This is a genomic window from Morganella morganii (assembly GCF_041099235.1).
In the GTDB taxonomy this organism is placed as follows: domain Bacteria; phylum Pseudomonadota; class Gammaproteobacteria; order Enterobacterales; family Enterobacteriaceae; genus Morganella; species Morganella morganii_E.
The window spans coordinates 344,899-460,241 of the sequence record NZ_JBFZSO010000003.1 but is presented as its reverse complement, the minus strand read 5'-3'; the positions used below and the strand labels follow the sequence as shown (position 1 = coordinate 460,241).

The window sequence follows — 115,343 nt, the reverse complement described above, 5'->3', positions numbered from 1 at the left end:
ACAATGGCATCCAGCGGCCCGGAAATTCCCTGCTGTGACAGCGAGGTTCCCGCCAGCGGCAGACGCAGTTCTTCCACCAGAAAATCCGGACTGAGCTGCCCGCGTGCCCGTACCAGTGCCCCTGAGCGTAACCGGATCACCGGATCGGCAAACGTGCCGGTCAGTACCGCCGGTACCCGCCCGGCTGCCCACATATCATTGTGATTAACCTGTCCGGCCAGCTCAAAAGGAATATCAAATTCAGTCAGCGGCAGGGGTGTTTCCGGTAACTGCAATACCACAGTGCCTTTACCGCGCACACCCTGCGTGGTCACGGAGATCCGTGCGCCCGCAAGCATATCCGCCGGTGAGGAGAGCCAGTTTTTCAGTTCCGCGCGGATAGTTCCCCGCAGGGGCTGTTCCCATTCATCCCAGCGCCATTCCCCGTTTTTAATCAGAATGCTTTCCGCCGTGGCTTCCCAGGGGATATTCAGCAGCACGGTCTGCGGATCGGTTTCACTCAGGGTCAGAACGCCCTGCCGCCCCTGCCAGTCAAAGGCAGCCATCAGCGGCTGAGGCCGGTATGTGGTTGTGATTTCAGCCTGTAATCTGCCTTTGTCCGGCAGCTCTGCTGTATTCAGCGGCAGTGTCAGTGCGCCGCTGAGCGCAAATTTTTCATCACCGATAGTGGCATCCAGTTGCGACAGAGTCAGGTTCAGCGCCGGATCAACCGCCAGTTCCGCCTGAATATTCTCTCCCTGATAACTCAGCCTCTGTCCCCGGCCGGGTGCGGTTGTCAGGCTCAGTTTTCCCTGATACATCTGCCAGGGCGCGGGAATAACATTATCAGCAGTCAGCGTCACCGGCGGCAGCTGCGATAACAACGATCCGATATCAACCGGTGTTGTGTCTGTTTCTTCAGAGCCGGAAGGTAATTTCTGCAGGCAATCCGCATCACCGGTCAGTGAACCGGCATCAATAATCCAGTGGCCACCGCGCTGATAGTGAAGTGACAGCTTTTCCCCGCCCGCCAGCTGACATTCATTACTGCGGAGAGTCACCCCCTCTATATAGAGGCCACCCGCACGGATTTTTGGCTGAGAAAGTGACAGCGTAACGCCATCCGGCAGAGAGGATTTCACCACGGCAGGCAGCCAGCGCGGAATTGTCAGCCAGGCCGCCGGGAGGATAATCATCAGCAGAACAAACAGTACCACCAGCACTTTCAGTAATTTTTTCATAGACCTCAGAGGTGCAGTTCCCCGGTTACAGATACATCAACTAAGCGTTATACTGTAGACAGCAGATTTCAATCATTTCTGAACACAGGACTACCCTATTTTGTCAGGGCTATCCGGTTTAGTGTAGCGATTTATTTTTTAGCGGAGGAACCCCGATGAAAATCGTCAGTTACAGTACCAAACATTACGACAGCAAACATATGGATTTGATTAATCAGGATCCGCGCTTTCAGTATGATATCGAATATTTTGATTTCCCGCTGACACAACAAACCGCAAAAAATGCCGTGGGTGCCGATGCTGTCTGTATCTTTGTGAATGATGATGCGAACCGGGAAGTATTGCAGGAACTGGCGGATCTCAATATCAGAATCCTCGCACTGCGCTGTGCGGGTTTTAATAACGTGGATTTAGCCGCCGCTGAAGAGCTGGGTATTCAGGTTGTCCGTGTTCCGGCCTATTCTCCGGAAGCTGTGGCTGAGCATGCCGTCGGCATGATGCTGAGCCTGAACCGCCGGATTCACCGTGCTTACCAGCGCACCCGCGATGCCAACTTTTCTCTGGAGGGTCTGACCGGGTTTAATATGCATAACCGCACAGCCGGGGTTGTCGGGACAGGCAAAATCGGCCTGGCCGTACTGCGGATATTAAAGGGATTCGGGATGCGCCTGCTGGTGTCTGATCCTTATCCTAACCAGACAGCACTGGATCTGGGTGCGGAATATGTCGATCTGAACACGCTGTTTGCGCAGTCAGATGTGATTTCACTTCACTGTCCGCTGACACCGGAAAACCACCATCTGCTGAATGAAACCGCTTTTGCCAAAATGAAAGACGGCGTGATGATTATCAACACCAGCCGCGGTGCATTAATTGATTCTGCTGCCGCCATTAATGCCCTCAAACAGCAGAAAATTGGTGCTCTGGGTATGGATGTGTATGAAAATGAACGGGATTTATTCTTTGAAGATAAATCGAATGATGTGATTCAGGATGATGTGTTCCGCCGCCTTTCCTCCTGCCATAACGTACTGTTTACCGGCCATCAGGCGTTTCTGACAGAAGAAGCGCTGTTGAGTATCAGCGAAACCACGCTGGAAAACATCACTAAGCTCTATAACGGCGAAACATCCTGCAACATTGTGTTACAAAATTAGTGACTACTACACAGAACATTACAATTTAATCCCGGGGATTTGATCCTGCCCCCCGGGATTCTGGTCATAAAAAAGCCAACAAACATAAACTTAGGTGATGTCATTAAGTTTATTCTTAATTTTGCCCATCCCGATTTTTGATGCTAATATTCGCTCCGTTGTCTGATGAGATTTTCTCAACAATTAAAGCAACTGACATTCCCGCTTATATTGGTCAGATTTAAATGTGAATGTATTCCGGATAAAAAAAAGCCCCGTAACGGGGCGGACAGGATATAGATATTGAGTAAAGTGTTTTTTTAATGCCCGCATTATAAACCACACTTAATAAACAAATCTTAAATAAAAAGAACGAAAATAACAATCCTTGTTTTTGTTGAGACAGGCTATTTGTTATGATTCTGTTTAATAATACTGATGTAATATTCAAACTATAAAGTAAGACGTAGCGATCATATATTATCATTAACCGTTAACTATCATTCGTGATGTTATTAACTGATTCTTTTCTCATAATATTAAAACGGGATACTTTCAGTTAATATCGAATACAGAGAGTAAAAAATATGTCTATGTTAAACCGTTTAGTTTTAGTTGCAGGTATTGCATTATCTTTTGTTGCACAGAGCGCATCATTACAGGGCCAGCAAGGCGGCGTCATCAATTTCTACGGGTCACTGACAGAAGCACCCTGCACCTATAAGGTATCCGGTAATAACGTCAATGCCGAATGTTACCGTTCCGGTGAAACTGCAAAATATAACAGCAGTGTTCAGGCGGACAATAAACTTAACGGCACATTAATACCGGATAATATTGGAGAAGTAAATATCACTCCGGTTTCATCTGATTCAGAAAAACATATTGTCACCGTAAGCTATCGCTGATTCGGCAAAGATATACCACACAGCAAATATAAAACCAAATAGCGTGCTTATCAAAAATAACATTTATTCCGTATTATAAAAAACAATACGCAATATACCTCATTTAAATCAAACACCCCCGGGTGTTTGATTTTTTATTTGTGATAAAGAAGAATTTTATTCCCGCTCTCACCGTTACCACTATCAGATTCAGCCGGTAGCGCTCTTATCTGTCATATGATAATGTCACATGTAAATTAAGTGATATTAATGATACCGGTAAAAAGGACACCGCACGAATGGATCATTCTCTGATAATGTTACTGGCGCGTTTGCAAACCACCACATCTGTATCACAGGTTACTTTTACCCGTGATGAACTGAATATACTTGTCCGGGCACTCTCCGCATACACTGCAACACCGGCAGCCTCACTGATTATCACCACCCGGGACTCCGGAGCGGTCAGCCATGCCATCAACTACGGCTGGAGTGAGGAAGAAAAGCAGCAGACGGAACAGCAAGGCGGGCAATATATCCCGCTGTTCCGTCATGATATCAGCAGCTGAACTATTCTCCGGCCAGGGCGCGCGGGAACAGTAAGTTATTCTCCAGGCTGATGTGTTCCATTAAATCATCAATAAAGGTATTGATACCGTTATACAGCACCCGCCAGGTTGTACAGGCTTCTTCCGGTGGTGTGACATTATTGGTGATAAATTTAATCACCTCCACAATATCCCCCGCATCATCATGCTCTGCTTCCATAACCTGTACCGGCCCCGCTGCCTGTGGCCCCATGCCGTTGCAGATCATCGGAAACAGCATCTGTTCCTCTTTCATCATATGTGAGGTCAGTTCTTCATGCAGTGCAGTCAGCTGCCGGGTCAGCCCTTTCGGTACGCTGGCTTTGGCGGCATGTACCCGCTCCACTTTTTCCGCCTGTAAAATCAGCTCCGGCAACTGTGCGCGGTGGCGATCATGATAACGGGTAATAATAAAAGCGATAATGTCACCCAGCGGGGCTTTCCGCCAGTCCTGCGCCGGAGCCTCATCTTTCAGGGCGAGTAATGCCTGTTCAATTTCATCGATATTCAGGGATTTTTTCTCTGCCGCTTTTGCCAGCGTCCGTTTTCCGCCGCAGCAGAAATCCAGATCATAACGGCGGAAAAGTGCCGATGCGCCATTCACAGACAGCGCCAGTTCACCCAGGGTTTTTTCACGTAATGTCATTTTTGTTACCTCAGAATTCAGTCGTAAACCGTGATAATCAGTGCTGCGGCAGCTGACGCAGCAGCGTAAAAGCATCACTGAGTTTGTCTTCCGTTACCGCAAAAGCATGCAGATTTCCGGCGCTGTCATGGCCTTTGGCCGTCATACCGCTGCGGCTGATATCAATGCTCCACTGTAAATCCGGATGATGAAAATCACCGGCGAGCTGTACCGGCAGATCCGGTGTTTTCACCCGGATAAGCATCGGCGGCAGTGTCAGTTTTCCCTCTCCGCCGGTCAGATTTTTTGCCAGACAAACTGCGCTGAGCATAATCGGCTGCAGATACTGCATCACTTTGCCGTCAATTTCCGCACAATCGCCGAGAGCATAAATATCCGGATCGGATGTCTGTAATGATCTGTCTGTCACAATACCGCGCCGGACAGTCAGACCGGCCAGCTCAGCCAGCGAGGTATCCGGTTTCAGGCCGGTGGCGGCAATCACTGCATCCGCCCGGGTCACACAATCACGATCAAAGCGGGCTTCGATGCCGTCTTCTGTTTTTATCAGTGACTGCAACTGTGTGCCGGTCAGCACCCGCACCCCGGATGACGACAGGTTATGCCGCAGTCGACTGCTGAGTTCAGCAGGCATCAGTGACGATAAAATACTGGCGGCCATATCCGCCAGGGTAACGATTTTACCAGCCCGGCAGAAATCCATTGCCAGTTCTGTGCCGATAAGGCCGCTGCCAAGGATCAGTACCCGCTGTGCATTACGCAGCTGTGTTTCGTGCTGCTGAAAATCCTCGCGGCTGTTGAGTGTCAGCATCAGTTCATTGCCGGGCACCGGCGGACGGCACGGTGTTGCGCCGGTCGCCAGTACCAGCTTGTCATAGTGCCATTGCTGCTGATCACTGCGGATAAGATGCTGTTGTGCATCAATGCTGCTGATCCGGGTATGCGGGAACAACGCCACATTATATTGCTGTGCAAATTCCTGTGCTGACTGCCGGATAAGATCAGCGGCACGCTGATTCAGGCTTATCACATGGCTTAAATCCGGTTTGTTATATTCATCGATACTGTCTGCCGCAATCACCGTCAGCGGCACCTGTGTATCAGTTTTGCGGATATTTTTTACCAGCTGGCGGGCAGCAAAGCCCCCGCCGATAATTACAATGCCTGCGCTCATGCGGCCTCCGTCGCCAGGGCATCAAATACATCTTTACCGAGAGAGCATTCCGGGCACAGGAAATTATCCGGTACGCAGGACCACGGTGTGCCCGGTTCCACCCCCTGCATTGGCTCACCTTTTTCCGGATCATAAACCCACTGACACACACCGCATTGCATACACGGCCCCAAATCCTGAGATGATATATTCGTGACGCTGTCACGTAATTTTGCTTCTTCGGTATCATTGACCGCGGCTGCAGGGGCGGTCACCGGTTGCGGCGTGATCGCTTTTGGCGGTCTGCTGACCGCCGGTAATACCCCGGTCGCCCACTGACGCGCCAGGTCACGTCCGTATTGACGACACTCTTCCAGTGTATTCAGATCAGGCCGCCATTTTGCTTTCAGTGACATGGTGGTTTCAAAACCGGCATCCATCAGCCGGGTCTGCACACGGTCAACCGCGCCGCCATTCCAGCCATAACTGCCGAAAGCAGCTGCTTTTTTATTGCGGAACCGCAGGCCGGTTAATTCCTCCAGCATGCCGGCAATTTTCGGCATCATGACATTATTCATGGTGGATGAGCCCACCAGCGCCCCTTTCGAGCGGAACACACTGGTGATGATGTCATTCTTATCGCTGCGGGCGACGTTAAAGATTTTCACCGCCACATCCGGGTCCGCTTCATTAATCCCCTGTGCGATTGCATCGGCCATCATGCGGGTGTTGTTCGACATGGTGTCGTAGAAAATAGTGATACGATCTTCCTGATAATCCGCCGCCCATTTCAGATACCACTCCACGATTTGAGTCGGATTATCGCGCCAGACCACGCCGTGTGAAGTCGCGATCATATCCACCGGCAGTCCGAACCCGAGGATTTCAGTAATTTTCGGGGTCACCAGACGGCTGAACGGCGTCAGAATGTTGGCATAGTAACGCTGGCACTGCTCAAACAGCTCCGTCTGATCCACTTCATCATTAAACAGCCGCTCGTCACAATAGTGCTGACCAAAGGCATCATTACTGAACAGAATGGCATCTCCGGTCAGATAGGTCATCATACTGTCCGGCCAGTGCAGCATCGGGGTTTCGACAAAAATCAGTTGCTTGCCGTTGCCGATATCCAGGGTGTCCCCGGTTTTCACCACATTAAAATGCCATTCCGGGTGATGGTGATGGCCGTTAATGGAATCAATGGCATTTTCAGTACAATAGATCGGGGTATCCGGGATCGCCGCCATCAGTTCAGTTAACGCCCCGGCGTGATCTTCTTCCGCATGGTTAATTACAATGTAATCAATATCGTTCAGGTCGATTTGTGCCTGTAAATGCTGCACAAACTCACGGCTGAATTTGTGATCAACCGTATCAATCAGGACATTTTTCCCCTCACGGATCAGATAGCTGTTATAGCTGCTGCCGAGCAGGGTTTTGTATTCTGTTCCGTGGAAATCGCGCACTTCCCAGTCACGCTGCCCGACCCAATGCACATTATTTTTTACATGAATAGCCATTTGATAGTTACCTTCTGTTTTTATGCTTCGTTACAGAGAGATAATCAATTTGCGTGCCAACTTTTATTATGTTGTTTTATAAGGGATTTAAATTTTAACGGGAAAAATGACTGTCAAAATGACTATGCAATTAACTGTCAATATGACATTGTGTTGTCATAATGACAGCGGAGGACAGCATGGGATTTTCAGTTGATGTACTTACCGGTATTGCCATTGCCTTACAGCGGGATATAGGCCATCAGGATCGCTTTCAGCGTCTGGTCTCCACGCTGCGCCGGGTGCTGAATTGTGATGCGGCCGCACTGCTGCGTTATGAATCACATCAGTTTATTCCGCTGGCGATTGACGGGCTGTCGCCGGATGTTCTCGGCCGCCGCTTCCGGCTGGATGCGCATCCCAGGCTGGAAGCCATCGCCCGTGCCGGGGATGTCGTCCGTTTTCCCGCAGACAGTCAGTTGCCTGATCCTTATGACGGACTGATCCCGGATCATATCCATCTGAAAGTACACGCCTGCGCCGGTCTGCCGCTGTTTGCCGGGCAAAACCTTATCGGCGCGCTGACACTCGACAGCCTTGCACCGGATCAGTTTGATACATTCAGTGATGAGGAATTACGCCTGATTGCTGCTCTGGCCGCCGGAGCACTCAATAATGCCCTGCTTATCGGTCAGCTCGAGAATCAGCAGCTGGCTTTCAGCGCTTCCGCCGGGCTGGCGGCAGGGCAATCCGGCGGACAAACTGATATTATCGGCCTTTCGCCCTGCATGATACAGCTGAAGAAAGAGATAGCCATTGTGGCCGGTGCGGATATGAATGTGCTGGTCAGCGGCGAAACCGGAACCGGTAAAGAGTTGGTGGTGCAGTCCATTCACGAATTATCCGCCCGCCGGGATCACCCCCTGGTGTATCTTAATTGTGCGGCACTGCCGGAATCCGTGGCAGAAAGTGAATTATTCGGGCATGTCAAAGGCGCGTTTACCGGTGCTATCAGCAACCGCAGCGGGAAATTTGAAATGGCGGATAACGGTACCCTGTTTCTGGATGAGATCGGTGAGCTGTCACCGGCGTTACAGGCCAAACTGCTGCGGGTCTTACAGTATGGTGATATCCAGCGGATCGGGGATGACAGGCCGCTGCGGGTAAATGTCCGCGTGCTGGCTGCCACCAACCGGGATCTGCGGGCGGAAGTTGCCGCAGGCCACTTCCGGGCCGATCTGTTCCACCGGCTCAGTATCTTCCCGTTACAGGTACCGCCGCTGCGGGAACGCCATGAAGATATCCTGCTGCTGACCGGCTATTTCTGCGAACGCTACCGCCAGACGTTTGGTTTACCACAGGTGGTGATAAGTCCTGCGTTACGCCTGGCGCTGCTGCACTATCACTGGCCGGGTAATGTACGGGAGCTGGAACATGCAGTACACCGCGCCATTGTGCTGGCGCGAGCTACCGGCAACAGTGAAGAGTTGCTGTTGCAACCTCATCACTTCTCACCGGAAGAAATTCCTGAACCTGTTGTCAGCCCTGAATCCGCTCCCGCAGAGGCCGATCAGGATCTGCGCACAGCCACCGATGCCTTTCAGACGGAGCTTATCCGCACTGCCCTTACCCGCAGTGACGGCAGCTGGGCTGCGGCGGCCCGTCGTCTCGGCATTGATGCCGGAAATCTGCACCGGCTGGCAAAACGTCTGGGGCTGAAATAATCCCCGGACGGGACTTTTTGACAAATGTCATAGGGTAAGCCGCATTTTCTGCACTATGTTATGACCTCAAATGAAAATGATAACCATTACATTTATGAGGTCAGGGATAATGCAGAACAAAATCACCCGCCGCAGGCTGACACACTGCCTCGCGCTCTCACTTACTGCCGGTGTCTCCGCTGCGGCAGCGGAACCAGCACCGGACACCATTATTGTCACCGCCGCAAAGCAAAGCTGCCTCGCACAGGAAAAAGAAAAACTGGAGAATATCGCGGGCGGCACCAACCTGATTATGGTTGAAAAAGATACCCGGCTGGCGACACTGCATGATGCGCTGGATTATCAGCCCGGTGTGCTGGTGCAGAATTTCTTCGGCGGTATTGATCAGCCACGGCTGAATATCCGCGGCTCCGGCGTACAGAGTGCCCCGCTGGCACGCGGTATTCTGCTGATGCAGGACGGGCTGCCGGTCACCGATGCGGACGGCAGTTTCCATATCAGCACCCTGGAAATGCGGGATGCACGGATGATCAGTGTCCGGCGCGGAGCCAACAGCCTGAATCCGCAGAGTAACAGCCTGGGCGGAGAACTGGATCTGATTTCCTATACCGGCCGTGACGAAGGCGGACGCCTGCGCTATGAATACGGTTCTTACGGCCGTGAAGGTTTGCAGACGGCATTCGGCGGTGTATCAGATGACGGCCGCTTCGACGGACGCATCAATTTCACTTATGACCATTTCGACGGCTACCGCAAACACTCCTCATCACAGCGCAAAACCGTGCGCGGTAATTTTGGCTATACCGCGGATAATTTTGAAAACCGCACTTCCCTCAACTGGACCGATCTGCGCTTTGATGTCGCCGGACCGGTTTCCGAAGCGGTACTCGACAGTGACCCGACAGAGGTTTACCCGATGGTCTGGCTGCGGGATCCGCACCGCAATGTGGAGCAGTTCCGTGCCGCCAACCGTTCGGACTGGCAGATAGATAATCAGCGCATCAGTGCCGGTGTCTGGTATATCCGCACTCATGATAATTTCACTACCCCGGCCTATTACCGTTTCAGTCAGAGCCACAGTGAAGGTATGCAACTGGGCTGGCAGATGGAAACCGAGCCGGTCTCCTGGCGGGCAGTGCTGGCGGCGGATCATATGAGTCTGGAAACCGATCTGATGCAAAACCGGCGCGGCACAAAGATGGACAAAACACCGATCGGTAAGTTTGACGGCAACGCAGACAATATTTATGCCTCTGCCGGTGCCGGTATTCATCTGACACCGGATCTGACCCTGAATCTGGATCTCAAAGCCACACATGCACGACGGGATACAGAAAAGCGCAACAGTTCCGTTTCACTGGATCAGAGCTGGACCTTCTGGACACCCAAAGCCGGGGTGATCTGGCATCCGGCGGATAATCAGCGCTGGTTTGCTAACGTCAGTGCCAGTCAGGAGCCCGCGACCTTCCATGAAATTATTAACTCCTCAGACGGCCGCCTGACAAAACTGGATCCGCAGAAAGGCGTAACTTTCGAAATCGGCGGCGATGGTGATTTTACTGAACAACTAAAATGGAATGTGGCGCTCTACCGCAGTTTCATTAAGGATGAATACATCACAACCTATGATTCAGAAGGTAATATCACCGGGGTCTTTAACTATGCCGCCAAAACCCGCCATCAGGGGCTGGAAGCCGGTATTAACGGCGTGATCCCGGCTGGTCCGGGAGATGTGGAATATAAACTGGCCTGGACGTGGAATGATTTCCGCTTTATGGGCGGTGAGTATAACGGCAATTATATCGCCGGCATTCCGCGTAATATTGTCTCTGCGGAAGTGCTGTACCGAATCGGTGACTGGCGTTTCGGCCCGAATATTCACTGGGCACCGACCGACATGGCCGTCGATCACGAAAACCATCTCGATATTCAGAAGCGCAAACACTATGCAGTTCTCGGGCTGAGAGGCACTTATCAGCCGGCGGATAACTGGTCGCTCTATATGTCGATGGATAACCTGACCAACGAGCACTATGCGACCACCTCTGTGGCGAACCGCTCAGTCACCGCCAAAGACAGCACCCTGTTCCCGGGGATGGGATTCAGTGTCAACGGCGGAATCACCTATAATTTCTGATCTTACTGATATAAGAAATCCCCGCCGGAAAACCGGACGGGGATTTTTTTATTTATTCAGAACGGACGCTGCGCCGGGATAGCCAGTTCCGCCAGATAGGATTCATTGGTGATCCGCACCGCGTCTTTATCAATCCCGATAAACGCTTTCTGCCGCCAGCCGGAAAACAGACGGCTGAGGGTTTCATAACGGACGCCCAGTTTTGCGGCTAACTGCCCGCGCGATAACGGCAGTACCACACAATCCGATTGCTGACACCGTTTCAGATCCAGCAGATAAGCCGCCAGCCGCTGCTCTGCGGAACTGGAGGTCAGCCAGTCGATATGGTTGATATTCTCATACAGCTTCAGACTGAACCGCGCCAGTAATTGCGCCATAATTGCCGGACAGGCATGACACAGCCGTAAAATCGCCTGTTTATCCAGCATCAGCGCACTGCTGTCTGTTTTCGCCCGCAGGCTCATCGGGAAACGGTTATGCGGCATAAAGACAGCGGCGATCGCCACCAGCTCACCGGCAGTAAACATACCAAATACTTTTTCCTCACCCGACCAGGTGTGACGGAAAACATCAATCTGCCCGCTGATCATCAGCGGACAGGCTTTTACTGTTTCCCCTTCACGACTGATCAATTCCCCCGCCGCAAACTGACGATGTGTGCTGTCTGCCAGTACAAGCGCCAGATCATCCTCCTCTGCCGCCTGAAATAACGGACACGACCGGAGGATCGCCATTTGCTGTGCGTGGGCATGGGTCTTTTTGACAAATGTCATAGGGTTTTCCTCTCAGTGCGGCCAGAATAAATGCAATTATAAATGATAACCAATCGCATTATCAATTTAATCATAAAATAAAAGGCGAATAACCTTATGATTAGTAATAGATTTACATTATTGCCGGTACTGTTTTTTACCTGCACAACAGCAGCTTATGCCGCAAAAGGTGCCGTGCATTTTACCGATATGTCACAGCAGAATATTGAACTGGCCGCACCTGCACAGCGGATTGTGGTGATCCCGATTCCTGCCGCCTCCATGCTGGTCAGCGTTGACGAGAGCAGAAAAAGGCTCGCCGGGATGCATCCTTTCGCCGGTGTCGCCGCTCGTGACGGTATGCTCAGTGTGATGTTTCCGGATGTCCTCTCTGTACGCAGTGATGTGGTAGGGAATGATTTTGCCCCCAATATTGAAGCCCTGCTCTCGGTTAACCCGGATCTGGTCTGGCAATGGGGACACCGGGGCGATGACATTATTACGCCGATGCGCAATGCCGGCCTGACGGTCGCCACGCTGGATTACGGCAAAGAGGCCTATACACAGGAGTGGTTAACCCTGATGGGGAAAACCCTCGGCAAAGAAACCAAAACGGACGGGCTGATTGCCTGGCGCAAACAGGTGATCAACCAGCTGGAAAACAGTGTTGCTGCTATTCCGGAAGACAAACAACCGCGTGTGCTCTATCTCTCTCATTTTAAACAGAGTATTCAGACGTTCGGATCCACGTCTCATAACAATGCGGATTTTGCACTTGCCGGAGGTGTCAGCCTCAACCGTGACCTGACCGGGCCGCGTACCCTGAATATCGAGCAGATTCTGGTGTGGGATCCGGACATTATCCTGCTGGGCAATTTTGAGGCCGGACTGGCACCCGCGGATATTTATAACAACCCGATGCTCAGTGACGTGACGGCGGTAAAGAATAAACGGGTCTATAAACTGCCGATCGGCGGTTTTATCTGGGATGCGCCTAATCAGGAAACACCGCTTTACTGGCAGTGGCTGGCTCAGATTTTTCATCCGGAAAGTGCGGCATTTCCGCTGCGCGAAGAGATCCGCAAACGCTATCTGCAACTGTACGGCTATTCTCTCAGCGATGAGGAAACAGACCGCATTCTGCAGCTCGAACTGAACCGGGAAGGCCGTGATTATCTGACACTGATGGGGCGGCCATGATGCGAAAGGTTTATTTACAGTGGTGCCTGTTATCCGCACTGTTATTACTGACCATCGTGCTTGCGCTGTGTGCCGGCCGCTATGCGGTCTCTGTGACAACGGTTCAGCAAATCCTGGCGGATACCCTGACCGGTCGCAGCCCGTCTGCAGAATACAGCCGCACCGCTGAAAATGTGGTGTTGTATGTCCGTCTGCCGCGCATTCTGATCGCCGGACTGGCCGGTGCCGGGCTCGCAGTTGCCGGTGCCGCATTACAGGGCATTTTCCGCAACCCGCTGGTGGGGCCGCAGATTATCGGTGTTTCATCCGGCGCGGCGCTGGGCGGCGCACTGGCATTGCTGCTCTTCTCCTCTTTATTTATCACTATCAGTTTTGCTTTTCTCGGCGGTCTGCTGGCCATTGTACTGGTCTTTCTGCTGGGGCTGAACAGGCACGGCAGCAGTCTTCTGATGCTGATCCTCGCAGGCGTGATTATTAATGCTTTTTTTGCCGCCCTGATTTCGCTGATCACCTATTTTGCGGATCCGAACAATACCCTGCAAACCATCGTGTTCTGGCTGATGGGGAGTTTTGCCACCGCAACCTACCTGAAAGTGAGCGTGTTACTGCCGGTTGTCATCATTGCAGGCGGGATTATTTTTGCCCTCCGCTTCCGCATCAATGTGCTGTCCCTCGGCGAGGAAAACGCACAGGCGCTGGGGCTGCCCGTCACCGTAACCCGCTGGACTATCCTGGTCTGCGTCACGCTGATCACCAGCGCCACCGTGGCCGTTTCCGGCACCATCGGCTGGGTCGGACTGATTATTCCGCATATCGCACGACTGACCAGCGGACATGACCATCGCACCCTGCTCCCCGCCAGTGCCCTGACCGGTGCGATTTATCTGATCGCCGTCGATACCCTGGCGCGCAGTATGACCAGTGCCGAGATCCCGCTGAGTATCATCACCGCGCTGATCGGGGCACCGATTTTCGCCCTGCTCATTCACTCCATGAATAAAAAGGTGGCAGACCTGTGATCCGTGTTAATCAGCTCAGTTACCACACCGGTAAACGTCCGTTATTTGACGGGCTGACATTCCGCCAGCCGCCGGGCACTATCGCCGCCATTCTCGGCCCGAACGGTCGCGGAAAAACCACTCTGCTGCGCCTGCTGCTCAGCCTGCAAAAAGGGGCAACCGGCACTGTGCGGCTCAGTGCACCGGCAGCCTATGTGCCGCAACTCAGCGGCGCACTGTTCAATTACTCTGTCCGCACCATGGTCAGTCTCGGCAGGGTTCGCCATCTTCCCTGGTATGCATCCCCGTCGCGGCGTGATCATGACATCACCGAACAGGCAATGGCTGACCTCGGATTAACCCCGTTTGCGGACACCGCATTTAACCTTCTCAGCGGCGGTGAAAAACAAATGGTGATGATTGCCCGCGCACTGGCCGGTGAACCGGACATTCTGATCCTGGATGAACCCACTTCCGCGCTGGATCTGGCTAACCAGGACATAGTTCTCTCTGTTCTGAAAATGCTGGCCGCCGAACGCGGTAAAACAATCCTTTTTACCAGCCATTATCCACAGCATGCCCTGCATATTGCGGATTATTCACTGTTACTGTTTGACGGCACACAGGCGCAGTTTGGTCAGACACCCGCACTGCTGACGGAAGAGAATCTGGGAAAGCTGTATCAGCTTCCGGTTTCTGTCGTGCCGGTTAACTCCCCGCACCGGCAGACCTGCGGCGTGATCCCGCTGTTCCGCTGAACCCATTTATTACCTGATTAACCATAAGGATATTTATTATGAGCAATAACACGATTACCCCGGCAGAAGCATTAGTGATTGCCGATCTGGTGAACTACACCGAACAAGGTATTTCCAGCCGCGTTCTCGCTAAAAACAGCGGCGGCAATATCACCCTGTTTGCCTTTGATAAAGGCCAGGCGCTCTCTGAGCACAGCGCCCCGTTTGATGCCATTGTGATGATTGCCGAAGGTTCGCTGATCCTGACCATTGCCGGAAAACCGGTGACGGCAAAACCCGGGGATATTGTCCGTATGCCGGCCAATATTCCTCATGCTGTGGACGCACCGGAGCGGGCAAAAATGCTGCTGGTGATGTTACGTGAACCGGAAAACAAACAGGATTGAATAATGGAAAGCACACATACCGGTCATGAAGCCGGACACAAATTTCTGGCGCGTCTGGGTAAAAAACGCCTGCGCCCGGGGGGCCGCACCGCCACTGAATGGCTGTTATCACACAGCGGATTGCAGACCAACAGCCGGGTGCTGGAAATTGCCTGCAATATGGGTACCACCGCCATTGAAATCGCCCAGCGTTTTCAGTGTCATATTACCGGCATTGATATGGATAAACAGGCACTTGCCAATGCGAGGAAAAATATCCTCACTAACGGGTTATCGCACCTTATCACCGTGCAGGAAGCGGATGCCTCAAAACTGCCGTTCCCGGATAATCATTTTGATGTTGTTATCAACGAAGCCATGCTGACCATGTATGCGGACAAAGCCAAAGCCCGTCTGTTACAGGAATATTTCCGGGTACTGAAGCCCGGCGGCCGTCTGCTGACCCACGATATCGCGCTGACAGAGCGGCGTGAAAATGAATGTGTCACGCAGGAAATGCAGGCTGCCATTCATGTCAAAGCACAACCGATGCTGAGTGATGACTGGCTGGCACTGTTTCGTGACGCGGGTTTCCGTGATGTGATCCGCTCGGAGGGGGCGATGACATTAATGACACCAAAAGGCATGCTGCACGACGAAGGACTTTCCGGCACGCTGAAAATCATCCGCAACGCCCTGAAAAAAGAGAATCGCCCGCAGTTTTTACAGATGTTCCGCCATTTCCGGCAGAACCGTGATCGCCTGCGCTATATTGCCATTGTCAGTACAAAATAATAAGCAGTGAGTTATGTCGTGAAGGTGAAAACCACCGGATTTGTTAAGTCCGGTGGTTTTGCAGAAATTATGAGACCTTCAGAGATTCACATTATCTGAGAATCAGTGTTGTCCGGGGTCCTGTGAAAACAGCCCCGGAAATACATTATGTTTCCGGGGGTTATATTTCATCAAAATAAGTAACGATATCCCAGGTTAAAATCATTCTGGTTAAATTTAGAGCCATTGCTTCCTGTATATTCAATAAATAACAAATGCTGTTTATCTAAAGTAATATCCGCACCGGCACCATATTCAACCCATGAACCTGCCAGCATTAAACGCTCCCTGCTATTATTCAGATAATATACCTGTTCACCATTGAATTCATGAGCAATATTTATTTTCCCGTATACTGTTACCGGAGCGGTACTGTGAATATTGTATCCTGTATTTACACCAACACGGCCAATCGTTGATAACTGGTTATCAAATTTGACCTTTAATCCGTTGCTGTTGTTGATATCATTACTGCTAATGTGACTCAGTGTCATCTGAGCATTTGGTTCAACATAAAACGTTTTTTCCTTTTGATTCAGGATATAAATACGTTTACCCAGTTCCGCTGATGCCGTTAAGGAGTAACCATTTCCGGAACCATTAACCTGCATCCCCGCAGTATCTCTCATATCTAATTTATTATCATAATATGAGTATTTACCGTAAAAATCCGCATACCATTCACTTTCACTTAAATATGTTGCATAACCGGCAAAAGAATAACTTTTCTGATCACCATCTCCGTTACTGTAATCCTGAGAGGAATCAGTATAATTCAGAGAACCGCCGAGCATCCAGTAGTCCGCACTTTCAGGTTGAAGAATATGATCAAAACCAACCTGGACGCCTGAGTAATTCATATCAAATTTATCGAGACTTCCACTTTGGAATGAATCAAATTTACCATGGTAAGTTCTGGCCCAAAGACCACTTCCCTCCGGATTATTCCGTAATGAACTCATTCTCCGCTGTAAATTTTCCTGCTCAGCCAGGTTTAAATAATAATTTCCGACAACGGTATTAACACTGGTTTTTGCTACCGGTGTTTTTGTCCCTTCTGACGGTTTATCTTCTTCCGGAGGTATTTTATCTCCCGGCGGAACTTTACCGACTGAAGCAACTTCCCATATTGTACTGTCGGGGTCATTATCTTTACGTTGTACGGTGTATAAATATCCGCCGAATTCATAGTCATGAACAGCAGTAAAAGTAGCAACTCCGTCAGTTGTAAAGATAATATCTTTCGTCTCGGTGCCATTGGTATTCATGCTGCCATCATTTACCAATCCCACCTGATGTGCGCCTTTTGATGTACCGGAAACGCGCAAAGTATCACTGGTATTATTATCAAAGTTAACTTTGAAGTTCCATAATGCGGCACCATCCAGTTTTTTGACAGAAACATTGTTATATTCAGTTGAATGTGTGAAATCGACCACGCTGTTATTACTCAGTGACAGGTTGCCGAGGTTGGAATTTCCGGTCACGTTCCATACCGAGTCTGTACCACTCCAGTTAATCTGACTTCTGCCATTTTCCCTGATACTTCCTGTAATAACGGTCTGACTCTGTTCATTCCTGTTTGTTACCAGATTTATCTTACTGTATTGATAAGCAGCAATGTCACCCTGTATTTCAGTATGTCCATTTATATTAGCAATACTGTGAAGATCTGTCTGAACAGCATACGCTTTTTCACCTTCCGATATGATGGACAGATTTTCTGCTGTAAGAGTACCACCGTGAAGGAGTACACCAAAACTTCCATCGCCTTTATTATTAATATTGGTATTTTTTAATTCTGCTTTATTGCTATATCCGTCATTAACATAGATACCTGCTCTGATGTCAGAGTTTTTACCTGAATCAAAACCAGGCACAGCATTTAAATTTACAATAAGGCCGTTTGCTTCAAGTTTATTATTACTGTCATCTAAAAGTGCAACTCCCATAACGCCGGTGTTAATGACTGAGCCCGCACCTAAATTGGCTTGTGAGCCATCCAGCATTAAAATACCCGATGTTGAACCATTGGCATTTAATTCAATATTATTCGCATTTAAAACAGAACTATTGTCCAGAAAAATTGCGGTAGAATCAGTCCACGACGTGGTGGTTTTTTTGAGATTATTCACAGTGATTTTACTGTTACTTCCCAGATTCAGATTAGCTCGTTTAGCATAAATACCATTCGCGCTTCCTTTTTCAGATAAAGATTCTGCATTAACTTCGAGATTATCTGACTTTAACTCACCGTTCTCAAGATAAAGGCCACTGCCGCCTGATAACGACCTCATTGTGATAACAGATCCATTACCTAAGTCGTGCTTTTGTTTTCCGCTTAATTTTATGCCGTAGGCTGTACCACTGTATTTACTGTTATCTAATTTGACGTTTATATTTCCTCCCTGAAAATTCAATGGGATATTGTATCCTGATACCGCATAACCGTTCTCTTTTACTTCAACAATATCACCAGCTTTCAGTTTTATCGTTGTCAAATCGACCGGGAGTGTGTATTTATCGGCGTAAGCCATCCCCGCCTGCATAGCAAGCAGAAGTACAAATATATTATTTGTATTCATAATTTAACCTTGAAATAGAATGTTTAACTTTTTCACTCCCAAAATAACAACAATGCCATTCCTTTGTAATTCTATCGCATAGTAATAATAAAAAATTGCAATTACATAGCTAATATTGCTATTAGCATAATTGAAAGTAAAATTAGCATATACAGAAAGTTCTGAAATTTATTTATAAAAAATCTGTGACTTGTGAATAAAATGTATTAACCACTACGTTATGTGTGATATGCGTTCCCTTTAGTTTATTATGAGCAGTCTTTTATTGAGTTTTTTGGGCTTATATTTCATTAACTATTCTTGGGTTATTTGAAACAAGGAAAATCGATAATTAACTATATTGTTTCATCATATCTATACCATTAAATATTACAGACAGATAAATTACGGCTGATTTACTAAATAGATACATACCGGCAACCAGATACAGATCTGCCGGATATGCGGTTGAGCAATTTTCAATTGGGTTATACAGAAGTACTCCAAAGAGGAAGGCAACATAACAATATCCCGCCTGCTATACGATAATAACAGGCATATAATACCTGAATATTATTGCGGAACAGATGGAACACGTCAGCGCAAAATGCCTCATCCATGTTCCACATTGTCAACAATCTGTTAAAACCCGCCCTCAGGCTTATTCAGAATATGGTCTTCCCAGTTTTGTACCACACTTTCTGTGACGGCTATGTGGCGGACAGTAATGCCTTTCTGGTGCATCAGGGATTTGGATCCGCTGATTAGCGGGTGCCAGGGTAATAACGGTTTACCTTCCATGACCAAGCGGTAAGCGCAGGTCATCGGCAGCCAGGCGTCAAATGTCGGCAGGTTTTCCCGCGTCAGTTTGATGCAGTCCGGCTCATAGCGGAAACGGTCTTCATAATGACGGCACTGACAGCTTTTAATATCCAGCTGGTTGCAGGCCACATCGGTGAAATAGATTTCATCGGTGTCTGCGTCCATCAGTTTCTGCAAACAGCATTGTCCGCAGCCATCACACAGTGATTCCCACTCTTCGTCACTCATTTCATCGAGGGTTTTCACCGTCCAGAATGGTTGAGACATGTTCTTTTTTCCTTTTACTTCGTGGCTGACCCGTTTCAGATAATCCGCGTGGTCAGCATGTGATCATTTACAGAGATTTTCAGCATATCGCCCGATACCAGCGGCCCGACACCTTCCGGTGTGCCGGTCAGGATAATATCCCCCGGACGCAGCGTGAAATAGCGGGACATATAGCTAATCAGCGGTATCACCGGCGTCAGCATTTCGCGGGTGTTTCCCTGCTGGCGCAATTCATTATTAACGGTCAGGCTCAGGGTGACATTCTGCGGATCCGGGAATTCATTGACCGGAATAAACCCGGACACCGGTGCAGAGCCGTCAAATGCCTTACTTTTTTCCCACGGCTGCCCTGCCGCCTTTAATTTCATCTGCACATCGCGCAGTGTTAAGTCCAGCGCGACACCAAAACCGGCAATCGCCCGGGCGCAGCGGTCTTCATTGGCCTGTTTCAGCGGAGCGCCGATCAGAACCGCCAGTTCGGTTTCGTGATGCACTTCGCCGAACTCTTTCGGAATGGCGACCGGCTGGCGCAGATCGCACAGTGCCGTTTCAGGTTTAATAAAAAGAAGGGGTTCTGCGGATGCCTGTGATTTCATCTCCGCAACATGCTTTGCATAATTCAGCCCCACACATACCACTTTCCCGACCGGAAAATCCAGGAGAGCGCCCTGCCAGTCACGATGCTGATACATAGTCTTACCCCTTTAATTTATTATTCTGATGACATCAGCGGATTTCCGCACCGACATTATCCGCCATCAGTGAAACACTGAGTGCGAAGAAGTACGAGCGGTTCCAGTGCATGATGGTGATAAAGTTCTGTGTGACCAGATACACCCGCTCCTGCTTATCTTCCGGTACGACTAACCACATCGGGGTCGATTCCGGCAGATTTGCCTGTGCAGGGAGTGTCACACCCAGGGCTTTCCACTGCGCCAGTGTTTTGCTCTGGTTTTTCTTTGTTCCCTCAATGCTGCGGTCAAAGCCTGCGGGAACAGTCACTTCATATCCCCACGGCAGCCCTTTTACCCAGCCTTCAGTGGCCAGATAATTTGCGGTGGATGCAAACACATCTGCTTTGTTATTCCAGATATCCACCACGCCGTCGCCGTCACCGTCCACGGCATAAGTCAGATAGCTGGCCGGCATAAACTGGTTTTGTCCCATCGCACCGGCCCAGGAGCCTTTCAGCTGCTGATCTGCCGGGATATGGCCCTGGTCGATAATCTGCAGTGCCGCGATAAACTGTTTGATAAACATTTCTTCGCGGCGGCCTTCATAGGCCAGGGTTGCCAGGGCGGAAATCACATCTTCTTTACCCTGATAACGGCCGAAACCGCTTTCCAGTCCCCACAGGGAGACAATATATTCCTGCGGCACGCCGTAACGCTGACTGATACCGGATAACAGCGCCGCATTGGCATCATGCTGTTTTACTGCGGCGCTGACAGCACCTTTAGTCACACGGCGGGCCAGATAATCATCCAGCGTGACTTTTTTCTCCGGCTGGTTTTTATCAGACGTTATAACACGTTCGATAAAATGAAAATTCTCAAAAGCGCGGGTCAGTGTGGATTCTTTAATACCCTCCTGACGCGCCATCGCTTTCAGCTGTTCAGCATAGGCCGGAAATTGTTCTGCTGTCCGTGAGTCAGCCGGAAATTCCCGCTGTAAATCCGCCACGGACAACCGTGCTGCAGCTGTCTGTTGTGCTGCCGGGACATCAGCCGTTAATTTTGCCGGTAAAACCGGTGTCTGAGATGCACTGCAGGCCGTCAGCGATGCCGTAATAATCACGGCGCTTAATAATGTCAGGCGCATAGCGATATCCTTTCTGGTTATTTCGCGGGGATTATTATTAGGATTTATCCTGAATATTCAGTGTATCCCGGTATTCTGATAACAGATCTTCCACCGGTGGCGGGAACTGCAGATAATAACCGGCATCGATCAGTTCCTGTTTCACTTTCTCAATATCCGCATTGGCCAGTTTATCGCGGTTAGCAAGGTTGATCAGCATGCTGAAGACAGGCTTGCCGAAACTTTTCAGCAACTCTTCCGGGATACGAGAGAAATCATCTTTCTTTTCGATGAACAAATAGGTTTGATCGCGGTTCGGACTTCTGTAAATTGCACACAACATTGGAATTATCCCGTTTAAATCAAATCGTGACTTGCCAGTAAATGGCACTAACTATAACATGCTATTGTTTTTGATAATATCGTTACCCGGCATTGCGTCGCTGCAATGCAATTTATATATGGCTGAATAGCGGGCCGCTAATTATACTGAGTCGGACAGATGTCACCATCGCCAATTGATCTTAAAGGCAGTAACTTCACACTTTCGGTTCTTCATCTGAATAATGAGGATCCTCAGATTATTGAACAGGCTGTGCGCGAAAAAGTCAGCCAGGCGCCTGCCTTTTTCCAGAATGCCCCTGTTGTGCTTAATGTCAGCCAGATTTCATCCGGCGCGAACCTGAAAATTATCTGCCGGGCCGTCACTGAGGCCGGTTTGCGGATTGTCGGGATCAGCGGCTGTCAGGATGAGAAAATGCGCCGGGCTGCAACCCGCAGCGGGCTTCCGCTGCTCAATGAGGGCAAGAGTGCCCGTGTTGCTGAACCGGAAGCGCCGGAGCCTGAAACACCGGCAGTATCATCCGCCGCAGATTCATCCTGCCGGAAGACCCGGCTGATTAATGTGCCTGTCCGTTCCGGCCAGCGCATTTATGCACCGAACAGTGACCTTATCGTGACCGCCAATGTCAGTGCGGGCGCGGAACTCATTGCGGACGGTAATATTCATATTTACGGGCTGATGCGCGGACGTGTGTTAGCCGGCGCGGCAGGTGATACGGAAAGCCAGATTTTCTGCACTCATCTGCATGCGGAACTGATTTCTATCGCCGGACAATATTGGCTGAGTGATCAAATCCCCGGCGAATTTGCCGGGAAAGCGGCCAAACTCAGTCTGGTTAATAATGAACTCACTATCAACAATCTAATATAGACCTTTAACAAGGAATAATTCCATGGCACGCATTTTAGTTGTTACTTCAGGTAAAGGTGGCGTAGGCAAAACCACTTCCAGCGCGGCCATAGCGACCGGCCTTGCCCAGAAAGGAAAGAAAACCGTTGTGATCGATTTTGATATCGGTCTGCGTAACCTTGACTTAATCATGGGGTGTGAGCGTCGCGTCGTGTATGACTTCGTGAACGTTATTCAGGGCGATGCCACACTGAATCAGGCACTTATCAAAGATAAGCGGACTGAAAATTTATTTATCCTGCCTGCATCGCAGACCCGCGATAAAGATGCGCTGACCCGTGAAGGTGTGGAGAAAGTGCTGAACGAATTAGGTGAGATGGACTTTGATTTCATCATCTGTGACTCCCCGGCAGGGATTGAGAGCGGCGCACTGATGGCGCTCTATTTTGCTGATGAAGCCATTATTACCACCAACCCTGAAGTTTCATCTGTCCGCGACTCTGACCGTATTCTCGGGATCCTGTCCTCCAAATCCCGCCGTGCGGAACAGGGACAGGAGCCGATTAAAGAGCATCTGCTGCTTACCCGTTACAACCCGGGCCGTGTCAGCCGCGGTGATATGCTGAGTATGGAAGATGTGCTGGAAATCCTGTGCATCCCGCTTATCGGTGTGATTCCGGAGGATCAGTCTGTTCTGCGTTCATCCAACCAGGGTGAGCCGGTGATTCTGGATCAGGAATCAGATGCAGGTAAAGCTTATGACGATACTGTCGCCCGTATTCTGGGTGAAGATCGTCCTTTCCGTTTCATTGAGGAAGAGAAAAAAGGTTTCTTAAAACGCTTATTCGGGGGGTAAACCATGGCGCTGTTAGACTTCTTCCTGTCGAGAAAAAAACCGACAGCTAATATTGCAAAAGAACGTTTGCAAATCATTGTTGCAGAGCGTCGCCGCGGTGAATCTGAACCGAATTACCTTCCGGATCTGAAACGCGATTTACTGGCAGTTATCTGCAAGTATGTGCAGGTCGATCCGGAGATGCTGTCTGTCCAGTTCGAGCAGAAAGGCGATGATATATCCGTTCTTGAACTGAACGTCACGCTGCCTGAAGGCGATGAAGGCACGAAAAAAGACGAGACTGCAAAAAAAGAGTAGTTTCGGTGACTGATAACACGGCGGTTTACCCCGCCGTGTTTTTTGCTGTTTATTCCCCGGAGACAGCACCGGCTTCAACACCGGCAACCACCTCTGCCAGTGCAGTTTCCAGCAATGGTTTACGCCAGCCGTTCAGCAGTTCCGGCTCTTCGGATGCAGCCCGGAATCCCCACACTTTATTCAGATACTGGTTAATCTGACGGCGTGATGCCAGCAGTTCCGGACTGAATTGTTCCGCTTCGCTCAGCTCAGTAATGCGTGCTTTGATCGCCTTAAACGTTTTGCGGTATAACGGATGGTCGGACACATTTTCAACCGCTGGCGGATAATCGGCCTCATTCAGTACCCGGCTTTCTTCCGTTAATGCCAGCAGGCGCCTGCCGTGACAGCGGATTTCCTGCCCGGTCAGCCCCAGCCCGTCCAGCTCACCCAGCGAGGTCGGCATATAACGCGCCACTTTCCACAGATGTTCTTCACGTACCACAAAGTTGACAGCCATATCACGCTGACGCGCCTGTTCCAGCCGCCATTGCGCCAGTTTCTGTAAACAGGCCAGTTGCTGCGGACGCAGTTGTGCGGCACCGCTGAAATCGCGGTAGGCTTCCGCCGGATCAGTCTGGGTAATACGGCGCTGCGCCATCATGGCGCACTCTTCTTCCGCAGAAGCCAGGTAACCGGCAGCACGGACTTTTTCAGTCAGTTTTTCCGCCAGCGGCAGCAGGTAATACACGTCCGCTGCTGCATATTCACACTGTTTTTCTGTCAGAGGTCGCGCCAGCCAGTCAGTCCTGGATTCACTTTTATCCAGGGCAACGCCGAGGTAGGTTTCCACCAGCGTGGCAAACCCGCAGGAGAGCGGATGTCCGGTAAAGGCGGCCAGCACCTGGGTATCTACCAGCGGCTGCGGCACACATCCCATGCTGTTGAAAAAGACTTCGATATCCTCACTGCCCGCATGGAGATATTTGATCATATCCGGCGCAGTCAGTAAGGTTTTCAGCGGTGTCCAGTCAGTGATCCCCAGCGGATCGACCAGTGCGAGATGCTCCCCGTCATAAAGCTGAACCAGACCGAGATGCGGATAATAGGTCCGGATCCGGACAAACTCAGTGTCCAGAGCAAGATAAGGTTTGCCGGTAACCTGTTCACAATAGGCGGCAAGGTGTGTATCGCTGGTAATCAACTGATAATTCAAAACAACTTCTCTTAGTCTTTGACGACGTGGTTAAGTGGTGTGATACAGAATAATTCAACAGATCAGGGTATTTCAATCAATAGTCATAACAGAACAGATAAACGCCGGTAAAAACCGGCGTTATTATTCTGCGGCCTGATGTGGTGTCATGCAACCGGCTGAATATCCGTTTTGTGCTTTTCCTCGTTGCGCAGTTCGCGGCGCAGAATTTTACCGACATTGGATTTCGGTAATTCATCACGGAATTCAATGATTTTCGGGACTTTATAACCGGTCAGATAACGGCGGCAGTGCAGACGTAAATCATCTTCTGTCAGTGATTTATCTTTGCGGACGACAAAAATCTTCACAGTTTCACCGGAGCTTTCGCTCTCCACGCCGATGGCCGCACACTCCAGCACTGCCGGATGCAGCATGACCGCATCCTCAACTTCATTCGGATAGACGTTGAAGCCGGACACCAGGATCATGTCTTTTTTGCGGTCAACAATGTGCAGAAAACCGCTTTCATCAAACTGCGCGATATCCCCGGTGGCGACCCAGCCATCTTTCAGCACTTCTGCGGTGGCATCCGGGCGGTTCCAGTACCCTTTCATCACCTGCGGACCACGGACCCACATTTCCCCCGGCTGCCCTTCCTGTACATCCGTGCCGTCATCATCCAGCAGGCGGATTTCAGTGGACGGTACCGGGAATCCGATACTGCCGCTGTAACTTTTCAGGTTATGCGGGTTACCGGCGACCAGCGGGGAGCACTCTGTCAGCCCGTAGCCTTCCAGCAGGTGTTTGCCGGTCAGTTTTTCCCAGTTTTCCGCCACCGCTTTCTGCACCGGCATGCCGCCGCCGACAGAGAGATTCAGAGTGGAGAAATCGAGTTTGTGAAATTCCGGGTTGTTGATCCAGGCATTAAACAGTGTGTTTACCCCGGTAATGGCCGTGAACGGGTATTTGCTCAGTTCTTTGATCGTACCGCTGACATCACGCGGGTTGGTGATAAGCAGGTTACGGCCGCCGATCTCAATAAACAGCAGGCAGTTCACGGTCAGTGCAAATACGTGATACAGCGGCAGTGCCGTGACAATCAGTTCTTTGCCGACCTTCAGTTCCGGAATATACGCTGCGCGCGCCTGCTCAAGGTTTGCCAGCATATTGCGGTGAGTCAGCATGGCACCTTTGGCCACCCCGGTGGTTCCGCCGGTATATTGCAGAAATGCGAGGTCTTCACGGTGAATTTCCGGTTTGACATACTGCATGCGGTAACCCTGATGGATAGCGCGGCGGAATGAGATAGCATCCGGCAGATTATATTTCGGCACCAGGCGCTTGATGTATTTAACCACAAAATCCACCAGCGTCGCTTTCGGCCGGGAAAGCTGATCTCCCATACGGGTCAGGATCACATGGCGGATTGGCGTGTTATAAACGATTTTTTCGAGGGTATGTGCAAAATTGGAAACAATCACAATCGCGGCACAGCCGCTGTCATTTAACTGATGTTCTAACTCTCTTGGTGTATAGAGGGGGTTGACGTTCACCACCACCATCCCTGCCCGCAGGATCCCGAACAGGGCTATCGGGTATTGCAGTAAGTTCGGCATCATCAGCGCGATGCGATCCCCTTTTTTCAGCCCCAATCCGTTTTGCAGGTAAGCGGCAAATGCGCGGCTTCGCTCTTCCAGTTTCCGGTAGGTCATCACCTCGCCCATATTGATAAAGGCGGGCTGGTCCGCAAAGCGTGATACCGCATTCTCCAGCATCTCTGCCATTGAGGCATAGGTGTCAGGATTGATATCTGCCGGGACATCTTCCGGATAGTGTTTAAGCCAGACTCTTTCCAAGGTTTTACTCCTGATTATTGCTGCTCATCTCATGACCCGCCGGCGTTAACAAAATATTTACATAAATAAAGTATTTACATAAAACGGCGTTTTCGGATAATTTTTCTGTTTCAGGTTGAGAGTCACATCACTAATTTGTTTTATAAAGCCAGATAACAATCGAGGCGGCAAATGCCGCCTCTTAATCTATTCACTGTAACAAGCTGAGGATAATCATTCCTGCTTATCATCGCGGACGGGATTATACACTCAAATCCGCATTTATGCTGAACTTTAAGGTTACCATACCCGTAAATCCGCGCGATTAAGGCACTAAATAATCCTGCACCACCGCCGGTCCCGGCGGATAGTACCAGCCGCCGCCATAATACCCGCCACCGTAGTACCCGTTATGCCAGCGCCAAGGATCCGGACCGTACACCGGCGGCGGCATAATCACCTGCCGTGACTGGTGCCAGCGCTGGAAGCCGGTGACATCAATGACCGGGAAAATATAAGGAACGTCGCCGATCTTACCGGCTTGTGTACCGTTCATCAGCCCGACTACGGTGACATACTGGTCACGGAAGTTGTCCGGCTCCATAAAGCTGTTGATCCGGGCATACATCCGGCCGGTAATGGTTGAACCGAGGAATGGCGCACCGGTGCTGTTCAGCGGCATCACCGCGATTTCCAGCTGTGTCATATCCGGCAGATTCTGCACGCTGAGTACCCGCCCGCCGAAACGTGCCTCCATCCCTTTATAGGCCTGCGGCGCTTTCTGAACGGCCTGAAAATCCGTCAGCATCGTGGTGCCGCTGCCCTTAATGGATTCCGGTACTGTGGCGCAGCCGGTCAGCGCCAGTGATACAATCACAACACCATACTTCAGACTGCCCCGTAAGCGATTCATCATGATATGAGCTCCTGTGACGGATAGTATTCATTTATTGTGGCTGATGATTGCCGGTTCAACAATTGACACAGGCTATTTTTTACCTTATTCGCGGCCCGGTAATTTCTTCCAGGTCACTTCGTTACGCAGATACACCGGCTCCGCCGATTCAGGGGCAGATGTTTCCCCGCGGCGCAGTGCATTCAGCGCAGGCGGCAGCATATCCTGTGCATGCGGCAGCGTAATCTCTGTCATCTGAGTACTGAGCGTCAGCGTTTCCTGCATCTGCGGATACGCCGCCCAGCCGGTACCTGCCAGTCCCCATTCGCCGGTGAGTGCGGCACAGCGGGTGACAAAATCAGCCGGTTTCAGCACCGCTTCCGCCAGTTCCTGCCGGAAAATGCCCTGCTCATCACGGACATACGCCGCGCAGTACACTTCATCCATCCGGGCATCAATAGCGACCAGGACACGGGCGAGCCCGCTGGTACGGAAAACCCCTTCCGCCATGGTTTCCAGTGATGAGACACCGATCATCGGCAATTCAGCGCCCAGCGCCAGGCCCTGCGCGATCCCGACACCAATCCGCACACCGGTAAAGCTGCCCGGCCCCTGACCAAAGGCCAGTGCATCAAGATCACGGAGAGAGAGATTCTGCTGTGCCAGCACCGCCTGCACCATCGGCAGGATGCGCTGTGTGTGTTCGCGGGGGGTGACGGCAAAATCAGCGGTGATCTCACCATTGTTGTAAAGTGCAACAGAACAGGCTTCTGTTGCTGTATCTAAGGCTAAAATTCGGCTGGACATGCCATAACTCCGGCAAATAAATAAGGTTTATGGTAACAAAAAAATCATAGTAACAGTGACTTTTATTGCGAAACTGATTCAGTGTTATTCCGCTGTGCGGCGCTGTGATTGTCGTGCTGCCAGAAATTCCGCAGCTTTGGTCAGTGAACGGGTCCGTGGCGACGGCGGCAGACTTTTCAGGAAGATTTCCCCGTAAGGCCGCATGACAATCCGGTTATCGCAGATCACAATCACGCCGTAATCCTCCGTATCACGGATAAGCCGCCCGACTCCCTGTTTAAGGCTGATCACTGCATCCGGAATCTGGACATCACGGAACGGATCACCGCCGTGCACCTGACAATCTTCCATCCGGGCTTTCAGCAACGGGTCATCCGGCGCGGTAAACGGCAGTTTATCGATGATGACGCAGGTCAGCGCATCACCGCGCACATCCACCCCTTCCCAGAAACTGGCGGTGGCCACCAGCAAGGCATTACCCGAGGAGATAAAATCGCGGAGCAGCTGTGTTTTACTGGTTTCGCCCTGCACCAGTACCGGCAGTGTCAGTGACTGGCGGAATTCGGCGGCAAGATCGCGCATCATCTGGTGTGAGGTGCACAAAAAGAAACAGCGGCCGCGGTTGTGGTTGATCAGCGGACGCAGTTGTTCCGCCAGCTGTTTTGCCGCACCGTACTGATTCGGCGAGGGCAGAAAACGCGGCACACAGAGCAGCGTCTGCTCCTGATAATTAAACGGACTCGGCAGGATCAGGGTTTCGGCGTTATCCAGCCCGAGGCGGCGGGTAAAATGGTGCAGATCATCATTCACCGACAGTGTCGCGGACGTAAACACCCACGCCATTTTCTGGTTGCTCATCATTTCGCGGAATTTGTCTTCCACGGTCAGTGGTGTCAGTGCCAGCAGGAAATGACGGCCATAGCTTTCAAACCAGTAGCTGTAACCGGGAATGGAGACATCTTTCAGCCGTTTGAGCCGATTGCGGTACAGGGTCGCCCGTTCAAACGCCGCATCCAGCATAGCGGAACGGCCAAGGGAGAGTTTCATCACGTCATAACAGAGTTCCAGAGCATCATCGAGCAGTGTGAGCGCCCGCTGAAACTGCGGCTGTGCCAGCAATTCCCGCAGATTACCGCGAAAACCGGTATCACCGAGTGCCAGCCTGAAATCCTGCACACTCATGGTCAGGCGATCAGCGCATTTCTGTAACTGTGCCTGGTCGCGCAGTTCACTGCGGTAGGCTAATGTGATATCGCGGGTGAGATCAAATAACTGACGGCTGCTGAGCTGCTGGCCGAAATACTGACTGGCAATATCCGGGATCTGATGCGCCTCATCGAAAATAATCACATCCGCTTCCGGGATAAGCTCCCCGAAACCGGTGTCTTTCACCACGCGATCCGCCATAAACAGATGATGGTTGACCACCACCACATCCGCTTCCAGCGCCTTACGCCGGGCTTTCAGTACAAAGCAATCCTTATACTGCGGACAGTCGCTGCCGAGGCAGTTATCGTTGGTGCTGGTGATCAGCGGCCAGACCGGGCTGTCTTCCGGAATATCGTGACAGGTGGTGATATCCCCCAGCTCCGTCGCTGTCGCCCAGCGCCGCGCCGCCACTATCTGCGTGAGGGTTTCCGGCTCCATATTGATATCGCCGAGGGTCTGCTGCTCCAGCCGCTCCAGACAGAGATAGTTCGAGCGCCCTTTGAGCAGCGCCACTTTGCCGTCATAATCCAGCGCCTGAACAATGGTGGGGAGATCGCGGTTATAGAGCTGATCCTGCAACGCCTTAGAGCCGGTGGAAATAATGGTTTTCTTTCCGGCACGCAGCGCGGGTACCAGATAGGCAAAAGTTTTGCCGGTCCCGGTCCCGGCTTCCGCCACCAGTTGTCCCTGCGTTTCAATTATCCGGCTGATCGCCGCCGACATGGTGACCTGGGCTTCCCTCGGCTGAAAACCGGGAATGACACGGGCTAAGCGGCCGTTTTTTGCAAAATCGTCTGACACGCGCGTTCTCTTCTGACAAAATAGGCGCTAATTATGCCAAGGGTTGAGCAATAGCACCACCTTACCGTGTAAGAAACTGGATATATTTACAGGAGAGAGAATGACAATTCAGCGAATTGATCCGGAAGACCGCTGGTCTGAAGCGGTTGTGCACAACAACACCGTTTATTACACCAGTGTTCCGGAAGATCTGAGCGGCGATATTACTGCCCAGACCACCAGTGCCCTGCACGCGATCGATAAAATTCTGGCCCGCGCCGGTTCAGATAAAAGCAAAATCCTCGATGCGACCATTTTCCTCGCAGACAAAGCCGATTTTGCCGGTATGAATACCGCCTGGGATGCATGGGTCGCGAAAGGCAGTGCGCCGGTGCGCTGCACCGTGGAAGCGGCACTGATGCACCCGGATTATAAAGTCGAAATCAAAGTGATCGCGGCTGTATAAGTGCTGAAAAAGCAGAGATCTCTGTTAATTCAGTGTCTCTGCTGATGACGGGCAAAAACGAAAAGTCGCTGTAAACACATCCCTGTGCGCTCAGGCGCGTCATCCATGACGCGCATGCTTTTCGTTTCCTTTGCCCGTCATCGCAGGTTTACCCGGACACACTGTATCTCTGCTTTTTACTGAAACGGGGAATTATTTCAGTCCCGGTGCCTTCCACATCGATGTTGTCAGGCCGGAATCCACCAGCGAGAGCTGATCCGCATACACCTTCTGCCAGTTCAGTTTGGCTTTATCATAAACCTCACGGTGTGCCGGGTTTGGCTGATACTCATGCTGCCACTGCACCAGACGCTCACCCGCCGTCACCATATCATCATATAGCCCGACACCTGCCCCGGCGGCTATCGCACACCCCAGCGCTGTCGCTTCTTTGACAACCGGCACCCGTACCGGCACCCCGGTAACATCTGCCAGGATCTGGCTCCACAGTTTACCTTTCGAACCACCACCGGCGAATACCAGTGAATCCGCTTTCACACCACTGAATTTTGCAATCAGATCGAGGTTCAGGGAGGAAACAATCGCGGCGTTCTCCTCCAGTGCGCGGAACAGCGAGGCTTTGTTACTCTTTTCCGCATCAATAGAAAGGTTAATAAAAGAAGGTGCTGCGTGATACCAGGATTTAAACCGCATCACATCGGAAAAAATCGGCATGATACCGTGGGAGCCGGCAGGCACACGGGCGGCCATATCCTCCAATAACGAATAAGTATCCACGCCGAGACGTTCCGCGATGATTTTTTCTTCCGCGCAAAATGCATCACGGAACCAGCGCATCGTCAGGCCGGTAAAGAAACTGATGGATTCTGCCTGTACCATTCCCGGGATCACATGCGGGTTGATGCGGGTATTCATATCCGGATCGGTGACCGGTGCAGGCAGGTTTACCACCTGCTGCCAGAACGTGCCGCCGAGTACCGCAGTTTGTCCTGCTCTGACCACGCCCAGCCCGAGACAACCCAGCTGAACATCCCCGCCGCCCATCACCACCGGCGTGCCTTCTGCCAGACCGGACTCTTTCGCGGCATTCGCTGTGATATAACCCAGAACCGTACCGGTTTCTTTAACCGGAGAGAGAATATCCGCGCGCAATCCGGCCATTTCCAGCAGGCCCGGCCGCCAGTCACGGGTTTTCAGATCCAGCATCCCGGTGGTGCCGGCATTGGAGGGATCAACCGCCAGCTCACCGGTCAGTTTACAGGCCAGCCAGTCGCTGATCATGGTGAGTGTCCCCGCCTGCCGGTAAATATCAGGCCGGTGATGTGCCAGCCACAGCAGACGCGGCATGGCGCCGAGGGCTAAGGTCTGGCCGGAGCACTGATAAACATCATATTCAAAAGTATTATCGTACAGTTCTTTTAATTCACTGACTTCATGGCTTGAGCGCGCATCCACGTTGGCGCAGGCCCAGATCGGTTCGCCGTTGCGGTCATACAGGACAATGCCTTCGCGCATCGAACAGGCCGCCACCCCGGCAATCGCTGAAGCGGGTAAACCGGCATTTTTCAGTGCCAGCGCAATACAGTGACACGCCAGCTGCCAGTTCACCGGCAGATCAAACTCCATCGAGCCCGGTACATCCGGCAGCTCGTTGTGACGCCACTCCGCCTGTCCGACCGCCACCTGATTGCCGTGAAGATCAAAAATAACGGCCCTGATACTGCCTGTTCCCGCATCCAGCGCCATCAGGTATTTTTCTGATGAGCCGCTGCCCGTAATCTGATTCATGTCGCCATCCTCACAAATTCAATTGGACTGATACCGTTACACCATGAAATACAGCGTGATTTTCGTCTGCGGGACAGTCAGTGCATCAGGTTAATAATGTCAGCATCACCCGCGCCGTCTGCTCGTCTGTTACCAGGGAGTTGATATAGCCCCCCAGCAGTGCCGCCACAATCACCTCGGCTTTTTCCTCTCCGCCCGCCACCCCGACCACCGTCGGAATATTTTTCAGTTCTGCGGGCGTGATGCCGATAAGTTCGCGGTGCATCTCAACCTCTTCTGTCAGTTCCCCTTCGCGACCGATAAAGTAGCCGAGGATATCCCCGACCGCCCCGCGCCGTGCCAGCATCAGTTGTTCACCGCTGCTGATATAGCCGGAACGCATAATGGTCGCATCCTGTTTCTGATTCACCGCCCCCAGGCCGACAACCGCGATATCCGCTGCGCTGGCCGCCATCAGTACATCCTGCACGCTGCGTTCCTGACGGAATGTCGCGGCTACTGAGGCATTCGATGCCCGCAGTGGTGCAGGAATAATGCTGACCGGACAGTTGGCATCAAGCTGGCCGATGCCGGTCATGTACTGCCCGACACCGCCGGAAAGTGTCACCAGACGGATTTGCTGCGAAGAGACAAACCCGCTCAGATGCTGCAATGTCGCCATTGCCGCCTCCCCGAACCCGACGGCCAGTAACTGACCGGGCGAAAGCTGGGACATCAGCAGATGTGCACCTGCCACGCCGAGACGGGTGTGGATCTCCGGGCCGTTCAGTGCCGGGAGAATGCGAATTTGTTTTAACGAAAATCTTTTTTTCAGAATATCTTCAAGTTCAAGACAGCCTTCAAACCGGGAGTTTATCTGCACCCGGATGACGCCGGACTGACGTCCTTTTTCGAGCAAACGCGAAACTTTCAGCCGTGTCAGACCGAGCAGATCCCCGATATCTCCCTGCGTGAGACCATCGTGGTAATAAAACCAGGCAATACGGGCCAATAACTCTTCTTCATTCATACTAAGTCCTGAGGCGTCATAGTCCATCGAAGAAACGGAGCTTACCGGGGCTGCTTTCGTGTTTTTTGAAACTGTTGTCATGTGAACTTTTGTTTTCCGTTTTTACAGATAAGCACCTTTTACAGAAATCTGCCAGAGGTGCGGGCCAAAATTTTGAACAAATTCTAACGCAGATCTGATTTTTTCACAAAATATGGCCGAAATATTGTCTTATTTGATTTTTATGGCTTACATTTATGAACAAATGTGTTTATAAATTATAAATGTTCATTTTATTGATGTTTTCTTAATCACATAACATCCGGCAGCAATACCCATAACACCAGAGGTGCCGTTATGTCAGAGAAGCAACACCCGATTCAGCCGCTGCTCACCGCCCGCGGAATAGCCAAACAGTTCTCCGGTGTGGTTGTCCTCAAACACATCGATTTCACACTGTTACCGGGACAGGTTCATGCGCTGCTGGGCGGCAACGGCGCGGGAAAGTCCACGCTGATGAAAATTATTGCAGGGATTGAACAGCCGGATGCAGGCACCCTGATGCTGGAAGGTCAGGAGATATCGCACCTGACCCCGGCGAAAGCCCATCAGTTGGGGCTGTATCTGGTTCCGCAGGAGCCGCTGCTGTTCCCGAATCTGTCTGTACAGGAAAACATTCTGTTCCGTCTGCCGAAACATCAGGCGGGCAAAGCCAAATTACAGCAGATGCTGACATCACTGCGCTGCAATTTTGATCTCAGTGCCCGGGCGGGCAGCCTGAACGTAGCGGATCAGCAGCTGGTAGAGATCATGCGCGGGCTGATGCGTGATTCCCGCATCCTCATTCTTGATGAACCGACAGCGTCCCTGACCCCTGCCGAAACCGAACGTCTGTTTGAACGGGTGCGGGAATTACAGCAGCAGGGTGTCGGGATTGTCTTTATCTCTCATAAACTGCCGGAAATACATGCTATTGCCGATTACCTGAGCGTGATGCGTGACGGTAATATCGCGCTGGCCGGTCCGGCAAAACAGTTTTCCACTGATGAAATCATTCAGGCCATCACACCTGAAGCGAAGAAAAAGCCGCTGTCAGAGACGCAGAAGCTCTGGCTGGATCTGTCCGCCACCCGTAACAGTCCGCAGGATGATGCGCCGGTGCTGGATGTCCGCAATGCATGCGGCGAAGGATTCCGTAACATCAGTTTTGTTGTCAACCCGGGGGAAGTGGTCGGGCTGGCCGGCGTCGTCGGCGCCGGCCGGACCGAACTCGCAGAAACATTATACGGGCTGCGCCCGCTGATCGCCGGAGAGGTCTTCCTCAATGGTGACAATCTGCGCGGTGTCAGCAGTGAAAAACGCCTCACCCGGGGGCTGGTCTGTTTACCTGAAGACCGTCAGGCCTCCGGACTTTTTCTTGATGCCCCGCTCACCTGGAATATCGGTGCGCTGGTGCATAACCACCAGGGGCTGCTGGTCAACCGCTCACGGGATGATGCCCTGCTCGAGCGCTACCGCCGCGCCCTCAATATTAAATTCAGCGACGGGCAACAGACGGTACGCACGCTGTCCGGCGGTAATCAGCAAAAAATTCTGATCGCCAAGTGCCTGGAAGCCAATCCGTCACTGCTGATTATTGATGAACCAACGCGCGGCGTGGATGTCGGTGCCCGTAATGACATTTATCAGTTGATACAAAGTATCGCGCAACAGAATGTGGCGATTTTACTGATCTCCTCTGACCTTGATGAAGTGGTGGCGCTGGCTGACCGTGTGCTGGTGATGCATCAGGGGGAATTCTCCGGGGAATTGCAGCACAACGAGCTGAATACTGACACCATTATGCATATGGCGTTCGGCGAGCACCGCCCGCAGACAGAAACAGAAAGCAGCCCGTTACAGGAGGCCGCATCATGCTGAAATATATCCAGAACAACCGTGAAGTAACGGCACTGCTTGCTATTCTCTGCCTGTTTGTCCTGCTCGGCGGTATGGAAACCCGTTACTTCAGCCTGCAAACTGTCACCATGATTTTCGGCAGTGCACAGATCCAGATGCTGCTGGCCATCGGTGCCACCCTGGTGATGCTGACCCGCAATATTGATGTGTCTGTCGGATCCACCACCGGGCTTTGTGCGGTGATTGTCGGTATCGCGCTGAATGCGGGGCTGCCGCTGACGGTGGCGATCCTGCTGACCGTCGCCGCCGGTCTGCTGGCCGGATTCTTCAACGGCATCCTGGTCACCTGGCTGCGGATCCCCGCCATTGTGGCCACCCTCGGTACGCTCGGGCTGTACCGCGGCATTATGCTGCTGCTCACCGGCGGGAAATGGATTGAAGGTTTACCGGCGGAACTGAAAGATCTGTCAAAACCGGTCTTCCTCGGGCTGTCACCGATTGGCTGGTTTATTATCCTGCTGATTATTCTGATGACCCTGTTCCTGTCCCGCACCACTGCCGGACGCGGTTTCTACGCCACCGGCGATAACTTACAGGGCGCACGTCAGTTAGGTGTGCCGGTTGATCGCACCCGCATCATTGCTTTCTCGGTAAACGGCATGATGGCGGCACTCGCCGGGATTGTCTTCGCCTCACAAATCGGTTTTATCCCGAATCAGACCGGTAACGGCCTGGAAATGAAAGCCATTGCCGCCTGTGTGCTGGGCGGGATCAGCCTGCTCGGCGGAACCGGAACTATTGTAGGTGCTATCCTCGGTGCCTATTTTATGACCCAGATTGACAGTGTGCTGGTGCTGCTCAGACTGCCGGCCTGGTGGAATGACTTTATCGCCGGGTTTGTTTTACTCGCGGTTCTGGTCTTTGACGGCCGTCTGCGTGTGGCGCTGGAGAAAAACCTCCGCGCCCAGCGCTATGCCCGGTTCCTTAATCCTTCCGCACCGCAGGAGGCGAAAAAATGAGCATCACCAAACGTTACGGCTGGGAAATTGCCCTGGCGCTGCTGATTGTCATCGAAATCCTGTTATTCGGTATGGGTAACCCGCGCCTGCTCGATGTCAATGTGCTGCTGTTCAGTACCAGTGACTTTATCTGTATCGGTCTGGTGGCGCTGCCGCTGACCCTGGTGATTGTCAGCGGCGGGATGGATATCTCCTTCGGCTCCACCATCGGACTGACAGCCATTGTGCTCGGCATACTCAATCAGGCCGGTGTGCCGATGATTGCCGCTATTCCGCTGACTCTGCTGACCGGCGCATTGTGCGGTCTGATTAACGCCCTGCTGATCCTGTTTACCGGCGTTAACCCGCTGGTGATTACACTCGGAACTATGTATCTGTTCGGCGGTTGCGCCCTGCTGCTCTCCGGGTTATCCGGTGCGACCGGTTTTGAGGGGATCGGCGGCTTCCCGATGGCCTTTACTGATTTTGCCAACCTCGACCTGTTCGGTATTCCGCTGCCGCTGATTATTTTTGCCCTGTGTGTGCTGGTGTTCTGGTTTTATCTGCACCGCACCCATCCGGGCCGTAATGTCTTTTTAATCGGACAGAATGCCCGTGTCGCCCGTTACAGTGCTTTCCCGGTGACACGCACTATCTGTCTGCTGTATGCGATGGTCGGCATCAGTGCCGCACTCGCCTCTGTCATTTTAGTGTCCTATTTCGGCTCTGCCCGTGCGGATCTCGGGGCATCGTTCCTGATGCCGGCGATCACCGCTGTTGTGCTGGGTGGTGCCAATATTTACGGCGGTTCCGGCTCTGTATCAGGCACCGCGCTGGCTGTTTTGCTGATCGGCTTTTTACAGCAGGGATTGCAGATGATCGGCGTACCGAATCAGGTCTCCAGTGCACTTTCGGGTGCGCTGCTTATTGTTGCCGTTGTTGGTCGTTCCGTTTCTTTACACCGACATCACATCCTTGGCTGGTGGGCGCGTAAACGCAACAGGCAATTCGTATCAGAGTAAAACACGTTTGTTATCACAGATTTGACGAAATGGAGAAAACCATGAAACCCATCATGAAAAAACTGGCGCTCGCCACTGCATTAAGTCTCGCATGTGTTTCCTGGGCGAATGCAGCAGAAAAAGTCGCCTTTATTCCTAAACTTGTCGGTGTCGGCTTCTTTACCAGCGGCGGCCAGGGTGCTGTGGAAGCCGGGAAAAAACTCGGTATCGATGTCACCTACGACGGCCCGACCGAGCCGAGTGTGTCCGGCCAGGTACAGTTGATCAACAACTTCGTTAACCGCGGTTATGATGCAATTATTGTTTCTGCCGTTTCGCCGGACGGGTTATGTCCGTCTCTGAAACGCGCCATGCAGCGCGGTGTGAAAGTCCTGACCTGGGATTCCGATACCAACCCGGAATGCCGCTCGATTTATATCGACCAGGGCACCCCGAAACAGCTTGGCGGCATCCTGGTGGATATGGCAGCGGATCAGGTGAAGAAAGAAAAAGCCAAAGTCGCTTTCTTCTATTCCAGCCCGACCGTCACTGACCAGAACCAGTGGGTCAAAGAAGCGAAAGCGAAAATCGAAGCTGAACATCCGGGCTGGGAAGTGGTTACCACCCAGTATGGTTATAACGATGCCACCAAATCCTTACAGACTGCCGAAGGTATTCTTAATGCCTGGAGTGACCTGGATGTGATTATCGCGCCGGATGCCAACGCCCTGCCGGCTGCGGCTCAGGCCAAAGAGAACCTGAAACGCAACGATGTGGCGGTTGTCGGGTTCAGTACCCCGAACGTGATGCGTCCGTATGTGGAGCGCGGCACCGTTAATCAGTTCGCGTTATGGGATGTGGTCAAACAGGGCGAGATTTCTGTCGCTGTGGCTGATGCACTGATGAAGAAAGGTGAGCTGAATGTCGGCGATAAGATCACCGTCGCCGGTGTCGGTGAAGTTGAAGTATCCCCGAACAGTGTTCAGGGCTATGACTACGAAGCAAAAGGCAACGGGATTGTGGTGCTGCCTGAGCGCGTAATCTTCACCAAAGAGAACATTAACAACTATGATTTCTGATGTAGTTGCTGATTTAACCAATGGCGCGGACACCCTCCGCGCCTGTTTAACCAGGGGAGAATTCCATGGCTGATTTAGATGATATCCGTGACGGCAAAGACTTCGGGCTTAATACGCCGCAAAAAAACACCCTTTATACCCTCAAAGGCTGCGGTTCGCTGGATTGGGGTATGCAATCGCGTCTGGCCCGTATTTTTAATCCGCAGGATAATAAAACGGTCATGCTGGCCTTTGACCACGGCTATTTCCAGGGGCCGACCACCGGCCTTGAGCGGATTGATATTAATATCGCCCCGCTTTTTGAGCATACCGATGTCCTGATGTGTACACGCGGGATCCTGCGTGCACAGGTGCCGGTCGCGACCAACAAACCGGTAGTGCTGCGGGCATCCGGCGCTAACTCCATCCTGACCGAACTCTCCAACGAAGCGGTTGCGGTGGCGATGGATGATGCAGTTCGCCTGAATGTGGCGGCGGTTGCGGCCCAGGTCTATATCGGCACCGAACATGAACACCAGTCCATCAAAAACATCATCAAAATGGTGGATGCGGGGATGCGTGTCGGTATGCCGGTAATGGCAGTGACCGGGGTGGGTAAAGATATGGCACGTGATCAGCGTTATTTCTCGCTCGCCAGCCGTATTGCTGCGGAAATGGGTGCCAATATCATCAAAACCTACTTTGTTGAAGACGGTTTTGAGCGTATCACCGCCGGTTGTCCGGTGCCGATTGTCATTGCAGGCGGTAAAAAACTGTCGGAAAACGAAGCACTCGATATGTGTTTCCGCGCTATTGACCAGGGCGCATCCGGGGTGGATATGGGCCGGAATATCTTCCAGTCCGAAGACCCTGTCGCCATGATGAAAGCGATCCGTGCCGTTGTGCATGGGGGTGAGAGTGCTGCACAGGCTTATCAGTTGTTCCTGAGTGAAAAGAACAAGGGGTAAATTTTGAACGTAACATTAGTGGAAATTAATGTGAAACCCGGCAAAGTGGACGAGTTTATTGCCGTTTTCCGTGAAAACCATCTGGGATCGGTAAAAGAGCCCGGTAACCTGCGTTTTGATGTATTACAGGACCCGGAAGTGGAAACCCGCTTTTATATCTATGAAGCCTATGCCGATGATGCGGCCGTGGCGGCACATAAGAAAACCCCGCACTATTTACAGTGTGTGGAAAAGCTGGAAGACCTGATGACCGGTCCGCGTAAGAAAACCGTCTTTATCGGGCTGATGCCGGAAGTGAAATAAGCGTACCGTCTTTATTCCGTTAAGTGACCGCATAACGGCGGTCACTTTTTTGTATTGATTATTCATTGTTTCATTATTATGGATGGTTATTTATCTTGTTTGCTTTTATCTTCCCCGGAGGATCGGATTAATAAAACATAATACGCATGCTCAAAATTGCATTCAAAAATAATAAGCATGTGTTTTTTAATCTATCTCATATTTCCCTTCTGACATAAATTCAGGCTCGACCCATTTGGGTCCTTTCATATAAAGGCCGCCTTTCTCTCCTCCGCACATTATTTTTTCTTCATTCAGAAGCCGGTGCGTTTCGCGGAGAATCATAATATTACACGCATCATATTTATCCGGGCCATTATGAAGATAAAAAAAACGATCTATTGCCGGGTAAATAAGACCGCTTTCACGCCTGGCAACCAGAAACAGGATAACATCTTCCATCGATTCATTTTTTACCATTTCATTGTAATTAATCACCTTACACCTCAATCATCATATGTTGAAAATAGCGCCTCTGCTGTATACAGTAATGTATCATCTGAACTCAATTGATAATCTTCCAATGTAGCCGTATGTGTATTATTCCAAACCTCCCCTCCATTCTCAGGTCGTACCCCATCTTTTATGCCCAGATTCCGGTAACGCTCCAGCTCACGGATTTCATGAGTATAAAACCGCTTATCTGTATCAGTCGCCGGAAACGTTCCTGTAAGAATATATTCCAGCCGTTCAAGCATAATGTCATTATCAGCACTACTTCCAAAACGGCTGATATGTAATCTTACCTTGTCTACTCCCTCACGGTCTATTACCGCAATCCGCCAGTCAAGTACTTCAATTGGTCCGCCAGCCCGCTCAGTATGGTAGTTACGTCCGCTGAATTTACCTTTGGCATTGGTTTCACCATAAGGACTGCTGAGCATAATATATACAGGTTTCAGCCCGCTGCCATCAGGGAATACCAGAATAAAATCAGTAAAGGATATATCATCCGGCAACGGGAAACCGGTATTCATCGGTGTTACCGGTATTTCCACCGATGTTCCTGTATGGAAAGGAAATTTCAGCTCAGGAATGGATGTTCCTCCCGGAAATCCGGGCGGTATTGGCGGATTAACAGGGTTGATCAGAATAGTCGCGGAAGATGGCAGAGACGCTTTATATACACCGGTAATACTATCTTTTACTACGTTAATAACCTGGATTTTCCCGCGACGATATCGGCGAACATCAAAAACGACCACAAATTTTTCGGTATTTTTGTCACGAATCCATAGACCACGACAATCCCTTTCGGCAAAACCATTCGATATTTTTATATTACCGGCAGGAACGGCTACCGCCATTTGCCCTGCAATACTGCTCGTCTGCATTATTACGGCGGAATGATACTCCGCAGTACTATCCTCTGAATCATTCCTGTCCGGTTTTTTACCCGTCAGATAATCATGGAATAAAGGCTTTTCTTCATTTTGTTGCGAAATAATTCCGCTGCCTTTCACAGAAATCTGAAGTCCCCCGGTTTTATTTCCGTCAATCAGAAATGTATCCGGATTTTCAATCAGCGATATCAGTCTTTTTTCAAAATGACGGGTACGGTGAAACCACTCAGGCCCGGCAACAATCATTGCCAGATGACGCTCAGCTCTGTTCTTTTGTATCTCTGCCCGTATAAAATTACGTTCTGCGATTTTATGCCGGTTGATAATATCAAAATGTCTGTCGATATCCTGCTGAATTTGCTCTGCATATTTTCTTTCCAAATATCCGGAATGCGAAGCTGCTCTCCGGTAATATGCAAGCTTTTTCATATAAGTTCCCAGGTCAATTTCCCGGTAATTTTTGCGATCCGATATAGCTTTTTTTCGTAATTCCGTGGTGTTATTCAGTTCAGTTTCTGCTGATTGATATGCTATCCGTGCCGCTTCAACCGGAAATTGTTCCTGCCAGAGTCGGATGGTATTTTCAGATTCAATATCTTCAAATAATGGTAATTGTGACAGGAACAGATAAACAGGTTCATGTTCACCAGAAAAATCAATAATGGCGTGGTGTGTCTTAATCTCCGGACTTGCCGGAATAAAATGTTTCACCGACGGGGTAAGATTTACCTGTTCCGGTTTGACAATAATACTTTTTACATTATTCATTACTGTGATTCGAACAGGGGGCGCATCCTGAATTATATTGATATCATACACATCGGGAATATCCGTTTTCTCTGCTTTAATAACCGGAATTATTTTATTTTTTACCGGTGTAATTACCGTAGTATGCTTCCCTGCCTGCTCATTGATGACCAGGGATACAATAACGTCTGCCGGTACCGATTTTTTCCCTGCAAAAATTTCTGATGAAATACCGGTGACAAGAGTTGCCGGTAGTGTGGTCAGAATATAAGGATCATCATCACCCTCTCCATAGCTATTATCATGATAGTATATAACCAAAGGTTCTTTTGCGATTGATGACGGCATTAATATTCCGGCAATTCCCAGCACCCTGCCAGCAATCGGAAGAACAGTTTCTAATGCCAGTAATAAATAGGATTTTATTGGTGCAACAATAGCGGAGATATTACGCATATCAAGAATGAATTTCAGGGTGTTTTGCTGCGGATACATTAATACTGCAAGACCAGCGTGTGCCGTATGTAAATAAGGCTCATCCATATGCAGAGTATCTTCTCCCGTTGATTCTGTATCCGGATAATCTGAATTTACTGTTATTTCTCCTAAATCAATTGAGTTCCCCGGGAATGGGTAAATATCCGGGGAATACGATATCGGAGGTAAATCAGAGAATGGGTCTCCTCCGGTTCTTCTGCCACCGAACCTGCCGGGGTCATAATGATAAATATCTCCGTATGGTGTATGACTTATCCCCCAGTCATGCTCAAATTCGGAAAATTTCAGATAATCCTGTTTTTCGTAATAAGTATTACTTATTTTATCAATACCCCGTTTTTTTCTCATCATTCCTTTTTCCTTTCTTAATTCACTTATGTTCTTTCGGAACATGTTGGTTATGATGAGTTTATGAAGTGATTTCTCTGCTGTAATTTTGTTAAAAAAACAGGGTTCTGTTAATTCTGAAAGCGATTCTTTTTACTTAATTTCATGGGGATAATTTTTATGACGGATAAAACTGATTTTTGATTGTCTGGTTGCCTGAACGGAATAAGTCCCTTACCATCGGAATAAATACATCAGGATTTAGGGCTTTCGGGATAAGTCATGAAAAAACTCACAGTAACCTGCTCAGTTCTGCCTTTGGCGCTGTTTTCCGCTGTTTTCGCCCTGCCGTCTTATGCCGCAGAAACTGACTGCCAGCCGATGTCTGAACAGACCCGGCTCAATCATATGAGGATGATGGGACTTTCTTACCTGAACGGACCGGTAAAATCATCCTCCATGGTCACCGACAGCGATCAGCAGGACAGCGATGTCAGGATATTTTCCGTCAGTAATGTGACACTGTCACCCTGCGGGCAGATCACTCACTATGATTTCATCCGCAGAAGTATGCAATACGGCATGACCTTTGATATACAGGTCACCGGGGCTGAAACCGCTGATGCCATCAGTATGGAATACCGTTTTTCCTCAGACGAAGTCGGCCGGAAAAAAGAGCGCCCGACCATCAGCCGGATTATCCTGCTCAAAGATGCACAACAGGTGATTACCGGCTACCGGACAGAGAATTTTATTGAGGGCAACAGCACTATCCTGACCGAAAACGGCACTGTGGAATACCGCGATGGCAATATACATTCCGTAGTGATAGACGGCGAAGTTCTCGCCAAACCCTACAGTATGAACTTTGAATATGACAGTGCCGGCCGGATAACCCGTATTTACACCACGCCGACCCTTCTCAGTAATTACCATTTTACCTACAATGAGAAAGGCGGCCTGGATAAAGGAACAGAAAGAACGGAATCGATCGGGATCGTCACCGGTAATGATATTCAGTGCACGGAATGGGATACCTATCAAAACTGCACCGCAGGGCTCTGGCTCCGGCATATTAACGGTGAACCAGCCGGTGAAGTACCTTTCCGTACCACTTATGAGTATTACAGTGATAAATAACAGCAGAAGACAATCAGCATAATCGTATTACCCGGTTTTATCGGGTAATACCTGTTCTTTGCTTCGCTGCTGCCGGCGATGACAATATGCCAGAATAACCAATATCAGGTAAATGGCCGGTTCCGGTGTATCTGTCTTCGCAGCCAGAATATAGTGCGTAATCACAATGAACAGCAGCGGATACAGCAGATTATGGATCCGTTTCCACCACCGGCCTGATAAGCTGCGTATCCGGTCAGACGATGTCACCGCCATCAGGCACAGAATTAACCAGCCTGCCGCACCGAGATTAAGATAAAACCGGGACACTATCTCACTGAAAAAGAGCGCCGTATTTTCTGCACCTATTTCAAGAAAAAAATAACTGGCCAGATGCAGCGTTGCCCAGAAAAAACACCATAATCCGAGTAATTTCCTCACCTGATACAAACTGTTCAGCTTAAAATAAAAAGCGATCACCGGTATCACTGCGATAATAATCACTAAACGAAGTGCCGTAATACCGGTGAAATGCTGAATATCTTTTGCCGGGTCCGCCCCCAGCGCGCCGTAATTAACAGCATAAATAAGCCATACCAGCGGTAATCCTGCCGTCAGATGAAAAAAGAGATTAACAAACGGGTAGCGGAATAGTTTCATCATCAGAAATATCTCCGCAGATCCATCCCTTTATATAATTCTGCCACGTCTTCTGCATAACCGTTAAACAGTAATGTCGGCTGCCGTGTTGTCCGGCCTAATCCTCCGGAGCCGATAAACCGTTCTGTGGCCTGTGACCAGCGCGGATGATCAACCTGCGGGTTTACATTGGCATAAAAACCATATTCACGGGGTGCTGAAAGATTCCATGTGGTCGGCGGCTCAGATTCTGTCAGACGAATTTTAACAATAGATTTTATGCCTTTAAAACCATATTTCCACGGAACCACCAGCCGGACAGGCGCACCATTTTGTTTCGGCAGTTCCTTGCCATAAACACCTGTCGCCATCAGTGTCAGCGGGTGAAGCGCTTCATCCAGGCGTAATCCTTCAATATACGGATACTGAAGCCCGCCACCGGTAAAACGGCTCTTTTGACCCGGCATTTGTTCCGGGGCGTACACCGTTTCAAAAGCGACATATTTCGCTTTGCTGTTCGGTTCCGCTGATAATAATAAATCTCTCAGAGGAAAACCGACCCACGGAATAACCATTGACCATGCTTCCACACAGCGCATTCGGTAAATACGCTCTTCGGCCTGAAATTTATGGCGGATCTCATCGGCATTTAATACCAGAGGCCGGTTAACTTCCCCTTCAACCGTCAGTGTCCATTCATCCGTTTTCAGGGTATATGCATTTTCAGCCGGGTCCGATTTATTCAGGCCGAATTCATAAAAATTATTGTAACCGGTCACCTTATCCTCCGGCGTTAATGCCAGAGCGGACTGATACTTTTCAGGTTTTGTATAACTGAGGTCTTTTAAGATTGTCTCCGGAACGCCGGGCTTATCATCCCCGGAAAACCACGAAAACAGACCGGCGCTGGCTGACGTGCTGACCATTAATCCGGCCGTACCGGCACCTAATAATTTAAGCAGATTCCTGCGTTTCATCATAAAAACAGATTCCGGCGTAATCTCAGACGATCGTATTATTTTTTTCATGATGAGTCCCTGTATTCAACAATCACGGTAATAACATTCCGGCACTGTTATACCGCATAATCTGAATTTTAAGCTGACAGGACGATGACAAATTTGTCATGAAGGGGACGGAATATCCGGAAAAATTAAGGTTACCCTGTTATATGAGCCGGTACGTTCAAATCTGACCTCACCTGAATGCAATTCTGTTATTGCCTGAACAATCGATAAGCCCAACCCGCTTCCTTCTGACGTTCTCGCATTATCCCCGCGCCAGAAACGGGTAAAGACCTGTTCACTGTTTGCCACAACATCACCTTTATTCATCACTGAAATGACGGTGCTGCCATGATTATTTTCTGCACAGGCAATAACCTCCGTATTTTCATATGAATATTTAACCGCGTTTGACACAACATTGACCATAATCTGCATCAGCAATACTCTGTCTGCTGACACCGTCACATCCGGTATTTTGTTCACTAACCGGATATTTCTCTCATCGGCATAAAATGCCAGTAATTCATAAATATCCTCAACCAGCTCAGAAACAACGATGGTCTCCCGCTTAAGATTAATATTTTTATTCTCTGCTCTGGCGATAAACAGAATATTTTGTATTATTTTTGCCAGTTTATCCAGTTCCTCTGTATTACTGGCGATAATCGCTTCATATTCATCCGCAGTGCGCGTTTTTTGTAATGTGATTTCATTCTGAATTTTAATGGCATTAATGGGTGTTCTTAGTTCATGCGCTAAATCATCCGCAAGTTGTGTCAGCCGGACAAAATCATTTTTCAGCCGTGAGCGCATGATATTCAGCGAATCACCCAGGCTTTTCAGTTCATCCGGTAACCGGCTGATATCCACCGTCTGTCCCAGAGCGTGCAGATCTGTTTTCGCGGTGATCCGGCTGAGACGGGCAATATCCTGCAATCCCCGGCGGATAAGCCATATACTGAAGACGGCCATCAGGAGAATAGCAATAACGGAAACAATCAGACTTTGCTGTAAATATCCGCGTAAAACACTGCTGCGATCAACCGAACGCTTTGCCAGCGTGACATATAATTTCCCTTCGGGAGCCTGAATCTCAAAATTAACCACGGAAACCGGCATGTTATCATCCGTATTCTGGTATGAGATTGAAGGCGTTTCCTGATTATCCGGATAATTAAGTTTGTCCCGGGTATTCAGGGTTATCTCCGGGTTGGTATCCACAATAACGTGATTATCAGAATCTGCTATCTTAATAACGTCCTGCCGCATATCCATCATCCGCCGGAAATAAACAGGTAACGATTTAATATCAATACCACTGACAATCAGTTTAGCCAGTTGATCAGCACGGTTAATCAGAATGTCATCATCTTTTGAAGCAAGTTCATTTTTCAGCGAATGATAAAGGATCAGTGTGACAAAACCTGCGTTTGCCACCATCAGCAACATAAATAATGATACAATTTTAAATCTCAGTGAGCGTATTTTCATCATTCCGATCCGTTCAGGCGGTATCCCGTTCCCCGGACAGTTTCAATTAATTTATGATCATGCCCGTCATCTATTTTTTTTCTGAGCCGCCGGACAGCCACATCGACAATATTAGTGTCACTCTCAAAATTCATACCCCATACCTCACCGGCAATCAGTGTTCTGGGCAGGATCTCTCCGGAATGCAGCGCAAAAAAAAGTAACAATGAATATTCCTGACGTGTCAGCGATATTTTTACACCTCCCCGCTGTACATCATGACGGGTAAGATCAATGCTGAGATCGGCGATGTCAATCACTTTGGAAGACGGCTGAGAAGTACGCAGCTGATTCCGGACTCTTGCCAGTAATTCGGAGAATGAAAACGGTTTAACCAGATAATCATTCGCGCCCAGCTCCAGCCCTTTTACCCGGTCGGCAACCGCATCCCTGGCTGTCAGACAAATAACCGGCACCATTTTGGCGGTTCTCAATATTCTCAGCACTTCCCAGCCATCCATACCGGGCAACATAATATCAAGAATAACCAGCCGGTAATTGTTCTCCAGAGCAAGATACAACCCGTCTCTGCCATCTGCTGTGATATCAACAATAAATCCGGCTTCTTCTAATCCCTTTTTAACCCAGCTGCCGGTCTTTTCATGATCTTCAATCAGTAATATTTTCATTTTTATAATCCGGAATTTTACCTGGAACATCCTGTATCAGTGTATTTTAATTCCGGACATAAAAAAACAGCAGACCAGTGCCACGTACCGAATGTGGCACCTCTGACCCGTTATCTGAATTTATAATGTCAGAATCCGTTCTGCTATCAGCGACATTAACTCGTCCGCCTGTACATCGGTGACTATCGTAGTATTGATATGTGGTTCATCGATACGGCACCGGTTTTCATCACCCTTCTGCACATCAGGTACAATTGCATGGCTGAAGCCGGAAAGCCTGCGCGATTCATACTCAATTTCAACATGTCCGTCAATGCCTGAGAAAATATCCGGCCGGACTAAATACGCAATCACACAGGGGTCATGCAGGAAAGGATCCGATTCCGCATAGCCGCGTGCCATCTGTGCAGCGGCAACAGCAATGGCATTCCCCTGCTCCAATACCCCGCACAATCCCGCCCGGATATCCGCCTTATGGGTCACATCCAGCCCCAGCATGGTAATATGCGCCGCGCTGTCAAAAACGATGTGTGCCGCATGCGGATCAACATAGAAATTAAATTCCGCGGCAGGCGTGATATTTCCCCGGCGGAATGCCGCACCACCCATCAGGACAATATCTTTCACATTATCTCTGAGCCTTGGTTCTTTCAGCATCGCCATCGCAATATTGGTCAGTGGTGCTGTCGGGCACAGTGTGACTTCGCCGGGATTGGACATCACGGTATCAATAATAAAATCCACCGCGTGTTTTTCTGAATAACGGTAAGGGGATTGCGGTAATTCCACCCCCGCCAGACCGTCACTGCCGTGCACGGCTGTTTTGTTTCCCCGGCGGGACAGCAGAGGACGCCCGCAGCCTCTGGCCAGCGGTATATCCGGCCGTGATGCCAGCGCAAGGATCCTGCGCGCATTTTCATGGACTTTATCCAGCTCCACATTACCGGCAACAGTTGTGACCCCCAGCAGCTCAATTTCAGGTGAAGCCAGTGCCAGCAGAATCGCAACAGCATCATCCACACCCGGGTCACAATCCATAATAATTTTCGTCATACAATTTCTCCTCTGATCACGCATATGATGTACGGAACCATAATACAGGCTTAACTCTGCCCGGAAAAAATACCGGCCATTGTTGCAGACAGACAACTGACCAGCGTTGAGCCGGCAACCAGCCGGAACGTATTTGCGGCTATCATTTTTCCGTGTTTTTTACTGATCGCGGACACACAGCCGATAATCATTCCCACAGAGCCGAAATTCGCAAATGAAATCAGAAATACTGATATAATTGTTTCTGTTCTCGGGCTGATATCCTGTATTTTTATATAATCAATCATTGCCACAAATTCATTAGCCAGTACCTTTGTGGCAATAATTTGTCCGAACCGGACACTGTCTTCCCACGGCACACCCAATATAAAAGCAAGCGGTGAAAAAATATAACCGAGGATGCCCTGAAACGTTATCCCTGCAATCTGTAAAAACACATCATTCAGTAAGCTGATTAATGCAATAAAGCCGAGAATAATAGGAACTATAGCCAGGATAAGTTTAAAGCCATCCTGCATATGTTCGGTGATAACCTCAAAGAAACTGTGCCGTTCATTGTTCACACCGGAAAAATCCTCCGGAATTTCAACCGGATCGCCGGGGTTAATAATAGAAACGATAACAAACGTACTGAAAAAATTCAGACACACGCCGATAATAACAAACTGCGGCGATATCATTTGTGTATAAGCACCCAGTATTGCAATGTCAACAGTTGATAAAGAACATGCCGCAATAGTATACATCTGTGGTTTTGTCAGATTGGGTATATATTCTTTTATCGATACATAAACTGCCATCATACCCACAGCAACAGAGCTGACAGCGGAAAAGGATTCAAGTTTACCGACTTTCGCTATTTTATTAATCAGATAGCCGATAGTGATGATAATCAGCCTGAGAATACCGAAATATTTTAAGATCCCGATAACAGCACAAATAAATACCAGCGGCATCAGTGCGGCAATAACAAATATTACGGGTTTTTTAGTAGTGATATCCCCGAATACAAAATCGATACCCTTGTTAGCATGATGGATAAGATATTCAATTCCGCCGGAGGCAGTATGAAGTATTGCCAGCCCGGCAGACGTATGCAGAAGTGCATAAGCCACTGCTCCTTCCAGCAATAATAATACGATTATCGGAACACACTTTCGTTTGATATCACCGGCCTTAAAACTGATTGAGGCTGCTGCAATAAAAATCACGAAAAGGCTGATGATGAAAATAAAATACTTCATAAAAACCTCTGCCCTGTATTATATTAATCGTTTGGGTTATTCAGGTTATATTCCCTTACATACAGTCCTTTTTCAGTCTGATACCGACGCTGTTTGCGGATGGCATAGATGACGCACCTTTTCGCTCAACCGCCAGTGATGCATAGGCAACCGCAAATTTAATGGCTTCATCCATACTTCTGCCTTCCACCAGTCCGGCCGCCAGTGAGCCCGTAAAAGCATCACCGGCCCCGCTGGTATCAACCACTGACGCATTGATGGAGCGGTAATGTTTCATCGTTGTGCCGTTAAAATACAGTGCTCCGTTGTCACCGAGTGTCATGACGATTTCTTTCACGCCCAGGCTGTGTATAACTCTGATAGCCTGTTCCGCAGAACGGAGATCACTGATTTTAATTCCTGAAATAAGCTCTGCTTCTGTTCCGTTGGGTGTTAATAAATCCACTGAAGATAAGTGAGACATAATATTTTCTGAATACGGTGCCGGATTCAGAATCACATAGCAGCCACACATTTTTGCTATATCAATAGCAAAACGGGTAATATCAATATTATTTTCCAGCTGGGTAAGAAATACCTTCGCAGACTTAAGATTATTAATATCTGACAGTATTTCTGCTTTCGTTATCGTGGCATTAGCTCCCTGATCGATAATAATACGATTATTTCCTGTAAGACTTTCAACCATCACCAGTGCACTGCCGGTTTTTACACTAATATCCTTAATCAGGGTATATGTTCCTGTTTTGGTAGTACTGAAATATTTTTCCGCATCAGCTCCGAATGAATCATCACCGACCTTAACAAAAAGATGTACACGGCTGTTTATTTCTGATGCTGCAGCAGCCTGATTTGCACCCTTTCCTCCCGGATAAAAACCGGTTGATATTGCCCGGATTGTTTCACCAACAGACGGAAACCGTTCAACTTCAGTCACCACATCCAGATTAAATGACCCGAGGATGTATAATAAGCATTTATCTTCGTGTCTTTTTCCTCTGTTTTTCTTTTCACCTTCAATATTAAAAACCCTGGTTTCGTTAATCGTCCGTTTTATTACATCTCCTGCCTCAATTTTCTGTAATCTCACACCGCCGTGAAACTTAACTGCCACACCTGATAATTGTAATTCATCGATATAGCGTCTTATTGTTCTTTCAGATACATGCAGCAGTGCACTGAGTTCTTTTACATAAATAACGTTATTTTTAATTAATCGCTCTCTGATAAATGCAAGACTGTTTTTTTTCTTCATACAGTTCCTCATTTTTTTAAGATTAGTGTTTTTTCCCGTTTATTCTGCCTGAGCCATCACGTTTCCTGTCCGGATTCGGACAATTTTCTGTCCGGTTTTGTCAGCAGTAAATTCTTTAACCGGAAAATAAATAATAAAACGGAAATTAATCTGTATGATTGGTCAGATGATATATGATACGTGTTTATACGTATGTATCAGTATGGCCGAAGATGACCGGAAAGGAAGGTTATTTTTGACTGGCATAAAAAAATCCGGAAATAACACGGTATTTCCGGATTCTGATATGACACAGGGTCAGCACGCTGATCCCTCACTGCCGGTGACAATCAGGCAAACTTAATCATCACCATACCCAGCAGAAGCAGAATAATCCCGCTCCAGCCTTTGTAATTGAGGCGCTGGTTAAACAGGATCCAGCCTGCAGCCACTGTCGCCACAATACCGAATGCTCCCCACAATGCATACGCAACGGAAAGCTCGATACCGCGGACCGCCAGCGCCAGACAACTGAACGCCCCCAATACCGCCAGCAGCGATAAAATACCCAGCCACAGACGTTTAAAGCCGTTTGACATTTTCAGCAGGATATTCGCCAGAATCTCCAGTACCACGGCCAGCAGTAAAAAGGCACCGTGCCACCATTCAAATGTCGATAACATATTACGCCCCTTTCAGCATCTCATTCAGTGGCGCACGAACCGGTTTGGCAGCAGGCTGCTTTTTCTGCACTTTTTTGGTGCCGTATTTAATCAGGGTGATACCCGCGATTAACAGTGCCAGACCGCCCAGTTTCAGCGGTGACAGAGATTCATGGAACCACATCACGCTGAACGTGGTGATGATCAGGATCCCGATCCCTTCCCACAGCGCATAAGCCACCCCGAGGGCCACTTTCTTCACTGCCATGGATAATAAAATATAAGAAGAGGCAATCATGATATACATCACAATCATCCCCGCACTGCCGCCGGAGACACTCGCGTATTTCATCGACAATGTACCGATCACCTCGGTAATAATGGCTAAGCCTAAAAACATCCAGTAAATCATAGTTATTTCTCCTGATGGACAACGCATACAGGTTTACACCGCAGAACAGACTGTTTGCGTGACCGGGTGCGTTTATCGCGAAACGAAAACGTTAAATGTAACGATGTAACCAAAAACGCAGGCGCGCTTGGTTCGTCAGACGAAAAGAGAAATAGCTATAACTCGCCGTACCAGTAGTGTTCGCTTGATACGATAGCGGAAAGGAAAAGTACATGGGTAGAACGTCGGATTTTAATCCTGCTACTACTGTCGCTTTGCATGATGTCTTATTCTTTTGTCTGTCCCCGGACAGGGTGACAACAATGAAAGAATCCTCCGGTTATTAATATTCATATTATTTTTAGCACAAGTAACACAGTTCAGCAATGGTGCGATGAATTATTTTTAAGTAAATAATTTTATTTTTTAGGCAGTTATAAAAAATGACCACCTTCTTATTCAGAAGATGGTCATAATTACGCAAATATTGAACCGGTTAACTACCTTTACTGATACCGCAGATGGATAATTATTCCACTTCGTTCCAGGCATGGCCGTCACGGGCCATCATGGCGATAGAGGCTATCGGCCCCCAGCTGCCTGCCTGATACGGTTTCGGCGGTTCATTATCCATTGCCCAGGCGTGCATAATAGAATCCACCCATTTCCAGGCTTCCTCCACCTCATCACGGCGGACAAACAGTGCCTGAATACCGCGCATGGCTTCCAGCAGCAGACGTTCATAGGCATCCGCAATATGTGTCTGGTTGAACGTTTCCGAGAAACTCAGATCCAGCTTGGTGGTTTGCAGACGGTGCTTATGATCCAGCCCCGGCGCTTTGTTCAGCACTTCGATATCAATACCTTCGTCCGGCTGCAGACGGATAGTCAGTTTATTCGGCGGCAGATGCTGATAGGTTTCATTGAAGATATTCAGGGACGGCTGTTTGAAATACACCACCACTTCCGAACATTTCGACGGCATCCGTTTCCCGGTACGCAGATAGAACGGCACACCGGACCAGCGCCAGTCGTCGATATCCGCGCGGATAGCGACAAACGTTTCGGTCTGGCTGACGGTATTCGCGCCCTCTTCATCCAGATAACCCGGCACTTTTTCGCCGTGAACAAAGCCTGCGGTATATTGCCCGCGCACGGTTTTTTCACGGACATTCGTGATATCAATGGTCCGCAGTGAACGCAATACCTTCACTTTCTCATCACGGATTCGGTCACTGGTCAGGTCATCCGGCGGTGACATCGCAATCATCGTCAGGATTTGCAGCAGATGGCTCTGCACCATATCCCGCATCTGCCCGGCTTTATCGAAATAGCCCCAGCGTCCTTCAATTCCCACTTCTTCCGCCACCGTGATCTGGACATGGTCGATGGTGCGGTTATCCCAGTTATTCACAAACAGGGAGTTGGCAAAACGCAGCGCCAGCAGGTTCAGTACCGTTTCTTTGCCGAGATAATGGTCGATACGGTAAATCTGGCTCTCTTTAAAGTATTTCGCCACTTCGGTATTGATCGCCTGTGATGAGGCCAGATCATTACCCAGTGGTTTTTCCATCACCACACGGCTCGGCTCTTTATTCAGATGCGCTTCGCCCAGCCCTTTGCACATGGCGCTGAAGGTTCCCGGCGGCATAGCGAAATAGTAAACGGCGGTATTTTTGTTTTCCGCAATAATATTGGCGAGGTTTTTGAAATGAGAGGTCTCATTCACATCGAGATTACAAAACAGCAGACGGGCACTGAATCGCTCCCAAAGCACCGGATCCAATTGCTCGTTAAGGAACGTATTGAACGCATCCTCAACAAATTTCTGATACTCCTCACGGGACCAGTCCGCACGGCCTGCCCCGATAATCCGCGTATCCGGATGAATATTACCGGCTTTTTCCAGCTGATATAAAGACGGGAGTAACTTGCGGCGTGCGAGGTCGCCTTTGGTACCGAAAATGACTAAATCACAGGCGGGAACCGTTGCTGTCAGCGCCATAGAAAACCTCTCCTCGTGGCTGTGGAATTGTAATTTTGTTACAGAGATAACGAATAATGTACTCGTTTGCGCCCGGCCAGTAAACATAAATGCGGGTTACCGCACATTCTGACAGGTCTCTGTCGCCGCGTTTTCTGTGTGCTGTTTTGTAATTTAATTACTTTTTTGATGCAAACTTACTAAAATGAAAATCAGACACAGCTCAAACTTTCAAAAAAAAGCCGGATCCGGGGAGATTTCCCCTCTGCTTTGCCCGGGCTTACGTAGTATATTTTCAAAAAATGAGGGTGGCCGGTGTGTCACACAGATCAATATAAAAGGCACAGTGGTATGAATATTTTAGACCGTCTCCGTAACAGTCTGGATTACCTGAGTAAATCGGAAAAAAAAGTTGCAGAGACGATCCTCGGCGCCCCGCAGATAGCTATTCATTCCAGTATCGCCACACTCGCCAAAATGGCGGATGTCAGTGAGCCGACCGTTAACCGGTTCTGCCGCCGTCTGGACACCAAAGGTTTTCCGGATTTCAAACTGCTGCTGGCACAGAGCCTGGCAAACGGTACTCCGTATGTCAGCCGTAATGTGGATGAAAATGATTCCGTCGAGGCATACACCGGTAAAATTTTTGAATCCGCTATGGCCGGCCTGGATGCGGTCAGAAGCACCCTCGATATGCTGACCATCAACCGCGCCGTGGATTGCCTGACACAAGCCCGGAAAATCGCCTTTTTCGGCCTGGGTGCTTCTGCGGCGGTCGCCCATGATGCAATGAATAAATTCTTCCGTTTCAATATCCCGGTGATTTATTCCGACGATGTCGTAATGCAGCGCATGAGTTGCATTAACAGCACCGAAGGTGATGTGGTGGTTTTAATTTCCCACACCGGCCGGACAAAAAACCTGGTTGAAATTGCCCGTATCGCCCGTGAAAATGACGCCACCGTGCTCGCCATCACCTCCGAGAACTCCCCGCTTGCGGCGGAAGCCACTCTCACCATCATTCTTAATGTGCCGGAAGACACCGATATTTATATGCCGATGATCTCCCGTCTGGCACAGCTGACGATTATTGATGTCCTCGCCACCGGTTTTACCCTGCGCCGCGGCCCCAAATTCCGCGATAACCTGCGCCGGGTCAAAGAAGCCCTGAAAGACTCCCGAATCGATAAACTCCGTTGATTTTTAACCATTTGTGTCAATTTGACACATTTCCTGCTGCCGGGTGTAATGACCATCACGAATTAGTAATATAACGGATGGTAGGATAACGTCTGACTCACTGTTTTGCGTTTGCTGACTCGATTTTTATTTTAAATACGCGATAATCAGACAGGAGTGAATCGATTTTACACTTTCCTGCCGGGAGCGATTTTCCCGGCGGGGAGTTTTTATCAACACCATTTCACCTTATTCAGGTCAACGGAGTAATTTATGTCAATACGCCTCAGAAGAACGAAAATCGTAACGACCCTGGGCCCCGCCACCGATCGTGATAACAATCTTGAAAAAATCATCCGTGCCGGTGCCAATGTGGTTCGTATGAACTTTTCTCACGGCAGCCCGGACGATCACGTTGAACGTGCGAATAAAGTCCGTGAAATCGCTGCCCGCCTCGGCGTGCAGGTGGCTATCCTGGGTGATCTCCAGGGGCCGAAAATCCGTGTGTCCACCTTTAAAGACAATAAAATTCTGCTGAATGTCGGCGATAAATTTATTCTGGATGCAGAGCTGGGCAAAGGCGAAGGCACCAATGAGCACGTCGGGATCGACTATAAAAAGCTGCCGGAAGATGTGGTGACGGATGACATTCTGTTACTCGATGATGGCCGTGTGCAGCTGAAAGTGCTGGATGTCAAAGGCACTAAAATCATGACCGAAGTGACTGTCGGTGGTTTGCTTTCTAATAATAAAGGTATCAACAAACTCGGCGGCGGGTTATCTGCCGATGCGCTGACAGAAAAAGATAAAGAAGATATCAAAACTGCAGCCCGTATTAATGTTGATTACCTTGCTGTCTCCTTCCCGCGCAGCGCGGAAGATCTGCATTATGCCCGCCGTCTCGCCCGTGACGCCGGTTGTGAGGCGATGATTGTCTCCAAAGTCGAACGTGCCGAAGCGGTCGCCACTGATCAGGTGATGGATGAAATCATTCTCGCATCCGATGTGGTAATGGTCGCGCGTGGTGACCTCGGTGTTGAAATCGGCGATCCGGAGCTGGTCGGCGTCCAGAAAAAGCTGATTCGTCGTAGTCGTCAACTGAATCGTGTCGTGATCACAGCAACCCAGATGATGGAATCCATGATCACTAATCCGATGCCGACCCGTGCGGAAGTGATGGACGTGGCAAACGCCGTGCTTGATGGCACCGATGCCGTGATGCTCTCTGCAGAAACGGCGGCTGGTCAGTATCCGGCGGAAACCGTGGAAGCGATGGCTCGGGTTTGCCTGGGTGCGGAGAAAATGCCGAATGTGAATATCTCCAAACACCGTCTGGACATGACCTTCGACAATCCGGAAGAAGCAATCGCGATGTCCACCATGTACGCGGCAAACCACCTCAACGGCGTGAAAGCGATTATTGCCATGACCGAGTCCGGCCGTACCGCACGTATGATGTCCCGCATCAGCTCCGGCCTGCCGATTTTCGCCATGTCCCGCCATGAAAAAACCCTGAACCAGTGCTCACTGTACCGTGGTGTCACCCCGGTATTCTGCAGCACCCACACCGATGGCCTGGCCGCAGTCACCGAAGCTATCAGCCGCCTGAAAGAAAAAGGCTACCTGTTCACCGGTGACCTGGTCATGGTCACTCAGGGCGACCAGATGGGTCTGGTCGGCAGCACCAATACCAGCCGTATTCTTGAAGTGAAGTGATTTGCTTCAGATAAAACTGAAACCGCCTGCCGGATGACGGGCGGTTTTTTGTTTTAATGCCCCGTCTCAGGGCAATTCTTTGTGTTTATAGATTTTATACGGCTCTTCTTCGCCGTCCTTGCGGGTTTTCAGCAGTTTCAGAATCCAGGTGTATTGTTCTATATTCGGGCGTACCAGCGCTTCCACTTCTTCGTTCATGCGGCGGGCGATATACGGGTCGTCCTGACCGTCAATATCATCCATCGGCGGGCGGACGTGGATATGGAACTGGTGATTTTTATGATCGTACACCGGAAACAGCGGGACAATCGCCGCTTTGCAGACTTTCATCAGCCGCCCGATAGCAGGCAGTGTGGCTTTATAGGTGCTGAAGAACGGCACAAACTCACTGTGTTCTTCGCCGTGATCCTGATCCGGCAGATAATAACCGCTGTAACCATTACGCACACTGGCAATAAACGGTTTGATACCGGCTTCGCGGGAATGCAGGCGACCACCGAAGTGAACGCGGGCTTTATTCCACAGGTAATCCGCCACCGGGTTTTTCTGGTGATGGAACATACCCGCCACTTTGTTGCCCTGCGCGGCAAACAACATAGCCGGTAAATCAATCGCCCAGCCGTGCGGCACCATAAAGATGATATTGCGCCCTTCTGCCTGCAATGCGTCAATAATGTCCTGCCCGTGAACCTGTGTGCGGGAAATCACCCGCTGCGGATTGCGCAGACACAATTCTGCCAGCATCACAAAGGCGTGTGGTGCACTGGCAAACATCTCATCCGTGATCCTTTCCCGCTCCGCTTTCGGCATATCCGGGAAACAGTAATACAGATTGATCAGTGCCCGGCGGCGTCCGCCTTTGGCAAAACGTCCGGCTATCCGGCCCACACCGGCCAGCATCGGATCACGTAATTTAACCGGCAGGTAGCTCAGACCGGCCAGTGCGCCTGCCGCAGCCCACATGCCCCAGTATTTCGGATGCAGGTAATGGCGGTGAAATGTCGGGATATAGCCCGCTTTGCTGTCTGTATCGTTTTCTTTATACACAGAGGGATACCCGTATTAAATTAAGCTTATTTATCATGATATTATAAATACCGTGATCTATTATTATTGATTATCTGAACTCAGAAGTACATTAAAATTCTGCATTCTGAAAATGCGCCGGACGGGCTTTTTCATACCCGTCCGGAGAAATGAGAGGATTAATCAAGTGTCAGCTGAGGACGGTACTGTTTGACCAGTGCCAGATAGCCGGTGCGGTCTTTGCCGGTCAGCCCGCCGGAACGCGGCAGTTTTGCTGTCAGCGGGTTCACCGCCTGTTGGCCGTTCCAGACTTCAAAGTGCAGATGCGGCCCGGTGGAACGCCCGGTGTTACCGGATAACCCGACTTTATCACCGCGCTTCACTTTCTGGCCCGGTTTGACCAGCAGTTTGCGCATGTGCATATAACGGGTGGTGAACTGACGGCCGTGACGGATAGCCACAAAATTGCCCGCTGCACCGCTGAATTTTGCCACAACCACTTCCCCGTCACCGACTGCCAGCACCGGTGTACCAACAGGCATAGCGAAATCCACCCCTTTATGCGGGGCAACGCGCCCGGTGACCGGGTTTACACGGCGCGGATTAAAGTGTGAGGAAACACGGAATTGTCTGGCGGTCGGAAAACGCAGGAAGCCGCGCTCCAGCCCGTCGCCTTTGGCATCATAAAAACGGCCGTCTTCGGCGCGGAATGCATAATAATCACGTCCGTTAGTATGCAGACGCACAGCCAGCATCTGACTCTGTTCCTGTTTGCCGTCCAGCATTTCACGGGAAGTCAGTACAGTGAAGCGATCGCCGTTTTTCACTTTACGGACATCCACCTGCCACTGTAACGCCTTGGAAATATCACGCACTTCACTGCGGGTCAGTCCCGCTTTTGATGCACTGGCATTCAGGCTGCCGCTGACTTTGCCGGTCAGGCGTTTAGTCTGCCATTCGCCTTCGCGCATCTCTTTGGTTTCTTTGAATCCGTTGCCGCTGCGGACATAGGTGCGGGTTTCACGGCGGTTCACCGCCCAGCTCAGGGATTTCAGTTCGCCGTCGTCATTCAGTTCCCAGGCGAGGGTCTGGCCGATTTGCAGGTTACGTAACCCTTTGTACTGATTGGATAATAAGGCCACATCAGAGGAATCTATCCCGTACTGCGTCAGGATGGCAGACAGGCTGTCGCCGCTGGCAACAGTGTATTCAAGTGATGTCGGGATAACGGTGTCAGTCGGGGAGGCTTCGTCGATATCATCAGACTCTTTAGCGAGACCTTCATCCGGCAGCTGATCGCTGCTGTCGGTGATAATATCGTCGGTATCAGTATCCGTGCCGGTTCCTGCCTGCGTGCCGGAGGTGTCAGCAGGTGGCGCAAAATCAGTTTCAATATATTGTTCGTTATCAGCATTCCGCTCATGATATACAGCAAACGGGTGCCAGACAGCGACACCCAGTGTTGCGGCAGTTAACATCCCCAGCATCATGCGATGCGCTTTGGGTAACTGGTTGTATACCAGAACGGCGGATTTTGCCAGTTGCTGCAATTGCACGCGTTCTGTTCCTTATTTATTGCTCCAGGCAGGATGCGTACTGTGCTGATAACCGTGACAGGAAGTTGGTATAACCGTCCCGATCCACTGCAATTCCGCTGCCCAGCGGGTCAAGGACGCCCATCTTCGCGTTCGTCCCTTTGGCCACCGCTTTAATGACTGCCGGCCTGAACTGCGGCTCAGCAAACACACACAAAGCGTTTTGCTCAGCCAGCTTTAATTTGATGTTATTGAGTGTCTGCGCACCCGGCTGAATTTCAGGGTTGACCGTAAAATGCCCGGAAGGCGAAAGGTCAAAACGTTTTTCAAAATAACCATAGGCGTCATGAAAAACAAAATACCCGTGTGTTTTCACCGGTGCCAGCTGCTGAGCAATATTCTTCTCAGTTTCAGTAAGTTGTCCATTGAATTTACGCAGGTTTACGTCCAGCACAGATTTTTTATCCGGATAACTCACCAGAAGTTTATTATACACTGCCTGAGCGGTCTGCCGGGCAATATCCGGCGACATCCACAGGTGCATATTGTACTCCCCGTGGTGATGATGTCCGTCTTCATCGTGGTCATCATCTTCATCGTTTTTCAGCAGAAAAGGTTTAACAGACTCAAGTTCGCTGATAACGATCTGTTTTTGCTCCGGAACAGCTGAAAGCGGCTTTTGCAGGAAGGTTTCCAGCTCCGGCCCGACCCAGACAACCAAATCCGCTGAACGGATTTTTTTCAGGTCAGACGGTTTGAGTGCATAATCATGCGGTGAAGCACCATCCGGCAGTAAAATCTGTGTGTCCGTGACACCATCTGCAACCGCAGCGGCGATTAACCCGACAGGACGCACTGATGTTAACACATCTGCGCTGGCGGTTTGTGCGGCCAGACTCAAAAATGTGGCAATAAACGTTGTTTTTATTCCGTGCCGTGACTGATGCTGCATAATGGAAACTCCGTGACATGATTGCGATAATGTTATATTATAACGTTTCATCCATTCTGCAAGATAATAATTTGTCATGTCAACACTTATCGCGGTAAATGATGTTTCTGTCGCTTTTGGTACTAATACGGTACTCGAGGACATTTCATTTACATTATCCCCCGGGAAAATCATCACCCTTCTCGGGCCGAACGGCGCGGGAAAATCCACTATTGTCCGCGTGGTACTCGGTCTTACCGAGCCAACATCCGGCACCGTCACCCGCACGCCGGGGCTGACTGTCGGCTATGTTCCGCAAAAACTCTATCTCGACCCGACAATGCCGCTGACGGTTGCCCGTTTCCTGCGTCTGAAGCGCGGTGTCAGTAAGGGCGAGTGTCTCGCGGCACTTGAGCGCGTCAATGCCGCCCACCTGACCGGAAAACCGATGCAACGGCTGTCCGGCGGCGAGATGCAGCGTGTACTGCTGGCCCGCGCCCTGCTTGCACGGCCGCAGTTGCTGGTGCTGGATGAGCCGACTCAGGGGGTGGATGTCAACGGCCAGGTCGCGCTGTATGACCTGATTACCCGGCTGCGTGATGAACTGAACTGCGCGGTGCTGATGGTTTCTCATGATTTGCATCTGGTGATGGCAAAAACCGATACCGTGTTATGTATAAACCGCCATATCTGCTGTTCCGGCGAGCCGGATGTGGTGGCCGCTCATCCTGAGTTTACCGCCATGTTCGGTACCCGGGCCGCCACACAGATCGGCGTGTACCGTCATCATCATAATCACAGCCATGAAAACGGCAGTGCAGTGTTATCCCCTTCTGCGCCCTGCTGCGGGAATCACGCCCCGGCAGATGCCCCTGTAAAATCCGCCCCGGAGTGCCGCCATGATTGAATTACTGTTACCGGGCTGGCTCGCCGGGATTTTACTGGCGATCGCCGCCGGTCCGCTCGGCTCATTTGTGGTCTGGCGGCGGATGTCCTATTTTGGTGATACGCTGGCGCACGCTTCGCTGCTCGGGGTCGCCTTTGGTCTGCTGCTGAATGTCAGTCCGTTTTATGCCGTGATTGCCGTGACACTGATTCTGGCTATGCTGCTGGTCTGGCTGGAACGCCGTCCGCAACTGGCGGTGGATACCCTGCTGGGCATTATGGCGCACAGTGCACTGTCTCTCGGTCTGGTGGTGGTCAGTCTGATGTCGAACGTGCGGGTGGATCTGATGGCGTATCTGTTCGGTGATCTGCTGTCAGTGACCTATGAAGATTTGCTGCCGATTGCTGTCGGTGTGACTATTGTGACCGGTTTACTGATGTGGCAGTGGCGCAATCTGCTCTCGCTGACCATCAGCCCTGAACTGGCGTTTGTTGATGGTATCAATCCGGGCAGACTGCGGATGATGCTGATGCTGGTCACTGCACTGACCATCGGGCTTGCCATGAAGTTTGTCGGGGCGCTGATTATCACGTCACTGCTGATTATTCCTGCCGCCGCCGCCCGCCGTTTTGCGCGGACACCGGAGCAGATGGCTGCAGGTGCGGTTGTCACCGGAATGGTTTCCATCACCGGCGGATTAGCCTTCTCTGCTTTTTATGACACCCCTGCGGGGCCGTCCGTGGTGCTGTGTGCCGCCTGCTGCTTTATTCTCAGCTTGCTGGTGAAACCACATAATTAATTGTATATACAGCAAAAAGCCCTGATATTGAACTGTCAGGGCTTTTTGCAACAGCATACTTCAGAAAACCGATGGCTAATCAGCCCGGTAACGTTTTTTTATGTCAGCAATCTCACTGCTTTGAGATGCATCGATGCATTTCATTACGGTCAGATTGATATTCTGCTTTTTGCTGAGATACGTTTTATCCAGGTATTTTTTTACCACATCCGTTGCTTCATCATAAGCTTCGGCGGTATATGCACCTCTTTCAACATAAGCGCCCACCGCAGCTTTTGCTTCCTGCTGCAAAGCATCTCCCAGCCCGCTTTGAGCCAGACAATAACTGAGAGTGAAATTTTCCAGAGAGTTTTTCAGCGGCTCATTTTTTTGAGCAACTGATACGGGTGAAAAAATAACGGCAGCCAGTGATAATACCGCTAAATTTATTTTAATTCCCATAACATAGCCTCACCAGCCTGTTCAAAATAACATAAATCCGGGCGAAACACGCCCGGTAAACCGGGCGTTGAGATTGCTGACAGGGTAAGGGAAAATCCCCTGCACCGGACAACGGCTTTTATCTGTGCCGGTATCAGCGGACTTTCGGTTTCACCGGATTCACACTCAGCACCAGCTTGTCGAGAAACGTGATCAGTTTTTCATTCATTTCACTGTAGCTGTGTCTGCGGATAGCACTTGGTGTATCAACAAAACGGAATCCGGCGGCGGATTTCAGATCATTTTCGCCGTTGAGGATCAGATACTCCACCACATCACGGGTCAGTTCCATATGGCACTGGAAGCCGTAAACGCGTTTGGTGTATTCAATAATCTGACGCGGACAACCGGCACTGAAAGCGATAATCTGCGCGCCTTCGGTTAATCCCGGCATATCGTAATGCCAATGGCCCACTCCCAGCGAATCGCCGAAATGAGAAAACAGCTGGCTGCGTTTTCCGGCGTTGGTCATATGAATGGTGAATTTGCCGAACTCTTTCTCCGGACTTTGTGTATACGGCGCGCCTAATGCTTCACCGATAAGCTGTGCCCCGAGACAGACCCCGATAACAACTTTATTTGAATTGATGGCATTGGCGATAAACGCCTGCTCTTTTTTGGAATCAAAATAAGAGCATTGCGCAGTGGTGGTTTCCGGGTTTTGCGGCCCGCCCATGATAATCAGAAAATCAATTCCGCTGATACTGTCAGGTAACTTGTCACCTTCATACAAACGGGTGAACGTGACATCGTAATTATTCTTCCTTGCCCAATATTCATAGGCGCCCGGTGCTTCAAAATAGTCATGAATAATAAAATGAACGCGCATAGTCAGTTCCTTTTCCCTTTAACGAAATCCTCTTTTACATTACAGGGTAATGACAATGCATACCAATTTTTAAATATCGAAAAACAACCAATTACAGGGAAATCCTCCCGGATTATTCCCCAAAAAGCCATTTAATTATCACCTGAGCAAAAGGGTAAACATATTATGTTTACCCTCAGGTCTGACGGGCGGGTTTTTAATCGTTTCCGCTGTGATCAATACCAAAGTGACGATAGGCATGTGCGGTGGCAAGGCGTCCGCGCGGGGTCCGCTGAATAAAGCCCTGCTGGATTAAGAAAGGTTCGATAACATCTTCAATGGTCTCGCGCTCTTCGCCGATAGCCGCAGCCAGATTATCCAGCCCGACCGGCCCCCCCATAAATTTATCTATGATGGTGACCAGTAATTTGCGATCCAGATAATCAAACCCGGCGGAATCCACATTCAGCATATCCAGCGCCTGACCGGCAATCAGCCCGTCAATACCCCCGTCGCCTTTCACCTGAGCAAAGTCACGCACACGACGCAGCAGGCGGTTGGTAATACGCGGTGTGCCGCGTGAACGCATGGCTATCTGACGGGCACCGTCATCCGAGATATCCAGCCCCATATAACGGGCGCTGCGGCTGACAATGTGCTGTAAATCATCGGTGTTATAAAATTCCAGCCGCTGTACGATACCGAAACGGTCGCGCAGCGGTGATGTCAGCGAGCCGGCACGGGTGGTGGCACCAATCAGGGTAAACGGCGGCAGATCGATTTTAATGGAGCGGGCGGCAGGCCCTTCCCCGATCATGATATCCAGTTGGTAATCTTCCATCGCCGGATAGAGAATTTCTTCCACCACCGGGGACAGGCGGTGAATTTCATCGATAAATAACACATCATGGGGTTCGAGGTTAGTCAGCATCGCCGCCAGATCACCGGCTTTTTCCAGTACCGGCCCGGAGGTGGTACGCAGATTGACCCCCATTTCATTGGCGACAATATTTGCCAGCGTGGTTTTCCCGAGCCCCGGCGGGCCGAAAATCAGCAGATGATCGAGGGCATCCCCGCGCTGACGGGCAGCCTCGATAAAGATTTCCATCTGTGAACAGACCTGCGGCTGACCCACATATTCCGCCAGGAATTTCGGCCGGATAGCGCGATCCACCACCTCATCATCCGGCAGTGTTTCCGCCGTAATCAGTCTGTCAGCTTCAATCATGACCTGTCACCCCGTTGTGTCATCATCGTTTGTATTACAGCGCGGCGCGCAGTGCTTCGCGGATCAGTGTTTCGCTGTCTGAACCGGCTTTGGAGACTTTCGCTATCATGCGGCTGGCTTCCTGCGGTTTATAGCCGAGGGAAATCAGTGCCTCAATAGCTTCAGATTCCGCATCAGCCTGACTGTTACCCGCCTGCTGACTGGCCGGGAGCGACATTTCCGCATCGCGGAACAGATCGCCGTTAAGCCCTTTGAAGCGGTCTTTCATTTCCACCACCAGGCGCTCGGCTGTTTTTTTGCCGACACCGGGCAGTTTGATTAACTGCGCTACGGCGCCCTGCTCGATCGCCGCCACAAATTGCTGTGCAGACATACCGGAGAGGATCGCCAGCGCCAGTTTCGGCCCGACACCGTTGACTTTGATTAACTCACGGAACAGTGCCCGCTCCTGCTTATCATTAAAACCGTACAGCAACTGTGCATCTTCACGCACAATAAACTGCGTGAACAGAATAGCTTCCTGACCGGCATCCGGCAGTTCATAGAAACAGGTCATCGGCATATGAACTTCATAGCCCACACCATTGGTTTCCAGTAATACGACAGGCGGCTGTTTTTCCAGCACAATACCTCTTAAGCGACCGATCACGCGCGTCTCCTTTATGATTCCGGCAGAGCCTGTTTATAGCATAAAAAAAGCTGGACGTATATCCAGCCATCAGAAAATCACGGGTATCTGCGACACCGGTTACTCTTTCAGTCGTCCGCGTGCCATCACCAGACGCGGTTGCCCCATCTGCACCAGATTCTGGTTAAAGTGACAGTGAGTGATAGCAATCGCCAGCGCATCCGCCGCATCCGCCTGCGGTGCCGCCGAAAGTTTCAGTATTGAGCGCACCATATGCTGTACCTGGGCTTTTTCCGCCGCCCCGGTCCCGGTGACGGTTTGCTTCACCTGGCGCGCCGCATATTCAAATACCGGCAGATTATTATTCACCGCAGCGAGGATCGCCACACCACGGGCCTGTCCCAGTTTCAGGGCGGAATCGGCATTTTTGGCCATAAAGACCTGCTCGATGGCAAAACAGTCCGGCTGATACTGCGTGATGATTTCACTGACACCGGCGTATATTTTGCCCAGCCGCGACGGGAGGTCATCCACCTGTGTGCGGATACACCCGCTGCCGATATACAGCAGACGCCGTCCCTGCTGGCGGATAACACCATAACCGGTCACCCGCGAGCCGGGGTCAATACCGAGAATAATTGCCATAGGAGGACCGTATTGTCACAACAGGAAAAAAGGAAGAAAACAGAGGGATGCGCACAGCGGCGCATCCTCTGCGGAGTGAGTGACGGAAATTACAGCAGTGCTGCAACTTCGTCTGAGATATCGCCGTTGTGGTAGACTTCCTGCACATCGTCAGAGTCTTCCAGCATATCGATAAGGCGCATCAGTTTTGGTGCGGTTTCCGCATCCAGATCCGCTTTGGTGGACGGGATCATCGATACTTCGGCAGATTCGGATTTGAAACCGGCTGCGTCCATCGCGTCTTTGACATCACCCAGAATTTCCCAGGCAGTGTAAACGTCGATAGCACCGTCATCGAACGTTTCAACGTCATCAGCACCGGCTTCCAGCGCCGCATCCATTACCGCATCTTCGTCCAGACCCGGTGCATAGGAAATGATACCTTTGCGGGTAAACAGATAAGCCACAGAGCCGTCTGTTCCCAGGTTTCCGCCGGTTTTGGTGAACGCGTGGCGCACATCTGAAACTGTACGTTTACGGTTATCCGTCAGACATTCCACCATCACAGCAGTACCGCCAGGGCCGTAGCCTTCGTATACGATGGATTCCATGTTATCGTTTTCATCATTACCCGCCCCGCGTGCAATCGCACGGTTCAGGGTATCGCGGGTCATGTTGTTTGCTAACGCTTTATCCACTGCCGCACGCAGACGTGGGTTAGATGCAGGATCAGGACCACCAATGCGCGACGCCGTGACTAATTCACGAATGATTTTCGTGAAAATTTTACCGCGCTTCGCATCTTGCGCGGCCTTGCGGTGTTTGGTGTTGGCCCATTTACTATGACCTGCCATTCTCTAATCTCCAGATTAAGTCTTACGACGTTCATTCATTTAAATCCGCTGTCACTGCGGAAAATCACACTGACGAACGAATTCTTCAATTGCTTCCCCGTTACTGGGTGAGATGGTTTTTCCGGCGGCATCTGCTGCCGGTAACCATTCAGACGCCAGATGTTCCGTCAGGGGAACCGCTCTCGGCGCGGGTAAGCATAACACAAACCAGTGTTCCGTATTGTGCGTCACATCCGGTGCATACCGGTGACGAAAATGCGGAAAAATGGTATAGCGGACGGTGCGCTGACAATCCGTCAGCCGCAGTCCCTCCGCAAGGATATCAATACCGGTTTCTTCTTTTACTTCCCGCAATGCGGCATCGCGGGGAGTTTCTCCCGGTTCCAGACTGCCGGTGACGGACTGCCAGAAAGCAGGATCGTCACGGCGCTGTAACATCAGAACACACCCCGTTTCCTGCTCACAGATAACCACCAGCACAGATTCAGGGCGTTTATAAGCCATCAGAGTCAGTCACTCTCTTTCTGAGTTACTGCGATCGCCAGCTCTTTCAGGGCATCGTCATTCGCGAAGCTCGGTGCGTCTGTCATCAGACAGGCAGCCGCCGTGGTTTTCGGGAACGCGATAACGTCACGGATGTTTTCAGTACCGGTCAGCAGCATCACCAGACGGTCAAGACCAAAAGCCAGCCCCGCATGCGGTGGTGTGCCGTATTGTAACGCATCGAGCAGGAAGCCGAATTTGCGGCGCTGTTCTTCCGGGGTGATCCCGAGGATGCCGAATACCGTCTGCTGCATTTCGTTACGATGGATACGGACAGAGCCGCCGCCCACTTCGTAGCCGTTGATAACCATATCGTAGGCATTGGCGATCGCCTCTTCCGGTGCATTTTTCAGCTCTTCCGGTGACATATCGCGCGGTGAGGTGAACGGATGGTGCATCGCTGTCAGACCGCCTTCGCCGTCATCTTCAAACATCGGGAAGTCGATTACCCACAGCGGACGCCAGCTGTTCAGGTCGGTCAGGTTCAGGTCACGGCCGGTTTTCAGACGCAGCGCGCCCATTGCATCGGTTACGGTGCCTTTCGCGCCCGCGCCGAAGAAAATGATGTCGCCGGTCTGTGCGTCAGTGCGCTCCAGAATGGCTTCAACGGTTTCTGCGGTCAGGAATTTGGCGACCGGAGACTGAACACCCTCAATACCGGCAGAGCGATCGTTCACTTTCATCCACGCCAGGCCTTTCGCGCCGTAGATGCCGACAAATTTACCATATTCATCAATCTGTTTACGGGTCATTTCCGCGCCGCCGGTGACACACAGTGCCACAACACGGCCTTTCGGATCATTTGCCGCATCAGCAAATACAGAGAACTCAGAATCTTTCACCAGGTCGGCGATATCAGTCAGTTCCAGCGGGTTACGTAAATCCGGCTTATCAGAACCGAAACGGCGCATCGCTTCCGCAAATGTCATCACCGGGAAATCACCCAGTTCAACATTGATGATGTCATTCCACAGTGAGCGGATCATACGTTCCATGGTCGCACGGACCTGGTCCGCAGTCATGAAAGAGGTTTCCACATCGATCTGGGTGAATTCCGGCTGACGGTCAGCACGTAAATCTTCATCACGGAAACATTTGACAATCTGATAGTAACGGTCAAAACCGGACATCATCAGAAGCTGTTTGAACAGCTGCGGAGACTGCGGCAGGGCGTAGAATTTACCTTTGTGGACACGGCTCGGTACCAGGTAGTCACGGGCACCTTCCGGTGTGGCTTTGGTCAGCATCGGGGTTTCGATATCGAGGAACCCTTCGGTATCCATAAAGCGGCGGACAAACCCGGTGATGCGTGCGCGGGTTTTCAGGCGGTTCGCCATTTCGCTGCGGCGCAGGTCGAGATAGCGGTATTTCAGACGCATCTCTTCGGTGTTTTCATGGTTGCTGTCGAGCGGTAACGGTTCGGAGCGGTTAAAAATGGTCAGGCCATCTGCATGCACTTCCACACTGCCGGTCGCCATTTCTTTATTAATTTGATTTTCAGGTCGCGCGCGGACAGTTCCGGTAATCTGAATACAGAATTCATTACGTAATTCAGAGGCTTTGGCAAATGCTTCTTTTTGGTCGGGATCGAAGAAAACCTGAACGATGCCTTCACGGTCACGCATATCGATAAAAATCAAACCCCCGAGATCACGACGACGGTTTACCCAACCACTAAGGGTTACTTTTTGATCGATGTGAGCACTGTTGAGCTGCCCACAATAATTAGTACGCATACGATATCCTTTTGTCCGCTATTGTGCGTTTCTGCAAAATTTTGGCATGGTTCTTTATGAAGAAATGTCAAAAAGGCGATCATTATAGTGGAAAATTCCTGATGAGATAAGAGCAAACCGCACATCTGCCGCAGAGAATTTAGCCACTAATTGATAATTTTCAAATAATTCAGTATGCATTAATATTAAGGATTGTGTTACCCGCTGCTTTGAGGTTTATCATTCTTTTGCTGTTTCAATTGGCCATGGAGTAAAAAATGGTTAGTTCCCTTTATATTGTACTGGGTGCGCTGTTAATCATTAAACTATCACTCGATGTGATTAAACTGCGGACACTTTACCGCGTCGCTTATGGCGACGGCGGGTTTTACGAGTTACAGACGGCGATTCGTGTGCAGGGCAATGCGGTTGAGTATATCCCCGTTGCACTCCTGCTGTTACTGGTGATGGAGCAGAACGGCGCCCAGGTGTGGATGGTGCATGTCTGCGGGGTTATTCTGATTGCCGGCCGGCTGTTTCACTCTTACGGATTAAAACACCGCGAGAACCGCTGGCGGCGTACCGGGATGGCTGCCACCTTCACCGCCATGATCCTGATGGTGCTGGCGAATATCTGGTATCTGCCGTGGCAGCAGATTTTCTCGCCGTATATGTAACCGCTCACGCCGGGACATAACACTTTCTGCGCCGGGTCACCTCTGTTAGAATGCGCACATCTTTTTGTATTGCAGATCTGTGTTATGTCCAAAGAAATTCCGAATCCGCCGCAGGATACTCTGTTCGCGGCACCGATTGCCCGTCTTGGTGACTGGACGTTTGATGAGAAAGTCGCGGATGTGTTTCCCGATATGATCAAACGCTCAATTCCGGGCTATTCCAATATTATTGCCATGATTGGTATGCTGGCCGGTCGTTTTGTCACGCCCGGCAGTCAGGTTTATGATCTAGGCTGTTCCCGCGCCGCCGCCACCCTGTCTATCCGCCCGAATATTGCGGATAAACCCGGCTGCCGGATCATCGCTGTGGATAATTCCGCACCGATGGTGGAACACGCGCGCCGTCATGTGGAAAGTTATAAATCCCCTGTGCCGGTTGAGGTCACCGAAGGCGATATCCGCCATATTGCGATTGAAAATGCCTCGATGGTGGTTCTCAATTTTACCCTGCAATTCCTGGCACCAGATGACCGCGCCGCACTGCTGAAAAAAATCTATCAGGGTCTGCTGCCGGGCGGTGTGCTGGTGTTATCGGAAAAATTCAGTTTTGAGGATGCGCAGATCGGCGATTTACTGTTCAGCATGCACCACGATTTTAAACGCGCCAACGGCTACAGTGAGCTGGAAATCAGCCAGAAACGCACCATGCTGGAAGATGTCATGCTGACCGACAGTGTGGAAACGCACAAATCACGGCTGAAAGCGGCTGGTTTTGAACATTGCGAAGTCTGGTTCCAGTGCTTTAACTTCGGGTCATTACTGGCAGTGAAAGAGAATAACCATGATTGATTTCGGCAATTTTTATCAGTTAATTGCAAAAAATGAGCGCCTGAGCCACTGGCTGGAAACACTGCCCGCGCAGATTGCAAAATGGAATAAAGAATCCCTGCACGGCTACTATCCGGGTTGGGTGAAGACTATTGAAAATCTGCCGGATATGACCCCGGACACTCTCGATCTGAAAACCGGGGTTACCGCACAGCGTACACAACCGCTGACGGACGGGGAAACCCGCCGTATTAACAATATTCTGCGCAACCTGATGCCGTGGCGTAAAGGCCCGTTCTCACTCTACGGCGTGGAGATTGATACCGAATGGCGTTCCGACCTGAAGTGGGATCGCGTTCTGCCGCATCTGTCCCCGCTTGCCGGGCGCACCATTCTGGATGTCGGCTGCGGCAGCGGTTATCACATGTGGCGTATGGCCGGTGAAGGCGCGGAACTGGTGGTCGGTGTCGATCCGACCCAGCTTTTCCTCTGCCAGTTTGAAGCCGTACGCAAGCTGCTCGGCAATGACCAGCGCGTGCATCTGCTGCCGCTGGGAATTCAGGAACTGCCTGCACTTCAGGCGTTTGATACCGTGTTCTCCATGGGTGTGCTTTATCACCGCCGCTCCCCGCTCGACCACCTCTGGCAGCTGAAAGATCAACTGGTCTCCGGCGGCGAACTGGTACTGGAAAGTATTGTTGTCGAAGGTGATGAACATCAGTGCCTGATCCCCGGCGAACGCTATGCGCAGATGAGTAACGTTTACTTTATTCCGTCAGCTAAAATGCTGGCTGTCTGGCTGGAAAAATGCGGATTCATCAATATCCGTATCGCGGATGAGTCTGTCACCACCACGGACGAGCAGCGCAGTACGGAGTGGATGATCAATGAATCTCTCGCCGATTTCCTCAATCCGGATGACCCGTCACTGACGGTTGAAGGCTATCCGGCACCGCGCCGTGCGGTTCTGATCGCCGAAAAACCATAACCATCAAAAATACGTATATACCCTGATGTTTACAGGGTATATACCTCCGAAAAACTGACTGTTCTCTCTCCGTGGATTCGGCTACTCTGCCTGTCATATTATGACGAATAAAGGCATCCCGAATCATGAAATATCGCCTGTCCGCACTATATCTTCCGCTTCTGTTGTCTGCCTCTGCGGCTTCTGCCGCTGTGTTAACGGATAATAATTATCAGGTTTTTATCGACCCGGAAACCCTGCGCATCGCCGTGGCGGATACCACCGTCAGCCGGGGAACAGAAAAACAGCCGGTCAGTGATTTAACGGAATATCCGCGCCGTGTCAGCTGGTTCTGGCCGGACAGAGATATGAATGTCACCGCTGTCCTGAATGATACCGACCTGACGCTGACATTCACCACCAATCAGCCGCAGAGTTTTCAGTGGTTCACCCTGCCGGATAACACCGTTTCCGCGCTCTATATGCCACTGGGCGAAGGGCGTCATATTCCGCTGAATAATGAACAGTGGCGTCACTATATGGTCACTGAACAGGACAATATCGATACCAACCAGGATTTGCAGTTACCGCTCTGGAGTCAGCAGCAGGATCGGGTCTACAGCTGGGTGTTACTCAGTCCGTTCCATAACCGTCTGCACTTTGAGGAGAAACAGCAGCGTCTGCAGATGAGTGCGGTCCATCAGTTTAACCGCTTTAATCAGCAGCAGCCGTTTACCGTTCTGCTTCACACCGGTGATACCCCGCTGGACGGCGCGCTGCGCTACCGCCGCTGGCTGCAGGATAATAAGCAGTTCACTTCACTGGAAGAAAAATTCGCACAGATCCCGGACGGCAAAAAACTGATCGGTGCCACCCATATCTATTTATGGGGAAAAAGTATCATCGATCAGCAGGATATCACCGACTGGCCGGGACTGGTGCGTTATCTGCAATCCCCCGCCGGAAACGGGTTATGGCTGGCAATGGAGCCTCAGAGCCGTGATGCCTTTATTGCCCTGAACGGGAAAACACCGGAAAAATGGCAGCAGCCGTTTCTGGCCGATGCCCTCAACCAGGCGCTGAAAAAAGTCACTCCACTGAGCCGCACCCCGGATGACAGTGACTTTATGGCTGCGCAGAAAACACAGGCACAGGCAATCCGTTCTGCCGTAAAACAGCAGCTGAGACCGTTTCTGGCACCGGAAGCAAGCTGGGGTCAGGGATTATCCCTTCCTCTTTTAACTGCACTGACCGGGGCAAAACTGGATAAGCTCTGGCTGGGCACCGATAACTGGACAGCCACCTGGTATCAGCCGCAGGCAGTCAGTTACGCCAAAGAGCACGGTTATCTTATCGCCAGCTATGATTCCTATGACACCGCCATTCCGGCAGGCAAAAATATGGAATGGCTGACGGCACAGATCCCGTCAGAATTACGGGAAAAATGCGCAATTGTGACCGGAACCGGCAGGAAACTGCCGGGATTCGGCGGAGATGGTTATTACCTGAATCCGGGCTGCATGCAGGATTTTTCAGAAAAACGCATGACCGGACTGGTGCAGCTGACCGGCATCAACAGCCTGTTTCTTGACGTGGACGGCACCGGCATGGTGTCTGATGATTACAATCCGGCATCACCCACCGGTGCGGACGCTATGGCAGCAGCAAGAAATAACCGCTTACGCTCGGTGGCGGAAAACATCCGTATCCCGCTGGGTTCGGAGGACGGCAATGCCGTAACCGCGCAATATCTGATGTTTGCCCACGGTACCGAAACCCGCGGCTTCGGCTGGAGTGATGCGGATATTCACCGCAATAAAAACTCCCCGTACTACCTGGGGGCCTGGTGGCCGGAAAATGAACCGGCGATCTTTTTTAAACCGGGGAAACTGAAAGATATCTACCTGACCACGGAATTTGATCCGCGCTGGCGGCTGCCGCTGTATCAGGCAGTCTTTCATGATGCGGTGATCACCACTCATCACTGGACGCTGGATAACCTGAAATTCCCGGCCGTTACCACCAAACGGGAACTGCTGAGCCAGCTGTATAACACACCGCCGCTCTATAACCTCAGCCGTAATACGGTTCAGAAGCGTCTTCCGGCGATGATAAAATCGGACAGTATTTTCCGCCCGCTTCATCAGCAGTTATGGAATAAAGCCCTGACCGGCTTCCGCTGGCTGGACAGTGACGGCCTGGTGCAGCAGACACAGTTCAGTGACGGCTCTGTCATCACCGTGAATTTTGCTGACCATACTATTGCCGGTTATCCGCCGCGCTCACTCAGTGCGATACCGGCAGAGGGAGAGCCCGTTAACGCCACCTTCTGACAGCAAAACGCCCTCATACTGAGGGCGTTTTTGATTTAACCGGAAGTGAACCGGATCAGTGCACTACCATACTGTGCAGATCCAGAACGCCTTTCATAGCCTCGACAGTGTCTCCGTCCACACAGGTATGGGAAAACTCATCGGCTTCGCTGTCGCTGCTCATCGCCACCCCGACTTTGCGGTAGCGCATGGTGGACGGCTTGGTTTTGGATGCGGAGCTGTGCACTTCCTGAAGGCCGATATCAAGGAACTTCTGAATGTTCGCCAGCCGCACACCGGCACCGGCCATAATCACCGGCCCCCTGCTGGCTTCCTGTAACTCTTTGAGCAGCGGCAGTCCCAGCTCTGCACTCAGCTGCTGACCGGATGTCAGAATACGGCTAACACCCAGGTCGGTCAGCTGCTGTAATGCCAGCATCGGATTCGCACACATATCAAAGGCTCTGTGGAAAGTGACCGCCATGTCGCCTGCCAGTTTACACAACATCTTCATCCGCGGCAGATCCACATGCCCGTCCTCATCCAGAATACCGGTAACCACCCCGGGAAAACCCAGGTCGCGGATTTTGGCGATATCATTCTTCATAACCGCAAATTCCGAGGCTGTATAGCAAAAGTCACCGCTGCGCGGACGGAGGATCGGGTGAACCGGGATCCGCAGCCGGTCAATAGTCTGTTTCAGCATGCCCCAGCTCGGGGTCAGCCCGCCCTCTGACGGCGCGGCACACAGTTCAATCCGGTCAGCGCCGGTTTTTTCCGCAGTGAGGGCACATTCCACGCTGTAACAACAAATTTCCAGTTTCGCCATTGATTAGCCTCATCACTTAATTTCGCAGGTAAATATCTCTCGTAAACGATTCAGTCATCCTGATATACACTATTACATGTAATTTAGATTAATGAATTGTTAAATATCACAAGATGCGAAATATCCGGCCGATTCGCACAGGGAAATGTCAGAATTGCAGGTTACCGCTCACTTTCGACAATCTCCTGCAATGTAAACGGATGAAACTTAATGGTGATATTTTCCCGGCTGACAGCCAGTGTCGGGTTCGGCAACCGCTCCTGTTCGCCGCGCGGATGACTGGCTTTGGTGGTCACCCCCGCCGGTAACGGCGACGGCAGCAGTGCGGCAGCCCGTTCTGTCAGGATCTGCGGGTCGCCCGGTAATACCAGTTCGATATGTTCCCAGCCCTGGTGTGCATACTGTTTGCCTTTCGGGAACGGCAATTCCACCACCGGAATCTGCCAGTGCAGCAGTGTCAGCGGCTCATGCAGTAAAAACAGATAAATCGGGCGTCCATTAATCTGATTATCCGATAACACAGTACCGCATTCGCGGAATCCGGCCAGCCACTGTTCCGCCAGTGCCGTATCGTGAGCCCGCAGTGAGATGTGATCCGCCTGATACTGCGTGAGATCGAGCTGCAAATCCGCCGCAAACTGCTGTATTTTCCCGGCAAACACCGGCAGCTCTGCCATCAGACCGGCAAGGGATGCTGTCTGTACTCTGTTTTTCATTATGATCCCCTGTGAGAATTCATCCGCAAAGGCGCAGATAGTAGCATGAGACCCTGTTTTTGTGGTATAAAACCAGCCAAATTTCACGACAACATCCCGCCCGGACGAGCCCGCTCCTCCGCCGCTGTTTCCGGGGTGTCATTTTGTTCTTTAAATTAAGGTAAACCGGTGAATATTCAGGCAATTCTTTCAGATAAGATCCAACAGGCTCTTATCAGCGCAGGGGCACCACTTGATTGTGATGCTATCGTTAAGCAGTCCGCCAAAGCGCAGTTTGGTGATTACCAGGCCAATGGTGTGATGGCTGCCGCGAAAAAAATGGGTATGCCGCCCCGACAGCTCGCTGAGAAAGTGATTGAACTGGTGGATCTTGACGGAATTGCGGAAAAAACGGAAATCGCCGGTCCCGGTTTTATCAATATTTTCCTCTCCCCTGACTGGCTGACCGCTCAGCTGGAAACCGCGCTGGCTGACGATAAACTGGGCCTGACCCCGGTTGAGCCGATGACCATCGCCATCGACTACTCTGCCCCGAACGTGGCCAAACAGATGCACGTAGGCCACCTGCGCTCCACCATCATCGGTGATGCGGCAGCACGTACCCAGGAGTATCTGGGCCATAAAGTGATCCGCTGTAACCACGTCGGTGACTGGGGTACACAATTCGGCATGCTTATCGCGTATCTCGAAAAAATGCAGAATGAAGATGCCGGCGATATGGCTCTGGCCGACCTGGAAGCCTTCTACCGCGAAGCGAAAAAGCATTACGATGAAGACGAAGTGTTTGCTGAGCGCGCGCGCGGTTATGTGGTCAAATTACAGGGCGGTGATGAATACTGCCGCACCATGTGGCGTAAGCTGGTGGACATCACCATGCAGCAGAACCAGGAAACCTATAACCGTCTGAATGTCACCCTGACCGAAGATGATGTCATGGGTGAAAGCCTGTACAACGACATGCTGCCGGGCATTGTCAGTGACCTGATGAACCGCGGTATCGCCGAAGAGAGCGAAGGCGCGATTGTCGTCTATCTTGATGAATTCAAAAATAAAGAAGGCGAACCGATGGGGGTTATTATCCGCAAGAAAGATGGCGGATATCTCTACACCACCACCGATATCGCCTGTGCGAAATACCGTCATGACGTACTGCATGCCGACCGCGTTCTCTATTACATTGATTCCCGTCAGCACCAGCATCTGATGCAGGCGTGGACGATTGTCCGTAAAGCCGGTTATATCCCTGAGAGCATGACACTGGAACACCACATGTTCGGTATGATGCTCGGCAAAGACGGCAAACCATTCAAAACCCGCGCCGGCGGTACTATCCGCCTGTCCGATCTGCTGGATGAAGCGGTTGAACGCGCGGAGAAACTGATCCGTGAGAAAAACAGCGATATGCCGGAAGATGAGCTGAAACAGCTGGCGGAAGTCGTCGGTATCGGCGCGGTCAAATACGCGGATCTGTCAAAAAGCCGTACCACCGACTATATCTTCGACTGGGACAACATGCTGGCCTTTGAAGGCAACACCGCACCGTATATGCAGTATGCCTATACCCGTGTGGCATCCGTATTCAAACGTGCGGATATTGATGCGGACAGCCTGACACAGCCGATTATCCTGACTGACGACCGCGAACGCCAGCTGGCCGCACGTCTGCTGCAGTTTGAGGAAACCATCACTGCCGTTGCCCGTGAAGGTCTGCCGCATATGATGTGCAGTTACCTGTATGACCTGGCGGGTCTGTTCTCCGGTTTCTACGAGCATTGCCCGATTCTGGCGGCGGAAAGCGAAGAACTGCGTCAGAGCCGCCTGAAACTGGCGCTGCTGACACAAAAAACCCTGAAAGCCGGTCTGGATACCCTGGGTATCGGTACTGTCGAAAAAATGTAATCCCGGCATTACCGGCGATTATTACTGCAAAAAAGGAACCTGACGGTTCCTTTTTTATTGCCTTCCGAGTCTGCTACAACAATACCCTGCACCCCGCCGCCTGTAATTTTTCTGCCACCGGCGGAATGACGGAAAAATTATTCCAGCGCAGATCCAGTTTGCGCAACTGTGTTAATGCTGCCAGGCTGTCCGGCAGTGTACTCAGCTGATTCGCTCGTAAATCCAGATATAACAGGGATGATAATTCACCGGTGTTGTCCGGCAATGTTTTCAGGGCATTGAAACGCAGATTCAGTGTATTGAGTTGTTGCAACCGGCTTATTTCCGGCGAAATAAACGCCACCCGGTTATTATTCAGATCAAGAATCTCCAGCGCTGTCACCGCCGCAATCTCATCCGGAACAGCGGTTATTTTATTATTCATCAGATGCATTTCACGGGTATTTTTCAGCCCGCTGACGGCGGCTGACAGTTCCGTTATCCGGTTATTATAAAGGCGGATTTCTTCCATCTCTTCCATTTCTGAAAACCATGCCGGCATTGCCGTCAGCTGATTATCCGTTGCATTAAAATAACGCAGATTTTTCAGTCCGGAAAATGACGATGGTAAATTGCTGTATCCGTTCTCACTGAGATAGAGATAGTGCAGCTGATGCAGTTCACCGATTTCCGGCGGAACATCCGCGATACGGTTATGCCCCAAGTCCAGCATTTCACAGGCTGTCAGCTGTGCAATATCCGGCGGAATATAAGCCAGTTGATTACAGGAAAGGTTCAGTACCCGTAGTAACGTACAGTGACGCAGTGCAGCCGGATATTCCGTGAGCTGATTGTTATAGGCACTGATAACCCTCCGGGTATACGGCGGCGTGATAAACGCATCAATTGACGTATACCCGCCGTTATCCAGGTTCAGTTCAGCATCAGAAACAGTGTGTTGGTGCAGCATAAGCATGCTCCGGTGTCAGCAGTAACAGTCTGTATTTTTGTTATAATAACACTGTTCTCCGTCGCCCTGCCTGACATTCTTTCCGGTGGTACCGTTATTCTGTTTTGATATCCCTGATATGAAATAACCGATGCTATGCTCCCCCGGTAAATAACAGGAGGGATTATGGCAGAGAATAAAATTTGTTTTTCTGATGTTAAAATGGCAGGAAATATGGAAATAATCACCGCCGCGGATAAAACCGTATATGGTTTTACCGGTGATAATGAGACAGAGAACTACGAATTATTAACCGCACTATTTCAGCTGCGTTATTTTGCTAACAGCATTATTTATCATCAGCAACGGGAAAATGATATTCACCTGATATTCAGGAGTTGCACAGAATACACCCCGGTTGCCAGGACACTGCATACAGATAATTATATTGTTCCCGCCGCAGATATTGCTGATCGTTTCCGGTCATTTGTTCATGACCATCCGGTGGTATTTCTCGACCCGCCGGCTGATGATACGCCTTCCGCCATAACCGATGCCGGGTTAAATACTATTTTGCCGCTGTTGCCGCAATCCGGGAATACATCAGATCCGGGATTTTTTTCAATGGTGATATTAATTCAGCGTATTATCGCCGGATACGGTGAATTTACCACTACGGAAAAGCCGGAAGAGATTAACGGTATCGTATATATCTCTATGCCGGAACATCACCTGAATATCCCGTGGCATGAACATTGTGTTGCACTGCTGAAAGCCACCTTTCCGCAGACAGTTTTTTATCTTGCAACACAATCTCCGGTGATATTGTCGCAACTGAGTGATGGTGAGGCATACCGTTTATTGCGGGACAGCGATGATATTATCCGTACACAGAAATACCGCTGATTTCCGGAAGTAAAAAAGCCTGATGGATTATCATCAGGCTCCGTACCATATATTATCTGTCTGTTACTTCGTTATTATACTGCTTTTCTGCAATTTTTTGGCTTTTGCCGATTGCAGCTGCATGGCAATAAACAGCAATACCACCAGTACCACAGACAATATCAGCAGCAACCCGTAGAACCCGTTCCACTGATAGCCCTCAATCACTTTTGACAGCGGATAACCGGCGGCTGATGCCCCGATATACGCAAATAAACTGACAAAACCGGTTGATGCGCCGGAGGCATATTTGTGTGAGTTTTCTGCAGCGGCCATCGCAATCAGGAATTGCGGCCCGAAAATAAAGAAACCGGTCATAAAGAACAGCGCGGAGAACACATATTTACTGTCAATCGGGACCGCCCATAAACAGACTGCTGATATGATAATACCCAGAGTATAAATCACGTTCATCTGTGAACGGTTGCCCTTGAATAATAAGTCTGATCCCCAGCCAGCTACAATCGCACCAAAGAAACCACCGATTTCGAACATCATTACCGTGGCATTCGCGGTTAACAGATCATAATGGTGCGTTTCAATCAGATATAAGTTACCCCAGTCGTTAATCCCGGTGCGGATGACATAAATCACCGCATATGAAAGCGCCAGTACCCAGATAATTTTGTTTTTGAAAATATACTCTTTGAGGATAGTCCAGCGTGATAAACCGAGTCCCTGCTCTTCATGGGCAATTTCCACCTGGTCGTTGCGCCACTCACCGACAGTCGGCAACCCCATTGAACGCGGACGGTCACGCAATAAGAAGCAGAGCAGCAGACCGACAACAATCGCAATTACCCCGGGAATAATCATCCCGTAACGCCAGCCTAACCACAATGCCACACTCCCTGACAGGATAGGAATAATAGCACCGCCGATATTATGGGATGTATTCCAGATTGACCACCAGAAACCACGCTCATTACGGGAATACCAGGTATTCAGTATTTTAGAACATGGCGGCCAGCCCCAGCCCTGAAAGAAGGCATTAATCATCCATAAGGCAATAAATACCGGAATAGACGATGTTAAACCAAACAGAATATTTACCACACCGGTCATAATAAGGCCTAACCCCATAAACCAGCGCGGATTGGAACGGTCACCGATAATACCGGAAAGGAACTTGGATGCGCCGTACGTTAAATAGAAGGCCGTCCCGACCATCCCGATATCGGCTTTGGTTATTCCCAGGTCAGCCAGCATTTCCGGCATGACAAAGTTAAAACTCTTTCTGGTGAAATAAAAAACAGCATAACCGATATAACTGACGATCATCAGATGCAAGCGCCAGTAGCGGTATGTTTTATCGATTTCATTTTTACTCATGGTAACCGGTTTATCCGGCGATTCAGAAAATATAGCCATTACGTTCTCCGTACTGCAATTATCAGTAGTGATTAGTTTTTATATGTCATTATCATGAGTCGTTATCAGTAAATAACACACTGTTTCTCAACAGAGCGCACTGTTTTATTACAGGCGGAAAACGAAAGACGTGATGATATTCAAGTTATGCGGTAAACACGGTAATCGGCCTGAATTATGACGCTGTACAGTGAAATATGATTTTCTGTTATTTTGTGTCACTTATGACACATATCAGATAATGATATTATTATTTTATTATTGGTATTATTTTTATCTGCTGCCATTGCATCTGATGATACATTAACTGATATTTTATGGCGCAAAACTTAACCTTTGAGCTGAATCGATAAACCCATGGAGCGAAATTTATTTTTTACACTGATAATCAGTAATATATAAAAGCATAATCTAAAATCAGCGATTCAATAACGTTAATATATTAATTTTTTCGGGCGGGAAATACAAAAACGGGGCTGTTATCAGCCCCGCCGGTATTATATGAAAACAGTTTATAAACTGCGCTGTGCAAAGTCCCGCAGGCGGAAACCAAGCGCATACAGTGCGGCAAAATAGGCACCGGCACCGGCAATCACCACACCCATCAGGCGCAGCATACGCATCAGCATATTACCCTGTGACCATTCCGGCATCAGGTACATCATACCCACCAGCACTGCCGCCATAAACAGCATTGCGATTACCAGTTTGAGGAAGAATTTTCCCCAGCCCGGCAGCGGTGTGAAGATATTCTGTTTACGCAGTTGCCAGTAAAGCAGTGAGGCGTTAAAACAGGCTGCGATACCAATCGACAGCGCCAGACCGGCATGTTTAAACGGCCCGATAAAGGCCAGGTTCATCAGCTGTGTCAGGATCAGCGTGGCAATCGCGATTTTAACCGGTGTTTTGATGTTCTGGCGGGAATAGAATCCCGGTGCCAGTACTTTAATCACAATCATCCCCATCAGACCGACGCAGTAGGCAATCAGCGCCTGCTGTGTCATCAGGGCATCAAAGGCGGTGAAATTTTTGTACTGGAACAGGCTGACTGTCAGCGCTTCCGCCAGAATCGCGAGCGCTACCGCACACGGCAGAGCCAGCAGGAAGCAGAGGCGCAATCCCCAGTCCATCAGTTTGCGGTATTCGGTGGTATCCCCTTTGGAGAAACTTTTTGCCAGTGACGGCAGCAGGATCGTCCCCAGCGCCACCCCGAGCACGCCGGACGGCAGTTCCATCAGGCGGTCAGCGTAATACATCCATGAAACCGAGCCGGACACCAGGAATGAGGCAAAAATCGTGTTGATAATCAGTGAAATCTGGCTGACCGAAACCCCGAGGATCGCCGGGCCCATCAGTTTCATCACCCGCCAGACCCCGCTGTTGCGGAAAGAGACTCTCGGCAGCACCAGCATGCCGATTTTTTTCAGGTGCGGCAGCTGGTAAGCTATCTGTAATACCCCGCCGGCCAGTACCGCCCACGCCAGCGCCATAATCGGCGGATTAAAATACGGTGCGGCAAAGAGTGCAAAGCCAATCATACTGACATTCAGCAGGGTCGGCGCAAACGCCGGAACGGAGAAACGGTTCCAGGTATTAAGGATCCCCCCCGCCAGTGAGGCGATGGAGATCAGAAAGATATACGGAAAGGTGACTTTCAGCAGATTGGCGGTCAGCGTGAATTTATCCGGGTCACCGGTAAACCCCGGTGCAGTGACATAGATAATCCACGGCGCAGCCAGCATCCCGAGCACGGTGACCACCGCCAGAATCAATGTCAGCATCCCGGAGACATAGGCGATAAAGGTACGGGTTGCTTCCTCGCCCTGCTGGGTTTTGTATTCCGACAAAATCGGTACAAAGGCCTGGGAGAATGCCCCTTCGGCAAAAATACGCCGCAGCAGGTTCGGCAGTTTAAAGGCGACAAAGAAGGCATCGGCAGCCATCGATGCCCCGAAAATCCGGGCGATAATGGCATCGCGGATAAAGCCGAGTACACGCGAGAACATCGTCATCGAGCTGACGGCGGCGAGAGATTTCAATAAATTCATGCTGAGTGTGCTGGTCAGATAACAAAGGCGGAAATAGTATCACGATAACGCGGGCGGAACAGAAAAACCCGCTGTTATCGTGGCTTAACCCAGTCCGGGGTGGTCAGTGCGGTCAGAACATGGTCACGCCACCGGCCGTTAATCATCAGATAATCTTTTGCGTAACCCTCTTTTTCAAACCCGAGCCGGGCGAGGAGTTGTCCGCTGCGCTGATTATGCGGCATATAGTTTGCCATAATACGATGCATGCCCTGCTGACGCTGCATATAGCGCAGTGTCGGCTCCAGAGCTTCCTGCATATAATGCTGCCCCTGCCATTTTTCCCCCAGCGAATAACCGAGAAAACAGGCATGAAATACGCCGCGGATAACATTACTGTAGTTCGCCACCCCCATCACCTCATTTTCAGCCTGATCCAGCAGCAGAAAATGGAAAGCGGTGCCCTGACGGTGCATATCCGTCATCAGCTGTAAGCGGGATGACCAGCCGGAAGGATGATAGTGGCTGCGGTCGCGGAGAGGCTCCCAGGGTTTCAGAAATGCTTCGTTTTCACAGTAATATTCACTGATGCGGTACGCGTCCCGCTCGTGCGCCAGCCGGACCACCATTCTGTCCGTGTTAAAACGCAGCTGCGGCGTATTCGCGCGGTAGCCGAACAACATAATTCCTCTCTCAGAAGGCCGTAGTCAGGGTGTGCTTAACCACGTTCCGTCGATAAAAAAATATCATCCTGAATTCTCTGTTATCAGACGCTGAATAAGCAGAGAATAGAAGGTGTAATCATCTCCCTTTTTTCTATTCCTTTCAATATTTAATGTGGTGCTGAATGTCACTTGTCAGACAAGCCCGGACGCTGGGTAAGTACTGGTTGCTGGTGGATAACCTGCTGGTTGTTCTCGGCTTCTTTGTGGTCTTCCCGCTGATCTCCATCCGTTTTGTTGAACAACTCGGCTGGGCGGGGATTGTAGTCGGGTTTGCCCTGGGGCTGCGCCAGCTTGTCCAGCAGGGGCTGGGGATATTCGGCGGTGCGATTGCTGACCGCTTCGGCGCCAAACCGATGATCGTCATCGGTATGTTTCTCCGTGCAGGCGGTTTCGCCCTGATGGCCATGGCGGATGAACCGTGGATCCTCTGGCTTTCCTGTATTCTCTCGGCTATCGGCGGCACTCTGTTTGACCCGCCGCGCACCGCACTGGTGATAAAACTGACCCGCCCTTATGAGCGTGGCCGTTTCTATTCCCTGCTGCTGATGCAGGACAGCGCCGGGGCGGTACTCGGGGCACTGCTCGGCAGCTGGCTGCTGATTTATGATTTTCATCTGGTCTGCTGGGTGGGCGCAGCAATCTTTATTATCACCGCACTGTGTAATGCCTGGCTGCTGCCCGCTTACCGCATCTCCACCACCCGTACTCCGGTCAAAGAGGGGCTGACCCGCGTACTGAGTGACAAACGGTTCTCCCGCTATGTGCTGACACTGACCGGTTACTTTATCCTCTCCGTGCAGGTGATGCTGATGTTCCCGATCATCGTCAACGAACTGGCAGGCACACCGGCAGCAGTAAAATGGATGTATGCGATTGAGGCCGCGTTATCACTGACACTCCTCTATCCTCTGGCCCGCTGGAGTGAAAAGCACTTCCGGCTGGAAACCCGTCTGATGGCAGGGTTGTTCCTGATGAGCCTGAGTATGTTCCCGGTCGCGCTGACTCATTCACTGCATGTATTATTCGCGATTATCTGTTTGTTCTATTTAGGTTCGGTGATTGCCGAACCGGCACGGGAAACCCTCAGCGCATCACTGGCGGATCCGCGCGCACGCGGCAGTTACATGGGCTTCAGCCGCCTGGGGCTGGCATTCGGCGGTGCCATCGGTTATACCGGCGGCGGCTGGCTGTATGATTTGGGTAAAGAAATGCAATTACCTGAACTTCCCTGGTTTTTACTCGGTACAATCGGGCTGATTACACTGATAGCACTTTACCGCCAGTTTAACCCGAAGAAGATAAGCCCTGCCGTATTAAATTGATCCGGATATTTTGGATTTGCCGCAGCACAGGTTAGTATCGGGTGGTATACAACAGGAGATACCGATGAGATTATTCCTTTTTACCGCGGCACTGGTCGCAGCAACAGTTTTAACCGGCTGCGATAAATTAACCGAAATCAGTGTCAGTGAAGAGACCATTAACAGTGCGGTGGCAGAGAATATCCATCTGAATAAACAGATTGGTATGGATGGTGTGGCAGATGCGGATTTTACCCTGGAAAAACTGCTCACCGAGATTGGCCGTGAAGAGCCCGGCAAAGTAAAACTGACGGCAATCGGCTCACTGAAGCTGGTTTCGCTGTTCGGTTCACGGGATTTCACTATTTCAATGTCTCTCAGCGCTGCACCGTATTTTGATGCCACCAGCGGGTCAATCTATATGCGGGATGTTGAAATCACCAATTACACGCTGGATCCGGACAAATGGGACACGCTGATTTCCGCACTGATCCCCTACCTCAATCATACACTGAGCACCTTTTTCAATATCACCCCGGTCTATGTGCTGAATGCGGATAATACCGCCGAAGCGGCCGCGAAAAAATTTGCCAAAGGTATTGAAATTCGTCCGGGACGGATAGTCATCCCGCTGACTGAATAAACTTTGATAAAATTTTTTAATTGTGAGAGTAAATTATTAATTACCTATATTATGATACCGAACCTTAATTATTCCACCAGGTACGGTATCATTTTCCTTTTCTGAAAAAGAATATGAAGAAAATTCAAGGTGTACGCAGAGATACCGGGTAATTTTGTTCAATCATATCCGCCCTTTCCCTCCCAGCAAAAAAATGAAACGCTGATTTATCGTCTTCCACTGATAAAATTAATTTGTGATTAACCCCTTTATTCTGAATCTTACACCTCCTTTTTTGATGATATATTTCACAATTTAGAAACATTTTTAACACTGTGATTATCCATTTCAGTAACATCAAAAAATAATCATTTCCGGATAAGGATCTTCTGATGCTGACACTGATTGGATTGCTGATCATCGTTACTATCGTCATTTTACTGATGACAGGAAAAACCAGCCCTATAATTGCCATGTCTGTTATTCCCCTGCTCGGCGCTTTGCTGGCCGGCTATTCCCTGCCTGAAATCACGGCATTTTTTGATTACGGCATCAAAAAAGTAGCCAGTGTCGCGGTGATGTTCCTGTTTGCCATTCTGTTTTTCAGCATTATGAAAGATCTGCATATATTCAATCCGTTTATCCGCCTTATGATCGGACTGACCCGGGGAAATGTGGTGATTGTGGCGATGGTCACTGCGTTGGTGGCAGCCGTTGTGCATCTCGACGGTTCCGGGGCGGCGACGTTTCTGATTATTATCCCGGCCTTTCTGCCTATCTACCGGCGGCTGGGTATGAGCCCGTATCTGATGCTGCTGCTGATGTGTATGAGTATGGGGGTGATGAACATGGTGCCGTGGGGCGGGCCGCTCGGCCGCGCATCTGCCGTGACCGGTATTTCTGCCTCAGAGCTGTGGCAGCCGCTGATCCCGGTGCAAATCATCGGTATTACCGCATCCGTTCTGGTTGCCGCGTTGTTTGGTCTGCGGGAAAAACGCCGTATCGCCCGGGCTGCACAATACGGTACCACGCCGTATGAGCAGGATTCGCTTCTTGAATTGTATGATGAGGCGGATAAAGAACACGGTACGGAAAAACCACAGCGTTTTCTGATTAATATCTCGCTGATTCTGCTGGCGATACTCAGTCTGGCTCTGGGCTGGCTCGCGGCACCGTATATCTTTATGCTGGCGCTCTCCGCTGCTCTCATTGTGAATTACCCGAAACCGAAAGATCAGGTGGCCGTGATTAACCATCATGCGCCGCAGGCGTTATCCATGGCAGCAATTATCCTTTCCGCCGGGGTATTCCTGGGGATTATGGATAAAGGCGGGATGCTGGAGTCCGTCGCGAAGGATCTGCTGCTGATTATCCCGGGACACATGGCTGAACAGTTCCACATTATTATCGGGATGATTGGTGTACCGCTGGATATCTTTACCAGTACTGATGCTTATTACTTTGCCCTGCTGCCGATTGTCCGTGACGTGGTGGCATCCGCCGGTATTCCGCCTGCAGATGTGGTCTATGCCATGGCTATCGGTAATAACGCCGGAACCTTTGTCAGCCCGTTCTCTCCGGCTGTCTGGCTGGCAGTGGGAATTGCCGGGGTGGATATGGGACGGCATCTGCGCTACTCCTTCTTCTGGATCTGGCTGTTCAGCTTTATCACCCTGGTGGCAGGCTGGTTCCTCGGGCTGTTCTGAGCCGGATACAAAAAGCCCGGTCATCTGACCGGGCCTGAAAAACAATATGTGACAGCGTCACACATTAATCATCGTTTTTGTCTTCTTCTGCATCTTCTGTCAGCTCTTCATACAGAGCTGACAGTGCTTCGCGGGTCAGAATAGCCAGGGTGCGGTAAAAGCCGTGCTGTGCATGAGATTCGACTTTCCCGAGAAATGCATCACTCCACGGCAGCAGATAATCCGCAAACAGTGCAGTCTGCGCACTGACTTCATCTTCCTGAGCCTGATCTTCCAGCCAGGATGCCGCCAGCAGCAGAGACCCGAAACTGTCTGTTACCGCATCAGTCAGCGGCATACCACGCTCACTGAGAAACTGACGGACTTCACTTTCCGGCTCACCGGTATAGTCCGACCGGTGCTGAGCCACCGCCCCGTCAGTAAACAGCTGCTGATAATCCGCTGCCAGTTCCGCACTGTCACAATGCTCAGCCAGCCGTGTCAGCAATGCATCCTGATCCAGCGGCCAGTGGGCTTTCAGCTGCCCCTGCTTAATCATCGTCATAACCGGTACCAGTACGGGATCAGCCGGAGCACGGTTAAACAGCGTTCCGAGCAGGCGGCAGACCAGTGAAAATTCATTCATACTTCAAATCCTTATTAACTGAGTTGCCGCTATTGTCCGGATTGTCCTTATTGCTGTAAAGAATTAATACCCCAGTTCCATATTCACCACGCCCTGCGGTGCTTCGCCCCGCTCAATCCGCTCAATATTGGCGACAATGGCTTTCATTGCCTCTGACGGAATGGTAAATGCGGCAATGTGCGGCGTGACATCCACCCGCGGATGAGTCCAGAACGGGTGCATTTCCGGCAATGGTTCGGTGGCAAACACATCCAGGCTGGCACCGGCAATCTGTCCGTCATCGATGGCTTCCAGTAAATCGTTATCCACCAGATGCGAACCGCGCGCCAGGTTGATCAGATAAGAACTCTGCGGCAGCTTACTGAACAGTGGCTGGTTGAGGATCCCCCTGGTCTGCGGTGTGTCCGGCAGCAGGTTGATCAGCAGGCGGCTGTGGCTTAAGAATTCATCCAGCTGGTCATTGCCGTGGAAACTGGTCACGCCCTGGATCTGTTTTGGTGTCCGGCTCCAGCCATGGACTTTAAACCCGAACTCTGCCAGCTTTTCCGCCACGGAACGGCCGAGAACACCGGTTCCCAGCACGCCGATTTCAAATTCATCAAATGTGAAAGCAGGCTGTGCTTTCCAGATACGCTGCTCCTGCTGGCGTTTATAAATATCCATCTTGCGGAAGTACCACAGCGCCTTGGCAACTGCATACTCCTGCATCTGCGCCCCCATCCCGGTATCTTCAAGGCGGATCACCGGCACCCCGGCAGGCAGAGTGCCCGGGTTTGCCTGTTCCTGCTTCAGAATGGCATCCACTCCGGCGCCCAGCGCAAAGACCCCTTTCATGGTGGTCCGCCCGGCCAGACACTCACGCGGCGGTAACCACACCAGGGCATAATCTGCCGGCTGGTTATCACCCGGAACCCATTTGCGGATATCCGCCTGCGGCAGGTGTTTTTTCATGCCGTTGATCCACAGCTCAGAATCAAAAAAAGGATGGTAGAAAATAATATTCATGCGGCGCTCCTCTGTTTTTTTACCAGCCTGATAGGATTACGCAAAGAATTCAAGCCCCGGACAGATTTTCGTATCGTTAAAATGTTGTTATTGTTAACTGACCTGCATATTTTTCCGGCAGATGATTTTCCGCCGGAAAAATATTGCCGGTCGTTTTTTATGCGGCCGGTACGGTATTCTGACCAGATTTGCTATGTTAATCACCAATATGCTGTTTTTTTGGTTAAACAAACGAAAAAACGTATTTTTTTTCATGGCGTGTATTGACGGGTTACGTCGCTTCCCCTATAGTAGCGCCCCGTTGCAGCGAGATATCAACGCAACGAACAGTACCCCGGTGAGATGTCCGAGTGGCTGAAGGAGCACGCCTGGAAAGTGTGTATGCGCGAAAGTGCATCGAGGGTTCGAATCCCTCTCTCACCGCCATCTTAAGAGAAGAGCCTGCTGAGCAATCAGCAGGCTTTTTTCGTTTCTGCCTTTTCTTTTTTTGTGCTGCTATCCGGTCCGGTGGCAGAATATCCTGTTTTATTACACCTTAACTTCTTCATATTTTTGATTTTATTTTAATATCCGCTATTGTATACAGCGTCATTTGATGTATCTCAGCTAAATCTCTCCCTGTTTTGCGTAGACTAATGCGCTTTGGCGTCTCCCTATTTTTTTCATATGACTCAGAGGTGACAGTTGTCCGGAAATGAAAATTTCAACATTTAAAGGATTATCTCTTTTTTCTGCATTAATTGACTCGTGCTGGAAACAGCCTTACTCCGTTTCCCGTCTGATAAAAGATACCATTGCAGGTATCACCGTCGGGATTATTGCTATCCCGCTGGCCATGGCACTGGCTATCGGCAGTGGTGTGGCTCCGCAATATGGTCTGTATACGGCGGCTATCGCCGGTATTGTGATTGCGGTGACCGGCGGATCCCGCTTTAGTGTCTCCGGGCCGACCGCCGCGTTTGTGGTGATCCTCTACCCCGTATCCCAGCAGTTCGGGCTGGGCGGGTTACTGATAGCCACCCTGATGTCCGGGATTATCCTGTTGGCAATGGGTCTGGCGCGTTTCGGTAAACTCATTGAATATATCCCGATTTCTGTGGTGCTCGGCTTCACCTCAGGGATTGCGATCACTATCGCCACCATGCAGGTGAAAGACTTTTTCGGTCTGACCATGGCGCATGTACCGGAAAACTACGTTGATAAGGTGATTGCCCTTGTCAGAGCCATGCCGACCATCAACCTGTCGGATACCCTGATTGGTGTGACCACTCTGCTGGTACTGATCTACTGGCCGAAACTGAAACTTCGTCTGCCGGGACACCTTCCCGCTGTGATTGCCGGGATGCTGGTGATGCTGGTGCTGTCACTGTTCGGCATGGAAGCGGCCACTATCGGCTCCCGCTTCAGTTATACCCTGGCGGATGGCACACAGGGCGCGGGGATCCCGCCGATTCTGCCGCAGTTTATCCTGCCGTGGAATTTACCGACCCCGGACGGCAAAGAGTTTGTGTTCAGCTGGGCCACCATTACCGCTCTGATGCCGGCGGCTTTCTCGATGGCAATGCTGGGCGCGATTGAATCCCTGCTCTGTGCCGTCGTGCTCGACGGTATGACCGGTAAAAAACATAATTCCAACGGCGAATTGCTGGGTCAGGGGCTGGGTAATATCACCGCTCCGTTCTTCGGCGGCATTACCGCCACTGCTGCTATCGCCCGTTCGGCGGCTAACGTGCGGGCCGGGGCCACATCGCCGGTCTCTGCCATTATTCACTCTCTGCTGGTGCTGCTGACTCTGCTGATCCTGGCACCGCTGCTCTCGTATCTGCCGCTGGCGGCGATGTCTGCTCTGCTGCTGATGGTAGCGTGGAATATGAGTGAAGCGGCTAAAGTCATTGAACTTATCCGCCGCGCGCCGAAAGACGATATTATCGTGCTGCTGCTGTGCCTGAGCCTCACGGTGCTGTTTGATATGGTCATCGCCATCAGTGTCGGGATTGTGCTGGCCTCACTGCTGTTTATGCGCCGTATCGCCAATATGACGCGCCTGAGTGAGTCTCCCTTTACTGATCACGACAAAGGGCTTCTGGTTGTCCGGGTTAACGGTCCGCTGTTCTTTGCCGCTGCCGAGCGGATTTTTGATGATCTGAAAGTCAAAAGCGCGGGATATCACACCATTGTGATGCAGTGGGATGCGGTGCCGGTACTGGATGCAGGCGGATTGAAAGCCTTCCGACGTTTTATTGACGAAGCCGGTGTGGATACACACATTGTGGTCACTGACATTCCGTTCCAGCCACTGAAAACCCTGGCGCGGGCGCGGATTGTGCCGGTTGAGAATAAAATCAGCTTTTATCCTTCAGTCAGTAAAGCACTGATTGAACTGGGGCTGATGGATGGTGTGACATCGGAGGCATGATAACTTCGGTGATCAGGCTATAATGAACACCGCGGCGGGCGTAATGTCCGCCGTTTCTTTATCTGTCACCGGAGAAAAATCATGGCTGTGTTCCGTCTTCCCTTCCTTAACTGGCTGATTATCAATGGTATTGCCGCTGCCTGGCTGTATGCCAAAGATGCACTGGTGATTCAGTTCAGCGGCTGGAGCGGTATTTTAGCCATATTGATCGGGCTGGAAAGTCTCGGCTGGATTGGTGCGTCACTGGTGTATTTCCGCCGCCATAACACCACACCGAACCCGCTCGGCGAAGCAACCCATCTCATCACCGGCGGGCCGTTTCGCCTGTCACGTAACCCGGTCTATCTCGCACTGACCACCGCCTGTATCGGCTTTGCCCTGCTGACCCACTCTTACTATTTTCTCATCGGCGGCCTGCTTTTCTGGCTGATCACCGATCTGTTCAGCATCCCGCAGGAAGAAAGATTCCTTGCCGGAAAATTTAAACAGGAATGGACAGCCTATTGTCAGCAGACACGGCGCTGGTTGTAGTTCCCGGTCAGATTGCGCTGCCCTGACTACCGTTTGCCAGCAGATACTGCCACAGGCCGTTCATACCGAGCCAGCGGTTGCTGCACCAGTCCGGTGCCAGTAACGTCGGACGCCGCGCACTGGCACAGATGCGGTGATAAATAACGTCCGGTGGAGTGTGGCGGATCATCTCCCCGGCGGTGGCGACATACTCTTCGAGGGAAATGGTGGGCAAGCGCCCAGCCCGCCAGGCTTTTGCCATCGTGCTGCCTTCCACAATATGCAGCGGATGCAGTTTGATACCTTCAACGCCGGTCTCCAGCACACGCTCAAGTGTGACGAGATTATCGGCTGCGGTTTCACCCGGCAGACCGGTGATCAGATGACAACACACTTTCAGCCCGCGTTCACGGGCGGCCCGGGTTGTGGCCTGATAACAGGCGAAATCATGACCCCGGTTGATGCGTTTCAGGGTTTTATCATGGGCGGTCTGTAATCCCAGCTCCAGCCATACCTCATAGCCCTGCTGCTGATAACTCTGCAGCAGATCCAATACCGCCTCCGGCACACAATCCGGCCGCGTACCGACACACAACCCCACCACATCGGCCTGTGTCAGTGCGGATTCATACATCTCCCGCAGCAGTTCAACTTCCGCGTAGGTGCTGGTATAGGCCTGGAAATAAGCAAGATAACGTTTGGCGCGGGTGATTTTTCCGGATTGCTGACTCAGTTGCTCCTCAATGGAATCATACTGTGCATTTTCATCCGCAAAAGAAGCCACATTACAGAAGGTACAACCGCCGCGCCCGAGGGTGCCGTCACGGTTAGGGCAGCTGAAGCCGCCGTGGAGGGTGATTTTATGGATTTTTTCGCCATAACGGCGCTGAAGATCAGCGCCGAACATGTTAACAACGGTGTGAAGCTGCATCGGAAATTATTCGGTATCCAGCTCAGGGAAGCTTTTCACCAGATCGTCAATCGCTTTAACCTGTTGCAGGAACTGCTCCAGTTTTGCCAGCGGCAGCGCGGAAGGACCATCACAACGGGCATTATCCGGGTCCGGATGCGCTTCCAGGAACAGCCCCGCCAGGCCGACTGCCATCCCGGCGCGGGCCAGTTCAGCCACCTGACCACGGCGGCCGCCGGATGCGGCACCAAACGGGTCGCGGCATTGCAGGGAGTGTGTGACATCGAAAATCACCGGGCAACCGCCGGACGCTTTTTCCATCACTTTAAAGCCCAGCATATCCACAACCAGGTTGTCATAACCAAAGTTTGCACCGCGATCACATAGAATGATCTGGTCATTGCCGCCTTCACGGAATTTTTCCGCGATATTACCCACCTGCCCGGGGCTGATAAACTGCGGTTTTTTGATGTTAATGACCGCGCCGGTTTTCGCCATCGCTTCCACCAGATCAGTCTGACGCGCCAGGAAAGCCGGCAACTGAATTACATCCACCACGTCCGCCACCGGCTGTGCCTGCCAGGATTCGTGAACGTCGGTGATAATTTTCACGCCGAAGGTTTTTTTCAGCTCTTCAAAAATCTTCATCCCTTCTTCAAGGCCCGGACCACGGTAAGAACTGATAGAAGAGCGGTTTGCCTTGTCAAAAGAGGCTTTGAAGACGTACGGAATATTCAGCTTCTGCGTGACAGTCACGTAATGTTCGCAGATTTTCATCGCCAGATCGCGGGATTCAAGGACGTTCATGCCGCCGAACAGAACAAACGGCAGCGCGTTGCCGACACGAATATCCCCGATAGATACGACTTTCTGTTGCATGGTATAACCTTTTGGCAGAGGCAATTAAATTGCGTTTATGAAAAAATGTAAAACGATATCCGTTTATCAGTGCAGAACGATATGCTGCTGTTCGTAAGTGTGGATCTGCATTTTTATCATTTCAGATACCGGATCCTGCGGACATTGCTCAATAAAATAGTTCAGATCAGAAACCGCAATATGGCTGCAGTCCAGCTGGGCATAAATCAGCCCGCGATCGCGGATTTCATACGGGTCATCCGGATCAAATAATAAAATGGTTTCGCTGACTTTCAGTGCCTGCTCCATTTTTTTCTCTTCCATCAGCGCGACTTTAATACTGTCGAGGTATTTGCGCACCACATGGCTGTTTTCAGCTTCTTCGAGATCATCCCCGGTCAGGTGATGCGCCGGGCTGACTGTACCTTTAATCCAGACATCCAGCGTGTGCTGATCCAGCAGATCGCCGTTAATCGGGTTGATAAACAGGGTTTCGTCATCGAGATCTGCCCGCAGAATCAGCTGAGTCGGGAAAACCACCGGCACAACCGGCAAACCGATGGCCTGTGCAATATGCAGGAACAGGATGCCGAGTGATACCGGCGAACCGCGCTGAGTGCGCAGCACATTATCCAGCCACAGCGTGTCAGACAGCGAATAAACACCGCTGGCGCCGCTGAACTGCCATTTGTGGTAAAAGAGCGTGATCAGGGTCTGTAAACAGGTATGTTCGTCGGAATACGGCGGAAGGCGTTTACGGGTCTGACGGATAAGTTCATTGATGTGTGTTTCTGCCTTTTCCCGGTCAAAATCCGGACGGACAGTTTTTAACACTAACATAATGCCGCTCAGTAACGGCGCACCATTGAATTCAAAATCGGCAATGCTTTTCATTTCTCTTCCCGTTGACCTAAAGTAACCCGATCATTTCCGCCATAATCGCGGCGGGTTTCCACCCGGTAAAATCCGTTTTCCCGGAACAGTTCGCGGACAGCGTCTCCCTGCCGCCAGCCATGTTCCACAATCAGCCACCCGCCGGGTGTCAGATAATGTGCGGACTGCGCAGCGATTTCCGCCAGATCGGCCAGGCCGTTCTGCAGAGCGACCAGCGCACTGCGCGGCTCGAAACGGACATCGCCCTGCACCAGATGCTCATCATTCTCATCAATATATGGCGGGTTACTCACTATCATAGCAAATTGATGAATCGGCAGTGAAGCAAACCAGCGACTTTCTTTAAAGGTTGTGTTCGTCAGTCCCAGACGGGTGGCATTGCGCTGTGCCAGCGCCACCGCATCCGGCTGAATATCCGCCCCGGTCACATGACAATCCGGCCGTTCAGAGGCCAGAGCCAGCGCAATCGCACCGGTGCCGGTACCGAGATCCAGAATATCGCAGGATGCGGCCGGTAACAATTCCAGCGCCGCCTCCACCAGACATTCGGTGTCCGGACGCGGAATAAGTGTGGCGGGAGACACTTCCAGCGGCAGTGACCAGAACTCACGCACACCGGTGATATACGCCACCGGCTCGCCCTGCTCCCTGCGGACAAGCAGCGCCTCAAGACGCTGCTGTTCATCCCCGCTGAGCGGGGTTTCATCAAAAGCAATAATGTAACTGCGGGTGCGGCCGGTAACAAACGTCAGCAGGATTTCCGCATCCCGTTTCGGGCTGTCGCTGTGACTTAAACGGCTGACAGCCTCTGCCAGCCAGATCCGGAACGTCATCAGTCCTGCTCAGACAGCGCGGCGAGCTGATCTGCCTGATATTCGTTCACCAGCGGCTGGATCAGTGCATCCAGCTTACCTTCCATTACCTCATCCAGACGGTACAGTGTCAGGTTAATACGGTGATCAGTCACCCGTCCCTGCGGGAAGTTATAGGTGCGGATCCGGTCCGAACGGTCACCGGAGCCCAGCAGATTACGGCGCTCAGAGGCTTCCGCCTCATGACGGCGGGACTCTTCCGCCGCTTTGATACGCGCGGCCAGCACCGAGAGAGCTTTGGCTTTGTTTTTGTGCTGCGAACGCTCGTCCTGACACTCCACCACAATTCCGGTAGGAATATGGGTGATACGGATAGCGGAATCCGTGGTGTTAACGTGCTGACCACCGGCCCCGGATGAGCGGAAAGTATCAATACGCAGATCCGCCGGGTTGATATCCGGCAGTTCCGCTTCCGGTACTTCCGCCAGCACCGCAACAGTACAGGCGGAGGTGTGAATACGGCCCTGGGATTCGGTTTCCGGCACACGCTGCACGCGGTGGCCGCCGGATTCAAATTTCAGGTTGCCGTAGGCATTCTCACCGGTGACTCTGAAAATGATTTCTTTATATCCGCCGTGCTCGCCGTCGTTACTGTTCATGATCTCAATCCGCCAGCGGCGTGATTCTGCATAACGGCTGTACATACGGAACAGATCACCGGCAAACAGCGCCGCTTCATCACCACCGGTGCCCGCACGGACTTCCAGGAAGCAGTTGCGTTCATCATCCGGATCTTTCGGCAGTAATAAGACCTGTAATTCCTGTTCTAAGGTTTCATTCCGCAGTTTTGCGTCTTTCAGCTCTTCCTGTGCCATTTCCTTCATTTCAGGATCATCAAGAAGCATTTGGGCGGTGTCGATATCATCCTGAATGGTCTGCCAGGCTTCAAAACATTTCGCAACGTCAGTCAGCTGCGCATATTCTTTCGACAAGGCACGGAATTTATTCTGATCAGCGATAACATCGGCGTCCGCAAGGTGCGCCTGAATTTCTTCATAACGTTCTTTCAATGCTTCCAGTTTTGCGACAATAGAAGGCTTCATTCGTAGTCTGCTACCTTAAAAAATATATAGAGGAAGTTAATGATGCTCCAGCCCGAGGCTGTCGCGTAACAGAGTCAGACGACCGGTATCACCGTCACCGGCGGCCTGCTGAAGTGATTTGGTTGGTGCGTGGATCAGGCGGTTGGTCAGCTGCTGAGACATCTGGTTGATAACCTCTTCCGGGTCATGCCCCTGCTGAATCAGTGCCACGGCTTTGGCGGCCATGGCAGCGCGGATCTCTTCGGCCTGTTCACGGTATTCGCGGATCGTATTGACCGCACTCTGGGCGCGCAGCCATTCCATAAAGTGCCCGCTTTCCTGCACCACAATGGATTCCGCCTGTTGTGCCGCCACCTGGCGCTGCGCCAGATTGTGCTCAATAATCGCCTCAAGATCATCCACAGTGTAGAGATAGACGTTGCTGAGTTTTTCCACATCGGCTTCGATATCACGGGGAACCGCAATATCCACCAGCAGCATCGGGCGGTTACGGCGCGCTTTCAGGGCGCGTTCCACCATACCTTTACCGATAATCGGCAACGGGCTGGCCGTGGAGCTGATAACAATATCCGCCTCCGCCAGCCGGCTGTCGATTTCCGGCAGTGTGATCACCTCTGCATTGACTTCCTGCGCCAGCACGCGGGCCCGTTCACGGGTACGGTTGGCGATCATCATGTGTTTTACACCGTGCTCGTTCAGGTGACGGGCCACCAGTTCGATGGTTTCCCCCGCCCCGACCAGCAGGATATTCAGTCTGGATAAGGATTCGAAAATCTGACGTGCCAGGGTACAGGCGGCAAACGCCACCGATACCGCATTGGCACCGATATCCGTTTCAGTGCGTACCCGTTTGGCGACAGAGAAAGATTTCTGGAACAGGCGTTCCAGTTCACGGGAGAGTGAACGGTATGTCTGCGACTGCGCAAAAGCTTTTTTGACCTGCCCCAGAATCTGCGGTTCGCCGAGCACCAGGGAATCCAGCCCGCTGGCCACCCGCATCAGATGGCTGACAGCCTCATTATCCTGATGCCAGTAAAGGCTGGACATCAGTTCCTGCGGATTGATGTTGTGATAGCGGCACAGCCAGTCAATCAGCTGATCGCGCTGATTATTCTGTTCATCCACACTGAGATAGATTTCTGTCCGGTTGCAGGTAGACAGCACAACGCCGCCGCTCACGGACGGTTGTTCGAGCAGATTGGATAATGCCGCTTCCATGCTGTCCGGGGAGAAAGTGACTTTCTCACGTAAGGCAACAGGTGCGGTTTTATGGTTAATGCCGAGAGCTAATAGAGTCATATCCTGCAATACAGACCGGGGTAAGTGTGTAAAATACCGGTTAAGTATACCGGAAATCAACACCCTTACTAAGGATAACTGCATGCATTTTAGCAGCCGATCCCGCGCAATTAAAGCGTTAAACGGGAAACCGTGATAATAAGCACGTAATGTGGTGCGCAACAGGCCGTGCCAGCCGGGCGGATAATTGCGTAAATCAGCGTAAGAGAGGTAGGAAACAGCCACTGAAACAGGCACAATACTGTTATTGCTTTTATAAGTTGTTAAAGGAAATTACAACGTGGCCTCTATTCAATTACCGCGCTTTATCCGGCTTCTGCCTCTGTGCAGCCTGATACTTGCCGCCTGTACCCTGCCCGATAATACAGAGAAAGGCGATGTTTCCGCCACCTCTGCCGGCTGGAAAGCACAGACAGAACAGATTAATCAGTTACAGCGTTATCAAACGCGCGGCTCGTTTGCTTACATTGGCGCAACACAGAAAACCTATGCCCGTTTCTTCTGGCAGCAGTACTCCCCGGACAGCTACAAACTGCTGCTCACCAACCCTGTCGGCAGCACCGAACTGGAGCTGATTGTCAAAGACGGACAGACTCAGCTTACCGATAACAAAGGTCAGAAATATTACAGTGATGATCCGGACAGCATGATTTACCAGCTGACCGGTATGACTATCCCGATGGAAAACCTGCGTCAGTGGATTGTCGGCCTGCCGGGTGAGGCTCAGTCCTATGCCATCAGCAATCAGTATCACCTGAAAGCGCTGAGCTGGGCTCAGGGTATGGAAAAGTGGAAAGTCACTTATCAGTCCTATGATGAAAAAGTCTCCCCGCAACTGCCGAACCGCCTGGATATCGAACAGGGTGATAACCGCATCAAGCTGAAAATGGATTCATGGACACTCAACTGACATCACTGACCTGGCCGTCCCCCGCCAAGCTGAACCTGTTTTTATATATCACAGGCCGCCGCGCGGACGGCTATCACACACTGCAAACTCTGTTTCAGTTTCTGGATTATGGTGACAGCGTCACAATTACGCCACGCACTGACGGTGAAATTTGTCTGCTTACCCCGCTTGCCGGCGTACCGGATGAGCAAAATCTGGTGATCCGCGCCGCCCGTCTGTTACGAAACTATGCCCGTGAGCATCAGCTGACAGCGGATTTACCCGGCGCAGATATTGCCGTTGAAAAAATTCTGCCGATGGGCGGTGGTATCGGCGGCGGTTCCTCCAATGCGGCCACAGTACTTATCGCGCTGAACTATCACTGGAAGTTACAGTTATCTGACGACACGCTTGCAGAACTGGGGGTGACCCTCGGTGCGGATGTCCCGGTCTTTGTCCGGGGTCACGCGGCAATTGCTGAAGGAATAGGCGAAATTCTGCACCCGGCATCTCCGCCGGAGCGCTGGTATCTGGTTGCGCACCCCGGAATTTCGGTTCCGACACCGCTTATCTTCACAGATCCGCAATTAATTCGCGACACGCCGATCCGCTCTCTGGCCGCATTATTACAGGCTCCGTACGCAAATGACTGTGAACCGATTGCAAGAAAACGTTTTCGTGAGGTTGATGAACTTCTTTCCTGGCTGCTACAATATACCCCGTCACGCCTGACCGGTACGGGTGCATGTGTGTTCGGAGAGTTCGAAAACCAGGCAGCCGCCCGACAGGTGTTAATTAACGCGCCGGCGTGGGTGAAGGGCTTTGTGGCACGTGGTGTCAACATTTCGCCGCTTCATCAGTTCCGCGCTGGTCTACTGTAATTGCCCCTGATTCCGTCCCCGGACGCTTTCAGGTTCACAATTCAATCTCTCTGGACGCATGCCTGAGGTTTTTCTCGTGCCTGATATGAAGCTTTTTGCTGGTAACGCCATCCCGGAACTAGCACAACGTGTTGCCAACCGCCTGTACACTAACCTCGGAGACGCTGCGATCGGTCGTTTCAGCGACGGTGAAGTCAGTGTTCAAATCAATGAAAACGTGCGCGGTGGTGATGTTTTCATCATCCAGTCTACCTGTGCGCCGACCAACGATAACCTGATGGAACTGGTTGTCATGGTTGATGCGCTGCGCCGTGCTTCTGCGGGTCGTATCACTGCTGTTATCCCGTATTTCGGCTATGCCCGTCAGGATCGCCGCGTCCGCTCCACGCGTGTGCCAATCACCGCGAAAGTGGTCGCTGACTTCCTCTCAAGTGTGGGTGTTGACCGTGTGCTGACAGTGGATCTTCACGCTGAGCAGATTCAGGGCTTCTTCGATGTTCCGGTTGATAACGTCTTCGGCAGTCCAATCCTGCTGGAAGATATGCTGCAGAAAGATCTGGACAACCCGATTGTGGTTTCTCCGGATATCGGTGGTGTGGTCCGCGCCCGTGCGATCGCCAAACTGCTGAACGACACTGATATGGCTATCATCGACAAACGCCGCCCGCGCGCGAACGTTTCTCAGGTGATGCATATCATCGGTGATGTTGCCGGTCGTGACTGTGTACTGGTTGACGATATGATCGATACCGGGGGCACGCTGTGCAAAGCTGCGGAAGCACTGAAAGAACGTGGTGCGAAACGTGTGTTTGCATACGCAACTCACCCTATCTTCTCCGGCAACGCGGTCAACAATATCCGTGATTCTGTGATTGATGAAGTGATTGTCTGTGACACCATTCCGTTATCAGCGGAAATCAAAGCACTGAATAAAGTCCGCTCTCTGACTTTATCCGGAATGCTGGCAGAAGCCATCCGCCGTATCAGTAATGAAGAGTCTATCTCCGCGATGTTCGAACACTGATTTCATAATCAGTATACACATTGCGTGTTTAAACCCGTTGTGAAGACAACGGGTTTTTTGTTGGCAGGCATTTTGACCGTTAACGATAATAATCTGTTTACGGCATCCGGCGGCGGTAGCGGCTGTGGAAATGACGCAGCCAGTAATATTTATCCGCAATGGATTCACGACGCCCGCTCAGACCGGCTCCGCCCAGCCACACCAGGGCACCGATAAAGATCCCCATCAGGGAGGCTTCGGAATAGATATCCGGTAAAGGGAGTGCGAAAATAAGGACACTGACAGTAAAGGCCATACTGCCGACCATCAACAGCATACCGACAACCATCAGCAGGTTACCGAGCAATAAGGATAATTTACGTTTCATAGGGACCTCCGCCACTCTTTTGTCTGCTAACAACTCAAAGCACGAAAGTAGGAATTCCTTCTTGACACTGATTATAGCCTGAACTTTCCGGTGTATGTTGCGTATCAGATCACACAGACCAAAAATAAAACTTTTTATTTGGCTTATTGTGCCAAAAAGCGAAACTTAATAATTCATCACTAAATTATTGCACAAATAATCACATCCGTCCGGGAAGGACGTTTCTTTTGTACTCCGCGCGGGTGACGGGTAGAATAGCCATCTTTGCAGTCAAAACCTGCCTGAACAACAAGTGATACAAGTGTGAGTCAGATAAAATTAATTGTGGGGCTGGCCAACCCCGGTGCGGAATACGCCCAAACCCGCCACAATGCCGGTGCCTGGTATGTGGATGAACTGGCCCGCCGTTATAATCAGTCATTAAAATCAGAAAGTAAGTTTTACGGTTATACCGCGCGTCTGAATATTCAGGGCAATGATGTCCGCCTGCTGGTACCGACCACCTTTATGAATCTGAGCGGCAAAGCGGTCGGTGCCCTCGCCGGTTTTTACCAGATTGCCCCGGATGAAATTCTGGTGGCGCATGATGAGCTGGATCTCCCGCCCGGCGTGGCAAAAATGAAGCTCGGCGGCGGCAATGGCGGTCACAACGGTCTGAAAGATATCCAGAGCAAACTGGGTAACAACCCGGACTTTCATCGTCTGCGTATCGGCATCGGCCATCCGGGTGATAAAAGCAAAGTTGTCGGTTTTGTGCTGGGCAAGCCCCCTGCCTCCGAACAGCAACTGATTGATGAGACCATCGATGAAGCCGTGCGCTGCACCGATGTACTGATGAAAGACGGCATGGCAAAAGCCATTTCGCGCCTTCATACATTTAAAGCCGGTCAGTGAGCCTCAGGTATCGTCTGTTTATCCGTAACCGTGTATAATCGGCGGCAATTATTTAACGTGCTTGCAGGCCGTTTTGGTCTGCTGTCATTTTTAAGGTGAAGAATTTATGGGTTTCAAATGTGGTATCGTCGGTCTGCCGAACGTCGGGAAATCAACGCTGTTTAACGCGCTGACCAAAGCAGGTATTGAAGCGGCGAACTTTCCGTTCTGTACAATTGAGCCGAACACCGGCGTGGTGCCAATGCCGGATGCCCGCCTGGATGCACTGGCGGAAATCGTAAAACCACAGCGTATTCTGCCGACCACCATGGAATTCGTCGATATCGCCGGCCTGGTAAAAGGCGCCTCCAAAGGTGAAGGTCTGGGTAACCAGTTCCTGACCAACATCCGTGAAACAGAAGCTATCGGCCACGTTGTCCGCTGCTTTGACGATGATAACATTGTTCACGTTTCCGGCCGTGTTAACCCGGCAGAAGATATTGATACCATCAATACCGAACTGGCCCTGGCTGACCTCGACACCTGTGAACGTGCAATTCACCGTGTGCAGAAACGCGCCAAAGGTGGCGATAAAGACGCGAAACTGGAGCTGGAAGTGCTGGAGAAATGCCTGCCGCTGCTGGAAAACGCACAGATGCTGCGTACGCTGAACCTGAACAAAGAAGAAATGGGAGCGATCCGCTACCTGAGCTTCCTGACCCTGAAACCAACCATGTACATTGCCAATGTCCATGAAGATGGCTTTGAGAACAACCCGTATCTGGATCAGGTGCGTGAAATCGCAGAGAAAGAAGGTTCAGTAGTTGTGCCGGTATGCGCAGCCATTGAATCCGACATCGCTGAGCTGGAAGATGGTGACCGCGAAGAGTTTATGGCTGACCTCGGTATCGAAGAACCGGGTCTGAACCGCGTGATCCGCGCCGGTTACGCCCTGCTCAACCTGCAGACCTACTTCACCGCCGGTGTGAAAGAAGTCCGTGCATGGACCATCCCTGTCGGCGCAACCGCTCCGCAGGCAGCCGGTAAAATCCATACCGATTTCGAAAAAGGCTTTATCCGCGCCCAGACCATCGCATTTGAGGATTTCATCCAGTACAAAGGCGAACAAGGTGCAAAAGAAGCCGGTAAAATGCGCGCAGAAGGCAAAGATTACATTGTGAAAGACGGCGACGTGCTGAATTTCCTGTTTAATGTGTAACGACTGATAGTTGTATCTGCATATCTGCAATAGCCCATATTAATATATGGGCTATTTTTGTACACAAAAAATGGCAGTGCAATATTATTGCACTGCCATAACATTTAATATGATATCTGTTCCCGGAAATCAGCTTCGCAAGAACAGATCAAAATGCATATTTGATACCTAACATTCCCTGAGTATCACTATAGCCATTCTTTCCGAATTGCTGAGCTGCATTTATCCATACTGCCGAGTTATTATTAAACTTGCTTTCAACACCAATTTTTATTTCACCGATATTCTTTTCACCACCGTTCGCATAATTTCTTACGTCGTCAAGCTTAACACCATAAGATTCTGTATTATGGATCCAGTTTGCTTCAATGAATGGCTGAATTTCTGTATTTTCACCCTGTTCCGATGTACTGCGGCCATTAATAAACGCTCTTATCCCTGCACGGGTCTGAATATTATTATTGCCCAGGAATGATATCTGTGTTTTTGTACTGTCGGTAAAGTCATCAGATTTAACACCCATCCAGATAACCTGCGCCTGCGGTAAAATATAGACGGTGTTCGTCATGTTATTGACTTCCGTACGGTACTCTCCGAGCTTAATGGTGTATCCTGCTTCAACCGATGCCGTAAAACCTTTGGAGCGGTATTTTTCACTGCTGAGCCCCTGGCCGTCCGCAGTGTTGTTAAACCAGTTATACATCGCCCAGGTATCAATATACAGGCCTTGCTTATCAGCATCATTCTGATACCAGGTTCCGTAAATCCCCGCATGATAACCATTCAGGCTGCCTTCGGAACGTAATCCGGTAATACCGGAAATGCTGTTACTTTTCTGATTACCGTAACCGCCCATCAGACCGATTAAATAACGATCCATTCCGTCTGCGGACCAGTCAGCCACATCACCGCCAATCTGAATAACATAGCGGTTTGCCTGTGATTCAATCGTGCTGTTTCCTGATTTCTGCTTAGTATGTCCCCCGATATTCCGCATCCACATCGACGTTACCTTTTTCTCACCGGTTAATGCATCGAGATACTGAGTTTCACCAAGGCGATCGTGTAATGTCATCAAGAACATCGTATTCATAGCACGGTTGTTACTGATGTATGAACCAATTTCCGGTCGTAATCCGCCGGTCTTCGGTTTCTCTTCTGTTACGCCCGTTTCCTCACCCGGAGCAGGTGTTGGCGGAATAGGGTCTATCAATGATTTGACTTTCTGTGATGTCAGATACCAAGATTCCGCGTCACCGTTATCACCCCCTTTGGCCAGAGTATAATCATATGCACCGGCGGCAATTGTGCCGGCGCCCTGTCTGTAGCCATCCGAGTCCGGTGACAGCGAGAATGCATCGTTGCCGGTTTTACTGGTGCCCTGAGCGTCAATCACCAGAATTCCTTTATCTGTCCGGGCACCGTTTCCGCCTGCTCGTTTGAATACCAGTGCGGTATTACCGGCAGCATCTGCATCCTGCAGGATAACTTTGTCTGTCCGTGAATTATCATCACCCATTATGGTGTTAAGGATAATTTTCCCGTTATTTCCGGTATAGCTTTTCCCGATTGTCAGCGTATTACCAGGCGTGCTTCCTGCCAGATTTATCGTATTATTATTCGTAAGGCCTTCCGCAAGCGTGAAATTGCTGTTTCCTGCACTATTCTGCCCGGACAAGGTATTATACGCGGCCACCAGCCCGTTATTTATCACCATGCCATTAACCGTACCGGTTCCGGATAAAATACCGCCGTCAGAAATAGTCACTGCCGCCGCATTTTTACCATTAAGAACAGCGCCAGAATTAGCCGAATCCCCGGCAATGAGTGTACTGCCTTTAATTTTTGTCGCCCCGGTATAGGTATTGCTATTATTAAATACTGTTGTCCCGTTCAGGTGTGAAATATTACCTTCGCCTTCAACCTTTGAAGAGAAAATATAATTCCCTGTATTATCTGTATGGTTAAAAATCAGATTATTGTCCGCGGTATCCAGAGTTAACAACGGTGTATCTAATATACCTGCTGCTGCCGGCGCATCTTCCGGTAATGCGCCAATCACAACGCGTCCTGTTTTTGCTCCGGAGAAAACGCCTTTTCCGGCTGTCAGTTTTCCCTGATCGGATAATATTAATGTGCCGGTGCCGGCAGGATTTCCATTATTCTCATCTCCTCCGATATCCAGGGTATGGTCGCCGATATTCCATAATGACCCTTTACCATCCACAATGACTGTACCGGAAGCCTTAGCAGTAGCAATACCGCCGCCGACACTGTTTACAACACCGCCGTCCGTGATAGTCATACGCCCGTCACCACCGCCGCCGGCGCTGATGTTACCGTCATTAATGTTCAGTTCAGATCCGGCACCGCTGACGATGACCTCACCCTGTGAACCCGGCTGGTAACCAATCGACATCCCTGAATTTCCCGCAACTTTGGCGCCATTGCTGATGCTAAGTTTACCGTTACCGTTCGTTCCGACCGTGATTCCGGATGACGATCCTGTCGTCGCCAAAAGCGCGGAACCGGCTCCGTCAACAATGACTGAACCTTCGCCGGTTCCGTTCTGACCGATGTTCAGAAATACCAGGGCAGCCTTACCGCCATTAGTAATATTCAGGCTGCCTTTTCCGCCGCCGCCGACAGCCGTAGTTCCGTTAGAAACAGACGTATTATCGGTATTGACACCATCGTACCAGGCACCGCCATCAATAGTAATCGTTCCCTGACTTCCTTTATCGTAACCCAGCACAGAGCCGGTAGTACCATTTTTATCAGTCCCTGACTGAACCACGCCCCCCTGACCGATGGCCAGTGACCCCGTACTGCTTTGGCCGGCATAAATGGCGCCCGGCACTATCCACGTTGAAGGCTGAGTTCCCGGAACCGTTTCAGATGAGCCATTGTCAATAACAGTTGCATTTGCTGCAATGGCCGACAGGCTGGTCAGCGATAATGATGTTATCAGTGCTGTATTAATGCATTTATATAATATATTTTTATTGAAAACTTTTTCTGAAAATAAAGGGCGCGTGGTTGGCATGCAATCTTTCCTTTTATAATTCCATCACGTATTTTCCACATCAAATAATATAAGATGCGTTGCTTTATTGTGGCATTTTATGATGGCATTACATATTGTTACTAAAATACGATACGATATCTTACAGTCTCTTTATTAAAGAGTTGTCTATATTCAATATCTGCGGAAAACCTCTTCCGCAGATCAATGTATCCGTGGTAGTGGCTTTATATTTTTACATTATTACTTCATGGGAAAAACACCTGATAAACATGCGGCTTTATTTATATGTACGTATGTATATCAATTAAAATTTCATCTTATTTTTCGAACGCAATATTACTTAAATCATTTATTCCCTGCAATATGTGCCAGATCTATTAGTTACATTTATGTATCATTGAATTTCAAAATGTAACTATCCATTACTCTTTAATATCAATCGGATAGAATCAGCTCCTGCAACAACAACCCCGAGATTGCTAAATTCATAGCATAAAAAACCATCGAGATGCCATTTTCATTTTAAAAAAAGATTATTAATCTGAAAAAAAATGAACGACGATTCCACCTACCTTTCGCATCAATTGTGTGACTTGTGTCAAATAACTCTCATTTATCTGCGTTTTTTGCCGCATGCCCATACGGACACCCCTTCTTAACTTTGGTTTAAACCAAAAATACAGAGTATTACGCTTATATGGGGTGACTTATTTTCAATAAAAAGCATTTTAGACTGAGATGTAAAATCAAGTATTTTGGTAGAAAAATATCCCGCTCTTTAAAAAAAGAATACAATAACGTACGTTATTATTATTGTTGTGATTATTTTTACCCTCCGTACGCTATGAATTTTCTGGCTGATATGACATTTTGCCCTGCTCCGTCAACGAAATGTGTACGCTCTCCCTATCTGAAACAGTCATAAGCCGCATTTTCCGGTTGCTTCCGGTAACGTACGAGCCGGGGTATCCCGGTTTTTGTGCGTCCGATGAATAGCGGAGCTACCGGAATTAATAAACATACTCATAATCAATGTCTGCATGATGCTTATAGACACTGCTCTTGTTAGCTTTTTTATCTTCAATTAACTCCGTTATATCTCGTTCTGCACGCGTGCATCTGCCGAATTCATTCCACTCTTTACATGTCGTCACGGTTGTTTCGGTCGTGAAAAATGTCTGAATCATTGTACTGCCTGATTCTTTACCATCCGGCGTATAGGTATATTCTTCCGTTGTGGAATCTGACTGATTCCGTATTAAACGGTCTTTGTCATCATAAAAATAGCGTGTATCTGAACTGTCATTTGGTTGTGTACTGACTCTGTCCGATTTTGACAGCCGTCCTTTATCGTCACTCACAAAGTGAGTTACCGCTTGAAATTTCAAACGGTCTTTACCGATCGTGGCATAAGACGTATCTTCCGCTTTTGTTATTTTACCGTAGTGGTCAGTCAGGAATTTTCCGTGCAGTCTCTGTGTCATTAGTATGTTATCAACACCATGCCGATCAATATCAGACAGTTTAAATGTCATATTATAACGCCAGCCTTCATCCTTTTTATTTATTCTGATGTTAAAGGCATTGACAATAATCTTCTCTTTTATGCGGGATTTAACGACCTTACTGTTTTCCAGTATCAGCAACTTGCCACAATCATCAAATTTTATATACGCATTACTCTCGATATAGTCATCACGACTTTTTATATGCACTCTCATTTCTTTCAGAGAATCGTTAAAAGGCCGTTCCTGAGTAAAAATAAAGCTATTAAATGCGTTAATGGCAGCCGTTTCTGCTGAACAGGTATTTTCACCGGCATACACATTATAAGAAAAGCCATATATCAGACTTAACAGCAATAATTTTTTCAACGTACAGACTCCCGGCAACATAATAAACAGTGAATATATACGGATTATAGATGGATGGTGACTGACTGCAAGACGCATTCCTGTTCTTCATCTGAACGTCCACACCCGGTACATGGCTTTCAGAATATTTGACCCGGGTAAAAGATATTATTTTTCACTGCGGTACATTGACCCTGTACTTAATAGGTTCTATTAGTCAGGAGATAACATCTCCATAACGGAGTCATATAATGTCCGCAACAAAAATAATTATCATCATTTCCGGTATTATTATAGGGATCAGTGCTGTACTCCTTGGTATATACGGAAACCCGCCAAATATGGGTGTTTGTGTCGCGTGTTTTATCCGGGATAGTGCAGGCAGTATGGGATTGCATAATACCGAAACCGTTCAGTATCTTCGTCCTGAAATTTTTGGTTTTATTCTCGGTTCATTCGGGGCTGCGGTTATTTTTAAAGAGTTTCAGTCCAAGGCCGGTTCTGCACCGGTGATCCGCTTTACACTCGGTTTTCTGATGATGGCCGGTTGTCTGGTTTTTTTAGGATGTCCGCTGCGGATGATCCTGCGGATTGGTGCCGGTGATTTAAATGCTGTTGTCGGGTTATTCGGCCTGGTCGCCGGTATTGGGATCGGCAGTCTGTTTATTAAAAAAGGGTTTTCATTACCGCGTAATTATCAGCAGTCTGCCGCTGAAGGTCTGATATTACCTGCCGTATGTCTGGTGTTATTTGTGCTGTTTATTATCGACAGTTCAATATTCAAATCCAGCGTCAAAGGGCCGGGGGCCGCTCATGCTCCGGTCTGGATGGCGATAACAGCCGGGCTTATTATCGGGGTGATTATTCAGCGCACCCGCTTCTGTTTTATCGGGATGGCGAAAAATATCTTCCTGTCCCGTAATTACACGATGGCAATCGGTGTTCTCGCCCTGCTGCTGGTTGTTATTGCCGGTAATATGCTCACCGGAAAAATCAATATCGGCTTTGATAATCAGCCGATTGCCCATAATGACGGGCTGTGGAATTTCCTCTCCATGTCACTGGTCGGATTATGCGGTGTCTTTATTACCGGCTGCCCGCTGCGGCAATTGGCCAATGCCGGACAGGGTAATACCGATGCGGCTGTCAGTGTGCTGGGAATGCTGACCGGCGCGGCTTTTGCCCATAATTTTTCCTATGCCTCAAGCCCTGCCGGTGTGACTGAAAACGGTAAACTGGTTGTTATTATTGGCCTGGTACTGACCATCGCCGTCGGTATTATTTATACCCGGCTTGCCAATAAAAAATCCGGAGCTGAGAATGCCGCATAACGGTCTGTTTCATAACTATCTGTTCCTGTTCCATGTGCAGCACGGATTAAAAAAACTGAAAGTCCGTTTGCAGGAAGATTCCGTGGCATCATCCGTTATTGATGCGCCGCGCAGGATCACCACGGAATGTGAAACAGCGCTGGCTGCGCAATTTTCCGCTGAACATGATTATCTGGAGTATGCCAGTGAAAATGTCCGTGAAATCTGGCGGATAGACGGTTCGGATTATCTGCGGGTGTGGGCTGACGAAACGATGTAATATGGCTTTTTTGTGCCGTTATACTGACAGAAGGCTGCTGCCGGTTGCAGCCTTTTTTGATCCTGCTGCGCTGTTCAGCTGAAAACAATTTACAATCAGCGGCAATCAGTTCACTATCAGCTATTTCGTATTATCTGCTGTTTATTTTAGAAAATCCGGTGGTCATCCTGTGATATCAACCCGTTCCCGAGTCATTATCCATCTGAGCAGTTTTCTGATAGTGATTTACAGCCTGACATTGCTATTACCGATGCTGGTTGCGCTGATTGCGCAAGAGCAGAGTTTTTTCGCGTTTGCCGGTAGTTTTCTGATTTTCTTTCCGGCCGGATTAGTGTGCTGGTACCGCAGTAAAACCACCGGCCTGCAATTACAGACGCGGGATGGCTTTCTGGTGATTGCAGTATTCTGGCTGTTATTTTCTGTTATCAGCGCGATGCCGTTCTGGCTGGATGATCATCTGAATATGGCCTTTGAGGATGCCTTATTTGAAGGTGTTTCCGGTATTACCACCACCGGTGCATCGGTATTTCACAATGTCACCGATTTACCCCGCTCGGTTTTATATTACCGCGCCCAGCTTAATTTTATCGGTGGTCTGGGTGTTATTGTCCTGGCGGTGGCGATATTTCCGCTGCTGGGTATCGGGGGGATGCGTTTATATCAGTCCGAAATGCCCGGTCCGTTTAAAGATGAAAAATTAACCCCGCGCCTGGCCAGTTCGGCCCGTAATTTGTGGTTTACCTATTTATTACTGGGATTTCTCTGTACGGTTGCGTTTAAGCTGGCCGGTATGACATGGTTTGATGCCTTATGCCACGGGCTGTCTACAGTTTCTCTCGGCGGATTTTCCACTTACAGCGAAAGCATCGGCTATTTTAACAGTTCTGCGATTGAACTGGTGGCAGGTGCTTTTTCATTATTATCCGCCGTTAACTTTACCCTCTATTTTGTGGCGCTGGCAAAACGCAGTCTGAAACCCCTATTCAGTAACACGGAATTACGTTTCTATTTCGCCGTCGCCGCCTTTATTATTGCGCTGGTCTTTTTTGAAGTCTGGCGGGCAAATATGTATTCCACTGCGGAAGAATCGTTCGTTCATGCCTTTTTTCTGACAAGTTCCATGCTGACGGATAACGGACTCGCCACCGGCGATTATGCACAGTGGCCATCACATATTATTGTTCTGCTTCTGTTTGCCAGTTTTTTCGGTGGATGCGTCGGTTCCACATGCGGCGGTATAAAAGCGATCCGGTTTTTAATTCTCTCCAAACAGAGCTGGCGGGAAGTGTATTCCCTGATCCATCCCAGAGCACAAACACTGATAAAGGTGGGTGATACGGTTGTTCAGCACCGGCTGATTAATTCCGTCCTGAGCTTTTTCTTCCTTTATGTTATTTGTACCTGCTTTTTTATCTGGTGCCTTAATCTGATGGGGTACGATTTAATGACCTCATTTGCCAGTGTCGCCGCCTGTATTAATAATATGGGGCTGGGATTCGGGTTAACCGCACCGGGATTCGGGGAGATCTCCCCGGCGGCAAAATACCTGCTCTGTTTCGCCATGCTATTAGGCCGTCTGGAAATTTATACGCTGCTTGTACTGTTATCCGTCAGTTTCTGGCGAAACTGGCCGTAGCCCTGTCACATTCTGAGTGCAAACGCATTGGTTTTCCCTGTGTTTTTGATTAACGTGATCGGTAATCACAATCAATAACAGGGAAAACCGCATGTCTTCGTCCGATAATATCCTCCGCAAAATCACCACCCTTCTGGATAATCACCACGCCCGTTATGAAATCATGAGCCACGATGCGCTCGGGTTTACTTCTGATGAAGTTGCTCAGGTACGCGGTGTTGAATTGGGACAGTGCTCCAAAGCCGTGATACTGAAGGTGAAGGGCAATGGCGTGAAGAAAAATGTGCTGGCAGTATTGCCCGGAGATGAAAAAATTGACGGTGAAAAACTGGCCGGTTTTTTCGGTGCGAAAAAAATCTCCTTTGCCACCGCCGAACAGGTGAAAACACTGACAGACTGTGTCCCCGGGGCACTGGCACCCTTTACCTTTAACCCGGAGCTGGAACTGGTGATTGACCCGGTTCTGTTTGAACGCTACACCGATATCGCCTTCAATGCCGGAACACTGACAGAAACCATTGTGCTGAATGCAGAGGATTACCGCACGATTGTGAAACCACAGGAGTTCAGTTTTATTCTGTGATACGTTTCAATAACCTCCGGCGAAAATCACAGTAAAATCAAACAATAATAAATTCACAGCTGTAATTTATGTTGTTTTATTTCAGAGCTAACATCACCCGTGAATTTTATTTTGTGAAATAAATCACATAAAAATGAAACAGGATATATTATTACATTAAAAACAATCGGTTCAGCGCGATTTTATCATAAGTCATAAGTATTTTTACAAATGTCAATAAAAATACCTTCCGGATAGCAATAATAAAACGCACAAATTGTTTTTATTTATGGATTATTTTGTTAATTTTATGTTTAATTGATATGTTTTAATGTAATTTAATTACACGAAATATAAAATTAAACATTAATACATCAAATAATTAACACACCCATATCAATAATGGGCACAGATCACATTTTTCAGTTCTCCCTCCCCTTTTTATCATCCCTGCTCCTATAGTCAGGCTTCTATTTGGTCTCCCTGCAACACTCTCTGTATCCATATAAAAAGGGTTATTACCGATGAAGAAATCATTTTTTAAAGTTGCGGCATTATCTGTTGCACTCTTTTCCGCCAGCGTCATGGCAAAAGAATACGAAATCGTCAACGTTGTCAAAGTCTCCGGGATTCCGTGGTTTAACCAGATGGATAAAGGGGTTCAGCAGGCGGCAAAAGATCTGGGCGTGAATGCGTATCAGGTCGGGCCTTCCACGCCGGATCCGGCTCAGCAGGTAAAAATCATTGAAGACCTGATTGCCAAGAAAGTCGATGCCATCACCGTGGTACCGAATGATGTGACTGTTCTTGAGCCGGTCTTTAAGAAAGCCCGCGAACAGGGCATCGTTGTGCTGACTCACGAAGCACCGGACGGCCATAACGCCGACTGGGATATCGAAACTATCGATAACGATGCTTATGCCAAAGCGACCATGGATGAACTGGCAAAAAACATGGGCGGCAAAGGCGGCTATGTGATTTATGTCGGTTCCCTGACTGTGCCTCTGCACAATAACTGGGCGAACCTGGCAGTTGAATATCAGAAGAAAACCTATCCGGAAATGTTTGAAGTGACCAGCCGTATGCCGGTTGCGGAAAGCATTGATGCCTCTTTCGCGGCAACCAATGACCTGATGAAAGCCCATCCTGAAATGAAAGGGATTGTTTCTTACGGTTCACTGGGCCTGATTGGTGCCGGTGAGGCTATCAAGAAAAAACGTGCAAAAAACAAAATCAGCACCGCGGGTATTCTGATGCCTGCACAGGCTGCTCCGTATCTGAAAGGCGGCGAAATCAAGAAAGGTTTCCTGTGGAACCCGGCTGATGCGGGTTACGCGCTGGTGTCTGTCTCCAAAGATATGCTGGATGGCAAAAAAGTAACTGACGGTGTGGAAGTCAAAGATCTGGGTAAAGCTGAAATCGATACTCAGAAACAGGTGATTAAATTCAATAAAATCCTGGAAGTTGACAGCAATAACGCCACCTCGCTCGGTTTCTGATCCTTCTTTATTTTTTGTTAAAAAGGGCAGCATCCGTGCTGCCCTGTCATGGGCTGGTATATGTCAAAAGACGCACTGATTACCTTAAAACAGGTTTCCAAACACTTCGGCTCCGTCATTGCACTCGATAATATAAATCTGACGTTTAACCGGGGTGAGGTTCATTGTCTCGCCGGCAAGAATGGCTGCGGCAAAAGTACCTTATTCAAGGTGATCTCCGGTGTTCATCCTCCGGAAAAGGGCGCAGAAATTATTATTAACGGGCAGAGCTACAACAGGTTAACCCCGCAGCAATCTATTGAGCAGGGTATCCAGGTGATTTACCAGGATCTCTCGCTCTTCCCTAACCTGACCGTTGCTGAAAACATTGTGATTCAGGAACATGTTAAGTGGTACAAAGGGCTGGCCAACCGCCGCCGCCAGATGAAACAGGCGCAGGAAATTATCAGCCGTATTGGCTTGTCCCTGCCCCTGCATAAACGTGTTGAACAACTTTCCATTGCTGAATGTCAGCTGGTCGCTATCTGCCGCGCGATGGCAAATGACGCCCGGCTGGTGATTATGGATGAACCGACAGCCTCACTGACGCGCAGTGAAGTCAATCAGCTGATCCGCGTGGTCGCTGATCTGAAAGCCAACGGCGTAACAGTGGTGTTTGTCAGCCATAAGCTGGATGAAGTGATGGAAATTTCCGACCGGATCTCCGTGATCCGTGACGGAAAACTGATCGGAACGTATGACGCGGATAAGATGAACAGTGATGAACTGGCCTATCTTATGACGGGTCAGCGTTTCGAGTTCACACCACTTTCTGCGTACAACACCGGGGGACTCTTACGTCTCAGCGCAGAGAAACTGACAAAGCAACATCAATTTTATGATATTGACCTGAAGCTGCATGCCGGTGAAGTGGTCAGCATTACCGGGCTGCTCGGTTCCGGACGCACAGAGTTGTGTCTGTCACTGTTCGGCATGACGAAACCGGACAGCGGCACACTGCTGATCAACGGTTCACCGGTAACACTGCACTCCAACCGGGATGCGATTAATCACGGCATCGGCTATGTGTCGGAAGACCGCATGAGCACGGGACTGGTGATGGCGCAGTCCATTCACGACAACACCACCTCCGTGATGCTGCCGCGTCTGACCCGCAAAGGCGGACTGCTCGATCACACCCGGGCACATGAACTGGTCAGCGGACTGATTGAGGCACTGCAGATAAAAGTGTCCGATCCGGCGCTGCCGGTCACCAGCCTGTCCGGCGGGAACGCCCAGCGTATTGCGATCGCCAAGTGGATAGCGGCGAAACCGGATATTCTGATCCTCGATTCCCCGACGGTCGGCGTGGATGTCGCCAATAAAGAGAGTATTTATCAGATCATCAGAATGCTGGCCGCCGAAGGCATGGCGATTCTGATGATCAGTGATGAAATTCCTGAAGTATTCTATAACAGTCACCGGGTCATTGTGATGAAAGAAGGTCGTTTTACCCATGAGTTCAATCCGTTAACCACAACGGAGCAGGCAATTACGGAGGCGGTTAATGCTTAAGTCATGTCGTCATCTGTTTGCACATCATGAGTTCTGGCTGGCGGTATTAATTGTGCTGCTCAGTGTGTTTCTCAGCATCACCAATGAAGATTTTATGACATTGGGCAATGTGTTTGATATGACCACCAGCACTGCTATCCTGGCGATTATGGCCTGTGGTCTGTTTGTGGTGCTGGTCTCCGGCGGGATTGATATCTCCTTCCCGGCCACGGCGGCCACCGCGCAGTATGTGATGGCGACGTATGTGCTGTCACAGGGAGGCAATTTCTTTATCGCCTTTGCTATCGCGGCGGTTGTTGGTTTACTGCTGGGGCTGATTAACGCCCTGCTGATTTACCGCCTGAAAGTGCCGTCTATTATTATCACCATTTCCACTCTGAACGTCTTTTTCGGTCTGCTGATCTATTTCACCAACGGCGAATGGCTGTACGGCTTCCCGGAGTGGTTTATGGATGGTGTTGAGGTGATGTCATTTACCGGCAGCGACGGTTATGACTACGGCCTGTCCCTGCCGATCCTGACCCTGATTGCCGTGATTATTTTCACCGGTTTTCTGATGAGTAAAACCCGTATCGGCCGTCAGATTTACGCGGTCGGCGGTAATGCGGATGCCGCGAAGCGTGTCGGTATCAGTATTCTCGGCGTGATGCTGTTTGTTTACGGCTATATGGGCGCACTGGCGGGGATTGCTTCTGTGGTACAGACACAAATCACCCAGTCCGTTGCACCGAATGCCCTGATGGGCTTTGAACTGACGGTGCTGGCAGCCGTGGTATTAGGTGGTGTCAGTATGACCGGCGGCAAAGGCACGCTGACCGG

105 protein-coding genes and 1 tRNA gene (2 of these 106 only partly in view) are annotated in these 115,343 nt (G+C 50.2%); 49 read left to right on the top strand and 57 right to left on the bottom strand.

Translation table 11 applies throughout. The annotated features are described in order from the left end of the window. Positions 1-1,220, bottom strand: partial view of a YdbH family protein gene (locus tag AB7038_RS08255; RefSeq protein WP_368888395.1) — the 5' portion only. The gene continues 1,390 nt to the left of window position 1, outside the view; the window shows 1,220 of its 2,610 coding nt (coding positions 1-1,220); its start codon is at positions 1,218-1,220; its stop codon lies off the left edge, out of view. A gap of 155 nt (positions 1,221-1,375) precedes the next feature. Between AB7038_RS08255 and AB7038_RS08250 the strand changes: the two genes are divergently transcribed. The 3 genes from AB7038_RS08250 to AB7038_RS08240 all read left to right on the top strand — a co-directional run bounded on the left by AB7038_RS08250 (position 1,376) and on the right by AB7038_RS08240 (position 3,812). Further along, positions 1,376-2,377 carry a 2-hydroxyacid dehydrogenase gene (locus AB7038_RS08250; protein WP_024473018.1) on the top strand — a complete coding sequence of 334 codons (1,002 nt, stop codon included), beginning with the start codon at positions 1,376-1,378 and terminating at the stop codon, positions 2,375-2,377. A 566-nt stretch (positions 2,378-2,943) separates the two neighbouring features. Further along, positions 2,944-3,264 carry a hypothetical protein gene (locus AB7038_RS08245; RefSeq protein WP_368888396.1) on the top strand — a complete coding sequence of 107 codons (321 nt, stop codon included), beginning with the start codon at positions 2,944-2,946 and terminating at the stop codon, positions 3,262-3,264. Between the two features lie 278 nt (positions 3,265-3,542). Further along, positions 3,543-3,812 carry a hypothetical protein gene (locus AB7038_RS08240; RefSeq protein WP_368888397.1) on the top strand — a complete coding sequence of 90 codons (270 nt, stop codon included), beginning with the start codon at positions 3,543-3,545 and terminating at the stop codon, positions 3,810-3,812. A 1-nt stretch (position 3,813) separates the two neighbouring features. Here the strand turns inward: AB7038_RS08240 and ytfE are convergent, their stop codons facing one another. Genes ytfE through norV form a run of 3 tightly spaced genes read right to left on the bottom strand, consistent with a single transcriptional unit; the run spans position 3,814 to position 7,149 of the window. Continuing rightward, complete coding sequence (ytfE, locus tag AB7038_RS08235; protein ID WP_369453093.1) at positions 3,814-4,476, bottom strand: iron-sulfur cluster repair protein YtfE; 663 nt, start codon at positions 4,474-4,476, stop codon at positions 3,814-3,816. Between the two features lie 37 nt (positions 4,477-4,513). Beyond that, the gene (gene norW, locus AB7038_RS08230) at positions 4,514-5,650 is read right to left on the bottom strand and encodes an NADH:flavorubredoxin reductase NorW (protein WP_369453092.1); all 1,137 of its coding nucleotides are present in this window, start codon (positions 5,648-5,650) and stop codon (positions 4,514-4,516) included. Further along, positions 5,647-7,149 carry an anaerobic nitric oxide reductase flavorubredoxin gene (norV, locus tag AB7038_RS08225; protein WP_369453091.1) on the bottom strand — a complete coding sequence of 501 codons (1,503 nt, stop codon included), beginning with the start codon at positions 7,147-7,149 and terminating at the stop codon, positions 5,647-5,649. The genes norW and norV overlap by 4 nt, the downstream gene beginning before the upstream one ends. A gap of 179 nt (positions 7,150-7,328) precedes the next feature. Here norV and norR point away from each other — a divergent pair, with 179 nt between their 5' ends. After that, positions 7,329-8,852, top strand: coding sequence for a nitric oxide reductase transcriptional regulator NorR (norR, locus tag AB7038_RS08220; protein ID WP_369453090.1), 1,524 nt, complete (start codon positions 7,329-7,331; stop codon positions 8,850-8,852). 109 nt (positions 8,853-8,961) lie between these two features. After that, positions 8,962-10,989, top strand: a complete 2,028-nt coding sequence (locus AB7038_RS08215) for a TonB-dependent receptor family protein (RefSeq protein WP_369453089.1) — start codon at positions 8,962-8,964, stop codon at positions 10,987-10,989. A 56-nt stretch (positions 10,990-11,045) separates the two neighbouring features. Here AB7038_RS08215 and AB7038_RS08210 read toward each other — a convergent pair whose 3' ends face one another. Further along, positions 11,046-11,762, bottom strand: coding sequence for a Crp/Fnr family transcriptional regulator (locus AB7038_RS08210; RefSeq protein WP_369453088.1), 717 nt, complete (start codon positions 11,760-11,762; stop codon positions 11,046-11,048). 96 nt (positions 11,763-11,858) lie between these two features. On the opposite strand from AB7038_RS08210, the gene AB7038_RS08205 reads away from it, so the two are divergent. From AB7038_RS08205 to AB7038_RS08185, 5 genes are read left to right on the top strand one after another with little or no spacing between them, the layout of a single operon-like run. Then, positions 11,859-12,941: an ABC transporter substrate-binding protein gene (locus AB7038_RS08205; RefSeq protein WP_369453087.1), complete on the top strand. Its 1,083-nt coding sequence runs from the start codon at positions 11,859-11,861 to the stop codon at positions 12,939-12,941. Then, a complete protein-coding gene (locus AB7038_RS08200; protein WP_369453113.1) occupies positions 12,941-13,960 on the top strand; it encodes a FecCD family ABC transporter permease in 1,020 nt (339 codons plus the stop codon). Before AB7038_RS08205 ends, AB7038_RS08200 begins: the two co-directional genes overlap by 1 nt. After that, complete coding sequence (locus tag AB7038_RS08195) at positions 13,957-14,697, top strand: ABC transporter ATP-binding protein (protein WP_369453086.1); 741 nt, start codon at positions 13,957-13,959, stop codon at positions 14,695-14,697. Before AB7038_RS08200 ends, AB7038_RS08195 begins: the two co-directional genes overlap by 4 nt. Positions 14,698-14,735: 38 nt before the next feature. Then, a complete protein-coding gene (locus AB7038_RS08190; RefSeq protein WP_369453085.1) occupies positions 14,736-15,083 on the top strand; it encodes a cupin domain-containing protein in 348 nt (115 codons plus the stop codon). A 3-nt stretch (positions 15,084-15,086) separates the two neighbouring features. Continuing rightward, the gene (locus AB7038_RS08185) at positions 15,087-15,857 is read left to right on the top strand and encodes a class I SAM-dependent methyltransferase (RefSeq protein ID WP_368888405.1); all 771 of its coding nucleotides are present in this window, start codon (positions 15,087-15,089) and stop codon (positions 15,855-15,857) included. Positions 15,858-16,027: 170 nt separating this feature from the next. Here AB7038_RS08185 and AB7038_RS08180 read toward each other — a convergent pair whose 3' ends face one another. The 5 genes from AB7038_RS08180 to AB7038_RS08160 all read right to left on the bottom strand — a co-directional run bounded on the left by AB7038_RS08180 (position 16,028) and on the right by AB7038_RS08160 (position 21,692). After that, on the bottom strand, positions 16,028-18,481 hold the full coding sequence (locus AB7038_RS08180) for an autotransporter outer membrane beta-barrel domain-containing protein (RefSeq protein WP_369453084.1): 2,454 nt from the start codon (positions 18,479-18,481) through the stop codon (positions 16,028-16,030). A 621-nt stretch (positions 18,482-19,102) separates the two neighbouring features. Then, positions 19,103-19,549: a YcgN family cysteine cluster protein gene (locus AB7038_RS08175; protein WP_024473000.1), complete on the bottom strand. Its 447-nt coding sequence runs from the start codon at positions 19,547-19,549 to the stop codon at positions 19,103-19,105. Positions 19,550-19,584: 35 nt separating this feature from the next. Then, the gene (locus tag AB7038_RS08170) at positions 19,585-20,241 is read right to left on the bottom strand and encodes a fumarylacetoacetate hydrolase family protein (protein ID WP_004237515.1); all 657 of its coding nucleotides are present in this window, start codon (positions 20,239-20,241) and stop codon (positions 19,585-19,587) included. Between the two features lie 34 nt (positions 20,242-20,275). After that, on the bottom strand, positions 20,276-21,370 hold the full coding sequence (locus AB7038_RS08165; RefSeq protein ID WP_369453083.1) for a lytic murein transglycosylase: 1,095 nt from the start codon (positions 21,368-21,370) through the stop codon (positions 20,276-20,278). 37 nt (positions 21,371-21,407) lie between these two features. Beyond that, positions 21,408-21,692 (bottom strand): YcgL domain-containing protein, encoded by a 285-nt coding sequence (locus AB7038_RS08160; RefSeq protein ID WP_369453082.1) that lies wholly within the window; start codon positions 21,690-21,692, stop codon positions 21,408-21,410. 159 nt (positions 21,693-21,851) lie between these two features. On the opposite strand from AB7038_RS08160, the gene minC reads away from it, so the two are divergent. From minC to minE, 3 genes are read left to right on the top strand one after another with little or no spacing between them, the layout of a single operon-like run. Next, the gene (gene minC, locus AB7038_RS08155) at positions 21,852-22,562 is read left to right on the top strand and encodes a septum site-determining protein MinC (protein WP_368888408.1); all 711 of its coding nucleotides are present in this window, start codon (positions 21,852-21,854) and stop codon (positions 22,560-22,562) included. Between the two features lie 22 nt (positions 22,563-22,584). After that, entirely contained in the window at positions 22,585-23,397 is an 813-nt protein-coding gene (gene minD, locus AB7038_RS08150) for a septum site-determining protein MinD (protein WP_004237510.1), read from the top strand. Positions 23,398-23,400: 3 nt separating this feature from the next. Beyond that, positions 23,401-23,694 (top strand): cell division topological specificity factor MinE, encoded by a 294-nt coding sequence (minE, locus tag AB7038_RS08145; protein WP_004237509.1) that lies wholly within the window; start codon positions 23,401-23,403, stop codon positions 23,692-23,694. Between the two features lie 49 nt (positions 23,695-23,743). Here minE and rnd read toward each other — a convergent pair whose 3' ends face one another. The 5 genes from rnd to AB7038_RS08120 form a co-directional block, all read right to left on the bottom strand. Further along, complete coding sequence (rnd, locus tag AB7038_RS08140; protein ID WP_368888409.1) at positions 23,744-24,889, bottom strand: ribonuclease D; 1,146 nt, start codon at positions 24,887-24,889, stop codon at positions 23,744-23,746. A gap of 146 nt (positions 24,890-25,035) precedes the next feature. Then, positions 25,036-26,727: a long-chain-fatty-acid--CoA ligase FadD gene (fadD, locus tag AB7038_RS08135; protein ID WP_369453081.1), complete on the bottom strand. Its 1,692-nt coding sequence runs from the start codon at positions 26,725-26,727 to the stop codon at positions 25,036-25,038. 304 nt (positions 26,728-27,031) lie between these two features. Next, positions 27,032-27,622: a Slp family lipoprotein gene (locus AB7038_RS08130; RefSeq protein ID WP_368888411.1), complete on the bottom strand. Its 591-nt coding sequence runs from the start codon at positions 27,620-27,622 to the stop codon at positions 27,032-27,034. A gap of 84 nt (positions 27,623-27,706) precedes the next feature. Further along, entirely contained in the window at positions 27,707-28,408 is a 702-nt protein-coding gene (gene tsaB, locus AB7038_RS08125; protein WP_072867878.1) for a tRNA (adenosine(37)-N6)-threonylcarbamoyltransferase complex dimerization subunit type 1 TsaB, read from the bottom strand. Between the two features lie 84 nt (positions 28,409-28,492). Beyond that, on the bottom strand, positions 28,493-30,418 hold the full coding sequence (locus AB7038_RS08120) for an ATP-dependent DNA helicase (RefSeq protein ID WP_369453080.1): 1,926 nt from the start codon (positions 30,416-30,418) through the stop codon (positions 28,493-28,495). Between the two features lie 100 nt (positions 30,419-30,518). On the opposite strand from AB7038_RS08120, the gene AB7038_RS08115 reads away from it, so the two are divergent. Next, positions 30,519-30,863, top strand: a complete 345-nt coding sequence (locus AB7038_RS08115; protein ID WP_004237501.1) for a RidA family protein — start codon at positions 30,519-30,521, stop codon at positions 30,861-30,863. A gap of 192 nt (positions 30,864-31,055) precedes the next feature. On the opposite strand, the gene lsrK is transcribed toward AB7038_RS08115, so the two are convergent. Together lsrK and lsrR are read right to left on the bottom strand one after the other, a co-directional pair. Next, positions 31,056-32,651: an autoinducer-2 kinase gene (lsrK, locus tag AB7038_RS08110; RefSeq protein WP_368888414.1), complete on the bottom strand. Its 1,596-nt coding sequence runs from the start codon at positions 32,649-32,651 to the stop codon at positions 31,056-31,058. A gap of 85 nt (positions 32,652-32,736) precedes the next feature. Further along, on the bottom strand, positions 32,737-33,687 hold the full coding sequence (gene lsrR / locus AB7038_RS08105) for a transcriptional regulator LsrR (protein ID WP_049241706.1): 951 nt from the start codon (positions 33,685-33,687) through the stop codon (positions 32,737-32,739). A gap of 309 nt (positions 33,688-33,996) precedes the next feature. Between lsrR and lsrA the strand changes: the two genes are divergently transcribed. From lsrA to lsrG, 6 genes are all read left to right on the top strand, one after another. After that, on the top strand, positions 33,997-35,559 hold the full coding sequence (gene lsrA, locus AB7038_RS08100; RefSeq protein ID WP_369453079.1) for an autoinducer 2 ABC transporter ATP-binding protein LsrA: 1,563 nt from the start codon (positions 33,997-33,999) through the stop codon (positions 35,557-35,559). After that, positions 35,553-36,557, top strand: coding sequence for an autoinducer 2 ABC transporter permease LsrC (gene lsrC, locus AB7038_RS08095; protein ID WP_004237497.1), 1,005 nt, complete (start codon positions 35,553-35,555; stop codon positions 36,555-36,557). The genes lsrA and lsrC overlap by 7 nt, the downstream gene beginning before the upstream one ends. Next, positions 36,554-37,558 (top strand): autoinducer 2 ABC transporter permease LsrD, encoded by a 1,005-nt coding sequence (lsrD, locus tag AB7038_RS08090; RefSeq protein ID WP_440590461.1) that lies wholly within the window; start codon positions 36,554-36,556, stop codon positions 37,556-37,558. The genes lsrC and lsrD overlap by 4 nt, the downstream gene beginning before the upstream one ends. 41 nt (positions 37,559-37,599) lie before the next feature. Next, positions 37,600-38,616, top strand: a complete 1,017-nt coding sequence (gene lsrB, locus AB7038_RS08085) for an autoinducer 2 ABC transporter substrate-binding protein LsrB (protein ID WP_015422696.1) — start codon at positions 37,600-37,602, stop codon at positions 38,614-38,616. 65 nt (positions 38,617-38,681) lie between these two features. Then, a complete protein-coding gene (gene lsrF, locus AB7038_RS08080) occupies positions 38,682-39,563 on the top strand; it encodes a 3-hydroxy-5-phosphonooxypentane-2,4-dione thiolase (RefSeq protein WP_369453078.1) in 882 nt (293 codons plus the stop codon). A gap of 3 nt (positions 39,564-39,566) precedes the next feature. Beyond that, positions 39,567-39,866: a (4S)-4-hydroxy-5-phosphonooxypentane-2,3-dione isomerase gene (lsrG, locus tag AB7038_RS08075; protein WP_004239424.1), complete on the top strand. Its 300-nt coding sequence runs from the start codon at positions 39,567-39,569 to the stop codon at positions 39,864-39,866. Positions 39,867-40,052: 186 nt separating this feature from the next. Here the strand turns inward: lsrG and AB7038_RS08070 are convergent, their stop codons facing one another. After that, positions 40,053-40,343, bottom strand: coding sequence for a hypothetical protein (locus AB7038_RS08070; protein WP_369453077.1), 291 nt, complete (start codon positions 40,341-40,343; stop codon positions 40,053-40,055). An 8-nt stretch (positions 40,344-40,351) separates the two neighbouring features. Next, positions 40,352-42,844 carry a colicin-like bacteriocin tRNase domain-containing protein gene (locus tag AB7038_RS08065; protein ID WP_369453076.1) on the bottom strand — a complete coding sequence of 831 codons (2,493 nt, stop codon included), beginning with the start codon at positions 42,842-42,844 and terminating at the stop codon, positions 40,352-40,354. Positions 42,845-43,102: 258 nt separating this feature from the next. On the opposite strand from AB7038_RS08065, the gene AB7038_RS08060 reads away from it, so the two are divergent. Then, the gene (locus tag AB7038_RS08060; protein ID WP_368888418.1) at positions 43,103-43,960 is read left to right on the top strand and encodes a hypothetical protein; all 858 of its coding nucleotides are present in this window, start codon (positions 43,103-43,105) and stop codon (positions 43,958-43,960) included. A 27-nt stretch (positions 43,961-43,987) separates the two neighbouring features. Here AB7038_RS08060 and AB7038_RS08055 read toward each other — a convergent pair whose 3' ends face one another. The 10 genes from AB7038_RS08055 to zwf form a co-directional block, all read right to left on the bottom strand. Beyond that, positions 43,988-44,602, bottom strand: coding sequence for a sulfite oxidase heme-binding subunit YedZ (locus AB7038_RS08055; protein ID WP_369453075.1), 615 nt, complete (start codon positions 44,600-44,602; stop codon positions 43,988-43,990). Continuing rightward, positions 44,602-45,606 carry a protein-methionine-sulfoxide reductase catalytic subunit MsrP gene (gene msrP, locus AB7038_RS08050; protein WP_108657136.1) on the bottom strand — a complete coding sequence of 335 codons (1,005 nt, stop codon included), beginning with the start codon at positions 45,604-45,606 and terminating at the stop codon, positions 44,602-44,604. The genes AB7038_RS08055 and msrP overlap by 1 nt, the downstream gene beginning before the upstream one ends. Before the next feature lie 96 nt (positions 45,607-45,702). After that, positions 45,703-47,079: an ATP-binding protein gene (locus tag AB7038_RS08045; RefSeq protein WP_368888420.1), complete on the bottom strand. Its 1,377-nt coding sequence runs from the start codon at positions 47,077-47,079 to the stop codon at positions 45,703-45,705. Then, positions 47,076-47,744, bottom strand: a complete 669-nt coding sequence (locus AB7038_RS08040) for a heavy metal response regulator transcription factor (protein WP_368888421.1) — start codon at positions 47,742-47,744, stop codon at positions 47,076-47,078. Before AB7038_RS08040 ends, AB7038_RS08045 begins: the two co-directional genes overlap by 4 nt. A gap of 120 nt (positions 47,745-47,864) precedes the next feature. Beyond that, positions 47,865-48,797 (bottom strand): nucleoside hydrolase, encoded by a 933-nt coding sequence (locus tag AB7038_RS08035; protein WP_368888422.1) that lies wholly within the window; start codon positions 48,795-48,797, stop codon positions 47,865-47,867. A gap of 50 nt (positions 48,798-48,847) precedes the next feature. Then, complete coding sequence (locus tag AB7038_RS08030) at positions 48,848-50,041, bottom strand: NupC/NupG family nucleoside CNT transporter (protein WP_368888423.1); 1,194 nt, start codon at positions 50,039-50,041, stop codon at positions 48,848-48,850. Between the two features lie 55 nt (positions 50,042-50,096). Then, positions 50,097-51,296, bottom strand: coding sequence for a PfkB family carbohydrate kinase (locus tag AB7038_RS08025; protein ID WP_369453074.1), 1,200 nt, complete (start codon positions 51,294-51,296; stop codon positions 50,097-50,099). A 329-nt stretch (positions 51,297-51,625) separates the two neighbouring features. Further along, positions 51,626-51,958, bottom strand: a complete 333-nt coding sequence (mdtI, locus tag AB7038_RS08020) for a multidrug/spermidine efflux SMR transporter subunit MdtI (RefSeq protein ID WP_004237484.1) — start codon at positions 51,956-51,958, stop codon at positions 51,626-51,628. Between the two features lies 1 nt (position 51,959). Beyond that, positions 51,960-52,349 carry a multidrug/spermidine efflux SMR transporter subunit MdtJ gene (gene mdtJ / locus AB7038_RS08015; protein WP_004239441.1) on the bottom strand — a complete coding sequence of 130 codons (390 nt, stop codon included), beginning with the start codon at positions 52,347-52,349 and terminating at the stop codon, positions 51,960-51,962. Between the two features lie 508 nt (positions 52,350-52,857). Continuing rightward, a complete protein-coding gene (gene zwf, locus AB7038_RS08010) occupies positions 52,858-54,333 on the bottom strand; it encodes a glucose-6-phosphate dehydrogenase (protein WP_368888425.1) in 1,476 nt (491 codons plus the stop codon). A 330-nt stretch (positions 54,334-54,663) separates the two neighbouring features. Between zwf and AB7038_RS08005 the strand changes: the two genes are divergently transcribed. Then, complete coding sequence (locus AB7038_RS08005) at positions 54,664-55,512, top strand: MurR/RpiR family transcriptional regulator (RefSeq protein ID WP_141178266.1); 849 nt, start codon at positions 54,664-54,666, stop codon at positions 55,510-55,512. A 252-nt stretch (positions 55,513-55,764) separates the two neighbouring features. Next, complete coding sequence (pyk, locus tag AB7038_RS08000) at positions 55,765-57,207, top strand: pyruvate kinase (protein ID WP_368888426.1); 1,443 nt, start codon at positions 55,765-55,767, stop codon at positions 57,205-57,207. A 66-nt stretch (positions 57,208-57,273) separates the two neighbouring features. Here pyk and lpxM read toward each other — a convergent pair whose 3' ends face one another. From lpxM to znuA, 3 genes are all read right to left on the bottom strand, one after another. After that, positions 57,274-58,254 (bottom strand): lauroyl-Kdo(2)-lipid IV(A) myristoyltransferase, encoded by a 981-nt coding sequence (gene lpxM / locus AB7038_RS07995; RefSeq protein WP_368888427.1) that lies wholly within the window; start codon positions 58,252-58,254, stop codon positions 57,274-57,276. Positions 58,255-58,412: 158 nt separating this feature from the next. Next, positions 58,413-59,783: a murein DD-endopeptidase MepM gene (gene mepM, locus AB7038_RS07990; protein WP_072868777.1), complete on the bottom strand. Its 1,371-nt coding sequence runs from the start codon at positions 59,781-59,783 to the stop codon at positions 58,413-58,415. A 22-nt stretch (positions 59,784-59,805) separates the two neighbouring features. After that, the gene (gene znuA / locus AB7038_RS07985; RefSeq protein WP_072867842.1) at positions 59,806-60,720 is read right to left on the bottom strand and encodes a zinc ABC transporter substrate-binding protein ZnuA; all 915 of its coding nucleotides are present in this window, start codon (positions 60,718-60,720) and stop codon (positions 59,806-59,808) included. 76 nt (positions 60,721-60,796) lie between these two features. Between znuA and znuC the strand changes: the two genes are divergently transcribed. Beyond that, the gene (znuC, locus tag AB7038_RS07980; protein WP_368888428.1) at positions 60,797-61,606 is read left to right on the top strand and encodes a zinc ABC transporter ATP-binding protein ZnuC; all 810 of its coding nucleotides are present in this window, start codon (positions 60,797-60,799) and stop codon (positions 61,604-61,606) included. Next, entirely contained in the window at positions 61,599-62,384 is a 786-nt protein-coding gene (gene znuB, locus AB7038_RS07975; RefSeq protein WP_072867838.1) for a zinc ABC transporter permease subunit ZnuB, read from the top strand. The genes znuC and znuB overlap by 8 nt, the downstream gene beginning before the upstream one ends. Before the next feature lie 75 nt (positions 62,385-62,459). Here znuB and AB7038_RS07970 read toward each other — a convergent pair whose 3' ends face one another. From AB7038_RS07970 to aspS, 8 genes are all read right to left on the bottom strand, one after another. Continuing rightward, a complete protein-coding gene (locus AB7038_RS07970; protein WP_262859871.1) occupies positions 62,460-62,825 on the bottom strand; it encodes a T6SS amidase immunity protein Tai4 family protein in 366 nt (121 codons plus the stop codon). A 133-nt stretch (positions 62,826-62,958) separates the two neighbouring features. Continuing rightward, positions 62,959-63,693, bottom strand: a complete 735-nt coding sequence (locus AB7038_RS07965; RefSeq protein ID WP_369453073.1) for a glutamine amidotransferase-related protein — start codon at positions 63,691-63,693, stop codon at positions 62,959-62,961. Between the two features lie 196 nt (positions 63,694-63,889). Then, entirely contained in the window at positions 63,890-64,900 is a 1,011-nt protein-coding gene (ruvB, locus tag AB7038_RS07960) for a Holliday junction branch migration DNA helicase RuvB (RefSeq protein WP_368888430.1), read from the bottom strand. Between the two features lie 34 nt (positions 64,901-64,934). Further along, the gene (ruvA, locus tag AB7038_RS07955) at positions 64,935-65,549 is read right to left on the bottom strand and encodes a Holliday junction branch migration protein RuvA (RefSeq protein WP_004239448.1); all 615 of its coding nucleotides are present in this window, start codon (positions 65,547-65,549) and stop codon (positions 64,935-64,937) included. A 99-nt stretch (positions 65,550-65,648) separates the two neighbouring features. Then, positions 65,649-66,173, bottom strand: a complete 525-nt coding sequence (gene ruvC, locus AB7038_RS07950) for a crossover junction endodeoxyribonuclease RuvC (RefSeq protein WP_004237294.1) — start codon at positions 66,171-66,173, stop codon at positions 65,649-65,651. An 89-nt stretch (positions 66,174-66,262) separates the two neighbouring features. After that, positions 66,263-67,006: a YebC/PmpR family DNA-binding transcriptional regulator gene (locus AB7038_RS07945; RefSeq protein ID WP_349472500.1), complete on the bottom strand. Its 744-nt coding sequence runs from the start codon at positions 67,004-67,006 to the stop codon at positions 66,263-66,265. Between the two features lie 51 nt (positions 67,007-67,057). Then, the gene (gene nudB / locus AB7038_RS07940; protein ID WP_369453072.1) at positions 67,058-67,510 is read right to left on the bottom strand and encodes a dihydroneopterin triphosphate diphosphatase; all 453 of its coding nucleotides are present in this window, start codon (positions 67,508-67,510) and stop codon (positions 67,058-67,060) included. Between the two features lie 5 nt (positions 67,511-67,515). Next, on the bottom strand, positions 67,516-69,285 hold the full coding sequence (aspS, locus tag AB7038_RS07935) for an aspartate--tRNA ligase (protein WP_369453071.1): 1,770 nt from the start codon (positions 69,283-69,285) through the stop codon (positions 67,516-67,518). 257 nt (positions 69,286-69,542) lie between these two features. Here aspS and AB7038_RS07930 point away from each other — a divergent pair, with 257 nt between their 5' ends. From AB7038_RS07930 to AB7038_RS07915, 4 genes are all read left to right on the top strand, one after another. Next, complete coding sequence (locus AB7038_RS07930) at positions 69,543-69,941, top strand: MAPEG family protein (RefSeq protein ID WP_004239452.1); 399 nt, start codon at positions 69,543-69,545, stop codon at positions 69,939-69,941. 84 nt (positions 69,942-70,025) lie between these two features. Next, a complete protein-coding gene (cmoA, locus tag AB7038_RS07925) occupies positions 70,026-70,790 on the top strand; it encodes a carboxy-S-adenosyl-L-methionine synthase CmoA (protein ID WP_108657648.1) in 765 nt (254 codons plus the stop codon). Next, complete coding sequence (gene cmoB, locus AB7038_RS07920) at positions 70,783-71,757, top strand: tRNA 5-methoxyuridine(34)/uridine 5-oxyacetic acid(34) synthase CmoB (protein WP_368888432.1); 975 nt, start codon at positions 70,783-70,785, stop codon at positions 71,755-71,757. The genes cmoA and cmoB overlap by 8 nt, the downstream gene beginning before the upstream one ends. Before the next feature lie 125 nt (positions 71,758-71,882). Further along, the gene (locus tag AB7038_RS07915; RefSeq protein WP_369453070.1) at positions 71,883-74,069 is read left to right on the top strand and encodes a glycoside hydrolase; all 2,187 of its coding nucleotides are present in this window, start codon (positions 71,883-71,885) and stop codon (positions 74,067-74,069) included. A gap of 55 nt (positions 74,070-74,124) precedes the next feature. Here the strand turns inward: AB7038_RS07915 and cutC are convergent, their stop codons facing one another. Beyond that, positions 74,125-74,877 carry a copper homeostasis protein CutC gene (gene cutC, locus AB7038_RS07910; protein ID WP_368888434.1) on the bottom strand — a complete coding sequence of 251 codons (753 nt, stop codon included), beginning with the start codon at positions 74,875-74,877 and terminating at the stop codon, positions 74,125-74,127. 161 nt (positions 74,878-75,038) lie between these two features. Next, on the bottom strand, positions 75,039-75,593 hold the full coding sequence (locus tag AB7038_RS07905) for a VOC family protein (RefSeq protein WP_369453069.1): 555 nt from the start codon (positions 75,591-75,593) through the stop codon (positions 75,039-75,041). Between the two features lie 168 nt (positions 75,594-75,761). Between AB7038_RS07905 and argS the strand changes: the two genes are divergently transcribed. Next, positions 75,762-77,492: an arginine--tRNA ligase gene (gene argS, locus AB7038_RS07900; protein ID WP_108657152.1), complete on the top strand. Its 1,731-nt coding sequence runs from the start codon at positions 75,762-75,764 to the stop codon at positions 77,490-77,492. A 73-nt stretch (positions 77,493-77,565) separates the two neighbouring features. Here the strand turns inward: argS and AB7038_RS07895 are convergent, their stop codons facing one another. After that, complete coding sequence (locus AB7038_RS07895) at positions 77,566-78,441, bottom strand: leucine-rich repeat domain-containing protein (protein ID WP_369453068.1); 876 nt, start codon at positions 78,439-78,441, stop codon at positions 77,566-77,568. Positions 78,442-78,606: 165 nt separating this feature from the next. Between AB7038_RS07895 and AB7038_RS07890 the strand changes: the two genes are divergently transcribed. Further along, the gene (locus AB7038_RS07890) at positions 78,607-79,326 is read left to right on the top strand and encodes a hypothetical protein (RefSeq protein ID WP_369453067.1); all 720 of its coding nucleotides are present in this window, start codon (positions 78,607-78,609) and stop codon (positions 79,324-79,326) included. Between the two features lie 63 nt (positions 79,327-79,389). Here AB7038_RS07890 and uhpC read toward each other — a convergent pair whose 3' ends face one another. The 3 genes from uhpC to rimJ form a co-directional block, all read right to left on the bottom strand. Next, positions 79,390-80,736 carry an MFS transporter family glucose-6-phosphate receptor UhpC gene (gene uhpC / locus AB7038_RS07885; protein WP_072867810.1) on the bottom strand — a complete coding sequence of 449 codons (1,347 nt, stop codon included), beginning with the start codon at positions 80,734-80,736 and terminating at the stop codon, positions 79,390-79,392. A gap of 512 nt (positions 80,737-81,248) precedes the next feature. Beyond that, on the bottom strand, positions 81,249-82,784 hold the full coding sequence (murJ, locus tag AB7038_RS07880) for a murein biosynthesis integral membrane protein MurJ (RefSeq protein WP_072867808.1): 1,536 nt from the start codon (positions 82,782-82,784) through the stop codon (positions 81,249-81,251). Positions 82,785-82,858: 74 nt separating this feature from the next. Beyond that, positions 82,859-83,443, bottom strand: a complete 585-nt coding sequence (rimJ, locus tag AB7038_RS07875; RefSeq protein WP_072868773.1) for a ribosomal protein S5-alanine N-acetyltransferase — start codon at positions 83,441-83,443, stop codon at positions 82,859-82,861. A 167-nt stretch (positions 83,444-83,610) separates the two neighbouring features. On the opposite strand from rimJ, the gene mdtH reads away from it, so the two are divergent. From mdtH to AB7038_RS07860, 3 genes are all read left to right on the top strand, one after another. Further along, the gene (mdtH, locus tag AB7038_RS07870) at positions 83,611-84,810 is read left to right on the top strand and encodes a multidrug efflux MFS transporter MdtH (RefSeq protein WP_004237312.1); all 1,200 of its coding nucleotides are present in this window, start codon (positions 83,611-83,613) and stop codon (positions 84,808-84,810) included. A gap of 64 nt (positions 84,811-84,874) precedes the next feature. Then, positions 84,875-85,432, top strand: coding sequence for a lipoprotein (locus AB7038_RS07865; RefSeq protein ID WP_072867804.1), 558 nt, complete (start codon positions 84,875-84,877; stop codon positions 85,430-85,432). A 371-nt stretch (positions 85,433-85,803) separates the two neighbouring features. Then, complete coding sequence (locus tag AB7038_RS07860; RefSeq protein ID WP_368888438.1) at positions 85,804-87,117, top strand: CitMHS family transporter; 1,314 nt, start codon at positions 85,804-85,806, stop codon at positions 87,115-87,117. Positions 87,118-87,181: 64 nt separating this feature from the next. Here AB7038_RS07860 and AB7038_RS07855 read toward each other — a convergent pair whose 3' ends face one another. Beyond that, entirely contained in the window at positions 87,182-87,742 is a 561-nt protein-coding gene (locus AB7038_RS07855) for a molecular chaperone (RefSeq protein ID WP_368888439.1), read from the bottom strand. Positions 87,743-87,805: 63 nt separating this feature from the next. Continuing rightward, positions 87,806-88,747: a glyoxylate/hydroxypyruvate reductase GhrA gene (gene ghrA, locus AB7038_RS07850; protein ID WP_369453066.1), complete on the bottom strand. Its 942-nt coding sequence runs from the start codon at positions 88,745-88,747 to the stop codon at positions 87,806-87,808. Positions 88,748-89,083: 336 nt separating this feature from the next. Here ghrA and AB7038_RS07845 point away from each other — a divergent pair. The 3 genes from AB7038_RS07845 (at position 89,084) to AB7038_RS07835 (ending at position 91,694) form a co-directional block, all read left to right on the top strand. Beyond that, positions 89,084-89,173 (top strand) — tRNA-Ser (locus AB7038_RS07845). Between the two features lie 268 nt (positions 89,174-89,441). Next, positions 89,442-91,163, top strand: coding sequence for a C4-dicarboxylic acid transporter DauA (gene dauA / locus AB7038_RS07840; protein WP_368888441.1), 1,722 nt, complete (start codon positions 89,442-89,444; stop codon positions 91,161-91,163). A gap of 81 nt (positions 91,164-91,244) precedes the next feature. Then, positions 91,245-91,694 (top strand): methyltransferase family protein, encoded by a 450-nt coding sequence (locus tag AB7038_RS07835; protein ID WP_072867792.1) that lies wholly within the window; start codon positions 91,245-91,247, stop codon positions 91,692-91,694. Between the two features lie 7 nt (positions 91,695-91,701). Here AB7038_RS07835 and AB7038_RS07830 read toward each other — a convergent pair whose 3' ends face one another. From AB7038_RS07830 to hemA, 6 genes are all read right to left on the bottom strand, one after another. After that, a complete protein-coding gene (locus AB7038_RS07830) occupies positions 91,702-92,604 on the bottom strand; it encodes a TIGR01212 family radical SAM protein (protein ID WP_369453065.1) in 903 nt (300 codons plus the stop codon). Positions 92,605-92,610: 6 nt separating this feature from the next. Then, positions 92,611-93,462 carry a 3-deoxy-8-phosphooctulonate synthase gene (gene kdsA / locus AB7038_RS07825; protein WP_369453064.1) on the bottom strand — a complete coding sequence of 284 codons (852 nt, stop codon included), beginning with the start codon at positions 93,460-93,462 and terminating at the stop codon, positions 92,611-92,613. Positions 93,463-93,528: 66 nt separating this feature from the next. Next, positions 93,529-94,335 carry an invasion regulator SirB1 gene (gene sirB1, locus AB7038_RS07820; protein ID WP_349417933.1) on the bottom strand — a complete coding sequence of 269 codons (807 nt, stop codon included), beginning with the start codon at positions 94,333-94,335 and terminating at the stop codon, positions 93,529-93,531. Further along, entirely contained in the window at positions 94,332-95,168 is an 837-nt protein-coding gene (gene prmC, locus AB7038_RS07815) for a peptide chain release factor N(5)-glutamine methyltransferase (protein ID WP_369453063.1), read from the bottom strand. The genes sirB1 and prmC overlap by 4 nt, the downstream gene beginning before the upstream one ends. Next, the gene (gene prfA / locus AB7038_RS07810) at positions 95,168-96,250 is read right to left on the bottom strand and encodes a peptide chain release factor 1 (RefSeq protein WP_004237324.1); all 1,083 of its coding nucleotides are present in this window, start codon (positions 96,248-96,250) and stop codon (positions 95,168-95,170) included. Before prfA ends, prmC begins: the two co-directional genes overlap by 1 nt. Before the next feature lie 36 nt (positions 96,251-96,286). Next, positions 96,287-97,549, bottom strand: a complete 1,263-nt coding sequence (gene hemA / locus AB7038_RS07805; RefSeq protein ID WP_032098249.1) for a glutamyl-tRNA reductase — start codon at positions 97,547-97,549, stop codon at positions 96,287-96,289. A gap of 280 nt (positions 97,550-97,829) precedes the next feature. Here hemA and lolB point away from each other — a divergent pair, with 280 nt between their 5' ends. From lolB to prs, 3 genes are all read left to right on the top strand, one after another. Further along, positions 97,830-98,459 (top strand): lipoprotein insertase outer membrane protein LolB, encoded by a 630-nt coding sequence (gene lolB / locus AB7038_RS07800; protein WP_139294206.1) that lies wholly within the window; start codon positions 97,830-97,832, stop codon positions 98,457-98,459. Then, the gene (gene ispE / locus AB7038_RS07795) at positions 98,444-99,319 is read left to right on the top strand and encodes a 4-(cytidine 5'-diphospho)-2-C-methyl-D-erythritol kinase (RefSeq protein WP_368888446.1); all 876 of its coding nucleotides are present in this window, start codon (positions 98,444-98,446) and stop codon (positions 99,317-99,319) included. Before lolB ends, ispE begins: the two co-directional genes overlap by 16 nt. 76 nt (positions 99,320-99,395) lie before the next feature. Continuing rightward, on the top strand, positions 99,396-100,343 hold the full coding sequence (gene prs, locus AB7038_RS07790) for a ribose-phosphate diphosphokinase (protein WP_004239474.1): 948 nt from the start codon (positions 99,396-99,398) through the stop codon (positions 100,341-100,343). A 97-nt stretch (positions 100,344-100,440) separates the two neighbouring features. On the opposite strand, the gene AB7038_RS07785 is transcribed toward prs, so the two are convergent. Beyond that, the gene (locus tag AB7038_RS07785) at positions 100,441-100,710 is read right to left on the bottom strand and encodes a stress-induced protein YchH (protein ID WP_046892240.1); all 270 of its coding nucleotides are present in this window, start codon (positions 100,708-100,710) and stop codon (positions 100,441-100,443) included. A gap of 303 nt (positions 100,711-101,013) precedes the next feature. Here AB7038_RS07785 and pth point away from each other — a divergent pair, with 303 nt between their 5' ends. Continuing rightward, on the top strand, positions 101,014-101,604 hold the full coding sequence (gene pth, locus AB7038_RS07780) for an aminoacyl-tRNA hydrolase (RefSeq protein ID WP_123568908.1): 591 nt from the start codon (positions 101,014-101,016) through the stop codon (positions 101,602-101,604). 106 nt (positions 101,605-101,710) lie between these two features. Next, positions 101,711-102,802: a redox-regulated ATPase YchF gene (gene ychF, locus AB7038_RS07775; RefSeq protein WP_046892242.1), complete on the top strand. Its 1,092-nt coding sequence runs from the start codon at positions 101,711-101,713 to the stop codon at positions 102,800-102,802. A 148-nt stretch (positions 102,803-102,950) separates the two neighbouring features. On the opposite strand, the gene AB7038_RS07770 is transcribed toward ychF, so the two are convergent. Continuing rightward, a complete protein-coding gene (locus tag AB7038_RS07770) occupies positions 102,951-105,848 on the bottom strand; it encodes an autotransporter outer membrane beta-barrel domain-containing protein (protein ID WP_369453062.1) in 2,898 nt (965 codons plus the stop codon). Positions 105,849-106,840: 992 nt separating this feature from the next. Next, on the bottom strand, positions 106,841-107,704 hold the full coding sequence (locus tag AB7038_RS07765) for a hypothetical protein (protein WP_369453061.1): 864 nt from the start codon (positions 107,702-107,704) through the stop codon (positions 106,841-106,843). A 230-nt stretch (positions 107,705-107,934) separates the two neighbouring features. On the opposite strand from AB7038_RS07765, the gene yedE reads away from it, so the two are divergent. From yedE to AB7038_RS07730, 7 genes are all read left to right on the top strand, one after another. Next, a complete protein-coding gene (yedE, locus tag AB7038_RS07760; RefSeq protein ID WP_153642169.1) occupies positions 107,935-109,014 on the top strand; it encodes a YedE family putative selenium transporter in 1,080 nt (359 codons plus the stop codon). Further along, positions 109,004-109,273, top strand: a complete 270-nt coding sequence (locus AB7038_RS07755; protein ID WP_369453060.1) for a hypothetical protein — start codon at positions 109,004-109,006, stop codon at positions 109,271-109,273. Before yedE ends, AB7038_RS07755 begins: the two co-directional genes overlap by 11 nt. A 169-nt stretch (positions 109,274-109,442) precedes the next feature. Next, the gene (locus tag AB7038_RS07750; RefSeq protein WP_072867766.1) at positions 109,443-110,909 is read left to right on the top strand and encodes a TrkH family potassium uptake protein; all 1,467 of its coding nucleotides are present in this window, start codon (positions 109,443-109,445) and stop codon (positions 110,907-110,909) included. A gap of 91 nt (positions 110,910-111,000) precedes the next feature. Then, a complete protein-coding gene (locus AB7038_RS07745) occupies positions 111,001-111,492 on the top strand; it encodes a YbaK/EbsC family protein (protein ID WP_369453059.1) in 492 nt (163 codons plus the stop codon). A gap of 503 nt (positions 111,493-111,995) precedes the next feature. Beyond that, positions 111,996-112,970, top strand: coding sequence for a substrate-binding domain-containing protein (locus AB7038_RS07740; RefSeq protein ID WP_024472943.1), 975 nt, complete (start codon positions 111,996-111,998; stop codon positions 112,968-112,970). A 60-nt stretch (positions 112,971-113,030) separates the two neighbouring features. Further along, a complete protein-coding gene (locus tag AB7038_RS07735; protein WP_369453058.1) occupies positions 113,031-114,524 on the top strand; it encodes a sugar ABC transporter ATP-binding protein in 1,494 nt (497 codons plus the stop codon). Beyond that, positions 114,517-115,343, top strand: partial view of an ABC transporter permease gene (locus AB7038_RS07730; RefSeq protein ID WP_108657177.1) — the 5' portion only. Its footprint extends 169 nt past the window's final position; only the first 827 of its 996 coding nucleotides appear in the window; it begins with the start codon at positions 114,517-114,519; the stop codon falls past the right edge of the window. The genes AB7038_RS07735 and AB7038_RS07730 overlap by 8 nt, the downstream gene beginning before the upstream one ends.

Coding starts and splice junctions, on each gene's coding strand:
- znuA (WP_072867842.1), bottom strand. CDS start 60,720: ATGCAGCATCAGTCACGGCACGGAATAAAAACAACGTTTATTGCCACA.
- cmoB (WP_368888432.1), top strand. CDS start 70,783: ATGATTGATTTCGGCAATTTTTATCAGTTAATTGCAAAAAATGAGCGC.
- minD (WP_004237510.1), top strand. CDS start 22,585: ATGGCACGCATTTTAGTTGTTACTTCAGGTAAAGGTGGCGTAGGCAAA.
- lsrB (WP_015422696.1), top strand. CDS start 37,600: ATGAAACCCATCATGAAAAAACTGGCGCTCGCCACTGCATTAAGTCTC.
- AB7038_RS08025 (WP_369453074.1), bottom strand. CDS start 51,296: ATGAAGAAAAAAAACAGTCTTGCATTTATCAGAGAGCGATTAATTAAA.
- AB7038_RS07930 (WP_004239452.1), top strand. CDS start 69,543: ATGGTTAGTTCCCTTTATATTGTACTGGGTGCGCTGTTAATCATTAAA.
- AB7038_RS07965 (WP_369453073.1), bottom strand. CDS start 63,693: ATGCGCGTTCATTTTATTATTCATGACTATTTTGAAGCACCGGGCGCC.
- AB7038_RS08045 (WP_368888420.1), bottom strand. CDS start 47,079: ATGATGAAAATACGCTCACTGAGATTTAAAATTGTATCATTATTTATG.
- tsaB (WP_072867878.1), bottom strand. CDS start 28,408: ATGTCCAGCCGAATTTTAGCCTTAGATACAGCAACAGAAGCCTGTTCT.
- AB7038_RS08215 (WP_369453089.1), top strand. CDS start 8,962: ATGCAGAACAAAATCACCCGCCGCAGGCTGACACACTGCCTCGCGCTC.
- AB7038_RS07890 (WP_369453067.1), top strand. CDS start 78,607: ATGGCAGAGAATAAAATTTGTTTTTCTGATGTTAAAATGGCAGGAAAT.
- lsrR (WP_049241706.1), bottom strand. CDS start 33,687: ATGGACTATGACGCCTCAGGACTTAGTATGAATGAAGAAGAGTTATTG.
- msrP (WP_108657136.1), bottom strand. CDS start 45,606: ATGAAAAAAATAATACGATCGTCTGAGATTACGCCGGAATCTGTTTTT.
- ruvC (WP_004237294.1), bottom strand. CDS start 66,173: ATGGCAATTATTCTCGGTATTGACCCCGGCTCGCGGGTGACCGGTTAT.
- AB7038_RS07915 (WP_369453070.1), top strand. CDS start 71,883: ATGAAATATCGCCTGTCCGCACTATATCTTCCGCTTCTGTTGTCTGCC.
- mdtJ (WP_004239441.1), bottom strand. CDS start 52,349: ATGATTTACTGGATGTTTTTAGGCTTAGCCATTATTACCGAGGTGATC.
- ytfE (WP_369453093.1), bottom strand. CDS start 4,476: ATGACATTACGTGAAAAAACCCTGGGTGAACTGGCGCTGTCTGTGAAT.
- minC (WP_368888408.1), top strand. CDS start 21,852: ATGTCACCATCGCCAATTGATCTTAAAGGCAGTAACTTCACACTTTCG.
- yedE (WP_153642169.1), top strand. CDS start 107,935: ATGTCCGCAACAAAAATAATTATCATCATTTCCGGTATTATTATAGGG.
- sirB1 (WP_349417933.1), bottom strand. CDS start 94,335: ATGAAAAGCATTGCCGATTTTGAATTCAATGGTGCGCCGTTACTGAGC.
- znuC (WP_368888428.1), top strand. CDS start 60,797: ATGTCAACACTTATCGCGGTAAATGATGTTTCTGTCGCTTTTGGTACT.
- AB7038_RS08035 (WP_368888422.1), bottom strand. CDS start 48,797: ATGACGAAAATTATTATGGATTGTGACCCGGGTGTGGATGATGCTGTT.
- cutC (WP_368888434.1), bottom strand. CDS start 74,877: ATGGCGAAACTGGAAATTTGTTGTTACAGCGTGGAATGTGCCCTCACT.
- norV (WP_369453091.1), bottom strand. CDS start 7,149: ATGGCTATTCATGTAAAAAATAATGTGCATTGGGTCGGGCAGCGTGAC.
- murJ (WP_072867808.1), bottom strand. CDS start 82,784: ATGAATTTATTGAAATCTCTCGCCGCCGTCAGCTCGATGACGATGTTC.
- AB7038_RS08060 (WP_368888418.1), top strand. CDS start 43,103: ATGAAAAAACTCACAGTAACCTGCTCAGTTCTGCCTTTGGCGCTGTTT.
- kdsA (WP_369453064.1), bottom strand. CDS start 93,462: ATGCAACAGAAAGTCGTATCTATCGGGGATATTCGTGTCGGCAACGCG.
- AB7038_RS08245 (WP_368888396.1), top strand. CDS start 2,944: ATGTCTATGTTAAACCGTTTAGTTTTAGTTGCAGGTATTGCATTATCT.
- minE (WP_004237509.1), top strand. CDS start 23,401: ATGGCGCTGTTAGACTTCTTCCTGTCGAGAAAAAAACCGACAGCTAAT.
- AB7038_RS07905 (WP_369453069.1), bottom strand. CDS start 75,593: ATGAAAAACAGAGTACAGACAGCATCCCTTGCCGGTCTGATGGCAGAG.
- AB7038_RS07970 (WP_262859871.1), bottom strand. CDS start 62,825: ATGGGAATTAAAATAAATTTAGCGGTATTATCACTGGCTGCCGTTATT.
- AB7038_RS08175 (WP_024473000.1), bottom strand. CDS start 19,549: ATGTCTCAACCATTCTGGACGGTGAAAACCCTCGATGAAATGAGTGAC.
- AB7038_RS08160 (WP_369453082.1), bottom strand. CDS start 21,692: ATGTTGTGTGCAATTTACAGAAGTCCGAACCGCGATCAAACCTATTTG.
- lsrA (WP_369453079.1), top strand. CDS start 33,997: ATGTCAGAGAAGCAACACCCGATTCAGCCGCTGCTCACCGCCCGCGGA.
- prfA (WP_004237324.1), bottom strand. CDS start 96,250: ATGAAGCCTTCTATTGTCGCAAAACTGGAAGCATTGAAAGAACGTTAT.
- AB7038_RS08190 (WP_369453085.1), top strand. CDS start 14,736: ATGAGCAATAACACGATTACCCCGGCAGAAGCATTAGTGATTGCCGAT.
- AB7038_RS08065 (WP_369453076.1), bottom strand. CDS start 42,844: ATGATGAGAAAAAAACGGGGTATTGATAAAATAAGTAATACTTATTAC.
- AB7038_RS08030 (WP_368888423.1), bottom strand. CDS start 50,041: ATGAAGTATTTTATTTTCATCATCAGCCTTTTCGTGATTTTTATTGCA.
- mdtH (WP_004237312.1), top strand. CDS start 83,611: ATGTCACTTGTCAGACAAGCCCGGACGCTGGGTAAGTACTGGTTGCTG.
- uhpC (WP_072867810.1), bottom strand. CDS start 80,736: ATGGCTATATTTTCTGAATCGCCGGATAAACCGGTTACCATGAGTAAA.
- lsrC (WP_004237497.1), top strand. CDS start 35,553: ATGCTGAAATATATCCAGAACAACCGTGAAGTAACGGCACTGCTTGCT.
- AB7038_RS08185 (WP_368888405.1), top strand. CDS start 15,087: ATGGAAAGCACACATACCGGTCATGAAGCCGGACACAAATTTCTGGCG.
- AB7038_RS08200 (WP_369453113.1), top strand. CDS start 12,941: ATGCGAAAGGTTTATTTACAGTGGTGCCTGTTATCCGCACTGTTATTA.
- ghrA (WP_369453066.1), bottom strand. CDS start 88,747: ATGAATATTATTTTCTACCATCCTTTTTTTGATTCTGAGCTGTGGATC.
- AB7038_RS07945 (WP_349472500.1), bottom strand. CDS start 67,006: ATGGCAGGTCATAGTAAATGGGCCAACACCAAACACCGCAAGGCCGCG.
- lsrK (WP_368888414.1), bottom strand. CDS start 32,651: ATGAATCAGATTACGGGCAGCGGCTCATCAGAAAAATACCTGATGGCG.
- AB7038_RS07830 (WP_369453065.1), bottom strand. CDS start 92,604: ATGCAGCTTCACACCGTTGTTAACATGTTCGGCGCTGATCTTCAGCGC.
- hemA (WP_032098249.1), bottom strand. CDS start 97,549: ATGACTCTATTAGCTCTCGGCATTAACCATAAAACCGCACCTGTTGCC.
- AB7038_RS08115 (WP_004237501.1), top strand. CDS start 30,519: ATGACAATTCAGCGAATTGATCCGGAAGACCGCTGGTCTGAAGCGGTT.
- norR (WP_369453090.1), top strand. CDS start 7,329: ATGGGATTTTCAGTTGATGTACTTACCGGTATTGCCATTGCCTTACAG.
- AB7038_RS08180 (WP_369453084.1), bottom strand. CDS start 18,481: ATGAATACAAATAATATATTTGTACTTCTGCTTGCTATGCAGGCGGGG.
- AB7038_RS08040 (WP_368888421.1), bottom strand. CDS start 47,744: ATGAAAATATTACTGATTGAAGATCATGAAAAGACCGGCAGCTGGGTT.
- AB7038_RS08005 (WP_141178266.1), top strand. CDS start 54,664: ATGAATATTTTAGACCGTCTCCGTAACAGTCTGGATTACCTGAGTAAA.
- AB7038_RS08210 (WP_369453088.1), bottom strand. CDS start 11,762: ATGACATTTGTCAAAAAGACCCATGCCCACGCACAGCAAATGGCGATC.
- ychF (WP_046892242.1), top strand. CDS start 101,711: ATGGGTTTCAAATGTGGTATCGTCGGTCTGCCGAACGTCGGGAAATCA.
- AB7038_RS07755 (WP_369453060.1), top strand. CDS start 109,004: ATGCCGCATAACGGTCTGTTTCATAACTATCTGTTCCTGTTCCATGTG.
- norW (WP_369453092.1), bottom strand. CDS start 5,650: ATGAGCGCAGGCATTGTAATTATCGGCGGGGGCTTTGCTGCCCGCCAG.
- lsrD (WP_440590461.1), top strand. CDS start 36,554: ATGAGCATCACCAAACGTTACGGCTGGGAAATTGCCCTGGCGCTGCTG.
- cmoA (WP_108657648.1), top strand. CDS start 70,026: ATGTCCAAAGAAATTCCGAATCCGCCGCAGGATACTCTGTTCGCGGCA.
- pyk (WP_368888426.1), top strand. CDS start 55,765: ATGTCAATACGCCTCAGAAGAACGAAAATCGTAACGACCCTGGGCCCC.
- dauA (WP_368888441.1), top strand. CDS start 89,442: ATGAAAATTTCAACATTTAAAGGATTATCTCTTTTTTCTGCATTAATT.
- AB7038_RS08165 (WP_369453083.1), bottom strand. CDS start 21,370: ATGCGCCTGACATTATTAAGCGCCGTGATTATTACGGCATCGCTGACG.
- aspS (WP_369453071.1), bottom strand. CDS start 69,285: ATGCGTACTAATTATTGTGGGCAGCTCAACAGTGCTCACATCGATCAA.
- AB7038_RS07735 (WP_369453058.1), top strand. CDS start 113,031: ATGTCAAAAGACGCACTGATTACCTTAAAACAGGTTTCCAAACACTTC.
- AB7038_RS07745 (WP_369453059.1), top strand. CDS start 111,001: ATGTCTTCGTCCGATAATATCCTCCGCAAAATCACCACCCTTCTGGAT.
- zwf (WP_368888425.1), bottom strand. CDS start 54,333: ATGGCGCTGACAGCAACGGTTCCCGCCTGTGATTTAGTCATTTTCGGT.
- AB7038_RS07895 (WP_369453068.1), bottom strand. CDS start 78,441: ATGCTGCACCAACACACTGTTTCTGATGCTGAACTGAACCTGGATAAC.
- lsrF (WP_369453078.1), top strand. CDS start 38,682: ATGGCTGATTTAGATGATATCCGTGACGGCAAAGACTTCGGGCTTAAT.
- AB7038_RS07785 (WP_046892240.1), bottom strand. CDS start 100,710: ATGAAACGTAAATTATCCTTATTGCTCGGTAACCTGCTGATGGTTGTC.
- AB7038_RS08170 (WP_004237515.1), bottom strand. CDS start 20,241: ATGTATCAGCATCGTGACTGGCAGGGCGCTCTCCTGGATTTTCCGGTC.
- nudB (WP_369453072.1), bottom strand. CDS start 67,510: ATGGCTTATAAACGCCCTGAATCTGTGCTGGTGGTTATCTGTGAGCAG.
- AB7038_RS08240 (WP_368888397.1), top strand. CDS start 3,543: ATGGATCATTCTCTGATAATGTTACTGGCGCGTTTGCAAACCACCACA.
- AB7038_RS08250 (WP_024473018.1), top strand. CDS start 1,376: ATGAAAATCGTCAGTTACAGTACCAAACATTACGACAGCAAACATATG.
- AB7038_RS07855 (WP_368888439.1), bottom strand. CDS start 87,742: ATGAATGAATTTTCACTGGTCTGCCGCCTGCTCGGAACGCTGTTTAAC.
- AB7038_RS08055 (WP_369453075.1), bottom strand. CDS start 44,602: ATGATGAAACTATTCCGCTACCCGTTTGTTAATCTCTTTTTTCATCTG.
- AB7038_RS07865 (WP_072867804.1), top strand. CDS start 84,875: ATGAGATTATTCCTTTTTACCGCGGCACTGGTCGCAGCAACAGTTTTA.
- prmC (WP_369453063.1), bottom strand. CDS start 95,168: ATGACGTTCCGGATCTGGCTGGCAGAGGCTGTCAGCCGTTTAAGTCAC.
- AB7038_RS08130 (WP_368888411.1), bottom strand. CDS start 27,622: ATGATGAATCGCTTACGGGGCAGTCTGAAGTATGGTGTTGTGATTGTA.
- AB7038_RS07860 (WP_368888438.1), top strand. CDS start 85,804: ATGCTGACACTGATTGGATTGCTGATCATCGTTACTATCGTCATTTTA.
- AB7038_RS07770 (WP_369453062.1), bottom strand. CDS start 105,848: ATGCCAACCACGCGCCCTTTATTTTCAGAAAAAGTTTTCAATAAAAAT.
- mdtI (WP_004237484.1), bottom strand. CDS start 51,958: ATGTTATCGACATTTGAATGGTGGCACGGTGCCTTTTTACTGCTGGCC.
- ispE (WP_368888446.1), top strand. CDS start 98,444: ATGGACACTCAACTGACATCACTGACCTGGCCGTCCCCCGCCAAGCTG.
- AB7038_RS07835 (WP_072867792.1), top strand. CDS start 91,245: ATGGCTGTGTTCCGTCTTCCCTTCCTTAACTGGCTGATTATCAATGGT.
- AB7038_RS07740 (WP_024472943.1), top strand. CDS start 111,996: ATGAAGAAATCATTTTTTAAAGTTGCGGCATTATCTGTTGCACTCTTT.
- znuB (WP_072867838.1), top strand. CDS start 61,599: ATGATTGAATTACTGTTACCGGGCTGGCTCGCCGGGATTTTACTGGCG.
- ruvB (WP_368888430.1), bottom strand. CDS start 64,900: ATGATTGAAGCTGACAGACTGATTACGGCGGAAACACTGCCGGATGAT.
- AB7038_RS08205 (WP_369453087.1), top strand. CDS start 11,859: ATGATTAGTAATAGATTTACATTATTGCCGGTACTGTTTTTTACCTGC.